This is a genomic window from Neptunomonas qingdaonensis, from assembly GCF_900113275.1.
Classification (GTDB): Bacteria; Pseudomonadota; Gammaproteobacteria; order Pseudomonadales; family Balneatricaceae; genus Neptunomonas; species Neptunomonas qingdaonensis.
In genome coordinates this window covers 1-115,343 of sequence record NZ_FOOU01000010.1, presented here as the reverse complement: position 1 = coordinate 115,343, position 115,343 = coordinate 1, and the positions used below count along the sequence as shown (strand labels likewise).

The following is a 115,343-nucleotide window of genomic DNA, read 5'->3' as shown; positions in this document are numbered from 1 at the left end:
TTCAAATCACGCCTGAAAAACCCGGCACTTATAAGGTGGGAGCCAATGTTAACCTATTTGAAACCGCTGACTGCAGTGGCCCTCCTATTCCACGTACAACAGCAACGCTGGATGTTGTCGTTAGTGTCGACCTGCGTGGGGTTGCTGAAGAAAAAGGCTTCACGTTACTGAACGTCTTGTGGAGCAAGTTACTTGAGTTCTGGGAGGCCCTTCTGGTCAGTATATTTGGAGTTATTTTATTTTTTATGAAAGATAAACTTAAAAAGATATTTGGTAGTCATAAAGAAGAATAAACGAATATGAAGTTGAATCTGGAATTATTCTCATGAAAATCAGAAGATGTATCTGAGGGCACCCTGTACTAAAGAAGGCCCACTATTAAACTTCTGAGCTAAGGCATTAACAGCCGACCTTATGCTATGTTCGTTGACATACAGTGAAAGCATCTTGAATCTTTCACAACAGCTTGTCTTCTATCTGTTTTAGTAAATATTCGTTATCTGAAGACAATAATGATAATAAGAACTGGTCGCGATTCCAATAAAGGGGAACACAATGGGTAAATGTTATAATTCGACAGTCATCGACGCACCAATTGAACGGGTGTGGCAAACAATAAAAAACTTTCATGATTTATCGTGGGATTCAGCGGTTGTTACGTCGACCGACAAAGTTGGCAGCAAAAATAGCGATGAAATTGGTGCGCAACGTGTGCTCAACAATGCATTTCATGAAACACTGCTGTCGATCGATAATTCACAATTCAATTTCACTTACAGTATTGATGATGGTCCCGGCCCCGTCGCTAAAGACGCTGTACAAAACTATATCGGCAAAGTGAAATTATCACCTGTCACTGATTCAAACAGTACATTTGTAGAATGGTCATCATCTTTCGATTCTACTGATCCTGACGAGGTCGCTGACTTTTGTAACCCAATCTATGCAGGCTTGCTGGCGTCATTGAAACTACACTTTTCATAACCGAGCTTCATAACCGATTTTCATAACCACCTTGGATAAAACACGTGCAGTACTGGCTTCCTTATAAGCTCTATTAAGTGAAGCCAGTACGCCTCCTGCCAGTCTCTCATTCCTGTTCAATTAACCGGGTTTTTACCTGAAGATTGCTGTGTAAGGTTTTATGTACAGGGCACTTATCGGCGATCTCCAACAGTTTTTGCCTCTGTTCCTCAGTGAGATCCCCCAGCAGGGTTACTTTACGCTCTATCACTTCGATTGCCTGTGGTTTTTCATCGCAGCTTTCACAGTCTCGAAAATGATTACGACTATGACTCAGTTCCACTCTTACGTGCTGTAAGGGTATTTTTTTGCGGGATGCATACATACGCACTGTCATTGATGTACAGGCACCTAAGCCCGCCAGCAAATGCTCATATGGATCAGGACCTGTATTTCCACCGCCAACAGCCACTGGTTCATCGGCTAACCAATAATGACTATCACTGCTGACATGCTGACTGAACACATGATTTTTTTCTTCTACCATCACATGACCTTTTTTAACATCAAGATGATGATTTTCAGATTCAGGCAGATAACGGCTGGCCCAACCAGCAATCGTTTCTGCCACATATTCGGAGTCTTTCTTTTTTGTCAGCAAGTGGTCTGCATCATCCAGACTTACGAAGCTTTTAGGGTGCTTGGCATTACGATATATTTTTTCTGCTTCCGAAATAGGTACGATTTCATCCAGCGGCGAGTGCATGACTAATAAGGCTTTTTTTAATTTACCAATATCATTATCCGTATGCGTCTCAATATCATCTATAAACTGCTTTTTGATCAGAAACTTACGCGACCCCAAACACACCTCAGCTTCACCCTTAGCATGAATTTCATCTAATGATGCTGCAAAATTATGTACCACATGTTTAGCATTATGCGGAGCCCCGATGGTGACCACCGCTTGTGCTTCAGGCACCCCCGCAGCTATAGCCAGTACAGCAGCCCCGCCTAAGCTATGACCGATCAAAATTGCAGGAGCCTGATACTCCTGGCGCAAAAACTCTGTGGCCGCCAGCAGATCTTGAATATTGGATGAAAAGTGCGTATTCGCAAAATCGCCATCACTATTACCTAACCCCGTAAAATCAAAACGGAGTACCGCAATACCTTTTCCGGTGAGCGCCCGTGCAATATGCGAAGCGGCCGCAATATCTTTACCGCAGGTAAAGCAGTGTGCAAACAGTGCATAGCAACGAATCGCTGTTTCCGGGGTTTCGAGCAGCCCTGCCAACCTATGTCCGTTACTTTCAAACTGAACCTTCAGACGCATCGAACCCCCTCCCTGAAAAACTCATACACAAAGGACTGCTTCACAATAGTCGTAACAGTCCCGCTTAATAATGCTTACAAAGACTTATGAGTCCCATCACACATAGGCTGGTTCTTTGTTTGTTTACATCCACACAAATATACTGTTTCTGTCTTTTCTGCAGTAAAGGAAACAGGTCTTATACCACTGCCTTTATGTGAACCATCACAAAATGGCTGTCGCTTACTTTGTCCGCAAGCACACCAGCGATAACGTTCTCCAGCCACTACATCTGTAGCATACGGCGCTTTTTGCGCAATCACAGCTTTTTCACTCATCATTTATCTTCCTTATTATTTTTCGATAGCGATTTTCAAAAACGCCGATCAGCTATGTTTTCTGCGTTTCAAATTTAACAGGATGACTTATCTTCCCCTTTAATCATACCCAGTGCATGCGTTATATTCTGCTCATCGACTTTATCGCCAAACCACGCCAGCTGTTCCTGCAACGCAACAACCTCACCGACAATAATCAGAGCGGGCGCCTCTAACTGAGCTTTGGCCTGTTTCTCTGCGATATCCGCCAAGGTTCCTGTCAATACTTTCTGATCCGCCGCCGTACCTTTTGAGACAATGGCTACCGGTGTACTCCCGGGCTTACCATGCTCAATTAACCCCTCAGCCAAGGTAGGTAACGTATGCAGTCCCATATAAAACACCACGGTTTGATTGGGATGTACCAGCTCAGCAAAATTCAATTTATCTTTACGATTCTTCAGTTGCCCGGTGACAAATTTAACCGACTGCGCATAACCACGGTGTGTCAGAGGTATGCCTGCATAGGTTGAACAGGCACTGGCAGCCGTAATCCCCGGTACAACCTGAAACGGTATACCGTGCGATTTTAGTGTTTCCAGCTCCTCTCCCCCACGCCCAAAAATAAAAGGATCACCGCCTTTTAGCCGGACAACACGCTTACCCTGCTGCGCATGTTGAACCAGCAGTGCATTGATACCGTCTTGTGGCACCGCATGATTATCTCGTTTTTTGCCGACATAGATTAGATCAGCATCTCGGCGACACAAATCCAGCACCTCGGCTGACACCAGGTTATCGTAAAAGACTACATCGGCCTGCTGCATCAATCGCAACGCTTTAAAGGTCAACAGCTCCGGATCACCCGGACCCGCCCCGACCAGATAGACCTCGCCAACCTGATGTCCGGTTTCACCTTTGTCGATGGCCGCTTTTAATAACGCTTCAGCTTCATCATCTCGTCCGGAAAATACTTTTTCTGCAATCTGACCTTCCAGCACATGTTCCCAGAACCGGCGGCGCTGATTGACTGATCCAAAGGTTGCTTTGACCTGATGACGAAAACGCCCTACCAAAGCGCCAAGACGGCTGTATCCATTAGGGATGAGTGTTTCCAGACGCGCGCGTAACAAGCGTGCCAACACCGGAGATTCGCCACCCGAAGAGATCCCAATAACGATGGGAGAACGATCAACAATCGCAGGAAAAATAAATGTACACAGGGAAGGCGTATCAACCACATTGATGGGTATATTGCGTTCTATCGCATCAAAATGCACACGTTCGTGCAGACTGCGGTCATCTGTGGCCGCCACGACGAGTGTTTTTCCGTCTAACAGCCCGCTATGGTATTCACCAATGATAATTTGATCGTGGGCATCGACTAACATGGCTTTTAATTCGTCTTCAACGGTATGCGAAACCACCGTCAGAAAAACACCCGCACGCTTAAGCAGGCGTGCTTTACGTAATGCGATATCACCACCACCGATTAACAGTACCTGGCGAGATTTGAGATTAAAAAAGAGAGGTAAAAAATCCACAATGAACCCTCCGTCAGTTGATGAGCCCAGATTAGCATAATCCGGCTAAATACCACTGATTAGATCAGGCTCATTGCTTGATTTATATGCAAATATCGTTATTTGAGATCTTTACAGCTGGGTGTGCAAACCACACTCACGGGTTTCAATCGCTTTGGTTGGATCAAAATAATCATGCTCATTTGGCAAATTGTGTTCTGCCAGATACGCTTCAAGATCCGCTTCTGTCCAATTAAACAATGGCGCAACCTTAATGATGCCATCTTTACTTGCCGAGACAATCTCTAACGAGTTACGGAATTCCGTTTGATCCTTACGGATCGCGTTTAACCACAAATCGGGTTTCATTTCAGCCAGCGCCCGCTGGAAAGGCTCAAGTTTAACCTGACGTGTAAATTCATCATGTTGAGGATCGTCAACATCAGGAATGCCTTTCATCAAGACGTTGCGACGGGCGGATGTCTGCTGCGGTATATAGGTTTCCACATTCAGGTTGAAGTCCTGAATCATCTTTTCAGCAAAGCGATAAGTCGCTGAGGTGTTATAACCCGAATCTACCCATAACACTTTTATGTCCGGCTTTGCCTGAACGGCCATATGCAGTATCACAGACTCGTAGGGGCGAAAATTGGTTGTCACCAATGGATTTACAGATTGAGCAATAGCCCATGCAATGATCTCTTGTGGAGTCTTACCTTCGAGCGCTTTATTAGCAGCAACCAGATCAATACTCATTGTATTCTTTCTCCTTCGTGCAGAGCTGAATCTATAGATTTCAGCTCTGAAATATTAGCTCTGACACTAGAATCAGCGGCGAAAAATTGGCCGTGGGTCAGCCACAGTGCCCTGATAATTAACACTCACTTCAGCAAAAGCACTTAAATCTTCTTCAGAAAAGCGATCTTCAGGGATTAAAAATGCATTAAACCCACAGCTTTGCATGTGCGCTAAACGGTCACGCGCAACATCTCCGACCGCACGTATCTCGCCGGCAAAGCCAATACGAACCAACTGACGGGCAATACTAAAACCACGTCCATCTCTAAAAGTCGGGAACTCAACGGCAATCAACGCAACATTGGCTTGCTCTGCATACAATGCTGCTAAATCGTCATCACCATTCACTTGCAGACCTAAACGGCCCGAACGGCTCAATAACTGATCGCGATGCTCCAGATAAAATGCCAGCGGGACTATTATATCGCCCTGAATATCAGCATCAGAAAGGTCCTGAAGTTGCTCCAGCGCCTCAATATCAACCAGCTGCCAGCTGTCGTTCTCAACAATTTTTTGATTAATGAGCAACGGCATAAACATTCTCCTTGAACGGATCGATACCGACACGTTTAAACGTATCACGGAATAATTCTTCTTCTTGTCGCTGCTCTACGAACACCTCCAAGATCTTCTCTAGTGTATTAGCAACATCATCAGCGGCAACCGATTTACCCAACACTTTGCCTAATGACGCATCTTCCCGGGAAGACCCGCCCAAGGTGATCTGATACCAATCTTCACCTTTTTTATCGACACCCAAAATACCGATGTCGGCCACATGGTGATGACCGCATGCATTGATACAACCTGACATATTCAGTTGGATATCACCCAGGTCATAAAGATGGTCAAGATCATCAAAGCGTTCATTAATCTGATCAGCAATATTCAATGTCTTAGCATTCGCCAGCGCACAAAAATCAAAGCCGGGACAAACGATCATATCTAATAATGTACCGATATTCGGACGTGCTAAATTGTTCGAATCCAGCGCCTGCCATACCGCATAAAGATCTGACTTTTTAACATCAGCCAATACCAGATTCTGATCATGAGTCGATCGTATTTCACCAAAGCTGTATTTTTCAGCCAGGTCAGCAACCAACTCCATCTGGGTATCAGTAATATCACCAGCGGGTTTCAGGTAAGGCTTAAGGGAGACAATCGCAATGCGATATCCAGGCACCTTATGGTCTACCGTATTACGTTCGTACCAGGTATTAAAGGCGCTGTCTGATGCACGTTGCTGCTCAAATGAGGTATCTGCAGCGGCGTTAGCATCATAATCAAATGGCTTAAAGAATGACTTAGCACGTGCAATTTCTGCATCCGTTAATGTCAGTTCACCACCGCGTGAGTATTCCCACTCTTCTTCAACCAAACGGCGGAACTCGTCAGCACCCAAAGCATTAACCAGTATTTTAATACGTGCTTTATACTTGTTGTCACGCCGCCCTTTAAGGTTATAAACACGTAAAATGGCATCAAGATAGGTTAACAGATGCTCTTTAGGCAGGAAGTCACGGATCTTTTTACCGATCACAGGTGTACGTCCCAAACCACCACCCACCAACACTTCAAAACCTATTTCACCTGCATCGTTCTGCACCAGATGCAGACCAATATCGTGAACCTGTGAGGCCGCACGGTCTTCCGCACCACCGGTCACGGCGATTTTGAACTTACGTGGTAAATAGGCAAACTCAGGGTGCAGAGTTGACCATTGACGGATAATTTCACAATAGGCACGCGGATCTTCCAACTCACCCGCATAAACACCGGAGTAAGGATCTGTCGTCGTATTACGAATACAGTTACCCGACGTCTGAATCGCATGCATCTGCACCTGAGCCAGTTCAGCCAGGATATCTGGTACCTCTTCCAGCTTAGGCCAGTTAAACTGAATATTCGTACGGGTGGTAAAGTGCGCATAGCCTTTATCATAAGTACGGGCAATATGTGCCAATTTACGTAACTGCTCTGAAGAGATCAGACCATAAGGGATAGCCACTCTCAACATCGGTGCATAGCGTTGAATATAAAGGCCATTCATCAGTCGCAAGACAAGAAATTCATCCTCCGGCAGTTCTCCTGCCAGATAGCGACGTGTCTGATCACGATACTGTTCGACGCGCTCATCAACCAGGGTCTGGTCGACTTCATTATACTGATACATGAATGTTTCACCCGTTTGGCAGCTCTACTGCCCACTTTGATTCTAGAAAAATGTTTAAAAAATTGTTCGTTATAGTTCGTTATAATAGTGGTTTGACTGTTTATTAGTTCATCTACCCTGCCAGCACAAAGCGTAAACCGATGGCTAACAGAAGTGAGCCCATTATAGGCTGCATTACTTTTGGCGACAGTTTTGCCCCAATATGACTTCCTATGAATACGCCTGGAAGCGAGCCTATCAGCAAGTACCCCAGCAACGACAGATCGACGCTTCCCATACCATAGTGTCCGGCACCGGCAACACCGGTCAGGACCACCGCATGCACCAGATCGGTACCAACAATAGCGGGCATACTCATACGAGGATAAAGCGTAATCAATAGTGCGGTGCCTAACGCACCTGCACCAACGGAGGACAAGGTTACCAACCCCCCTAATAAGATGCCGGTTAGCACGGTCACGGTAGGACGAGCTTTTTTAGCTTTAGCCACCCAGGAGCGCCCTTCTACCTTGAGTGCGTATTCACGAATTTTGTTACGTCCAAACACCGCTATTGACGTTAGAATCAGTGAAAAACCAAGTGTCAGATTCATCAGATGTTCTATCTGTTCTAACGCCTCCAAACCTTTAAGATATTCCAGCGTCAACAAGCTGCCTGGGATACTGCCAGACAGCAGCAAAATAACAATGCGCCACTCGATCATCTTTTTCCGAGCATAAGCAAACACCCCGCCAAACTTAGTGACAGAGGCATAGAGCAGATCGGTACTGACAGCAATAATAGGAGGTATACCGAAGACAACGATCAGAATAGGCGTCATTAAAGCGCCGCCTCCAATACCTGTCAATCCGACAACAAATCCTACCACCAGCCCAGCAAAGCTGTAAGCAAATTCCATAAAATCAGTACTCACTACTTAAACGAATCAGAGGGCTATCATACCTACATTTTTATATAACAGAAAATAATAGTTTTTCATTTTGTTATTTTTTTTTGGAATAAAGAAATAATCGCACTCTTATTCCATTAATGTATAAACAGATTTCTATTTATTACTTTTAATTAATAAAACTCTTTGCAATAATGCACCGCAACATATGACAGATAGGCGACCTTAGTTTCCTATCTGCTAATCCAGGTTATATATCGAGCAGGCAGAAACAGATGACATCTATACCAGAGCGCCGTCTTACCCATTTAAAACAACTGGAAGCTGAAAGCATTCAGATTATTCGCGAAGTTGCAGCTGAGTTTGACAACCCGGTGATGCTTTATTCTATTGGGAAGGACTCTGCTGTAATGCTCCATCTGGCTCGTAAAGCTTTTTACCCAGGCAAGCCACCTTTCCCGCTGATGCACGTTGATACCACATGGAAGTTTAAAGAGATGATCGCCTTCCGTGACAAAATGGCTGAAGAAGCCGGAATGGATCTGATTGTGCACATCAATCAGGAAGGGGTAGATATGGGCGTTGGCCCGTTTTCTCACGGCTCATCCAAACATACTGACATTATGAAAACCCAGGGCTTAAAGCAGGCGCTGGACAAATACAAATTTGATGCAGCCTTCGGCGGCGCGCGCCGTGATGAAGAAAAATCACGTGCTAAAGAACGTGTTTTCTCTTTCCGTGATAAATATCACCGCTGGGATCCAAAAAATCAGCGCCCTGAATTGTGGAACATTTTTAATACACGTGTAGACCAGGGCGAAAGTATTCGCGTATTCCCACTGTCCAACTGGACTGAACTGGACATCTGGCAATATATCTATCTTGAGAGTATCCCGATTGTACCCCTGTATCTGGCTGAAGAACGCCCTGTCGTTGAGCGCAACGGCATGATGATCATGGTTGATGACGAACGCCTGCCTTTGGCTGAAGGCGAGCACCCCGTCATGCGCAAAGTACGCTTCAGAACACTGGGATGCTACCCGCTAACCGGTGCGGTTGAATCCGATGCAGAAACCTTGCAAGAAATTATTCAGGAAATGCTACTGACCACCACATCAGAGCGCCAGGGCCGAGCCATTGACCACGATTCTTCCGGTTCAATGGAGAAAAAGAAAATGGAAGGGTATTTCTAGTAGCCCCTGATTATTAGCTATTAACCCCATTTTTTAAGCATTTTCTGATACCGAATTTAGAGAGCGAAACCATGAGCCACCAATCTGAGCTAATTTCTACAGACATTGAAGCGTATCTTCACCAGCACGAAAATAAAGAACTGCTGCGCTTTTTAACCTGCGGCAGTGTTGATGACGGAAAATCAACCTTGATCGGCCGCTTGCTTCATGATTCGAAAATGATCTATGAAGATCAGTTAGCCGCTATTCAGAGCGAAAATGCGCGTGTCGGCAACGCCGGTGAAGAACTCGACCTGGCACTGCTGGTCGATGGCTTGCAGGCAGAACGCGAGCAAGGCATTACCATAGATGTCGCTTATCGTTACTTTTCCACTGCTGAGCGCAAATTCATTATTGCTGATACCCCGGGGCATGAGCAGTATACCCGCAACATGGCGACTGGCGCGTCTACCTGTGACCTGGCGATCATTCTGATTGACGCCCGTCATGGCGTACAGGTCCAGACCAAGCGACACAGTTTTATTGTCTCCCTGCTCGGCCTGAAACACACCATCGTCGCGATCAACAAAATGGATCTGGTTGACTTCAGCGAAGAACGCTATGAGCAGATCAAAGCTGACTATTTAGAATTCACTGCAGATCTGGAACTACAGGACATTCAGTTTGTGCCGTTATCCGCGCTGAAAGGCGACAATGTGGTCAACCCATCCGAGCATATGTCTTGGTACAAGGGTCTGCCGTTAATGGAAACACTGAATACGGTAAAAATAGCACGCGACAAAAACTTTGAAGAACTACGCTTCCCTGTGCAGTATGTCAACCGCCCGAATCTGGATTTTCGTGGATACTGCGGGACATTAACATCCGGCATTGTCAAGCCTGGTGATGCAGTCACCGTACTGCCTTCTGGCAAATCATCACGTGTTAAATCGATCGTAACTTTTGACGGCGAGCTTCAGGAAGCGTTCCCGCCTATGTCAATCACTCTGACACTGGAGGATGAAATAGATATCTCCCGTGGAGATATCATCGTTCACAGCCAAAACATTCCGAAAGCAACCAATCGCTTTGACGCCACACTGGTTTGGATGGACGAAAAGCCTCTGGCCATCGGTAAAACATATGACATCAAGCTACTGACAAGCCGCACAGCCGGCTCAGTTACAACTATCCGTCACCAAATTAATGTCAACACGCACGAGTGCTCAGATGCCAGCACATTGCAACTGAATGAAATTGGTCGCTGCGAAATTACTCTCGAGCGCCCCATACTGGCGGATAACTATAAAGCATTTCGCGGTACGGGTTCCTTCATCGTGGTTGATCGTCTGAGCAACGCAACCGTTGCTGCCGGTATGATCATCGATGCAAATACAGATGCAACAACTTATGAGCTGTTCAACACTGCCCAGGTAAGCGCTGAGCAAAAAGCCCGTCGCTTTAGCCAACAGCCTGCCGTGATCGCACTATCGGGGGAAGCAGCAGCGACTGAAACATTGATACACTCACTAGAACAGGCGTTGCACACAGCAGGCCACGGTGTTGCCACACTAATCAAAAGCAGCTTGCCAACTGAACTGTCACAGCACGCTTCATCTCTGGCCGACCTGTTAAAACAAAATGGCTTACTGGTGCTGACTGATACCCAAATCCAGACACCAGCCCTGACAATCCAGGTTGATCAGCTACCCAAAGGTAGTGAACAGGTCGCCAGCGTCATTCAACAATTGCGCGATCAAAAGCTGATATAAGGCACCTCAATGCAAGTGGCGGCTCAGGCCGCCCTCGCATTGTGTAAAATCAGGCCTTAAACGGTGCCTACAGAGGCAGTTTAGGGTACAATTCAGCCTTTGCTTACTTCAGAGATCTATCGGGGGAAACCAAGGTAGATTTTCGCATTTTGATGCAGAGATCATGACAGATTTTCTTCTCATTTTAATCAGCACCGTGCTGGTGAATAACTTTGTACTGGTTCAGTTTCTTGGTCTCTGCCCTTTTATGGGTGTATCCAATAAGCTCGAAACAGCCATGGGCATGTCACTGGCCACCACCTTTGTACTGACCCTCTCGTCAGTGTGCAGCTATCTGGTATACACCTACCTGCTGCTTCCATTTGAATTAGCCTATTTAAAAACCATCTCATTTATCCTTGTTATTGCCGTTGTTGTGCAATTCACCGAGATGGTGGTCAAAAAAACCAGCCCTCTGCTGCATAAAGTGCTGGGGATATTCCTGCCGTTAATTACCACTAACTGCGCCGTATTAGGTGTTGCGCTGTTGAATATTAAAAAGCAGAACGGTTTTATGGAGTCTATTTTCTATGGCTTTGGCGGCGCGGTGGGTTTCTCGTTAGCGCTCATTCTGTTCTCAGCCATTCGTGAACGCGTTGCGGTGGCCGATGTACCTACACCGTTTCGTGGTGCAGCCATCGGCATGGTCACTGCTGGCTTAATGTCACTGGCGTTTATGGGCTTCACCGGCCTGGTTAAGTTTTGAGTAGGCCGTATCGATGAGTCCAATTTTAATTGCCATTCTGGTTTTACTTAGTTTAGCCGTCGTTTTCGGCTTAATACTCGGCTATGCGGCTGTCCAGTTCAAAGTAGAAGGCAACCCCATTGTCGACCAGATCGATGAACTTTTACCACAAACTCAATGTGGCCAATGCGGCCATCCTGGCTGCCGCCCCTATGCTGAAGCGATTGCTAATGGCGAAGCGATTAATAAATGCCCTCCTGGCGGCCAAAGCACCATTGACGCACTTGCCGATCTTTTAGATGTCGAAGCGGTTCCGCTTGACGCTGAGCATGGCGAAGAAAGCGTTAAAACCGTCGCCTATATCCGTGAAGATGAATGCATCGGCTGCACCAAGTGCATCCAGGCCTGCCCTGTCGATGCCATTTTAGGCGCCGCCAAGCAGATGCATACGGTAATAGTTTCGGAGTGCACCGGATGTGACCTTTGTGTTGAACCCTGTCCCGTTGATTGTATTGATATGCTACCGATTGAAACCACATTAAATAACTGGAAGTGGACACCTCCTATACCGGGTGTGCAATTAATTGCGACAGATAGCGGCAGACGATTAGATAAAGTGTTAAGTGAAGAAGAGACCGCCTCATGAGTAAAATTTTTGCTTTCCATGGCGGTATTCATCCTCCTGAAAATAAAAAACAATCAACGCGATCGCCGATTCGCCCTGCTCCTGTACCTGCACAGCTGACGATTCCTATCCAGCAGCATATCGGCGCACCCGCTAAACCCTGCGTCAAGACCGGTGATTATGTACAAAAAGGTCAGCTCATTGCTAAAGCGCAAGGCCGAATCAGCGTTTCTATTCATGCCTCCAGCTCAGGGACTGTCACCGACATTAGCCCGAAGGCTGTACCACACCCTTCCGGTCTGAATGCGCCTTGTATTAGCATTCAGACAGACGGCAAAGATGAGTGGATTGATCATCAGGGCCTTGATGATTATCGAAGTGTTCCTAAGCAGACCCTGATCGAATACATCCGTGATCATGGTATTGCCGGCATGGGGGGGGCAGGATTTCCCACCGATGTAAAACTACATCTGGGTGATGATCATATTGTTAACACCCTGATTATCAATGCCGCCGAGTGCGAACCCTATATCACGGCTGATGATATGCTTATCCGGGAACGGGCTGAGCAGATTGTTGGCGGTATAGAGATCATCAACTACCTGCTCAAGCCAACTCACATCCTCATCGGCATTGAAGACAACAAAGCACATGCGATTCGCGTTCTTGAAGACGCCTTACGTCACACAGAACTCAATATCGATATTATCGTTGTTCCAACAAAATACCCGTCAGGCGGTGAGAAACAGCTAATTCGGCTATTAACAGGTGTCGAAGTACCCAGCGGGCATATCCCGGCCGATGTCGGCATTGTCTGCCAGAATATTGGTACGGCGGCGGCCATTAACCAAGCCGTTAACTACGGCACCCCACTGATCTCGCGCATCGTTACCGTCACCGGAGGCGCCGTCAGCAAACCGCAAAATCTGGAAGTGCTGATTGGAACGCCGATTAATACTTTGCTGGAAACCGCCCGCATCAACCACGACCAGCTCAGCAGATTGGTGATGGGTGGCCCTATGATGGGTTACACCATTGAGAATGATTCTATTCCCATCATAAAAACATCCAACTGCATTATCGCAGCGACGGCAGAAGAGATGCCGCCAGCGCCACCTGCGCAAGCCTGCATTCGTTGCGGACTATGTGAACAGGCTTGCCCTGCAGAACTGCTACCGCAACAGCTTTACTGGTTTGCCAAAAGCAAAGAATTTGAAAAGGCCAAACATCATAACCTGTTTGATTGTATTGAATGCGGCGCTTGCTCCTATGTTTGCCCAAGCAATATTCCACTAGTGCAGTACTATCGTTTTGCTAAAAACGAAATACGTGCCGAAGAAGCAGAACAGCGTAAAGCGGATCAGGCGCGGCTACGTTTTGAAGCCAGACAGGCTCGTCTGGAACAGGACAAAGTCGACAAAGAAACACGCCGTAAGGAGCGTGCTGCACAGGCAGCAGCGGCACAAGCCATCAAGAAAACCACACTTGAGACGGCCCAGACAAACCCCGAAGACCAGATCAAACAGCTAAAAACTGCAGCGGCAGTAACACGCACTAAGCTAAAAAAAGCGCTTTCTGCATTGGAAAAAGCCAAAGCTGAAAGTAGTGATGATATCGCACAACTAGACCTTCAATATAAGCAGGCGGAACATGCGGCCGAAGAGGCACAAACAGCACTTGAGGCCGCAGAAAAAGGTGCACTTGTATCCGCAGCGACTAGTAACGCACCCGATATTAAACAACTAAAAACACAGGCAGCCGTGGCACGCACCAAGCTCAAAAAAGCGCAACAAGCACTTAAAATGGCTGAAGAAAAAGGCCATGACGGTGTAGAAACGCTACGTGCGACAGTAGCAGAGCTGGAAACCAAAGCAGCCAATGCACAGCAGGCATTTGCTGATGCTGAAGCGAGTAATAGTTCAAGCGGAGCCGCTTCTCAGTCATCAGCGATGCTTCAGGAAGCTGCCGACAAAGCATTACAAACGTTACAAAAAGCAGAAGCGGCTCTGGCCACAGCAATAGAAAACAACAGCCCGGCAGCAGACAAGATGCAAGCCGGTGTTGAAAAGCTAAAAAGCAAATACACAGAAGCATTATCTGCACTGCAAGACAACGCCAAAACGCAGCAGCCTTCTATCCAGCAAGCTACTGGCCAGCAAGCGATTGAACGTAAACCGATAGACCTAAAAGCATTGAAACAAAATGTTTCTATTATGCGCACCAAGCTGAAAAAAGCTGAAAAGCTGCTGGAGGCAACAGACGAGAACTCAGCAGAAGCCTCTGAGTTACAACAAGAAATTACACGTCTGACTCAGCTGCATCAGGAAGCCAAAGCACAACTTGATGCTGAAGAAGCCATTCGAATCAAAGCGGCCGCGGCTCAGGGCATTGATCTTAAACAGTTAAAAATTGACGCTGCGCTTGCTCGCGCCGCCGCCACTAAACTGCAACGATCGATCAAAAAAGAGCAGGAGTCTGAACAAAACAATCTGGATGCGCTGCAGGCAGAACTAATTACCGCCCAGCAACAGGCAGACAAACTCACCCACACACTTAGCCAATTTGAATAGGAAATGCGGTAGATTATGGCGCTGATTCGTATCACATCACCCCACGTACATAAACCCGTCAATACGGCTGGTATCATGCGCCTGGTGATTCTAGCCACCTTGCCAGGTCTGCTGGCCATGACTTTTTTCTTTGGCTGGGGCACACTGATCAATATCATCTGGGCCTCCCTGTTGGCCGTGACCTTTGAAGCCATCTGCATAAAGGCGAGAAACCGTCCGCTGTATTTTTATCTGAAAGATTACAGCGCTATTCTGACAGCCGTGTTAATAGCATTGGCGTTGCCACCGTTTGTGCCCTGGTGGTTAACCGCTGTCGCAGTGTTTGTTGCAATTGTCGTAGCCAAGCAACTGTACGGAGGGATTGGCCAAAATCCGTTTAATCCGGCGATGGTGGCTTACGCTCTGGTATTGATCTCATTCCCGCTGGAAATGACCCGCTGGACAGCCCCCTTTATGCTACAGGGTGATGGCTGGAATATTCTTGGTTTTGTGGACACGCTACAATTGATATTTGGCGGCTGGTCTGAGCATGCCGATGCCTTCACGTCAGCTACACCTCTGGATGTCATGCGTCACCGTGGCGGCCTTACGACAGAGGAAGCATGGAGAGCATCAGATGTTCTGGCGAATGTCGGCGCCTGGCACGCGGTCAGTGCTGCTTACTTTATGGGCGGCATTTTACTGCTTTATAAGAAAATATTCTCATGGCACACCCCGGCGGCAGTACTTATCTCTTTAGGTGCCATGTCGACCCTCTTTTATGTTATCTCGCCCGATACTTACGCCGACCCTTTCTTTCATCTGACGGTAGGTGGAACCATATTAGGTGCCTTCTTTATCGCTACCGACCCAGTTTCCTCGGCCACCAGTAATAAAGGCAAAATCTGGTTTGGTATTGGCATCGGCGTATTGATCTTCACCATTCGTACCTGGGGAAATTATCCGGATGCGGTGGCTTTCAGTATTCTGTTAATGAACCTTGCTGCACCTTTTATTGATCAGTACACACAGCCGCGCACCTATGGCCACAAAGCGCCTAATAGCGGCCTGAAAGGAAAAGCTTGATGGAACTCCTGATATCACTTCGGCAAAACACACTGGGCATTTCTATCTTTGCCATTGTCACCGCAGGACTGATCGCCCTTACACAAGTGTCAACCAAAGAACAGATCATTGAAAACGAGCGCACACAGCAAGCTAAAGCGCTATACGAAATTATCCCGGCAGATAGCATCGATAATGACCTGCTACACCATCAGATCGACATTGAAGCACCTATGCTGGGCTACGCTCACGCCAAAGCCTATCAGGCAATGCAAAAAGGCCAAGTCACTGCTGTGATTCTTCCTGTGCTAACACCCGATGGTTATTCCGGCGACATTTCTTTGATTGTTGGCATTAATGCTGACGCTTCGGTTGCTGGTGTTCGGGTTCTTTCGCATAAAGAAACGCCTGGGCTTGGCGATAAAGTCGACCTGAGAAAATCAGACTGGATACTGAGCTTCAACCAAACCAGCATGCAGGGATCAGATGACCAAAGCTGGGCGGTGAAAAAAGATGGCGGCCAATTTGACCAATTTACCGGCGCCACTATTACGCCACGTGCCGTCGTTATCGCCGTTAGTCGTGCGCTTCAGTTTTTTCAAAACAATCGCACCACGCTCTTAAGACCCAGCCCCAGTCCCAGCCCAACGCCTGATAAGGAGGCTTCATGAGTATCGACTATAAAGAGATCACATTAAACGGGCTGTGGCATAACAATCCTGCACTTGTGCAGTTATTAGGCTTGTGTCCATTACTGGCGGTTACCGCGTCAGTCGTCAACTCCATCAGCCTCGGCATCGCCAGCACCCTGGTATTAACAGGTTCAAATCTGACGATTTCAATGTTCAGGAGGTTTGTGCCTGATGCGGTACGCTTGCCGGTGTTTGTGATGATCATCGCGTCGTTTGTTACCTGTATCGAGCTACTAATGCAGGCCGTCACTTACGAACTTTATCAGATTCTGGGAATCTTCATTCCGTTAATCGTTACCAACTGCGTCATCATGGGCAGAGCAGATGCGTTCGCGTCTAAAAATCCAGTATCCGCATCAGTTCTGGATGGTGCGATGATGGGTATTGGCTTTACCGCTGTTTTAGTGCTGTTAGGCGGCTTACGTGAAGCCTTAGGATCGGGTACTTTATTCGCTGATATGCACTTGCTGTTCGGCCCTATGGCTGAAAACTGGACGATTGTGCTTGTGGATGATTACAAAGGCTTCCTGTTCGCCATATTACCGCCGGGCGCTTTTGTCGGCTTAGGCTTGCTCATCGCGTTAAAAAATATCATTGATAAGCGCCTTAAGGATCGCCAGTCCGCTAAAGCGCCTGCGCACAGCCAGGAAGCTGGCAGTAAACGCGTCCGTGTAACCGGCCAGATAAGCTAACAAGCCCCTCCAGGCAGGACAAGGTAAAGGATACGCTTTACCTTGTCTCTACTAACGACATCCTGTTCTAACGACGCTTTCCTCTGACTGCGCTCTCTGCTCACGACATTCTCGACTGAGAAGATTGGTTTTTACTCGCAAGATCGATAAGATACTGCCTCTTTAAATCAACAGAAATACACATGAATCAGCTGAAACGACACGAAATTTTTAGCCGCTGGCGTGCAGACAACCCCCACCCAACCACCGAACTGGAATATAGCAGCCCTTTTGAGCTACTCATTGCCGTTTTGCTGTCGGCTCAATCGACCGATGTCGGCGTCAATAAAGCAACCCGCAAGCTATATCCTGTCGCCAATACGCCAGAAGCCATTTTGCAGCTGGGCATTGAAAAGCTAAAGAGCTATGTCAAAACCATTGGCTTATATAACACCAAAGCCGAAAACATCATTAAAACCTGCCAGATTTTAGTGGATCAACACCAGTCTATCGTGCCTGATAACCGGGAAGCGCTGGAAGCCCTTCCCGGGGTCGGCAGGAAAACTGCCAATGTGGTGTTGAATACCGCCTTTGGCCACCCGACCATGGCGGTAGACACACATATTTTCAGAGTCGGTAACCGCACCCGAATCGCCCCTGGAAAAAATGTGCTGGAAGTTGAGAAAAAACTGCTCAAGGTAATCCCTAAAGAGTTTTTAGTCGATGCGCACCATTGGATGATTCTACATGGTCGATATGTCTGTACAGCACGTAAACCTAAATGCGGCAGCTGTTTAATTGAAGACCTGTGTGAATTCAAAGAAAAAACTGAAATAGGCTGTGAATAACTGTAAATATTGATCTTCCCAGTGGATTTATAGTTACCCCCAGAAACTGTGGATAATTCTGTGGAAATCTTTTGAGTAGATACCTGCAGCGCCCGTCATTACTCACTCCATGTTAAATTGTCCGAATTTCACACAGAAACAATAAACATCTAATTTTCAATGACTTATGTTTTACAATAGTAAAATATCAATTTTTTTATTGATTTTTATTTAAAATATACTAGCGGTTTTCAGCTTGTGGATGACGCAAACAAAAGTGCCCTAATAATGTCATTATTAGGGCGGTTTTTGATGAATAAAGATTGCGCGGTGGATAAAAGCATGAAATAGCCCCTTATCTGAAAAATTACTCACAACAAAGAGAGCTAACAGATAAACAGAACTATCCCGGGAAGGGGTTCACCAGAAGAAAAGCAGCGTGTTATCAATCAGGCTTCCGGGATCTCTATTTCCAGATGCGTTTTAGGAATACAGCAACAGGTCAGAATTTCTCCGTCATCCATATCCAGCAGTGTTTCCTGAACATACTCTACCTCGCCATCGATGAGGCGAACTTTACAACAGCCGCAGTAACCCCCGCGACAGTTATAAGGTGCCGGAATATCCTGCACTTCCAGTGCATCCAGCAGCGTAGATTCATACTGATAATAGAATGTATGAAAGTGATTAACTTTGATTCTTGGTATAGCCATCACTTATCCTTTAGAGGTCAAAATCATCAAAATCAGTATCGTCAACCTGGTTATCTATCTGCCCTACTAAATAGGAGCTGATTTCCGACTCCTGAGGTGCCACCTGAACATTGTCACTGCTCAACCAGGCATTCATCCAGGGTAAGGGATTCTGCGTGGCAGGGAACAAATCAGCATAACCTAAAGCACGCATACGCACGTTTGTAATATATTCAACATAGTCGCTGAGAATTTTCGCATTCAAGCCAATCATGGACCCATCACGAAACAGGTAGGTGGACCACTCCTTTTCCTGTTGAGCCGCTTCTGCAAAAATAGCGATCGCCTCGTCCTTGCACTCGATGGCAATCTCTTTAAACTCCGGATCATCTGCGCCTGATGCCAGAATATTCAGCATATGCTGTGTACCGGTGAGATGCAGCGCTTCGTCGCGCGCAATCAGTTTAATAATCTTGGCGTTACCTTCCATGATGGCGCGCTCAGCAAACGCAAATGAACAGGCAAAACTAACATAAAAACGAATAGCTTCCAGTACATTAACCGAGACCAATGTCAGGTATAGCTTTTTCTTCAGGTTACGCATGCTGACATCATGCGTTTTGCCTGCAATCACATGCACACCGATACCATGCACGGAATAGACACTGGTCAGCTCGATTAGCTCGTCATACAGACGCGTTACCGCTTCCGCACGTTTTACTATCTCTTCATTAGTGACGATCGCATCGAACACCTCTGAAGGCTCGGTAATGATATTGCGAATAATATGCGTATAAGAGCGGCTATGAATGGTTTCACTGAATGCCCAGGTTTCAAACCAGGTTTCCAGCTCAGGCAATGAAACGATAGGCAAAAAAGCTACGTTCGGAGATCGACCCTGTACAGAATCCAGTAATGTCTGATATTTAAGATTACTCAGAAAAATATGCTGCTCATGATCAGGCATATTCATGAAGTCTTTACGGTCAGTTGACAGATCGACCTCTTCCGGACGCCAGAAAAAAGACAGCTGCTTCTCAATCAGCTTTTCAAAAATCGGATATTTCTGTTTATCATAACGCGCCACATTGACACTGCGACCAAAAAACATGGGCTCAAGCGTAGCATCATGCCCGCTGGTGTTAAAAGTAGAGTAAGACATTGATAAGTAATCTGCTAATTCATTTACTGGAGGTTAAGCAGATATCTCGCCTTATCGGCGGACATCTGCCACTCAGAATTTAAAACCTATAGCTTGCAGGCACCGCCTTCACAACCATCGTCGTCTTGCTGATCTTTAGCACCGTCACGGGTATTATGATAATACAGTGTTTTTACACCGTACTTATAAGCGGTCAGCAGATCTTTTAATAATTGCTTCATCGGCACTTTATCGCCCGGGTAGTTACTCGGATCATAATTAGTGTTAGCCGATATCGACTGATCCACAAACTTCTGCATGATTCCGACTAACTGCAGATACCCCTCGTTGTTTGGAATATTCCAAAGCAGTTCGTAATTATCTTTTAATGCAACATAGTCAGGTACGACCTGTTTCATGATGCCATCTTTACTGGCCTTAACGGATACATAACCGCGCGGTGGTTCGATACCATTGGTTGAATTAGTAATTTGTGATGAGGTTTCACAAGGCATCAACGCAGTTAATGTACTGTTACGCAGACCAAACTCACGAATATCTTCACGCAGCGTTTCCCAGAAATAATGTAACGGCTCCTCGCAGAACTCATCAATTTCACGCTTATAAGTATCAATCGGAAGAATACCTTTGGCGTACGTTGTTTCCTTAAACTTAAGACACGGGCCCAGTTCTTTTGCCAGCTGGTTAGACGCTTTCAGCATATAGTACTGAATCGCTTCAAACGTACGGTGTACCAGCCCATTGGCAGAGCCGTCTGAGTAACGCGTACCATTTTTTGCCAGATAATAGGCAAAATTTGTCACCCCTACGCCCAAGGTGCGACGATTATCTGTCGCATTTTGTGCAGCCAGAATTGGATAATCCTGATAATCCAACAAGCTGTCCAATGCTCTGACAATCAGGTCGGATAGCTCTTCCAGCTCATCAAGATTACTCAGCGCACCCAGGTTAAACGCCGATAAAGTACAGAGTGCAATCTCACCTTCAGGATCATTGATGTCATTCATCGCTTTAGTCGGCAGCGCAATTTCCAAACATAGATTTGACTGCTTGACAGGCGCGACAGCAGGGTCAAACGGACTATGCGTATTGCAGTGATCGACGTTCTGAATATAGATACGGCCAGTAGACGCACGCTCAGAAGCCAGCAAACCAAACAGTTCAACCGCTTTAATCGTACGTTTACGGATAGAAGCGTCTTGTTCATACATTTGATAAAGACGCTCAAACTCATTTTGATCTGCAAAGAAGGCATCATACAGACCAGGGACTTCATGCGGGCTGAACAGGGTGATATTTCCGCCCTTAATCAAACGCTGATACATGAGTTTGTTTAATTGCACGCCGTAGTCGAGGTGGCGAACACGGTTTTCTTCAACGCCGCGATTGTTCTTCAGTACCAGTAACGATTCAACCTCAAGATGCCAAAGTGGGTAAAACAGCGTTGCAGCACCGCCCCGCACACCACCCTGTGAGCATGATTTGACCGCTGTCTGAAAGTGCTTATAAAAAGGAATACACCCTGTATGAAAAGCTTCGCCATTACGGATTGGGCTGCCAATCGCACGAATACGCCCAGCATTTATACCAATACCCGCACGCTGCGATACATATTTAACAATAGAACTTGCTGTCGCGTTAATAGAGTCAAGGCTATCACCGCACTCTATCAATACGCAGGAGCTGAACTGGCGTGTTGGCGTTCGCACACCCGCCATGATAGGCGTCGGCAACGACAGCTTGAACAGCGAGGTCGCATCATAAAAACGTTTAACGTAACCTAAACGCGTTTCTTTCGGGTAAGAAGCAAACAAACAAGCCGCCACTAGCATATAAAGAATCTGCGGGCTTTCATAAATTTCGCCGGATACGCGATTCTGAACCAGATACTTACCTTCCAGTTGCTTAACCGCCGCATAACTGAAATTCATATCGCGGCTATGATCGAGATGCTCATTAAGCTGATCAAAATCCTCACGGCTGTAATCTTCTATCAGATGTTTATCATACCGGCCCATCTCAACCATGCTGGCAACATGATCAAACAGATGTGGTGCATCAAAGCTATCAAAAGCACGCTTACGTAGATGAAAAATGGCCAGACGGGCTGCTAAATACTGATAATCCGGGGCTGTTTCAGAGATCAGATCAGCCGCAGATTTAATCAATGTTTCATGTATATCAGAAGTTTTGATGCCATCGTAAAACTGGATATGTGCCTTTAACTCTACTTCAGAAGGAGACACCTGATCCAAGCCATTTGCTGCCCAGATCACAACCCGATGAATTTTTTCCAGATCAATTTTTTCACGACGTCCGTCACGCTTAGTGACCATCAAATCTTTCTGCATAATAAGACTCTTATGTTCCGCTAAATATAATAATTATGAAAAATATGTTGTTTGTATTCTAGTGTTCATCAAGTGGCATCGTCGCAAAAAACACACAACATCTTGTACGCCGATCGGCAACAGGCACTAAATATAGCTATATTCGGCTTTATTTCAAGCTTATTTCAGTCTTGATTTTCGTCATCTATTGTGCCGAGCCGTGGCCGACTGACGCAAACACAGCGCCCATGCGGCGGCCACTAAAATCAAGCAAATTAAAAATAATTTTTAGATAATTTTTGAATATCAATGCATCATTTACGACGGAAAAAAACTTACTGAAAATGTGCTTTAATGATTTACAAATGCAGCAGAATGCGATCTTTATTTTGCCTTAATTAAGACAAGGCTGGCAGGCGATCAAGAAAGCATAGCATGAGTAAAGTTAACAGAGCTTTGCTTCCTTAATGAGCCCTTAAGCTAATTAACAAACCAACCGGCTGCGCCGGTTCAAATATCAAACAAAGTACTCATGTTAAAAAACATGCTAATAAGTGTCGTTCAGGCATTTACAATCAGAAAATTTAAGTCTATTATCTGCGCCCTTCTGGTGAGGTTCCCGAGTGGCTAAAGGGATCAGACTGTAAATCTGACGCGCGAGCTTCGGTGGTTCGAATCCACCCCTCACCACCAGTTTTTTTCATTGCCTTTGATTATAAACAACCGTTTTATCCTATCCCCCTTATTGACCCCACACACAATTATCCAAACCCTTACATTCTGCTTAACACATGATAGTGACAAACTAGCCGCCAGCCTGGGCGTGTAACTTATAATAATTCCCTTAGTGTTACTCTATTCATTAGACAAGCCTTCTCGTAAAATCTATTTCTTACACCTATACCTTTCGCGTCTGGCTTTGATGTATAATAGCGCGCCAAATTCTCAAACATATTCGGTTTTTCTACTATGCGCTTAGCTGATATTGAAGGCCTGATGCTGAACATCGGGATAATTGTTTTCTCCTGTTTTATTTTTTTCATCATCTATGATCTTGCAAAACGCTCTAATGCCGGCAAATTCGGAACTCTTGTGCTATTTTTTGCTTTAGGGTTAGGATTAGCAGCCTTTATCATCAAAACAGTTGCCGTCGAGATGATAGAAGGTCACGTTTAGCGTGCTGATCAACAACTGACCCTCTTTCTTTTTGTGTTTAGTTGTTAAAGGATCATTCAAATGGAACCAGGTACTCTGATTTTTATTGGCGTTATCGCGCTCATCACCTTCTATGTTATCTCTCTGTATAACAATCTGGTGCGCTTGAAACACAATGTATCTCAAGCCTGGTCCAATATTGATGTATTACTAAAACAACGTCATGACGAGCTGCCAAAGTTGGTCGATACCTGCCGTGAATATATGCAATATGAGCAGGAGACGCTAACCCGTGTCATTGAAGCTCGTTCACAGGTCGCAACGGCGCGAGAAAAACAAGACATCAATGGGCTGGGCCAAGCTGAAACTCAACTGCGAATTGGCCTTGGAAGTCTGTTTGCACTTGCTGAAGATTACCCTGAACTCAAGGCCAGCGATTCATTTCAACACCTGCAGAGCCGCATTACCGGCCTTGAGAGCTCGATTGCAGACCGTCGTGAGTTTTATAACGAATCCGTCAATATTTACAATGTCCGTATTGAACAATTTCCTGATCTGATCATCGCGCGGCAGCTAAATTTCAGCTCCCGGGCATTACTCGTTTTCAAAGATGCCGAACTTACGGATGTCAATATCGGCCAGCTCTTCAAAAGCCATTGATCTGAACGTCTGATGATCAGCGAATCAGCCATTGGCATCATGCTGACCTTAGCCGCGGCAGCCTTCACTCTGTGGAAAGGCTTTGCCTGCTTAAAACACTACCGCTTAATAACAGGCACTCCCACCTCTCGGATTCGATCAGCCCATCAAGGCTATGTTGAAATTACCGGCCATATTATTGAAGGCGAATACGGCCCCTTAATAGCCCCTCTATCGGGTCGGGAATGTGTATGGTATCGGTATTCAGTTTCCCATCTGCAAAGCAGCGGAAAAACCAAGCACTGGCGAACAGAACGCAGTGGTGAATCTGATATATGGTTTCAGGTGAATGATGGTACAGCGACCGGGCTGATAGACCCTGCTGGCGCCACCGTCAGAACTGTCAATACTCGCACCTGGTATGGTGACACTCCTAACCCAAACAAGCTCGCGGCGCATCATCCGAATAAGCCAGGCATGCATCTATCAGGGTTCAACCTGAACAAGCTGCTGTTTACAGAGCTGAGCGGTTCACGCTATCGCTATCAGGAAACCTTGCTGTTTACGCATGAACAGATATACGCATTAGGGCAATTCCAAAGTGTTGGCGGGGGAAGGCACCTGGCACCATTGCAACAACTCTCGGGAGAAGTTATCCGCGAATGGAAACAATCTTATAATGACCTGTTGCAGCGTTTTGACAAAAACAACGACAAAAAACTTGATATGCAGGAGTGGAGCGACGTTCAGCAAGCCGCACAAAAAGAAGCCGTACAACGCCGAACGGACATGGCAGTAGCTCCCACTATGCATGTTCTTTGCTGCCCGAACGATAACAACAATCCCTTTCTGATATCAACTTTTGACGAAGAGAAACTCGCCACTCGATATGGCTGGTATGCCCTGACAGCCTTACTTGCACTGATCGGGGAAGGCGCTCTGCTATATCACTTCTTAATGAATTAGCCGCGTTTAATTAGATGGCAGCCCCTTATTTTATAACGAGAATGTAATAGCCTTTTTTAAGGGCAGAGTCTAATAACGTGACCGACCTGCCAGTTTTTCACCACTAACATGCGCCAGCTCCATCTTTTGAAGATCTAACTGAAATGCTTTACCAAAACCCGCAATATAGCGAGCATTACCAGCCGAGAGTTTGAACAACAAAAAGTCAGGCAAGTTTCTTAACAAGCCAACCGTTCCTCCTAACGACGCCTCCATACTATCCAGCACTGTGACGTTAGCCACCTGATCAAGCATTTCAACGTCAGCATCAACAATTACGCGCTCACGGGCAAACAGGTTCTGGCTCAGCGCTTCATCACGAATAATCATCAAACCTGCTTTAGGTGTTTGCTGTAAATACTCCGTATGGCTGGCTAACTGGCTGACATAAATAAAAAAATGCTCACCCTGTCGCACAAAAGGAGCATAACTAATATGTGGCACTCCCTGTGAATCAACCGTGGCTATCTGCAGTGTTTTGCTGGTATTCAGCAAAGCCATACAGTCCTTCAGGTGTTTTGTTTCTTCATCATTCATCTGAAAACTCATTTTCAAGTATCACTTGCACCATTTTATCAAGCCTTCACGTATAATGCTGGCTTTACAGCTTTTATCAGGTTAGAGATCATGCAACAGAAAGTCGTTCAGGTAGGCAAAATAGAAATTGCGAATGATAAACCAATGGTGCTATTCGGCGGCATGAATGTACTGGAATCACGTGATATGGCATTACGTATTGCCGAACACTATGTCACCGTCACCGATAAATTGAACATCCCTTACGTGTTCAAAGCTTCGTTTGATAAAGCCAATCGCTCATCACTGACTTCATTCCGTGGACCCGGCCTGGATGAAGGTTTAAAAATTCTTCAAGAGATCAAAACGACTTTTAATGTCCCATTGATCACTGATGTACACGAACCACACCAGGCCGCTCCGGCCGCTGAGGTATGTGACATTATTCAGCTGCCAGCATTTTTATCCCGCCAAACCGACCTTGTTCAGGCGATGGCCGCTACCGGTGCTGTGATTAATATCAAAAAGGCTCAGTTTCTGGCCCCTCATGAAATGAAGCACATTCTGCACAAATGTAAGGAAGCCGGTAACGATCGGCTGATTCTTTGTGAACGCGGCAGCACATTTGGCTACAACAATCTGGTCGTTGATATGCTGGGCTTTGCCATCATGAAAGAGTTTGGTTACCCCATCATGTTTGATGCGACTCATGCATTGCAGGTGCCCGGTGGGCGTGCAGACTCTGCTGATGGTCGCCGTGGTTTAGTCGCTCAGCTATCACGTGCGGGCATTTCTCAGGGGATTGCAGGTTTGTTTTTAGAAGCACACCCTAATCCGGCTGAAGCAAAATGTGACGGCCCTTGTGCGTTACCACTGGACAAACTGGAGCCTTACCTGGCTCAGCTGAAAGCTGTTGATGAACTGGTTAAAAGCTTTCCACCTTTACAGACCGACTAGCCAGGCGTAATAGATAAACAACTGATTTTATTTAAAACATTGCCCATTCTTGTCTATTATTAAGTAGTAAATACTGACAGGCACGGGCAATGGATATCCGACAACAAGCACTTTCACTGAATGATGGCCAGATCATTGGCCCGGAACACCATAAATTCAGACTCAAAGGTACGGCCACGCCTCACCCTCTGGGAGAGTTCTGGCAAGCTGACGATATCAGCACGCCCAGCCCCACGCCTGTGTCACTGATTGTTCTTTCAGAAAATCTTACAAAACATAAAGAATTTCTAGCCGCTTTTAAGCAGCAAATCATTCTTGCAAAGAATCTTCGCCATAAGCACATCACCGCTATCTACGGCTATTTTGTTCAACGCGGTGGAATTTTATTTTTTGCTTGTGAAGCGCTGGACGGGTTAACGCTGCAAACGCTCATACAAACAAAAAAAATCAATAAACTGAAAAAAAATCAATTACAGGGCCTGCTCACACAAATAGCTGGCGCTGCTGACGTCTATATTAATAAAGTCTACAAACCACACGCAGCACTGGCACCGGACCTGATCTACATTAACCGTCAGGGTGGCGTAAAAGTTTTACCCATTAGCCCACGAATCTTATTGGAAAAAACCAGTTTCAAACTCGACCCGGCGTTTCAATTCCCTGCCTATCAGGCACCCGAGGCATTTCACCCCAACCTGCTGCCCACTGCTGCGGACACCTATTCAATGGCGTGTATCGCTTATGCTGCACTATCAGGATCCCCACCATTCGGGTTGGAAGAGGATGAAGCCTTACATGTCCGCAAAGAGCTAAAGCAACCCTCGAGTTTAAACAAAAAACAATGGGCATCACTACAACAAGCGCTTGCGACTGACCCAGAACTACGTCAACGCACTTCTGCTGAACTTATCAGTGCTCTTTTCATCGAGGAAGCGGATAACAGCACATCGCCTGTTGCAGACAATGAGCCACTCAAAACTAAGACAACGGATACTTCAACGACTGCCAGGCTATCCGGCGGCATCAGTCGATTCTGGTCTTCTTTATTTATGGGCAGCACACTCTTTATCGCAGGCGTGGCGGTAGGCTTTTTTGCTAGTTTCTTCTTCGCTCAACAGCAACAGACATCAACCAACCAGTACCTTGCCGCCTGGAAGGAGCAAGCCGAAATATGGAAAACCACAGCGGATGATCAAGCCAATAAGATAATCCGGTTAGAAGAACAACTCGCTAAACAAAACACATCGGATATCAAGACTACAGAGCCATTGTCCAGAGAAGCCAGCCCGCTTCAAGAGAACTTCAAGATTTTCCAGGATACCTTGCTGGATGGTGCTTATGGGCCGCAGATGATCAGTTTACCTGCCGGGCAATTTCAGATGGGAGATCTGAACAATCAGGGCGACGATAACGAAAAACCCATCCAAACCATCATATTTTCAGATTCATTCGCCCTTTCCCGTTATGAAGTCACGTTTAATGAATATGATCACTTTGCTGACATCACAAAAAGAAAACGCCCCGATGACGAAGGTTGGGGACGCGGCTTACAGCCCGTCATTAATGTCAGTTGGCAGGACGCTAACGCCTATGTGAAATGGCTCGCTGCCCAAACCGGACAATCCTACCGTTTACCTTCAGAGGCAGAATGGGAATACGCCGCACGTAGCGGTACGAGTTCAGCCTATTGGTGGGGTAATGAATTATCAACCGAACGAGCCGTATGTGATGGTTGCGGTTCGCTCTGGGATGCAAAACAGCCAGCACCCGTTGGTGCGTTACCCGCTAACCCTTGGGGACTGCATGACCTAAACGGAAACGTCGATGAGTGGGTGCAGGATTGTTATTCAGATACTTATTCCGGACATCCGACAGATGGCAGTGCGCGCGTAGCCAGCAACTGCGCTTACCGCGCCATGCGAGGCGGTTCATGGTTTGATATTGGCCGGGTTATTCGCTCTGCCAGCCGCTACCGCCACCCGCCTGATGCTGCACGCAATACCTGGGGATTTCGTGTAGCGTTAGATCTACCTAATGAACAAAAACCGACTGATTAACGTTTACAGACGTATTAACACTAACCGCTTGAATTATCCAGGCGAAGCGCCTGTTTTGCTAGCGGTAAACCCTCCTTAAGAACCGCCGAAAACTCACGTCTAATCATCGAAAATTATTGCCGCCAGTGAAGAATAACCAGAAACACCGGAGTATCATGTCACTGAAGCCGACCTGGTGGATCTTCGCTCAATCCAGGTAAAACGAGACTGGTTTTTCATATAAGTTTTTACATAGAAGCTTTCTACACAGCATACTCACACAGAATCGCAATGAATAAAGGACGACAAAGATGCCATTTAAACTTCTCTCAATCACTCTCTTCACTGCGCTTCTCTATCCGCTAGCCACACAAGCCAACACTATTATTACTGATGAGGAGCAGACAGATCTTGCGGTTACCTTATACACTCAAAATTTGGGCCTGATTCAAGATAGCCGATCCATCCCTCCTCTGAAAAAAGATGAAACGATTGTTATTCGCGACGTCAGCAAGCTTATGCAAACCGAAACACTACAGATCAGAAATGCCGGCGCCATTAAAGAGCAGACGCTGAATACTGCATCACTCAACTACTATGCATTGTTAGAGCGTCATATCGGCGAAAATATCATTCTGGCACGAAGCCAGAGCAATGCTAAGGAGATACAACAGACTGTTCAGCTACTCAATGTAGAAGGCTCTACAGCACTCGTTGAGAATAATGGCCGTATTGAGTCAATTCCACTCTCGTCAGAATGGCGGATTATATTTCCGACAAGCCCCGCCGATCTTTTATTAAAGCCAAGCCTGACTTTTCGAAGCGAAGGTACTCACACAGCAGGCACGGCCCAATTCAGTTATCTGACTCAAGGTCTCAGTTGGCAGATGGACTATGTAATGACGTTAAATGAGGATAGTAGTGAGCTTAGACTAGAGGGTCTGGCTTCTTTAATGAACGATACCGGCACTCCCTTAAAGAATGCTCGCATACGCCTTCTGGCTGGCGATGTATATGAGGATACCAGCCCCCGCCACAGAGCTAAAACAGTGATGATGGCACAGTCGATGGCTGAAGACTCCAGCTCGCCCATGCCGGAGGCACTCAATGACTACCAATTATATACATTAGGGGAGCGTGTAACCTTGCAGCATCAGCAGCGCACTCAAGTTCCCTTAATGCAGGCTGACAAAGTTGGCATAAAAGCATTACAAAGATACCAGTTTTATATGAGTAATGGTGTCGATAACCAAAGTCATACCGTTAAACCTGAGTCGTTCATACGTTTCACAAATAACCAGCAACACGGATTAGGGGCTCCGTTACCGGCGGGTCAGGTGCGTTTCTTCTCACCCGACAATACAGGTGAACTCCACTATATCGGCAGCTCTCATATCAACCAGACGGCAAAAGATGAACACGTTGAGTTAGCCATGGGGAAAGCGTTTGATGTCACTATCATTCGTAAACAAACTGATTTTCAGACCGCTTTTGACGGTACGGTTACTGCCTATGAAGTCCGTATCAGAAACAGCGCTTTGAGCAGCCGCGATATCGAAGTGACGAGTCTTTTCTCACAACCATGGAAACTTATCAGCAGTACCTCAAAGCCCGTTGAACAAAGCGCAGGCATGGCAAAATGGAAAATAACCGTTCACGGAAACAGCGAATCATTACTGACCATGCGGGTGAGACTGACAAAACCGCAATAAATATGCACGATTGCTCCTTTGTCCTCAGGAGCCTGTCGAATTTAACGCTGATCTACTTGCTACGACCGGCCAAGTCCGACAGACTCCCAGCGGTGTTAAAAACCTACTCAATCAGTTATGGAGTAATAGCGAGCGTTGGTTGCAGTGATTGCCAACGCTCAGCTTCCTTCGCATTAACCGCCTGCCCCAACTCTCCCAACTGATATATCTTCAACATTCGTGATATGGCCAGCGCATGCCCTTGTGAAGCCGCCAACTGATAGTAATGAAATGATTTTTCATCCGAAGCAGGAAAGTAATGTTCAAAACCAGACTCATAAATTCTGGCCATCTGGTACTGCGCTTTCATATCACCTTTATCGGCAGCACGTTGTAAGTAGATACCGCCCTGTATGCGATTATCTATTCCCTCGCCGCGAAAATGCAGCAGGTGACCATAAACGGATAACGCCTGACAACTGTCATTATCCGCTGCAAAGCGAAATATACGCATGATCCACTGATGTTTACGTCGGGAGTTTTTAAACAATGGAGCACGAAAGAGAAGAAATGCGAGCTTAAAAATTCCTGGAGCCAGCCACTTCATCAGACTATTCATTATCAAACCACCTTAAAATCAGATGGTGTTAATATATCATTTATTCTGACAATATCCGCACACTTATACGGCAATTATTCCTTTTCTTAACAATTGATCAAAAGCCTGATCATCAATAGGTCGCGAATACAGAAACCCTTGTAATTCGTCACAATCCTGATCCTGTAAAAAAGCGGCCTGAGCTTGAGTCTCAATCCCTTCAGCTACCACCCGAAGATGCAGTGAACGCGCCATTGCGATAATAGCCAGCGCTAATGATCTATCTTCTCTACTCCCGGGAAGCTCCGAAACAAAAGTGCGATCTATCTTTAATGTATCAAGTGGAAAACTCCGCAAATAGCCTAATGATGAATAACCCGTACCAAAGTCATCAACGGCAATACGTACCCCTATCTCTTTGAGTAAAGCCAGCGTCGTTTGTGTTTGGGAGACATCTTCCATAATAGCGGTTTCGGTCAATTCAACCTCTAAAAACTCAGGATTAATGCCGATGCGTTGTATCACCTCTCCGATCGCTTCAGCTAAACGAATATCTCTGAATTGAACCGCACTTAAGTTTACCGACATAACAAAGTCTGTATACCCAGCATCATGCCAGCTTTTCAATTGCTGACATGCGACCTCCATGACCCAGGCTCCAACCTCGTGGATTGCGCCCATCTCCTCCAAAACGGGTATAAACTCATCAGGGGAAATAAGGCCTATCTCCGGATGCTGCCAGCGTAACAAGGCTTCCCCACCCACAATACGCTTATCATCTGCGTTGATGCGTGGTTGATAGTGTAATCTGAATTGCTGTTCTGCTAATGCCTTGTGAAGCTCGACCTCCAACAACATACGACGCTGAGTATTCGCCAGCATACTTTCATCGTAACAACATATAATATTGCGGCCTTGACGTTTTGCATGGCGCATTGCATTTTCAGCATTGCGAAGCAAAGTCCCCAGATCCAATTCGCTATCAGCACTGTTGGCATAACCGATACACGAGGTAAGCGACACTTCATGCCCATTAACTTTAAAAGGAGCCGATATACAGTCCAGCAACATTGCCGCTACTTCAACATGACAAGGATGAGCAGCGGAACAGCAGATAGCTAAACTGAATTTATCCCCCCCCCAACGGCATGCTTCAGTTCTCAGGTCTCCCATTTTTCTACTAAGCTGGTCTACAAGAGCTACGATTCTATGGCTTACTTCTATCAGAACAGCATCACCGGTGCGATGCCCAAACATGTCATTGATTCGAACAAAACGGTCAATGTCTATCAATATAAGAGCTATACATCCATCCCTGCTGACACACTCACCAATCAATCCATGCATCGCACGATTAAAGGCCTCGCGGTTCTGTAAACCGGTCAAGCGATCAAACCGGGAAAGAAACTGAATACGCGCTTCGGTTTCTTTGCGGTCAGTTATATCCTGCAGAGTACCTTCAATGGCAACCAACTGCTCCTGATTATCATACTCAAGTTCAGACTGAACCCGAAAAACCTGATGTCTGGTTGAACCGCCCCCAGCGTTAAGCGTTATTTCAAAATCAGCAGGAATTGTCTGTTGATTCACTGCACGCTGTACTATTTGAGTAATGCGGGATCGATCGATCTCAGCTACTCGGGAGAGCAATTGTTCAGCCATGATATTATTCACATCCAGCTGCAATCTTTCTGCTAGTGCTTCAGAGATAATCATCTTTTTCTTAAACACATCCCAACGCCAGTAATCCAGACGTGCTATTGATTGTGCTTTTGCCAGCCTGGCTTCACTTTCTACAAGGCTACTCATTGCATCAACGGCGCGTAACATAAAACGCAAGCGCTGCTTCAATAGCGTCCAATTCACCGGTTTCGCGATAAAGTCTGTCGCACCGGCTCTATAAGCCTCTTCAATCGAGTTATCGCCCTCCAGCCCAGTCATCATCAAAACCGGAACCGTCTTTCCTGAATGGAATTTTCTCAGTCGCCGACACGCCGCAAAACCATCCATCACCGGCATGTCCACATCGAGCATAATCAGATCAGGATTGATATCCTGCAAAATATCGAGAAGCATCTGCCCATTTTCAGCTGATGCGACAGCGTATCCTTGCTGACGAAGATGTGCTGCCGCTACCATTCGAATCGTAGGGTCATCATCGACAACGAGTATTGTCTGGCGGTTGGTTTTGGGCATAACAGAGTTTTGCTCCATCACATTAAATCGACAAGTTTCTGCTGTGATGTTTGGTTAGCCTGAACCAATAATTGGTACTGCGCCTGTAAATTATCTGTATGCGACATCCTGCACCCCTCTTCTATTTCCCTGCTTAAAGCGTGAACCTTATCAAGCCCGAGCGTCCCGCTAGATGATTTTAAAGCATGCGAAAGCCGACGAATCTCTTCAAAATCTTTTTGGCGAAGCGCCTCGTTCAACTCAATAATAATTTGATTGCTGTTCTCAATATATGTAGCAATCAACGAGCCTAATAAAGGCTGACCATCGTCATCCTGCAGATCATTAAAACTATCCACCTGCTGCATATTAAGATCACACAACTCGCTATCTATACTCACTTTCTGTATTACGTCCATGTCAGAAAACTTGAGAGGTGCTTGCTCTTTTAGCCAATGGGTCAGCATTTTATGCAAGCTTTGACGGCTATAAGGCTTACTTAAATAGTCGTCCATCCCTCTACTCAGATACAATTCACTATCACCATCCATTGCATTCGCCGTTACCGCCACGATAGGTGTGTAGGGTAAATGCTCCAGTACTTCCTCTTCACGTATACAGGAGGCGGCTGTAATGCCATCCATAATGGGCATTTCTATATCCATTAAAATCAGATCATAAGGGTGATTACGCCACTTATCGATAGCTTCAGCTCCATTTGTGGCTGTATCAAACGAACACCCCATCATCTTCAACAAACCTGTGGCTACCTGCTGATTCACCGCATTATCTTCAACCAGTAAAATGTGCCCCTGTAATTCTGCTAACGCCTTATCAGTTTGCCCTATCAGCGGCACAGTAGAGTTACTGACATGCCCTTCTGGAAGTAACAAATCACATAATGCAGCCAAAAATACTGACGGCTTTATCGCCCCCTGATCTTCTCGTATGATGCCTACGTATCCCGGCAGTCCCATCAGAGGTGATGTTTTCGAAGCTAACACCATAAACTTAGTTGCAAATTGCCCATACCGGTAGTTAAGTGCATGAATAAATCGAGCTGCCTCAGTTTCATTGCCCAATGTATCGAGTAAAACCAAATTGAAAGCGTTGTTTTTTTCTACAGCCGCCTGTATTTTTTCTTCTACTTCGCTTTGGACTGCTGCTCTTTCAATAACCACTCCCCAATCCGTTAACAAATCATGTAAGAAATCCATTTCGACGTTATGCTGCCCATATATGAGTGCCCGGATACCCTGAAGCAATGTTTTGCCCTGAACTACACATTTAAAACTCTGACGATCCAAAGGTAGCTCAAACCAAAAAACTGATCCTGTATCCAATTCGCTATCAACGCCAATGTTACCTCGCATCAACCCGACAAGTTGTTTCGAAATAGCCAGCCCTAATCCTGTCCCTCCATATTTACGTGTTGTAGATGAGTCGGCTTGTGAAAAAGATTCAAAAATTTTCTCTCGAGCATCTTCTGAAATACCAGGACCACTATCATGAACTTCAATGCGCACGTAAGGGTTTTTACCCGAAAACACAACGGCGACATTGACACTGACATAGCCGGCTTGCGTAAATTTAAGTGCGTTGCCCACAAGATTAAGCAGAATTTGCCGGATTCTTATTGGATCACCGAGCATCTTTCCATTAAAATCAGGATCAAAATCATGAGAAACGGTTAATTTTTTACCATTTACAGTTTCACTTAGTAACTGCAAAACTTCCTCAATCTGTTCATATAAATCAAACCGAATAGATTCCAGCTTTAGCTGGTTCGCTTCAATTTTTGAATAGTCGAGAATGTCATTGATAATATTGAGCAATGCAGTCCCAGAGCGCTGAATTGTATCAGCCTGACGTTTTTGGTCAGGCGATAAGGATGAGTTTAACAACAGCTCAGTCATGCCTAAAACGCCATTCATCGGTGTACGGATTTCGTGACTCATGGTTGCCAAAAAACGAGATTTTGCCAAACTCGCTTCTTCAGCAGTATCCCTGGCGAGCTTTAGCGCCTCATCACGCTCTTGAATCTGTCCTATCATGGTATTAAAACCATCAACCATCACACCAAATTCATCCGTTGAAGTGTTCTCAACGCGTCTCGAATAATCGCTGATTTCAGATACAGCATGCATCGCATGAATCAATTTCTCAATGGGTTTAATAATGACATTCTGTAATCGGGAAGAGATGAAATACCCAAAATACAGCACAACTAAGAGCCCCAACAATCCAAAAAACATCCAGTTATTTAACATATGTTTATAACTGGATAGGCTCACCCGAATACCAAGACTTCCAATAAACCGATCTTTTTCTTTTATCGACTGCTCAACTGCTAAGTGATCAGCATAAAACTTATATTGCCAATCATCAGTAGTAGCCTCAACCTTCAAAAGCTCTGTTATGTGCTGCTGATAATCTGTTTCCACCACCGACGAGCTATTCATCCGCCGGTATTCAGCAAATACATCCCCATTAGCATTCCTCAATACAGCATATTCAATATCCATATCGGCGCTAAGCGTATTTAACAACTCTGTTGCTGTCTGCTCATCGTGAAAAACCAATGCCGCTGTTGCATTAATACTCACGGCCTTTGTTAACGTATGCAGTGAGCTGACCAATTGCTCCCGGCTACTGATCCAGAAATTGACAATAAAAAAAGCATAGGAAATTGCCAATACGGTTGAGGCTGTCAGCATGACGAGGGCTGACAACTTGTGTCGAACTGGCAGATTACGGAGCAACCGTTTCAAAAATAATTACCCATTTAAACAGTAGGTTATGACAATACATACTTTACAATATTTTAGAACAAGCGTTCGAAAATAACATTCACCTGGCAAAATTAACAGAAGATGAACAAGTTAAGTATGATTAACAATAAACATATAGCAAAGGAATCTGTAAAAATAACTTTATCGGCAGTACACTTCAGGCAATATCACTCAATAAGATAGGGTAACAAAATGCCGGTTTTTCAAGACAATTCACTCTCTATTGGAAATACTCCACTCGTCAGACTCGCCAGACTTGCACCTGATGCGACCATCTTAGCCAAGATAGAGTCTCGCAATCCGGCAGGTTCGGTAAAATGCCGCATCGGTGCCAGTATGATCTGGGCTGCTGAGAAATCGGGCCAACTCAAGCCCGGCATAACACTAGTTGAACCAACCAGTGGTAATACGGGCATTGCTCTCGCTTTTGTCGCCGCATCACGGGGTTACTCGTTAAAGCTCACTATGCCTGCTTCTATGAGTATTGAAAGACGCAAATTAATGAAAGCGCTGGGGGCTGAAATCATCCTCACCCCGCCGGAAAAGGGCATGAAGGGTGCCATCGATAAAGCCCAGGAAATTGTGGATAGCAACCCTGAACAAAATTTAATGCTTCAACAATTCCAGAACCCAGCCAACCCCTCCATCCATGAACAAACCACTGGGCCTGAAATCTGGAATGACACGGATGGCAGCATTGATGTACTCGTTGCTGGCGTTGGCACCGGGGGGACGATTACCGGCGTTTCTCGTTATATCAAACAGACTAAAGGCAAAGCCATTATCAGCGTTGCTGTCGAGCCCGTCGACTCACCCGTCATTACTCAGTCATTAAATAAAATGGAACTAAAACCTTCGCCACACAAAATCCAGGGAATAGGTGCAGGCTTTATACCGGGAAACCTGGATTTAAGCATCGTGGATGTTGTTGAGCAGGTCAGCAATGAAGAAGCAATTGCCACAGCACAACGCTTAATGAAAGAGGAAGGTATTCTTGCAGGTATCTCCTGTGGTGCGGCAACGGCCGCCGCTTTGCGACTTGCGGCACGCCCGGAATACAAAGGAAAGACCATTGTCGTGATTTTACCTGACTCAGGCGAACGCTACCTGTCGACAGTTCTTTATGACGGAGTATTTACCGAAAACGAACAAGTTCAGTAAATGTAACAGCAAGGGCCACTCGCCCCGGGTGGCCTTTATTGAATATTTATTGAGACCTTTGCACGAGCCGGAATTTTGTTTACTGGCAAAGCAAAAGCGCACGGAGTAAGGGAGTTTATGTTTATAAATGACCGATTGAGTACGCTTTTAACGCCGCCAGAGGACAAAGGAGCAATCGTACAAAGGTCTCTGAATGATTAACGTTCGATTCTGACCACCCGCAATAATTTTGAACTGACTTTAAAGCCAGCTTCCTGTAAACGCGTCAGATTCATTGCCACACGTACTTTACGTCCTCGGGTCTCAAAACCGACCATGCCCATTCCCCCTGATACAAAACCATCTGCATCACCAATCAGTAATGTTCCAGGCTGATCAAAATCCACCAACGAATCAGCCTCCAACAATGCGCTCTCCTGCAGGTAGATAAGATGACAGTTTTCAGCCTCTGACAGATAACTATAAGGGACAACAATCAGTGAACGGCCATTCATCTGTTCATCTTGCACAACCGCCGTCAGTTTATCGACCAAAGCTTGATCAGCAAGCGCACATAACCGATATTCAGCCGATAAGCTCTTATGTTCAGGCCATTGAATAAAGGATAAGAAATTATAGATATACACCGTCTTAATATTATCGACAGCGTTATCTTCAGCCAATGCGACTGAACCGAATAACAAACATCCACCCAGCAGTATTGGCTTGATAATAACCCTAAGCATGGAAAATAAGGTTTCCATTCTTAAAACCTGACCGTGAGTTTGGCTGAAACACTACGATTTATTTCCGTACTTTCCGGGTAGCCACCCACATTCAATGGTGATGTACTAAACTCCTGATGGGTATCCTGCAAAAGGTTCTGCCCGACAATACTGAGCTCCACCTCTGGTGAGATCTGCCATCCGACTCTGACATCTGTTCTGACATAATCATCAATACCATCGTCTCCAAATACCAGGAAGTCTGATCCGGTCGATGATAACGATGACACATAATAGACCCCAAGATCCAGCTCCAGAGTTGCTGTCAAATCCCAGCTGGAGTGCAGTGAAAACTGATGTTTCGGGGCCTTATTTGTAGATATCATAGGTTCTGTGAATGCGGGCAAGCGACTCATCGACGTTTGTAACAAACTGTAGGAAGCCTCCAAACGCCAATTTGGCTGCACCGTCCATCGGGTGGATAATTCAACACCATAGGCATCAGCCTCCGCACCATTAGCAATACTAAGTTGACCTGGGGTGCTAGTGCTTAAAAATGGATTAAACAGATTATCAATATTGATAGTCGTTAGATCACTGTACCAATAACGAAATACAGTCACATCGAACGCCAACGTATTTTGTGGATTATACCTAAACCCTAACTCCCATGACGTCAGCTTTTCTGAGCCATGGTTTGGATTACCTGTGAGCTCATAAGCATTCTTAGGACTAGCGTTCGAGGTTTCTAACCGGGAAGGAACACGCGAGGAATAAGACAGCGCACTCCATAACTGAGTCTTAGGACTTACCGACCATATCCCTCTGATCGTCGGTTGCCATTGGTTACCGGAAATTGAAGAATATTCATAACCCACTCCAGTTAAGACTCTAATATCCTCCGAAACATTCACTTCACTCTGCACAAATGCATTTATCACATTATTACGCTGGGAGGCAGGCCCAAACGAAACAACTGACGTGGGTGACAAATTGGGCTGCAGATCATCCGCCACAGACCTGACGCCCATACCCCAGGCAAACTTTCCCAGACTATTTTTCCAGCCACGCTCAAAATCGATATCAAGTGCATTAGCTTGCTGATCTAATTGGTAATCTTCCCGCTGCGAGTAATCCAGATACGCCTGTATAGTCTGCCAATCATTATTGCTCACCTGCTTCCAGCGAGCCAACAGATGACCACCTGAGTATTTTTGATTATCCCTGATGTCCATCATGCAAAATGTACACAGTCCATACTGCGGAAACGCTAAGGCAGCAAATACTTGATCCTCAGTGGCACCATTAAGCAACATATTATTAATTGCCGGAGCCACAATCGTATTAAAGTCGGGTCCTGATGAAACTTTTTCGGATGCGAATAAACGCTGATCTGACTCTCCACGAAAGTAACCAACATCTAACAATAATGACTCTCCATCACCAAAGTCCGTATCCGTGCGCAATGATAATCGTGTGTGCCTCGCATCATCATTAGCCACAGCACCCTGGCCAAAACCTGAATGTGAGGTGGGCGAGTTCTCTTCGCTCATTGTCCCTTTAACGCTAAACCTGTAACTGCTGCGATCGTTAAATTCGCCAGCATAACGCAATCCCACTTCGCGATTTTGATTTCCCAATGATCCAACAATTTCTCCCCCTTGTGTAGCAAATGAGGAACGAGTAATGATGTTAATAACTCCATTCATCGCATTCGCACCCCACACAGCGGAACCGGGCCCACGAATAACCTCAATACGTTCAACATCCTCCATGCGGACATCTTGCATATCCCAATACACGCCACCAAAAGTATGGTTATATAAACTTCGGCCATCCAATAACACTAAAAATTTATTGGCGAAGGTCTCATTAAACCCTCGCGAATTGACCGCCCATGAATTACCACTCACAGCAGCGACATTTAAGCCAGGCACTATACGCAAAGCTTCAGGTACATTCCTGGCACCAGAGCGGCGAATACTTTCTGCCGTCAATACGTAAACCGAAGCCGGGGTCTCAATAACCTTACTGGGAATTTTGGATGCGATACCCACTTCAAGCGAAGAAAGCTCATCAATGGACAGGGCTTTGAGATCATCGAGCGACATATCATCTGAAGCCATTACAACACTATTAAGTAAAAATGCACTTACCCAAAATAACGTCCTGTATCCAAGCGTTCCTGACATGTATCTGCTTCCAGAAAAAGAGAATTAAAATCAGTCGGTACTCATGTAAATACTACTGTAAATACTTCTGTACCCTGAACAAATTAAAAGATGACGACTCAACAGTGTAAACCGGCATCCGAAGATCAGTTAAAATCCATAAAAACCACACATATCTATCAACAGATACACTTATACTAACTATCGGCCATCCGGCAACAAATATTAGTTTATTATGAACTTCATAGACTTACTGTAATTTCTCAAACCAACTCAAAGGGGGAGCAAAGAACGCCTGACCCGTTATCGCCGTAGTAAATTGCATCAATTTATCGGTATGCCCATTGCCGTCACCTTCAACCATACTCTTTAAAATCAGAGTAAAGCTTTCAGGTGTTCGACAATAACTGGCAAATAACAGCCCCGCTTCCGTCAGATTGCCGTAAGGCATGCTATGGCGGAGTATTTCAACGGACTGGCCGTGACTATCTTTCAAAGATGCGCGTTTCGTATGTGCGGTAAGAGGTTTTTCATTCGATGGATACTCAACATTATCCTCCTTGGTTCGCCCGTATACATCTTCCTGATCTTTCACGGATTGTGCACTCCATCGATCAAGATTGTGAACATAGCGCTGCAAATGGATATAAGATCCCCCGGCAAAAATGTCATCCTCATCACCGACAAGAGCAACCGCTTTTTTATGATCACCTTGTGGATTTTCTGTGCCATCCACAAAGCCCGTTAAGTCTCTGGCATCCAAATAGCGAAAACAGGACACGTCCTCTGCAATCTCAACCGCATCACTGAACAATGCCATTAACTCCCGAGCCAGTTTATAAGTAATATCCCGACGGTTCGATCGTAAGTGCAAGAGTAAATCGACCGGCGTTGCAGGCATATTGACGACACCCTGCATTATCGGAAAAGGAGTTAACAGGGCAGGCCTGCGTTGCCAAGCGTTCGGTAAATGGAAGGTCAGCCGATCCCAATAGTCACTGCCTATTGCAACTACTGCATGCACAGATTGCGCCGAAAAGCGCTCCTGAAACTGAGAAACAGACTGTTGTATCTGCTGTAACGCATGGATAATTTCCTGATCCCGACCCTGCTTAACATTCAGGGTGATAAATAACGCATCACTACTCGCTGGTGCAATAACACCTGATTGATAATTGGCTGGCATATCAGTTCCTCCTTAGCTGAGATTGCCTTTATCATAGCCGCTATTTGCAGCAGATCACCAATAACTAAAACCAAAGTCACTGATAGACCGCGTTTATAGGCATCAGACTGACGCTATAGGCCGTGATTTATCTTCAATCCATTCACTCCATGAACCCACATACAATACCGAATTATCCAATCCTGCATGCGCCATCGCCAGAATATTATGGCAGGCTGTCACACCCGAACCGCACATATGCACGACGGGTAAATCAGTGTTTATCAACACAGACCACTCTTCTGCCAATTGCTCTGCTGACTTAAAAACACCACTCACTGTCAGGTTATCCTGAAATGGACGGTTTAATGCACCGGGGATATGCCCTGCGACAGAATCAATGGGTTCAACTTCGCCCTGAAAGCGCGGCGCTGCCCGAGCATCAACTAATTGAACAGAGGCTAGCTGCCCTTGCAGCTCTTCACTACTAATAACAGGCATCCCGCCGTTACCGCTCACACTGTTTTCCTGATAAGTCGCTTTTACAGGAAGAAGCACATTAGTCGTCACCTCTCCGCACTGCTGTACCCAGGCAGGGTAACCTCCCTCCAGAACAGCAACCGCCTCATGGCCAATGAAACGAAGCAACCACCAAAGACGAGCGGCCATAGCACCGCCGCAATCATCATAAGCAATGACCTGAGTATTTGCTGTCACTCCGGCCCTGCCAAGCTTATCTTTAAGTTGCTCAAGGTCAGGTAAAGGGTGACGTCCTGTCGTTGGGGTAACGGGAGAAGAAAGATCTTGCTCAAGATCCATAAACTGAGCAGCGGGGATATGCCCTTCCTTATACAGCTGGTGTCCTTTAGTCACATCAGCCAAGTCAAAACGACAATCAAATATCACCCACGCCTGCGGTGAATAATCTTTCTGCAACGCGTCAACACTCAGTAACGTCCGGTACATACCCACCTCTCTGGCTCGCATCTTTTAACTCACGCTTTTTTAATTCACGTATTGGGCTAGCTCTGTTTTTAATACGTCCAACTCATTTTGAGCTTTTTGTTTCTGTTTTTTCTTCAGTCCCTCAACTTCGGCGGTTTTCTCTGCCAATACCTGCAGCGCCGCTTCTGCTTTATTATCAGATGACTCTACTCGCTCAAACAATGACTTTAATTGCATAAGAATCGCCCGACGGCGCCCCTCTTCCACGCGTAACAATTCCTCAACACTTTTCTCTTTTTTAACCTGAGTACCGGTCTCGGGTTGCACAGGTACATACGTCAAAGGACGGATACCCGCAGCAATACGTATCTTTTCCATAAAGGGTGCTGATTTCTCACGCGCTTTGTATGCGCCTTTTTGTAAGACATCCTCAACAGCACCAAGATCACTCATCAATTCATGATAACGAGCACGCGGGTCACTCAACTGGCTATCCAGATGTTCAAATAACTCGCGTTTCGCCTCACCCCACCCTATCCCTTCCTGATACTTCTGGCGCATTAGGGCAACATCGTGCCCTGTTGCAAAACGACTATATAACTGGAATAACGTACTGTTATCGGGATCTTTAGGTTCGCCCGGACCTCGGGTATCGGTGACAATTTGATTGATCAATCTGCGCAACTCATCAGCCGAACAAAACAAGGGGATTGTATTATCGTAACTTTTTGACATTTTGCGACCATCCAGCCCGGGAATAAGCGGCGAAGACTCATCCACCTGAGCAACAGGCAATGCAAACAAAGACTCATACGTATGATTAAAACGTCCGGCAATATCCCGCGTCATCTCGATATGTTGGACCTGATCTTTTCCAACCGGAATAATATCAGCATTAAACATCAGGATATCTGCCGCCATCAATATCGGATAGCTGAACAACCCCATTGTCACGCCGTCATCCAGATCTTCTTTACCGGCTTCACGATTGGCATCAACCGATGCTTTATACGCATGCGAGCGGTTCATAAGGCCTTTAGACGTCATGCACGTCAGCAGCCAGGTCAACTCTGTAATTTCAGGAATGTCTGTCTGACGATAAAAGGTGGCCTTATCAGTATCCAGCCCCAGCGCTAGCCAGGTGGCTGCAATTTCCTGAGATGAGCGCGCAATACGTGCTGGATCATGACACTTTATCAGTGCATGATAATCCGCCAGAAAGAAGAAACTGTTATAGCGGGCATCCTCACTGGCCTCAATAGCAGGCTTGATAGCACCCAGATAATTACCAATATGTGGCGTGCCGGTTGTCGTAATACCGGTTAATACTGTCTTTTTAGACATTACAGATAAATCCCAAAACAAATCAAAGAAAAATTGGCTTAATAATACACAATATCAAGTTGTTATGCCTACCCATCTTGTTTGCGCATCATCCGTTTACTGGTTTGCCCATCGCTCGCTTAACTAAGCGTCTATTACTTTCCAGCCCTGTGAATCAATGCTAAAAGGGGGTAAATTATCGGGGCTTTGACAAGAGCAACGTCAGAACAATATGACAACCCCATAACAACCTCATTACAATTCAATTAAAATAGCCTGAATGCCTCCCATACCCAACAGAACGGAATACTATGCTGACACTTATTTCGCCCGCTAAAACGCTTGATTACGAAACGCCTGCACATACAGACCAACACACTCTGCCTCGCTTTCTGGAGCATTCCAACGAGCTAATCAGTGTTTTAGAGCAACTTTCGGTTCAGGGGGTCGCCGATTTGATGAAGCTCAGCGACAAACTCGCCAGCCTTAATGTTGCCCGCTATAACTCATGGCCAACCAAACTAACAAGCGAAAATGCAAAGCAAGCTATTCTAGCCTTTAAAGGTGATGTCTATAGCGGACTGGACGCAGCCACCCTATCCAATGAGCAGCTCAATTATGCTCAACAGCATTTGCGGATTCTATCGGGGCTATACGGCGTACTCAGGCCGTTGGACTTAATGTATCCTTACCGTTTAGAGATGGGTACAAAGCTAGACAACCCTCGTGGTACAAACCTTTACCAGTTTTGGGATAACAGACTCACGGTATCTTTAAACGAAGAGCTAAGCGAAGAGTCAAATGATGAACGCCATCAGAATGACAATCCGGTTGTAGTCAATCTGGCGTCCAATGAGTATTTTAAAGCGATAAAGCCCAAAATGCTCAATGCCCGCCTGATAACACCGGTGTTTAAAGACTGGAAACCAGGACAATATAAAATTATCAGTTTCTATGCTAAAAAAGCACGTGGTTTGATGGCGCGCTATATTATTGAGAATAAAATTGACACACCTGAAGCCTTAAAAGAGTTTGATTCTGAAGGCTATCGCTTTGCCGAATCAATGTCTGAAGGTAATACCTGGGTATTCATTCGTGATCACGAATAACATGTCTGTTACAAAAAATACTCGTACAAAATAAAAATGGCGCTAAAGGCGCCATTTTCATATCGATAATACAAAGCGTTTACGAAGGCTGTTCAATTCCCACGATAAACCACGATGCATTCTCTTCGCTTAAATCACGTTTCAGATGCCAGATCTCACTAAATTCACTGGTGTGCTGATCCTCTGACTCTTTTAACCATCCATAAAAATGAATGCTGGCAACAACATGATCCTGATTATTAATAAAGTTAATCAGTTCGGACATCACAGATACCACTTCTGTCTGCTGCTCTTCAGGGTATTTGACACGCTCCGTTTTTAACTCTTCCAACAACTCCGGCGTAGTATAGGTCGAAATTTCAGACCAATCCTGACGATCCCAGGCAGCCTGCAGATTGGTGAAATGGTCACGCGCTCCATTCAAAAAAGTAACCTTATTGAACCACGCAGGTAGTTCAAGGTCAGGCTCAGACAGCTGAGTACTGGCTGCTGACATCGGTGTAAAGTGGTGTGTTTGAGAAGGTTCTGCCGTTTCAGGTTCCATGGATCGATGTTGATGTCCGGCATAGCTGGGTACAGGCTGGCTTTTACGCATCATCGCAAACACTTTAAAGGCTATAAAAGCGATAGCGGCTATCATCAGAATATCCATCATCTGGATTCCATCAAACGCGCCACCCATGAACAATGAGGCCAGCAAACCACCGGCTAGCAAACCACCTAACATTCCACCCATGCCAGCTTTTTTAGCAGTACCTGCCGCCGCATTTTGTGCAGGTGCAGCTTTTTGCTGAGTCGGTGATGGCTTTACCGACTTTGGCGCCGTATATGATTTCCCAAAACTAAAACCTCCACCTAAACGCTTTGCCTGTGCTTCTGGCGCCACGATACTCAGTGTAAAAAACATCATGAAAACTGCTAATAGAACGTTACGCATCAACTACCTCTATTTAATTTCGGAATCCGTTTCATTACATTAGTAATTACCGCAAGGTATATCCCAATGAATATTAATACCATACCTGTTAAATGATAAGCGTGAATTCCCTCCCCTAAAAATATCGTTGAAAGTAGCATACCAAATAATGGCATAAGATGAATAAATAAGCCCGCTTTAGCTGCACCTAATTCAGCCACGCCACGATTCCAGAACAGATGCGCCAGAATAGAGGGAAAAACAGCCATATACAATATGGATCCGAACGCCTCAGGCTTCCATATAATAGGAGCGGCGCTCTGCAACTCCAGCAAACTGAAAGGCAACAGCGCAACAACTCCTACAATAACGGTCACGCCAAAAAAAGTAAAACCATCAAGTTCCGCAGGGCGCCAACGCAAACAAATCGAGTAACTTGCCCAGCACAACACCGCTGCCAAAATCCACAAATCTCCTTGATTAATATCCAGATTGAGTAATTGGCCAGGCTGCCCCAATGAGATCAGCGTCAACACCCCTAACAGCGAGCAAACGACTCCTATCCACTGGCGGAAAGACACCGTCTCTTTTAAAAAAAAGCCAGAAATAACTAAAATGATAATGGGGATTGCCGATTGCAGCAAAGTAGCATTGGTTGCTCCCGTTGTCGTCAGTCCAAGATAAATGAACGTATTAAAGCTACCGACACTTAGAACACCGAGTGGTATGAGTACTTTCCAGTGTTTTACGATCTTACGCCAATGCGCTTTCAACTTAGGCATTAAAAAAGGCAAAATTATCAGTAATGCAACACTCCAGCGCAGCTCTGCCATCGTCACCGGCGGCAGCACATTATGCATGGCTCGCCCGAGTACAAAATTACCCGCCCAAAAAAGCGTAGTCAGCGTGAGTAACAAATAAGCCATTATGAGTCCTTATTGAACCAACGGGATAACAGGGTGGAGTTCGCGTCTTTACCAGTCAAGATGTATTGCAGCACGTTATAGTTATTTACCGTCCACTCAACTTGTTTGAATGCCTTACTCAAACCGCAAAAGAGAATCTCATCGCCCAGTTCTAACTCAGTCAGTTCTCCCGGCAAAATTTTAATAGTTTCGCCACGGCGTAACATTAATGGGAACGCCGGTAACATATGACTGCGGTCACGCGGATCCTTAAGAAAAACCTTCATTTTAATAACAGTTGCCTCTTCCAGCGCCATCTGTATTGCGGGTGTGTCCGCTTCGCCAATAGTAAATGCCCAGCTATCCAACTCATACTCGCCAACGACGCTACTCATACGATTCAATAAAGTATGCGCCCAGACATCATCATAGCCTTGTAAGGCATCTATAAAGGCAGGCAAGAGCGGCGTTTTTATCTGCGCCATAATCTGATTCGCAATTATTCTGCCAGGCTCCATGACAAAATCAGCGCCTGAATGACGAAAAACTAAGCGGTTCGCATCCAGGTTTTGTCTGACAACCGTCACCAACTTAGGTTTAAGCTGGCGCGCTGTCATAATAATAGAGAGGTTATTGGCATCGTTTTCTGTTCCTGCAACAATACCTACCGCTTCATGGATACCCGCCTCTTCCAGCGTTTGAGCTTCAGTTCCAACGCCCCAGATCTGATGCTCGGTTTGATTGACATTGTGTTCTTTTGCATCAACAACCGTAATAGACACATCGTCCGCTTTAAAAGCTTTGTAAAGCGACCGACCAAACCGACCAAAACCACAAATAATCCACCGCCCCTGCTTTAGCTGATAGACACTGGATAGAGGACGATGATAAGGATTGACCAGCCAATCATACACCAGATGTTTATACGGGGAATGGATGGCCATGGACAGATATCCCGCATAAGCCTGAAACGGATCAACCACCTGGTCAGTACCAAACGAAAGTAAGTTCGCAGTGGTAACTTCAGATTCAGTGCGACTGATCACCAAGCGTTTAGGCATCAGTAGTTTACTGGCAATAGAGACTGCCAAATTAGAGTTGTCATCATCTGTCAGCGCAAGCACACCTATACAATGAGGGTGCTGAAGCCCTGCGTCATCTAACACATCGGGTAAAGCCGCATCGGCACATAAGCCTGGTACACGTATCGGCAAACTATCCATTTCCAGATCGTCAATGCGTTCCTGCTTGATATCTATCACGACCGCTCTGATATCTCTGTTGGCGAGTTTATGGACAATCACTCGCCCAGTAACACCGTAACCACAGATGAGATAAAACGGTTCAGCAATGCCTATCACTTCGCTGGTGAAAGCGCGGCGGCGTAATAAGCGACCAAACACGGGCTCCTGTAACAAGGCTAACATCGAACCAATACCGTATAACCATGCGACCACCGTGGCATAGATCATTAACAGCGTCCACATTCTCTGCGCATCAGTGAATGCAAAAGGAATCTCACCAAAACCAATAGTCGTTCCCATAAAAGAGACAAAATACACAGCGTGGAAAAAATCCATATGCCAGATATTGCCGTCATTATCTTGTCCGGGGATCAGGACAAAACCGAGAACAGAGATTGAATAAACAACGATCATCGTGATGAAAGGAACACGAAGTCGCCGTAATAAGAGATAAAAGACGTTATTCATAATTTAACGACGAACAACAATGGTCTCAACCACCAGCAAAACAACAGAAATAATATTGGCGAGAAGCGCACCGCCAGAAAGCGACACTATGCTTGACATCATCGAAGCGGTCATTCCGCCGCTTATCTGTTCAGCAAACCCCCATAAAGTAGCAGCAATAACTAACTGTAAGTCAGCCACCAGGCTGGTCGCCAGCATTAGTGCGCCAAGATGTGTCCGATCACCAAACTTCAGCACAGTACAGATCATACTGACCGTCAGCGCGGCAAATAACTCAAACTCATTATGATGAACTACCTTATCGATATCGCCGAGAAAAAAGCCGAAGTTCAGCGTCAGGGCCAATACGATAAAGAAAGCAAAAATCACCTTTTCACGATTCATCAGAACATCCTTTAATATGAGTGAAATAGAACCGATTGTATCGGCTGTTGATAAATATGGCTATGCTGATTCACGGAACCCCCAAGATAAGTTAATGTCTACTGGCTGACTATCCTGAATCAGGGTAGCTATTTGATTTCATTCTGTGTTTTTGAGGACTGTTGGATGCACACTGCGCTTTTTGCACGAGTAAAATTGATTCTCACACTACTACTTATCTATTGCTCGGTATCTTTGTCGTTTGCCGGCAACATTATTAAAAGCCCGAATGACAGCCGTGAGTACCACTCAATCACGCTGGAAAATAACTTAAGGGTACTGCTGATTTCTGACCCGGATACTGACAAAGCAGCAGCATCGCTGGATATCAGTATTGGTTCGGCAGCGAACCCCAAAGACAGAGCGGGCCTGGCCCATTTTCTTGAGCACATGCTTTTTCTGGGCACAAAAAAATACCCTGAAGCAGGCGAATACCAGTCATTCATACAATCTCATGGTGGCACCCATAACGCCTTCACTGCCTTAAAAAACACCAATTACTTTTTCGATATTAAAGCAGATGATCTTGAGCCTGCGCTAGATCGCTTCTCTCAGTTTTTCATTTCTCCGTTATTCTCAGAAGAATATACCGATAGAGAAAGACACGCCGTTAATTCAGAGTACAGCGCCAAACTCAAAGACGATGGCCGCAGAATATATGCCGCCACACAACAAGCGATGAACCCGGAACACCCGGCTAGTCGCTTTGCCGTTGGCAACCTTGACACCTTAGCTAACGACGAGCCAGGCGCTTTACGCAAAGACTTAATTAGTTTTTACCAAAACAACTATTCCGCAAACCGCATGCGACTGGTCATTCTGGGTAAACAGCCTATCGGACAGCTTGAAGTCATGGCAAAGCAGTACTTCGCCAACATTGAGAATAAAGATTTAGAACCCTTTAGTTTCAACCAACCACAGTTTAAGCCCAGTGATTTACCCCTCGAAATAGCGATTAGTACATTAAAAGATAATCGCTCCCTCAGTCTTAGCTTTCCGACGCAGCCTAGCTTGCCCTATTGGAAAAGCAAACCGCTTCACCTGCTCAGCAGCCTTGTAGGTTATGAAGGTAAAGGAAGTATATTGGCTTTATTGAAAGACAAAGGTTGGGCAACAGGACTCGGAGCATCGCCAGGGGAAGACTTTGATACTGAAGCCAGCTTCCATGTTCAAATATCTTTAACACCACAAGGTCTTCAGCATACCGACGAGATCGTCAGTTTGTTTTTCTCTTTCATGAAAGACCTGAAAAAAACCGGCATCAGCCAAGCACTCTTTCAGGAAGAACACTTACTCAATGAACAACAATTTCGCTTCCTATCCGAACAGGAACCGATTCATTATGTCACCCAACTGACCCATAGCATGCAGGACTACCCGGAAGCCAACTGGCTGAATGCGGCCTTTATCATTGAGCAATATAATGCGGATATATTTAATCAATTCACTGAATCGATTCGCCCGGACAATATGGTGTTATCAATTCAAGCGCCGGAACTTCAAACAGATCGCAACGAGCACTATTACAATAGCGCCTACCGTATCACCCCTATTTCCTCAGAGCGTATTTCGCGCTGGCAGCAGGTTGACTTGAGCGAAAACTTACACATTCGCAACGCCAACCCTTTTATTGCCGAAAATATCGAGCTTAAGCCTCAACCAGAGGAGAGTAGCCAACCAGAGAAGAACCAGACTCCAATCAACATCGATACCGGCAAGACAGGAGTTTCATTGTGGCATCTTCAGGACAGTACCTTTAATGTTCCAAAAGCTGACGTCTACTTTACACTTCTGTCACCTATTGCAAGAGAAGGCGCTGCTGTTACGGCCGGGCTGAATATTTATGCAGACATGCTCAGCGATGAACTTAATCAAACGCTTTATGATGCGGCTATGGCAGGTCTGAATGCACGAATTTATGCGCATCAACGCGGCATTAGTGTTCGCATTTCAGGCTTTAACGACAAAATAGATCTCCTCAGCAAATTAATTGCAAAAACTTTGCGCTCACCTGAACTTTCACAAGCGCGTTTTGAACGGGTGCTTCAGGCATACAAGGAGCAGCTTAAAAACGCGGAAAAAGACAAACCTTACAATCAGCTTTTTCGTGTCAGTTATGAACAACTGATGCAGGACCCAAGCCTTGCCGAACTACAACAAGCCACTGATAGCTATACACTAGAACAGTTGTCGGCTTTGATTGAACGACTCTTCGAATCGACTGAATTGCGGGTACTGTCAAATGGCAACCTGCTAGCAGAAGAAGCGTTAAATATCAGCGATACACTGATCAAGGCCTTGCAGCCTGTTAAGACAGCAGCCGTAGCGCCACTCGTCGACATTCGAAGACTAACACCCGCAGACAAATTACGAACAACACTACAAATAGAACACAACGACTCAGCCGTTGTTCTTTACCTGCAAGGCCAGGACCAATCGCTTAAAAGCCGGGCATCTACGGCGTTATTAAGTGAAGTATTATCTGCCCCCTTCTATACCCAGCTACGCACTGAACAGCAGCTGGGCTATATCGTCTTCGCAACGCCGATGCCATTGCGCAAAATGCCAGGTATTGCCCTTGTGGTTCAGTCTCCAAGTGCCTCACCTACAGCCATTCAACAAAGCATGAATGATTTTCTTGATCGCTTTAAACAGCAACTAACCGATATCCCAGACGAGCAGGTCAACCAATTCAAAAGCAGTCTTAAAGCAAGAATTAATGCGCAAGATCGCCAATTACAGGATCGTTCTAACCGTTTATGGCAAGAGATCGATCAGGATGAAACAAATTTCGATACGCAGATAAAACTAACGCAGATGATTGATCTGCTGAGTAAGGATGATTTAACTGACGCCTTTAGCTCACTCTTAACACGACAAATGATTTTGCAGAACAACGGATCAGGTAGCGAAGTAGCTGAGGCCAACATGCTAAAAAATCTAACTAAAGTAAGTATTGCTCAGGAAAGCGCTACTCAATAAATTTAAGGTTTCGGCAGCACAAACTCACGGCGCTGCTGTATACCTGAAGCCTGCTGACACGATTCAGGCTGCCAAAGACATCTCTCCTTTTCCTGATCGTCGAAGATGCGTTGAAAAACAGCATCTTCGCCCTTCAGGTCAGCTTTTGATAATACCTTGCCGGCCCTGAATTCTTGCACCAGCGGCAGCGGTGAAGGCGCGACCACTGTCGGCGGTGGCAGATCAGAAGGTTTATTAAAGTAAGCTATCACTTGCATAGGTTCGCTATCCAAAGCACCACGGCGTTTTCGAAAGTAGGCTGTTTCACCGTTAACAGTACCCTGTGAATACCCGCTGGGTAAAACCACCTGATAAGCGATAAGCTCCTCGGCACTGACAGCCCCTGCAAGAGCTCCGGTAAGAGCCGCGGCATAAACACTGTTAAGAACGCCAGCACAAGCACCGGTAAGAGCGCCGGCATAAACGCCTGATCTGATCAGCAGCACCCGCTTTACTGCAGTTTTTACCATGGCTTTTACCATGAGTTCTCCATGGGATAGATGGACTCAGCGTAGATTGCCAACTCTTCCAGCACTTCCCGATTAGACATGCTTAGCTCCGGGTCCTGATAAAGGGCATTCAACTGTTCGTAAAACACTTTCATTGTCATCAAGCCACGTTTATCTGGTTTCAATAATTTATCACTACGGTATTGCTCCCATTGAGACTGCTCATCATCATTAAGAGTTAATGGGTAATTGCGAGCGCGGTAGCGAAATAACATCTCTTCCAATCGAGGATCCTGAAATGCCAGTTGCATCTCTGCCAACGCTTCCGGATCACTCTCTCTGACCTGCTGCATCATCTTTTTATCGGTATCATTAAAAAAACCACCCGAATACAACATATGATCCGGGTCACCGTCAGATTCAAAACCATCTACACTCAGTACATCGGCAAGCTTGGCTTTTAATTCAGGAGAATTTCGTAATAAAGCCAGATGCGCCCTGCACATATCCCCGTCGATAGAGAAGCGCGCCGCTTCATCCTTATTCAGCATCCCGGCAGGTGCTAAAATCGGGCACTTATTCACATGTACCTGCTTCAATGCAATAACAGGGTCTGTAGCGGAACGATCGGCGGCAGCTAAATACATGTAGTGCCTGATCTCATCAACCGACAATGTCAGCAATGGGGCAGGATCGGCACGCAAATCCCACACCAGAATACTATTACGATTAACCGGGTGCTGTATCAAGGGTGCAACCACAGCTAAATTCCCCAACGCCGCTGCGTAACGGGATGACACATGCAACACAGGCTTCATTGAGGAGACATCCAACATTTTCTGCGCTGACGCCTTATCTTTGTTGGCCAGTGTAAACTCATACAATTTTGGCTGGCGCTCTTTAACCAACTTTGCCATCGCTATCGTCGCATACACATCTGATAACGCATCGTGCGCATGTCCATGATCAATGCCATTCGCTTTTGTCAGGTCTTCTAAGCGCAAACTGGGCGTACCATCCTCATGCTCAGGCCAGACAATACCCTCCGGGCGCAACGCACGTGTCAGGCGCAACATATCAATGATGTCCCAGCGTGAGCAGTCGTTCTGCCACTCCCGGGCATAGGGATCAAAAAAGTTCCTATAGAGGGTATAACGCGTCACCTCATCATCAAAACGAATACTGTTATAACCCACGGCACAGGTGCCTGGTCGTGTAAATTCGTCATGGATACACTTAATGAATTCGGCTTCACAGACCCCTTCACGGATAGCCTTTTGAGGCGTGATGCCTGTGATTAAACATGCTTGCGGATGCGGCAGAGTATCATCGGCTGGTTTGCAATAGAGCATCACCGGTTCATCAATGATATTCAGGTTCTCATCCGTGCGAACGCCTGCAAATTGCACAGGACGGTCTCTTTTAGGATCAATACCAAAGGTTTCATAATCGTGCCAAAAAAAAGTGCGTTCCGCTGTCATTGTGTTCAAATATCCGTGATATATGCCGGGTAAGCAGGCTATAATAAAATTCAAATAGTAACAGGTCTGATAGGGAGGATTACATATGCTGACCAGTCAAACAACACAACAGCGTTGTCCATGTGGATCAGAGAAGTCGTTTGCATTCTGTTGCGAGCCCTATATTGAAGGTCAAAAGCCAGCGCCCACAGCAGAGCAACTGATGCGCAGCCGTTATACTGCTTTTGCCCTGGGAGCCATAGACTATCTGATAGACACTACTGTGCCGGAGAAGCGTGAATTAATTGACCGCGCCATTGTTGCTGAACAAATTCAGTTCACTACGTGGACAGGCTTAACCATTCTCAACAAAGAAGCTGGTAGTAAAGAAGACACTCAAGGTGTAGTGGAGTTTGAAGCGGCATTTGAAACAGAAGATGATCAATGTATTTTACATGAGCGATCCAGCTTCTATGCTAAAAACGGCCAGTGGTACTATGCCGATGGAGAAGTGAATGTCAGATCTGTTGCTTGATGTGATGTAGCCCTGATGTGATATAGCTCTGATGTGAAAAGCAGGGTATCAGTGAAACGGTTGGATAAGGAAAGCTGCAAAAAATCCCTATTTAACCCATATATAAAGGCTTTTCCTGACCGCCTAGTGCCCGTTAGAATCTGCCTCCCCATTCATCTGGATTTCTGTTGTCCAGTATTGCTAATACAAGAAAATCGTTAATGTTATCAAAGTTTTTTAAGCCTAAATGGCAACATACCAGCCCAACCATACGATTAAACGCCGTAAAAAATTTACGCGATGATTGTGATGACCAGTATCGTATCCTTTCCACACTGGCGATTCATGATCCTGATACTCATGTCAGGCAAGCGGCAATCGAACGGATAAATAGCATCAATAACCTGATTCTGCTTTTACAGAGTTCAGCATCACTTGCTGAACCAGGTTCTCATTCTGAGGTTATTGAAACACATCTGGCTCACCTGCTCAGCGCGGAAGAACAGCCCGAAAAACTACTGGAGCAACTGGAACAAAACGTCGCCCCCGCAGCGGTCTGGCGAGTCATTTGTAAAACCCCATTCCACGCCTTACAAAACCAGTTTGTTGAGCAAACCGAAGATGAACTGCAGCTACTTGATATTGCTATCTCCTCGTCACCTATCAATACTCGTAAAAAAGCAGCTGAGCGCATTACTGAGCCAGCGCTGATTGAGCAGCTATTAAAGCTAACACGACAAAACGACAAAGCTATTCATCGCATCATGCGCGATAAATCCAGCCTTATCCGTGAACAGCAAAAACAGCAGCAAGCACTTCAACTTCATGCCCAAACCGTTCTTGAACAAATAACACATCTGTCCACAGGTGAGTGGTATCCACTATATCCGGCTAAACATGATGCGCTTCTTCAGGACTGGAGCACTATTCACAGCTCAACCACCGCGGTCTATCAAAGACAGTTTGATGAAGCATCGCATACTTGCTTACAACGTATCCAAGCGGTTCTTGATAAAGAAGCTGCCATTGAAAAAGAACAGCAACGCATTGTACAGGTGCGCGAAACGGCCGCTGCGTTAATAGATCAGATGCAACAACATATCCAAGACCTACAAAGCGCCGAGCAATCAAGTGACTCACTCGCTATGCTGCTGCAGCAATCAGATCAATTTAAAGCTCAATGGGCCCCGCTTGCTGACGATGCCAGCAGTGAACAACAAAAAGCATTTGACCGACTACAAAGTCAATTAGCAACAGTCTATTCACATAGCATCTCCATTGAAGACAAACTCACTAGCGCTTCAGAGTTTCTGGCAAGCTGCGAAAAAACAGCGTTTAAGCATAAGCCGTTGCAAGAGAAGCTAAAAAAAGTTAACGCCATTATTAAAAAAATAGCCTGGCCCGAAAACGCAGATAAGCCACAGCCTATCCAACTACTGGATGCATTGGCGCAGCAATTGAATATAGAAAAACGACAGCAAGTAGAAAAAACCAAGTCGCTCAAAGACAAGCTGCAAATACAACTAGAGCTACTAGAAAGCAACATTGAAAGCGGCAGCATCAAGGCGGCAGATAAAGCATCCCGCAAAGCCACCGAATTACTCGCACTACTTAACAACCCGGTTAACAAGTCGGTCAACGGCTCAACGAATGACGTGCTTGATCAACAATACAAGGGGCTTGTGCTTCGTCTGGATGAAATAAAAGATTGGCAAGGCTTCGCTGTAACGCCGAAAAAAGAACAGCTGTGTCTCGATATGGAAGCACTGGCAGAGCAAGCAGCACTTCCTCACCTGGAAAAGGCTAAGCAAATAAAAGCACTCCAGCAACAATGGAAAATGCTGGATGCCACTGATCCGTTCCATTCTCAGGCTATCTGGAAACGTTTTAAAACAGCTTCAGATAAAGCTTATGAGCCTTGCGAAGCCTTTTTCGCACAACAAAACGAAGCTCGTCGCTACAACCTTCAACAAAAAGAACTGATCTTTAGCGAAGTTGCGACCTACTTGCAACAGATCAACTGGGACACATGTGATTGGCGTTCGGTTGAACAGATTATTCAAACAGCCAGACAAGAGTGGCGCCGTTTCACGCCTGTTGACAGAACACCCGGCCAGGCCTTACAAATCAAATTCAATGAGTTACTTCTTGAGGCTGAAACACATTTCCAGGCTATCAAAGAAAGTTCTATGGCTGTCAAACAAAAGCTGATCCTTGAAGCAGAATCACTGACGACAGCAGATGATGTTTCTGCAGCCGCAGAGCAAGCAAAAAGCCTGCAAAAAGCCTGGAAAGAGTGTGGTCCCACATTTCACAGCCAGGAACGAAAACTGTGGAAAGCCTTCAGGGTTCACTGCGATATTATTTTCCAACGTCTGCAGGACCAAGCACCGTCACGGGAAGCCCTGCAATCGGCCAGGCAGCACCTTAAACAAATCATTGAAGAGCTATCTGCTTTCGAAGAAACACCGCTTAATACACAACAAAAAATCAATCACATCAATGAAACACGACAGTTGATTGAAAACTACAAAGAGTCATTACCCCCTCATGATATTGAAAAATTTAAAAAGGCGGCACGTTATATTGAACAGCAAGCGAGTGATCTGACTCGTTTCGTTGATAATGCAGAGATACAAAAATTATTCGAGCATGCACAATTATGTGACCAGTTTGAAGAAATGATTTTGCAAAACAACTTCACTGCATCGCCTGAAGAACTCTTTAAAAGCTGGCAACTTAATACCAGCAACGATTTCCATGAGAAAATCACCAGGCGGCGCAAGCAGATTGAGTCAATAGCCTCAGGAGAGGTCGATCTGGAGCCACTGCTAGCAAGTGCAGACAAAGAACTCAGAGAAATCTGTATTCGCCTGGAGATCGCTCTGAGCTTGCCTTCACCGGAGCGAGATCAGGCCTTGAGAATGGAATATCAGATGCAACGCCTGCAAAAAGCACTGGAGCAACAACAAAAATCAGTCAAATTGACGGACATCAAAACACTGGAGTTTGAATCCCTCTCTGTGCCATTCAGGCTGACAAATGAAACCCTGAATAAGCGCTTCAATCAACTGATTGATTCTGTGTTTAATTAACAGCAGAAAAGTGACAACCTTATTTAGGGCAGGTCACATAAAACAAAAAAAACCCGCGATTAGCGGGTTTTTTTATAGTCAAACCAATGTCATTACGACATGTGCAGACCACCGTTAATAGACATATCAGCACCGGTGATGTATCCAGACCCGTCTTCCGCCAGGAAAGTCACGATACGACCGATCTCTTCAGGCGTACCAAAACGACCCACAGGAATGGTAGCGCAAATTTTCTGCTGAACTTCAACAGCAATTTTAGCGACCATCGGCGTCATCACGTAACCAGGAGATACTGTGTTTACAGTAACGCCTTTAGATGCCACTTCTTGCGCTAACGCTTTAGTGAAACCGTGAATACCTGCTTTAGCAGCAGAGTAGTTACACTGACCAAACTGGCCTTTCTGAGCGTTAACAGATGAAATGTTGATAACACGTCCAAAGCCTTTTTCCAGCATTGGGTTAATTACCAAACGGGTCATATGGAACATTGAATCCAAGTTAGCCGTTAGTACTTCATCCCACTGATCCCAGCTCATTTTCTTAAACTGACCATCGCGGGTGATACCAGCGTTGTTTACCAGTACATCAACTGTACCGCCTGTCAGTTCCTGAACAGTAGCAATACATTCTTCGCATGAAGCTGTATTAGTGACATCACCATAAGCAACATGGATATCATAGCCGTCAGCTTTTTGCTCAGCCTGCCATGCTTTTGCTTTTTCGTGATTACCGCCACTGTTATAACCCGCTACTACTGTAAACCCTTTATCCGCCAGACTACGGCATATTGAAGCACCCAGCCCACCAGTACCACCTGTTACAAGAGCAACCAACTTACCCATATCTACATCCCTTATTTTGAATTTATTGTGTTTTATGTAACTTATTATTTTATCTATGTAACTTAATTTTTATGATTCTACACAGTCATACATCCGATCATAGACCTATGACTTCCATTTCATAATATGACTTTGGTTTATAGTCTTTAGGATAGTATCTGATTATTAACAAATAATGATAGGGCAGAATTAACTTAAAAACTATTGATTCGCCGCAGACTCACCGGGAGTCGCCGCACTTTTTGTCACTAATAACCGACTAACGCTTCGGTAGGCTACCCATGAAGCGACCGTATTTGCCAAGACAAAGGCCACAAACATAGCTTGCAACCCCCACACCTGATTCGCCACCCACGCCATCGGAATGAAGAACACGAACAAGCGTAAAATACTAATGCGCATAGCACGCAACGGCTGATGCAGTGCATTGAATGTTGATGCACTCAGAAAAATAACCGCCTGCATACCAAATCCGAGCGGCACGACAGATAACCACATCAGCAACGGTGTTTTAATTAACTCAGATGCCGCGAATAAATCAGCAATGGAATCACGAAAAATCCACAACAAAACAAACACCAGAAGTTGCCATACTAAAGCAAACTTTATGGCCCCATGGTAGGCGGCGATCACCCGCTGAATCTGACCCGCTCCAAAGTTCTGACTGACAAACGGCGGTAACGTCATGGATAAAGCTAAACATACCAGCAATGATAGTGACTCAAGCCGGTTGCCTACACCAAAAGCCGCCACAGCTTCGGCACCATGCTGTGCAACCATGGCCGTCAATATACCACCCGCCAGCGGCGTCATCATATTCGACAAAGCCGCAGGCAAACCTATTTTCATTACTTTCAACCAATGTCCAAAAATTCTGCTGGCAACCGGCTTCATAATAATAATCAACTGATAACGCCGATACAGAACATAACTAACAATGACGGACACACAAGCCCACGAGATCACACTGGCCATTGCCGCGCCTTTAATGCCCATGGCAGGAACAGGACCCCAGCCAAAGATCAACAAAGGGTCAAGCAGCATATTGAGTATAGACGATCCAGCCATCACTAATGCCGGTGTCTTGGTATCGCCTCTGGCCCGCAAAGCGCTATTGGCCACCATATTGGTTACCAGAAATACGGCGCCAAACCACCAAATATCCATATAGGTAAGAATATAAGGAAGTTGCTCATGAGTAGCGCCCATCAGTGTAAATAATGGCACCATTAAAAATTGAGCGGTCAAACTGACACATAACACCAATATCAGGGTCATCATTAAATTATCAGTTGCCAGCTCTGCGGCTTCTCCTTGCCGCCCCTGGCCAATAAGTCTGGCCATAATCGCCGATGTACCTATACCAAAACCAATGGCCAGGCTCACCACTGAAAATGTGACAGGAAACGTAAATGCCAACGCAGCCATAGGTGCCGTGCCGAGTAAAGATACAAAATAGATATCTGCAAGGTTGAACAACATCAGACTGACAATGCCGACCATCATCGGGCCCGTCATTCTCAGCAAGGTTGGTCGAATATTGTCCTGCAGCAAGTCGGGCGTGGCCATAGGGAGCTCTATTTAAAGTAAGCGGCTATCCTAACGGCTGATAAGCAAAAGAAAAACCTCCATAATGGAAGAATATGTTCCCAAGATGCTACCAGCGGATAAAGAATGAATCTGATTTTGTTTAATGAACACGATTTCTGCGGCGATAATCGCATTTGTCTGCATGACAGACGTCACCAACATATTGCTGAAATCCACCGGGCACAACCCGACTCGCTATTGCGCGTAGGCCAGATAAACGGGCTCAGCGGTTCTGGTCAGGTAATGAGTATTGACGATCAACAGGTAACACTGCAGGTTTCACTTATTCAATCACCACCGGCAGCATTACCTCTGACCCTCCTGCTAGCCTTACCCCGGCCTAAAATGCTGAAGCGTATTTTACAGACGATCAGCACGATGGGCGTAAAAGAGCTCTACCTACTCAATAGTTATCGTGTCGACAAGAGCTATTGGTCCTCTCCACTCCTTGCTGAAGCAGCTATCAATGAGCAGTTACAATTAGGATTAGAGCAAGCACTGGACACACAAATGCCCAACGTATATATCAGAAAGCGCTTCAAACCGTTTGTAGAAGACGAATTACCTGCCATCTGCGCTAACACACGGGGGTTAGTTGCGCACCCTTACCACGCTATCGACTGCCCTGAAGCGACGCTTACGCCAACAACACTGGCAATCGGCCCCGAAGGAGGCTTTATTCCCTATGAAATCGATAAACTCGCACACGCAGGACTAACACCTTTTCATATAGGACAACGTATCCTGCGAGTTGAAACAGCCATTCCCGCGGTGTTATCCAGACTATTTCCCATTATTTGACGAGACCTTTGCACGATTGCTCTTTTGCCCTCTGGCGGCGTTAAAAACGTACTCATTCGATCATTTATAGGCATAAACTCTCTTATTCCGTGCGCTTTTGCCTTGCCAGTAAACAAAATTCCGGCTCGTGCAAAGGTCTCTTGACGATAAAACAACCGTCTAAAACAGATATCTCAAAAAATGATGTGCATCAAAGAATCTAGAGTTATAAGTTAATGGTATTGAGAATTATACGCATCCGCATTGACAGCGAAGCTCTAAACGATAATAATTCGCGTTATCTTTTAACCGATCTATTCCAGATGCGATCGTTATTAAACAAGTAGGGTATAAACCATGTTGCGTAAATCTCTGTTTGCTCTTGCCACACTCTCGACAACACTCGCCTTTAATCCAATGGCACAAGCGGAAGAAGTAAACATCTATTCTTATCGTCAGCCGTTTTTGATTGAGCCGTTATTAACAGCGTTCACAGAACAGACCGGCATTAAAACCAATGTGGTTTTTGCAAAAAAAGGGTTACTCGAGCGTCTCGAACACGAAGGCCGCAACTCACCGGCGGACATCCTGCTAACATCCGATATTGGTCCCCTATTTGACGCGACAGAAAAAGGGCTTTTTGCGCCATTATCCAGTGATATTGTTAATGCAAACGTACCCGCCCAATTCCGTGATCCTGAAGGTCGCTGGGTTGGTCTGACATCGCGTGCCCGTCTGATTTACGCATCTAAAGATCGTGTTAAAGACGGTGAAATCACCTCTTACGAAGAACTCGCTGACCCTAAATGGAAAGGCCGTATCTGCACACGAAGCGGTAAGCATACCTATAACCTCTCTCTGATTGGCAGCATGATTGCTCATCACGGCGAAGAGGAAGCAGAAAACTGGTTAGGGGCTCTTAAAGAGAATCTGGCTCAAAAACCACAGGGAAATGACCGCGCTCAGGTAAAAGCGATCAAAGAAGGCGTCTGCGACCTTGCTCTGGGCAACTCCTATTATTTTGGACACATGCTCACTAACGACAAAGAACCTGAACAAAAGACATGGGCAGAATCAGTCAATCTGGTTTTTCCGAATCAGGCTGATCGCGGTGCTCATATGAACATTTCAGGCGCAGGTATCACCAAGCACGCTCCACATGCTGCAGCGGCACAAAAACTGATTGAGTTCTTAACAGAAGAAGAGTCTCAAAAATACTACGCAAATTCGAACTTCGAATTCCCGGTGCGCCCAAATACGCCTCGTTCAGAATTGATCGAAAAGTACATGGGTGAGTTTAAAGGTGATTCAATTAACCTTCAGGAAGTATCAGCACAGCGCTCGGCTGCAGCAAAACTGGTCGACAAAGTTGGTTTTGATAATTAAGAGCGTCTGATTTTTCTGGACACAGGGTTCTGATTGACTAATGCGTTAATGACTTTACTTTACAAAAACGATAGTCTTCGCGGCTATCGTTTTGTTGTTTTGGGCTAATGAAAACACATTCTATCCGCATTAATAATACTACCAGCAATACCACTGGCTGGTATATCAGTAGCTGGGGAGCCGCTTTACTGGTGGCTCTTCCTGTTCTATCCGTATTCTATCTGGCGCTTTTTCCGGAAGAAAACATCTGGCGACACCTCGCTGATACAATCCTGCCCGTCTACATCAGTACGACGCTGAAGCTTATGTTCGGTGTCGCTTCACTTTCGGTCATTATCGGCGTAACGACCGCGTGGCTGGTGACCATGTGTCAGTTTCCGGGCAAGCGTTTTTTCGAATGGGCGCTGCTGCTCCCCTTTGCGGTCCCCGCTTATGTGATCGCTTATATATATACTGACATATTAGAGTTCGCCGGTCCCGTTCAGGGGTTTCTGCGGGATATATTTGGCTGGCAAAGCGCCAGAGACTACTGGTTTCCGGAGATTCGCTCGCTCTCAGGTGCGATTCTGATGCTTACCTTTGTGCTGTATCCTTATGTATACCTGATGTCACGCGCTGCTTTTTTAGAACAATCCATGAGCCTGAAAGATGCCAGCCGATTAATGGGCTGCAACCCATGGCAAAGTTTTTACCGTATTTCCCTCCCCATCGCACGCCCCTCTATTGCGGTAGGTTTAGCACTGGTTTCAATGGAAACACTCAACGATTTCGGCACGGTTGATTATTTTGCAGTGCAAAGCATGAGCGCAGGTATTTATGATACCTGGCTGAATATGGGTAATTTAGGAGGCGCGGCGCAAATTGCGACCATGATGATGATCTTTGTCGTCGTGTTAATCGCACTGGAACGCATCGCCCGGGCCAAACAAAAACAATTTCATAGCACCGACCGGTTCAAAGCGATTCAGGCTTATCCATTAAACCGTGTTAGGAGCACGCTTGCCTTTTTAGCCTGCTTATTACCGATACTGCTAGGCTTTATCATTCCGGTAGGTTTATTGGTTAGCTACTCAGCCAGCCATCTGGATCAATTTTTATCGACCGACTTTTTAGCTCACGCCAGCCACAGTTTTTTACTGTCTGGCGGCGCTGCACTGTTATGTCTGACGCTAGCCGTACTGCTCACCTATGCAAAACGCTTAAACCCCAACCGCCTCGGGCTGACTTCAGCCGTGCGCTTCTCCAGTTTAGGTTACGCGCTACCGGGCGCTGTATTAGCCATTGGCGTGATTATTCCACTCGCTGCTTTCGATAACCGTGTCGATGCTTTTATGCGCGCACAATTCAACTTTTCGACAGGGCTACTGTTAAGCGGTACTGTTTTTGCTGTAATTTTTGCTTACTGTGTTCGCTTTCTTGCGGTAGCCACCGGCGCCGTAGACAGCTCATTAAATAAAGTCACACCAACCATGGACATGGCCTCCCGATCGCTGGGCATGTCACCCAGCAAAACACTCATAAAGGTTCACTTTCCTCTCATCAAAGGCGGTTTACTGACGGCGACGTTAGTTGTGTTTGTCGACTGTATGAAAGAACTGCCCGCCACCCTGATTTTACGCCCTTTTAACTACGACACGCTGGCCACCTATGTTTATCAGTACGCCTCAGATGAGCAGTTGGAACAATGTGCACTGGCAGCACTATTAATAGTACTGGTAGGGATTATACCGGTGATACTGCTGAGCAAATCCATTACAGGGACACGCACAGCGCATTAGTAATTCGTAATTTCGTAATAAATTAATCAACACTATATTTCTCTTTCACTTCTTTAGCTGTTTTCAATATCAAAGGATGACCGCGATATAGATAAAGGGCGCGATCAATGGTAGCCTGCTCCTTCTCAGAATCACCAAGATAAGCATAGGCACGAATCAGGTCTATAAAAACACCTATATCAGGCACATGCTTGATATACACTTCCAACCACTCAACATATTCTAACGTTACACTGGTCCCCTTCGATAACTTCTCCGCTTCAGAAAAATGAGCTAATAATAAACGCGTTGCTACTTCAGAAAAATAAGGATGTTGTTGAATCGCGTTTAATTCTGCAAGTTTAGCTTTGTCCGAATAAAGCATATGAACAATACGGTTAGAGTAATATAAGGATGTAGTACAAAACCAAAGCACTACAAGCATAAGCATAATTGATAACCCTCTGATTAGCGCCCCTGCTGCAAAGCTCACACGCAAAGGGTAAACCTTACTTCCCGATTGATTAAAAACGACAAACAATAGAAATAAGAACATCACCCAATGATAAGCCGATACATAAAATGGATGTTCAACTTGAGTATGTAGAGCAATAGGGAGCAATAATGCCGCCATCGCTCCTCCGCGCTGCCAGCCTAAACAAATTAGCTGACAAAGCACCGCAACAATTGCAAAAAGAAAAGCCAACAGCCCAACAGCACCACCTTCAATACCCCACAATAGCAACTCGTTATGCGGATGTGAAAACCACAGTCCTAAATTAAAACCATCGGTTTTTAACTGATATTCAGCAGCTTTTTCATGAAACACTTGCTGAAAACTGCCAATCCCATGCCCTAACAACGGCTTATCTTTAATAATCTCCCAACTAATACGATAAACATCTTTACGAATATCCTGCCCTTGCCCACTCAACTGCTCTATTTTCGAATAAGCACGCAGGGCTCCATCATTAATAATAAGCCCTGAACCACCACCTGCGAGTAACACCAGCAGCATTCCTAACGCCCAGCCGCGGCGTAACTTAAGCAGACTAAAGCGCGACAGCAGTATCAATACCAACGCACCACTCCCTCCCAATAGACCGACACGCGAGTCTGAACTCATCAACGCAAAAGTGGACAACAATAAACATATGAGGGGCAGCGATTTAACCCACACAGGCCGTCCACGAAAATCCGGCGAACTTATTAGATAAACCGATAAAGCAATGGCCGTTGCCATAAGGCTAGCCTGAACATTTGGTTGTTGAAACATACCAATAGATATTGGGTCGTAAACATTAGGTATAAAGTTGGATAGAAGAGCCCCTGGTAACAGCTGTATAACACCAACCACAGCATGTAACGACAATGCGCCACACAAAACATACAAGCAGCTGTTAACATCTCGACGAGAAGTTTTAAATTGAAACAAGCCAAAAAACAGCAAAAAACCTAGCAGGATCGCTGATATACGCAACATCCAGGAAAGAGGCTGCTCCATCCCGACAATAAAACCGGTTAACAGAATTAACATCGGCATCGCTAAGATCAAACCAAAGAAAGCAGGCATCCGAATTGTCTGCTGTTGCCACATTCTCCAAACAGCCAGAAGAATCACAAACGCTGTCGCTATCCACACTATTGAATTAAGAGGAATAAATAAACCCTCGCCCCCCATATTCGGATGAAAGTAAAAAGCGGAAAAAAACAATGCGATACAAGCTATAACAAAAGGGGATAAAAATGAGAGACGCAAAAAACACTCCTTACCTCGCAGCCGCACGCTCTGCCCTGGCAACTCACTTGAATTGGATCAACAAGTTAAAATCATAGTCTATAAAATAGATTTTACGTTAGGCGGGAAAAACAATTGGTCGGTGCACCGCGACCTCAATACCGACAACATCTCCGATCTTAAACGGCAGCAACTCTCGCACCAGCGCCGATACCGCTCTGCCAGAATCTAATTGCAGACGATAGCGCGTCGCTTCACCCATAAACTCGCGACTTAACACCTGCGCTTTGGTATGCGCTTCACTGTAAACCACTGGTGAAATATCTGCCGGACGGATGAAAAGCTTAATCGCTTGCTGCGGGCTTAGTGATAACGGTTCGGCGAACTCAAGCAGACCCAGTTCAGTTTCAACACGCGCCTCTGCCAGACAAGTGCCATCAAACAGCTCGCCATCACCGACAAACTTAGCCACCTGCACAGATTCCGGACGGTAATAAAGCGATTCGGCTGTACCCCACTGCTGCAGCTTTCCGTCTGCTAAAATACCCAGCACATCACTGATAACAAACGCCTCTTCCTGATCATGCGTTACCACAACCGCCGCAATTCCCTGCTGTTTGATAATATCCCGCACCTCTAGCGACAGCTCTTTACGCATCTCAGTGTCCAGATTTGAAAAAGGCTCATCCATCAATAATAAACGAGGGCGCGACGCCAATGCTCGCGCCAATGCCACACGCTGCTGCTGCCCACCCGAAAGCTCATGAGGAAAACGTTTTGACAGGTCAGGCAACCTCACCAGCTGTAGCATTGAGAGAACAATCTCATTTTTTTCAGCCCGACTTTTATTCTTAAGCCCAAAAGCGATGTTATCCGCGACGCTCAGATGAGGAAAAAGCGCATAATCCTGAAACACCATGCCCATCTGGCGTTTCTCAGGAGGAAGCGTTGCCGACGTGGATGAGACTTCCTGCCCCTGAATACGAATAGAACCAGCAGCAACCGGATTAAAACCTGCCAGCGCACGCAACAAGGTTGTTTTACCACAACCGCTAGGCCCTAACAGACAGGCTATCTCTCCCTCTCTAATTGAGAAGCTGACACCTTCGACAATCACATGGTTAGCATAGGCACAGGAAAGAGATTCAACCGACAGCAGTGAGGACATTAAAAACAACCAGATATATAAAAATTCAAAAACGTATGATAAATGAAAATAATTATCAGTTATAGCGTTAATACAACGGCGAACTCACACCAAAAATCACACTAAGTCCCATTAGGAGCAACCAGACCAATAACACCCTCTCATGCAGGCTTTTTAAAGAAGTAATACTATATAAAGCCAGCTTTTCATCCTTAGCTATGGCATCACGGGCCGCCGCCACTAAGCCAGCATCGGAAAACCTACCCGATGTAATCACAGGCCATACCGCCACAGAATGACCACAAATATAATAGGTAAAGATCAGCGGAAATTGCAGGGCTCGTCTTAACAGCTTAAAGAAAGCGGGCGTACGTGTGCTGTCATCACTAAAATCAAACACCAGTACGGCAAAAATTAATCCTACAGCCCCCAACATCCAGAACATCAACAAGGGTAAAAAGAAAAGATTAAACATTAAGACAACATACTTATCGAAAACCTCAGCTTCCAACGTCTCATCCGTTTCTATTTCATTTGATGACAAGGCCAAAAAGCCCGAAGCATGCAGATAAGCCGCCTCGACATCCCCTCGCTGTATATACCCAATATACTGATCCAACATCCCCGCAGGGCTTGGCCTGACCACCAGATAAAAAAACAGTAGGCACTGCAAAATTAGCGTCGCTAGCCCATATGCCACACCTGACAAGGTTATCAACACCCACTCTACAGCCAGCGAAAATACACCAGCAATAATAAAGCGCGCTGACCAATGTTGTTCGGAGCTGAATATCGACAACGGTTTGTACTGAGTGAATCTACGTAAAGCTAATACAAACAATATCGCAAGAAACTTCATACCTGCTGCTCCTTAGCATCTGGCAAATTAAGACCTGGCTCATTCAGAGCTGATTCATTAAGGTCCAGGTCATTAAAGCGTGAGTGATGATCATCACAGCTAGTTTCATCAGCAGCGCTAATCAACTGAAAAAAATAAGGCCAATTAAATGATTCTCCCGGATCAGTTTTTCGTCCCGGTGCGATATCAGAGTGCCCGACAATAGAAGATGTTGAGATAGCGGGGTAAGCAACCCGAATAGCAGACGTGACAGCCGCCAGCGCCTGATATTGTTGATAGGTATAGGCAAGATGATCGGTACCTTCCATCTCTATTCCGATCGAGAAATCATTACAATTGACACGCCCGGCAAAACAAGAGGCACCCGCATGCCAGGCGCGCTCATTCAAATTGACGAACTGTATAACCTTACCGCTTCGCGTAACCAGCAGATGCGCCGACACATTTAAGTCCGCTATTTCAGCAAAATAGGGGTGGTCGTTAACAGGCAAAATATTTTGAAAAAAAGCTTCGATATAACCGTTTTCAAACTGCGCTGGGGGCAAACTTATATTATGAATCACCAGCAGATCAATAGCGGTCACTAACATGTCTTGATTAAGTGAGCTTTCATTAGACGCTGGACGTGCGCTGTAATTAGGCAACGGACGCGCATTATAATTAGGCGACGGGCACCATTGGCAGCCGGAGAGTAAGCCATTTTCAATTTTATACGTTGTTTTCAGCACTTAACCTACTCGCCTTGTTAGTATTGGGCTAAAATTGCCAAACGATTAATGACAACATTTTAGCATGCAATGTTTATACAAGCAGTTAGACAACCCTTTATTAAATACTTTAATCAAACCTTTAATAGAACCCTTTAATCAAACCCTTTTAACAAAAAAGCCGGATCACTATGTTAACTATCACTGACCTGAAACCTGTTATACACGCCAATGTTACAGCAGCACTGACAGAAGATGTCGGCAGTGGCGACATTACTGCTCTGTTGATTTGTGAAACAGAGCAAGCAACGGCGCGCGTCATTTCACGCGAATCAGCAGTGATCAGCGGTACCGCATGGGTTGATGAAGTGTTTCGTCAGGTCGACTCTAACATGCAGATCCAATGGCAAATCAAAGATGGCGACCGGGTAAAGCCTGATCAGGTGCTGTTTACTGCTAAAGGGTCAGCACGATCTTTACTCACAGCAGAGCGCTGTGCACTTAATTTTTTACAAACCCTATCCGGCACCGCCACTATCAGCCAACACTACGCGGATAAGGTGGCCAGCACTTCGGTTCGTTTACTCGATACCCGTAAAACCATTCCTGGTTTACGAATGGCACAAAAATATGCCGTCACCTGTGGTGGATGCTACAACCACCGCATTGGTCTTTATGATGCTTTTCTGATTAAAGAGAACCACATCATGGCATGCGGCGGGATTAAACAAGCGATTGAAACCGCCCAGAAAACGGCTCCCGGCAAAAAAGTAGAAGTAGAAGTGGAAACACTGGCACAACTCCAACAAGCGTTAGATGCACATGCCGACATCATTATGCTGGATAATTTTGCGCCAGAAGAGCTACGCGAAGCGGTTGCTATTAATAAAGCACTAGCAAACAGCGCTCAGGCTAAACTGGAAGCCTCTGGCAATATTACCGAAGACACCCTTCTCAATATTGCTCAAACAGGAGTTGATTACATATCGATAGGAGCGCTCACCAAACACTGCCGCGCCATCGATCTATCGATGCGCTTGATCTAACTGAATACTCTAATTAAGAAGCGTCTGAACAAGGGCTATATAGTGCAAAACGATCCTTTTATAGACGGCTTAAAAGATCGCCTACCGGAAGACCTGAAAGAATCCTTCACCCAAGAGCAGCTCGCCGCGCTTAAAATCGCTTTTGGCGCACGCAAGTGGGGACAACACCCTGTTGATCTGCGAGGTACCCTGAAATTCTGGCGCTGGCGCTATTATTTTGTTTTTCTGGCAGGGCGCAACAAACGTGATCTTTCTCGACGCGAACAAGACTTATCACGCATAGCCACCGCCTTCGCTGTGGCTTCGTTTTTGTTATTTGCAACAATCGTAGGACTGATAGTTCTGTATCTGATTAAATCAGCACTGGGGATTGATATATTCCCCAACTACTCACTTGGCTTGTGGGGATGGTTTAAAACCCAGTTCTTAATGTGAGTATATCTTAGCCACCGCCAAGCAGTGGCTGAATTAAATAAGCTGAGAACTCACCCTTTTCAGCTTATGCAAACTTCACTGATGGGCATTCACTTACGGACACTTCTTTTACGAGCATCTCTTTACAGGCACTTAGCTGATCCAAGCAAGCCCCAATCATCAGACTTTTGAATCTTAACCACATCATAAATTTCAATAAGTAATCCTGACACAGGTAAAGAACGCCCCGATAACAATTCACAGGCTTTTTTAGCAGCCTCATCACCGCTAATACCGTTAGCAACGATACCCAATGCGAGAATTTTATCATCACTCCACCACACAGGCCGCGCAGGAAACAACGCATCATCCAACAAGGTTTGCTCAATTTTTGCCTTAACTTCTGGCGGAATGAGTTTTTTGGTTTGGTTGATATAGAGAGTAACTGCTATAGAAGCAGCGATAAGGAGGATAATTATTGTACGCTTCATAGAAAATCAGACCAACCTAACGTGAGTAATCAATAAAAGATAATACTTTGAAGTTAGATAAAAACAAAGAATAAAAGATTCAAAGCTGTTGATAAAAAAGGAAATACTTAATGTATGAGGGTAATCGCTAGGTGGGATATTTCTACTTTGCTAAAGCCAGCGCAGTATTACTTGAGCAAAAAAAACCCGCTATGATGATAGCGGGTTGATAATTATAGCTTTTATCGGCAATTACTTGGAAGGAACGTATCCGCAACTGTACCAGTATTACAAGTCCATGTAACACCACCCGACGCTGCCGTTGGCAGTAAGATTACTGTTGCACCAGATGTTACTTTCCCATTGTATGTTACTGTTATCGCACCAGAGGTACCAACAGCCACAGACGTGACTGCATTTCCATTTATATCTGTTGCTGTTGGAGTGAGTCCTGCACTTGCATTAGTCGTGGGAAAAGTAGCTTGTGAGGAGTAATATTCTGTCACTGCTGTTTTTGCTGCTGCAGCCAACGTCAAGCCTTCAGTAACATGTGCCCTTTTTGTGTAATCCTGATACGCAGGCAATGCAATCGCTGCCAGAATACCGATAATCGCTACTACGATCATCAGCTCGATCAATGTAAAACCCTGTTGTTTTTTCATGTTTCTCATGTGTGCTTCTCCAGCGACTTTTCGAAAATTAAAAGTAATATTTAAATTGGTGAATCCGTATTTCCTTGTATCGGTACCTTGTGTAAGAAGTACTTACAGACCAGTGTAGACTAGCTTTTTGTAATTTCCACAGAGGCAATTAAAAATTTGTTAAATCTAATATAAAAAAATTTATCCTTTATATAGTATTTGTGTTTGTGCTGTTGCGGCCAAGATTTTAGCCTATAATTATTAATGACTTGTGAATCGGATCATCTTTGGAAAAAGACAGACAAAGACAAAGGCTCACAAAGTGACGTAACAGTTTACCAAAGAGCAATTTTCAAAAAGGAGAGTACATGCAGGTCCAGCAACCTTTAAGCGGCCTAGCCAGAAGACTGGTTAAAGACGGCGTATTCTCTGCGGATGTAGCCCGTAATGCGATTGAAAAAGCGCGTGCCTCTCAAAAACCTTTTATCAGCCACATCATTGATGAACGTTTGGTAAGTGCACATCGTGCCGCCAGCGCAGCTTCAGATGAATTTGGTTTACCTTTGCTGGATCTCAACTGTGTCAATACTGATACCATCCCACAGGGGCTGGTATCCGACAATTTAATCTCCAAGCACCACGCTATTCCCCTAGTTAAAAGAGACAACCGGCTCTATATCGCGCTGGCAGACCCTACCAACATTCAGGCACTGGATGAATTTAAATTTCATACAGGAATTACCACTGAAGGTGTCATAGTTGAGGAAGATAAACTCAAACAGTTTATCGAGGCGTTCCTTGATGGACAGGGATCAGCGCTTGAAGAGCTCGAGGACACCGATCTAGACTCTCTGGAAATTGACGACGGTAGCGCCAAGGAAGAGGAAGAGCAAAGCAGTGAAGATGCCTCCAAAGATGCTCCCATTGTGCGCTTTGTAAACAAAATCTTACTCGACTGCATCAAAAAAGGCGCATCCGATATTCACTTTGAGCCTTATGAAAAAAGCTACCGTATCCGCAGCCGTATAGATGGTATCTTGCAGGAAATTGCCAAACCACCTAACAACCTTGCCAAACGCTTATCGGCGCGCTTAAAAGTCATGTCACAGATGGACATCTCTGAGAGACGTATGCCACAAGATGGCCGTATCAAGATGAAGATATCTAAAAACCGCGCCATTGATTTCCGTGTTAACACGCTCCCTACCCTCTGGGGTGAAAAAATAGTACTGCGTATTCTCGATCCTTCCAGTGCCAAAATGGGGGTTGATGCACTCGGCTTTAGCCAGGTGCAGAATGATCTGTACATGAGCACTTTACACAAACCACAAGGAATGATCCTGGTTACCGGCCCTACCGGTAGTGGTAAAACGGTAACGCTGTATACAGGCCTCAATATACTTAACACACCTGAATTGAATATTTCTACCGCGGAAGATCCTGTTGAGATAAACCTTGAAGGAATTAACCAGGTGCATGTAAATGCCAAAGTCGGTTTAACCTTTGCCGAAGCGTTACGCTCCTTCCTGCGACAGGATCCGGATGTGGTCATGGTCGGGGAGATTCGCGATCTTGAAACCGCTGAAATCGCAGTAAAAGCCGCGCAAACCGGCCATATGGTGCTGTCTACACTTCACACAAACAGCGCGCCGGAAACGCTCACCCGATTACGCAATATGGGTGTCGCGTCGTTCAACGTGGCTACTTCTGTCAGCTTAATTATTGCTCAACGCTTGGCACGCCGTTTATGCGAGCCTTGTAAACGCGCTTCGTCTGTACCAGAAGCAGCATTAATGGAAGAAGGGTTTACCCCTGAACAAATGCACAATATGACGCTGTATGAAGCCAATCCTGACGGCTGCGCTAAGTGCACACGTGGATATAAAGGCCGCGTAGGTATTTATGAGATGCTACCTATGACCCCTGAAATAGCAGAAGTGATTATGAATAATGGCTCCTCTATCGATATTATCCGTATTGCCCGCGAACAAGGATTCAGACCACTTCGCCAAACCGGACTGGATAAGGTGGCTCAAGGCCTCACCAGCCTGGAAGAGATGAACCGAGTTATTAAAACCTGATAGCAGAAAAAGGAACAGATAAAGATGGCAGCCAAACAAAAAAAATCCGTTACTTATAGCTGGCAGGGCAAAGACAAAAGCGGCAATATAAGTAAAGGTAAAATTGATGCGACCGATATAGCAACTGCAAAGGCACTGCTGCGCAAACAAGGCATTCTACCAAAAAAGGTGGCTAAGGAATCCTCAGGATCCCTGTTTAGTGATAAAAGCAAACCCATAAAACCCTTAGATATTGCCTATTTCACCCGACAAATTGCCACCATGATGCGCGCGGGTGTACCTCTTCTGCAGGGGATGGATATTGTCGCTAACGGCGTTGAAAAAACCAAAGTCAAAGAACTGATTCACGACATTCGCGCGTCCGTGAATGGCGGTCAGGACTTTGCAGCATCACTAGCCGACCACCCTAAATACTTTGATGAACTTTATTGCAGCCTGGTAAGCGCCGGCGAACAATCCGGTGCCCTGGAAACCATGCTTGACCGTATTGCTACTTATAAAGAAAAAGTGGAATCATTAAAGAAAAAGATTAAAAAAGCGATGACCTACCCAGCCGCGGTGTTAGTAGTCGGTATTATTGTTTCCGCTATTCTGCTGGTCAAAGTAGTGCCTCAATTCGAAAGTGTCTTCTCAAGCTTTGGAGCTGAACTACCTGCGTTTACACAATTTGTAGTTGGACTGTCAGAGTTCGCTCAAACCTATTGGTTTATTGCACTAATTGGCATAATGCTAATCGGTTTTTCTTTTGTCAAAATGAAAGAAAAGTCTCAAAAATTTGCCGACTTTATTGATAGAGCGGTACTCAAACTACCTGTGTTAGGTGAAATATTACACAAAGCAGCCATTGCTCGTTTCGCGCGAACATTATCAACCACCTTTGCTGCCGGTGTCCCGCTGGTGAATGCCTTAGATTCAGCCTCCGGTGCAGCCGGAAACGTTGTTTATCGCACCGCCATTATTCAAATCCGTAACGGTGTTTCTACCGGCCAATCCTTACAAAACGCAGTCACTATGACAGGTGTGTTTCCCAACATGGCGATACAGATGATCGCTATTGGCGAGGAAGCAGGCTCTTTGGATGGGATGCTCGACAAGGTCGCCAGCTTCTATGAAGAGGAAGTCGATAATGCAGTGGACAACCTTTCCAGCCTGATGGAACCGATGATTATGGCCGTGCTGGGCATTTTAGTAGGCGGCTTGGTTATCGCCATGTATCTGCCGATCTTCCAGCTAGGTAATGTCGTGTAGCCTTTCAGTTACGTAGGCATTGATTATGCCTTTATATATTATTTAGTTTGGTGAAAAAGACAAGATGACGCCCTTGATAACCTGGCTTAGTGCTGAACCGCTATATGCGGCAATGTTTACCTTTGTTTTCGCTTTATTAGTCGGCAGCTTTTTAAATGTCGTGATCTACCGAATCCCGGTGATGATGGAGCGCGAATGGCAAGCAAGCCTGGTAGAAGAAGCGTTACCCGATAGCCAATCAGATGATATCAATAGCACGGATAAAAAGGACTCTAAGGAAACCTTCAATCTGGCCACGCCGGCATCCACCTGCCCCAGTTGCCAACATAAGATCCGCTGGTATGAAAACATCCCTGTTGTTAGTTATCTGTTTTTACGCGGCCAATGTTCACACTGTAAAACCTCTATATCGTTACGATACCCTTTGATTGAACTGTTAACCGCACTATTGAGTGTTGTTGCTGTATACCAGTTTGGTTTCAATGCTTATGGATTAGCCGCCGTATTTTTCACCTGGAGCTTAGTGGCATTAACCTTTATTGATATTGACCATCAACTGCTACCCGACAGAATAGTACTGCCACTCTTATGGCTGGGCCTGCTGATCAACTCTCAGGATAGCTTCACATCATTGTCTTCCGCCGTGTGGGGAGCCGCTCTCGGATATCTGATCCTCTGGTCTATTTACTGGTTATTTAAACTTCTCACGGGTAAAGAAGGCATGGGCTATGGTGACTTCAAACTCCTGGCGGCACTGGGAGCCTGGTGTGGTGCCACGGCCTTGCCTTTAATCATTTTACTCTCTTCAGTCACCGGTGTTATTCTGGCGGTTATCCTGATGTTATCGAGAAAACACGAAGTTCAAAACCCACTCCCCTTCGGGCCTTATTTAGCGATTGCCGGTTGGATAGCGCTACTCTGGGGTGATCAGATAACAGCAGCCTATCTTTTGATGTTATAGTGAATATTGGTTTTTCTGAAAATTTTGAAACATCATTAAGTGAGTTTTATTATGTTGGTGGTTGGTTTAACGGGTGGAATTGGTAGCGGGAAAAGTGCGGCTTCAGCGCAGTTTGAAGCACTGGGCAGGCCCATTATTGATGCTGATATTATTGCGCGTGAAGTCGTGGAACCAGGCGAAGCGGCATTAACCAGGATTGTTGAGCACTTTGGCCCGGCTATATTATCCGATAATGGAAGCTTAGATCGCGCTCACTTAAGAGAAACCGTGTTTTCAGACACCAAATCCCGTGAATGGCTGGAACAATTACTACATCCTATTATCCGCCACCGCATTATGGATAAAATAGACAGTTACCAAGGCATGTCACCCTTTATCATTCTTGCCTCTCCTCTGCTACTGGAAACAGATCAGCATAAAATGGTTGATCATGTCGTTGTTATTGATCTGCCTGAAAATCTACAGGTTGAACGTGCGGCTTCTCGCGATGCTAATAACGAAGAGCAGATCAAACGTATTATGGCAGCTCAACTTAGCCGACAAGCACGCCTTGATCTTGCCGATAGCGTGTTAGAAAACGGCAGCACCTTAGACAACCTGAAAAATCAGATAAAACTATTGGATATAAAATTACGTGAATTGGCTGTTAACGAGTACCGCGTATGAAGAAGATTAAATGTCCGCAATGTGGCGGGCCATCCATTTGGGATGCAAAGAATGAATCCCGGCCTTTCTGCAGTGAGCGCTGTAAATTGATTGATTTAGGTGCGTGGGCCAGCGAAGAGTATCAAATACCCGCTTCACCCTCCGTAGATGATCTGGATGAGTATAGCGAAGGTGATTTCATCCAAAACTCTTTACCTAAGTCCACCAGGCATTAATAGCCGCGATACCGTGCGCCCCAATGTTAAACGCACGCGATAAATCATCTGCGTGCATTCCTCCCAATAACAATACCGGCAGTGCGGTTTCTGAAATCAATTTTTCAGTCTCGAGCCAGCCGATGGCTGGTGTCTCGGGGTGGCTGCCCGTCGCATTCACAGGAGATAGAGTCACGTAATCGCACTTCAGTGCTGCCGCTTGATTCAATTCTTCAAGAGAATGACATGAGGCACCCAAAAAGCGCCCGGTAAATTCTTCTCTGCATGTAAGCGACATTAAACGCGCTGATGTCAAATGCAGTCCATCCGCATTCAAGCGATTTGCCAGTTCAACCGAACAGTTTAATGTCAGCAATGCACTCTTACTAACATGATCTTTTATAGCGGCTTTTATATCAGCACTGATAGCCACTGCCCAATGGCAATAATCCTCGTCTGATAACTGTTTTTGCCTCAACATAACCCACGTTAGGTCATGTTTACCCATAGCTACTTTGATACCTTCAAGACACTCTGATAAAGACTCACAGGCTGGCGTTATCAACACTTTCTCTGGCAAGAGAACAGCATTCAGGATGGGCTTATTTGCCGCAGGAAAAGAGTAGGAATCCAGTTCGTTAACCGGTACCCAGCAGGCTTCCTGCCCTTCTTTACCCCAGGCTGTCCCGGTAAAAGCAGTCACTCGAAACACATCTAAAAACACAGATTTATCGGCGTAATGATAAGGAACCTGAATCAGAGGATGACTCTCGGTTACCTGAATTCCGACTTCTTCATCAAGCTCGCGAATCAAAGCGGTTGTGGGCGATTCTCCCGATTCAACCTTTCCCCCGGGGAACTCCCACAATCCGCCCTGATGTTTATCATCAGGACGTTTTGCGAGGAAAATATTACCCAAGCCGTCTTCTATAACCGCCGCCGCGACATGAATTATCATCTATTAACTACGGTAGTCTGCGTTAATAGTGACGTACTCAGTTGAGAGGTCGGTGGTCCATACTGTTTCGTTGATCGTGCCACGATTTAGTACAATTTTAATCAGGATATTTTCCTGACTCATGACCTTTTTTCCGGCTTCTTCTGTATAACTATCAGCTCGCCCACCCTTTTCAACGATACACACTTCATCAAGATAGATTTGCAAATTATCCAGCTGCAGGTTTTCAATACCAGCCCTTCCGACTGCTGCCAGGATACGCCCCCAGTTCGGGTCACTGGCAAACAGTGCGGTTTTCACCAGCGGCGAATGTGCGACGGTATAAGCAGTTGCCAATGCTTCTTGCTGTGATGCAGCCTGTTCGACCCGAATGGTTACCAGCTTAGTAGCGCCCTCACCGTCTTTAACAATGGCCAATGACAATTCCAGCATCACCTGATGCAAAGCGTCTTTGAACAAGCGATATAGGGTGTCATTCTCTTTTGTAACCTCTGCGCCTGACTTTCCAGTCGCAATCAGCATACAAGAATCATTCGTCGAGGTATCACCATCAATGGTAATGCGATTGAAGGTTAAATCTGCCGCTTCAGTTAACAGCGCCTGAAGCAGATCCGCACTCACAGCGGCATCTGTTGCCACAAAACCCAGCATGGTCGCCATATTAGGCATAATCATGCCTGCGCCTTTGGAGATACCGGTTACCGTGATGGTTTTACCTTCATAAACAAACTGAACACAGGCCCCTTTAGGGCGTGTATCTGTCGTCATGATTCCTTCTGCCGCTTCTGCCCAGCGGTTTTCATCCAGACTCTCTAATGCATCAGGCAAAACGGCAACGATTTTTTCAACAGGCAACGGCTCACCGATAACACCGGTAGAGAACGGTAAGATGTCTTCTTTCTTCACCTTAAGCTCAGTACTCTCAGCATTAGCCGTGGTAGCGACTTCGGCCAGCGCTTTACAACAAGCATAAGCATTCTTCATGCCTTTCTCGCCCGTGCCTGCATTCGCGTTACCCGTATTAATCAATAGGTAACGATTTTTTCCCTGCTGTAAGTGCGCTTTAGAAACAATAACCGGCGCTGCACAAAATGCATTTTTGGTAAAAACGCCAGCGAGTGTTGCCTTCTTAGCGATTTCGATAACAACCACATCCTTGCGGCCAGGTTTTTTAATGCCAGCAGAAGCGATACCCAAACGCACACCGCTTACAGGATGAAGTATTGGTAATGTTGCCGGACCTACTGCCATGTTATTTTCCTCTCAAAGAAACTCTTAACAAAACTCTTAACAAAACTCTTAACAAAACAAAGAAAGCAGCCAAAGCTGCTTTCAAATATTAACTGTTATGAATAGTGATCACTTATTTAATTGCCCGTGACACTGCTTGTATTTTTTACCAGAACCACACGGACACGGCTCATTTCTGCCAACCTTGGGCTGGTCTCTGACGAATGTTTCCTGCGGAGGCATGACCCTGTCATCTGGATTTCTATCTGCATCGGCGGCTTTACCTTCATTTACCTCATCGGCAAAGCTAGTATTGCTTTGATGCTCAAAATTCATCTGCTGTTGTTCTAATTGCTCGCGACGTTGCTGTTCAACGGCCTCAACCTCTTCAGGCATTTGCACCTGAACATGGCTAAGGATTTTAATAACATCGCGCTTAATATTTTCAAGCAGTTCCTGAAACAGTGCAAACGACTCGCGCTTATATTCCTGTTTAGGATTTTTTTGTGCATAACCCCGTAAATGAATACCCTGACGCAAATGATCCATGGTTTGCAGATGCTCTTTCCATAACGTATCAAGCACCTGAAGCATAACCTGCTTCTCAAATAAACGGATACTCTTCTCACCAGCAATAGTCGCTTTAACCTCGTAAGCTCCCGTAATTTCCGCCTGAATTTTCTCCCGCAACGTTTCTTCATGAAGCGAACTATCTTCATCAAGCCATTGCTGAACCGGCAGAGCCAAAGAGAATTCCGCTTCTAAAGCACGCTCTAATCCTGCAATATCCCACTGTTCAGCCAGACTCTGTGGAGGTATATGGTTACTAATAGAGTTGTCGATTACCTCTTGGCGTACCGCGGCAATAGTGTCAGAAATATCATCAGCGGCCATCAGCTCATTACGCTGATTGTAAATAACGGTACGCTGATCATTGGCCACGTCATCATATTCCAATAATGACTTACGGATATCAAAGTTACGCCCTTCCACTTTACGCTGAGCTTTTTCAATCGCGTTGGACACCATTTTATGCTCAATCGCTTCGCCTTTCTCCATACCCAGCGCTTGCATAAAGCCACGCACACGGTCAGAAGCAAAGATACGCATCAAATCATCTTCCAATGATAAGAAGAAGCGTGATGAACCAGGGTCACCCTGTCGACCTGAACGACCACGTAACTGATTATCGATACGACGAGACTCATGACGCTCAGTACCAATGATATGCAAGCCACCCGCTGCTAATACTGTTTCATGACGAGCCTGCCAATCTTCCTTAGCGGCTTTGAGATCGTCCTCTGTCGGATTAACCAGATCTTCCAGTTCAGCTTCCAGATTACCACCGAGCTTAATATCCGTTCCACGTCCGGCCATGTTAGTGGCGATGGTCACCGCGCCAGGTCGTCCGGCTTCAGTAATGATTGTCGCTTCACGCTCATGGTTTTTCGCGTTCAGCACATTGTGCTCAACATTGGCTTTATTAAGGTAGTTAGAGATCAGTTCAGAAGACTCTACCGATGCGGTACCGACCAGTACAGGTTGACCTCGTTCACGACAGTCGCGAATCTCTTTAATAATCGCGTCATATTTTTCTTCCATAGTGAGGAAGATAATGTCGTTTGAATCAATTCGCGCTACCGGCTGGTTCGTTGGAATGACCAATACATCCAAACCATAAGTCTGACGCAACTCAAATGCTTCAGTATCCGCTGTTCCTGTCATACCGGATAACTTCTGATAAAGACGGAAGTAGTTCTGAAATGTGGTCGATGCCAGCGTCTGACTTTCCAACTGAATAGGCACGCCTTCTTTCGCTTCAACAGCCTGATGCAAACCTTCTGACCAACGACGACCTGGCATGATACGCCCGGTATGCTCATCGACAATAACGACCTGGCCATCCTGGATAATGTAATCTTTGTCACGAATAAAAAGATTATGTGCACGAAGGGCCGCTAATACATGATGCAGGCGATTAAGGTTATGTGGCGCATATAAACTCTCACCTTCTGCCAGGATACCTTCTTTAGTCAACAACTCTTCAATGACCTGATGACCCGCCTCCGTCAACTCGACAGTACGGTTTTTCTCATCAACAACAAAGTGCTCATGAATATTTTGTTCAGTGTCTTTGGGATCTATTTCGCCATCAAAGCGCGTCAGGTGAGGCATCAGGAGATTGACTTTCTGGTACATAGCGGAGCTGTCTTCAGCCGGGCCAGAAATAATCAAAGGTGTTCGGGCTTCATCAATCAGAATCGAATCGACTTCATCGACCACCGCGTAATGAAAATCTCTTTGTACTTTCTCAGCGAGACTGAATGCCATGTTGTCACGCAGATAATCAAAACCAAATTCGTTGTTAGTACCATAGGTAATATCTGCGGCATACGCTGCACGTTTAACTTCAGGGTCCTGACGTGATAAAACAACACCCACCGTTAACCCCAAAGCTTCATACAAGGGCCGCATCCATTCAGCATCGCGGCTTGCCAGATAATCGTTTACCGTTACCAGGTGAACCCCTTTGCCTTCCAGCGCATTCAGGTAAACAGCCAAGGTCGCTACCAGCGTTTTACCTTCACCTGTACGCATCTCTGCGACATTACCTTCATGCAGCGTAATACCCCCGATTAACTGCACATCAAAGTGACGCAAACCCATGGAGCGTTTAGATGCCTCACGAACTAACGCAAACGATTCAGGAAGAATCGTTTCAAGGGTAGTGCCATTAGCGACTTGCTGTTTGAAATCTTCTGTTTTGGCTATTATTTCAGCATCTGACAGTTTTTCGATCTCTTCTTCAAACGCATTGATCAGCTTAACCAGCTTACCCATACGCTTTAACTCTCGATCGTTTTTATTACCAAAGACTTTTTTAAACAATGAGGTCAGCATATATAAATTATCTTTCCGTAGGTTCCAGAAGCGAAAGCGTCTGCACTTTTGTTATTAAGGTATGATTATAAAGGTAAATAGTAAAATCAATACTCTGTTTTATTAGGGCTATATTAAGAATTTCAACCGCCGCACTAATAAAGTTGTAACCTGTTTCTCTTTATATATTAAAAAGCCGGGCTAAAGCCCGGCATTCTAATAATCATACAATTTAATCAGCCAGAACCGGCTGCTGATAAGAGATCGGAGCTTTTTGCTCCTGATCTTCAAACGTAACAATTTCCCAGGCATCCGTTGTTTCCAACAACTTATTCAGCAATAAATTGTTCAGAGAATGGCCTGATTTATAACCAATAAACTCACCAATTAAGCTTTTACCCAGCAGATACAGATCACCTACCGCATCCAACACTTTATGCTTCACAAATTCGTCATCGTAACGCAAACCATCGTCATTCAGAATACGGTAGTCATCAACAACAATCGCATTTTCCAAGCTGCCACCTAAGGCAAGGTTTTGTGAACGCAAGTATTCAAAGTCACGCATGAAACCAAACGTTCTCGCCCGGCTTACTTCTTTCACAAAAGAGGTGCTTGAGAAGTCCAATGTGGTTTCTTTGTTACGACCTTCAAAAGCAGGGTGCTCAAATTCAATGCTAAAGCCGACTTTAAAGCCATCAAAAGGACGAAAAGTAGCTGACTTGCCATCAGAAGTAACTTTGATCTCTTTTTTAATACGGATAAACTGCTTAGCAGCTTCCTGCTCAGCGATACCCGCTGATTGAATCAGGAATACAAACGGCGCTGCACTCCCATCCATAATCGGTACTTCTTCAGAGCTCAACTCGACAATAACATTATCGATGCCTAATCCCGCCAAAGCAGATAGCAAATGCTCAACCGTAGCAACACGAACACCATCCTTACTCAAGTTGGTAGATAATGTTGTATCTGCTACATTTTCGGTGCGCGCTGGAATATCAACTACAGGCTCAACATCAGTACGGCGAAAAACAACACCCGTATTTACAGAGGCCGGTTTAAGCGTTAAATACACTTTTTGGCCGGTGTGCAGACCAATTCCGGTAGCCTTAATACTGTTCTTCAGGGTTCTTTGTCTGATCATGCGTCCGCCAATATGAAAAATGTCTCAATAACTCAAAATAGTAACAAAAAAGCGCCAAATCGGCAACCAATGCCACCGCTAAGACTGATCTTAATCAACCTGTCGACGAAGGTATGTGGGTATATCCAACATATCAACATCTTGCTGTTTATCCGTCTTATGCTCCGAGTTTTTCACAGGCTCAACCAGTGCTTCCTGCTTCTGACGACGTAAAACCGAAGGCAGCTCTATTTGATTAAACTTAGCCTTATTTTCGCTACGCTGATGAGTCGGTTTTACCGCCTCAACGGTTTCCAGACGCTTGTCAAAACCGGTAGCAACGACGGTCACTTTAATATCATCTTTCATTTCAGGATCGATTACCGTACCCACAACGATGGTCGCGTCATCAGCAGCATATTCTTCAACGATGTGTCCGACTTCAGTAAATTCTCCTAAGCTCAGATCCAGACCCGCAGTGATATTTACCAGAATACCACTCGCCCCTTTCAGGTCGACATCTTCGAGTAATGGACTGTTTATTGCTGCCTCAGCCGCCACTGTTGCACGATCTTCTCCTCGTGCTGTTCCAGTACCCATCATCGCCATGCCCATTTTAGACATCACGGTTCGCACGTCTGCAAAGTCGACGTTGATCATACCCGGACGAGTGATCAAATCTGCGATGCCCTGTACGGCTCCGCGCAACACATCATTTGCGGCATTAAATGCAGATATCAGACTGCAGTTACGACCCAGCACTTTCATCAACTTTTCATTTGGTATAATGATCAGTGAGTCTACGTTTTCACGTAATTCCGTAATCCCTTCATCAGCAAGCTTCATACGCTTACGGCCTTCAAACGGAAATGGCTTGGTCACAACAGCAACGGTCAGAATACCCATCTCTTTAGCCACTTCTGCAACAATAGGTGCCGCACCTGTACCCGTGCCCCCACCCATTCCAGCGGTAATAAAGACCATATCAGCACCTTTGAGCAACTCAGCGATATGCTCCCGATCCTCTTCTGCTGCCAGACGCCCCACTTCAGGATTTGCGCCTGCGCCCAAACCTTTAGTCGTAGAGGCTCCGAGCTGAAGCAAGCCTTTGGCTGACATCTTCGCAAGCGCTTGAGCATCTGTGTTGACACACAAAAAATCAACGCCCTCCAAATCAGTTTTAACCATATGTTCGACAGCATTACCGCCGCCGCCGCCTACACCGATCACTTTGATCACTGCATTCTGTGGAACACTGTCTAATAGTTCAAACATTTCATTCTCCTGTCGGATTCCACGCCTTTAACTGCAACCCGGCGATACTGATCGATACCGATACCATTTGAAGTATCGGATAAATTAAAAATTTCCTTTAAACCAATCTTTTACCCGGCTAACAAGCCCCGGGCCTTCGTAGACTGGTTTTGCAACAATCGGTGGTGTAGCGCGCTTCTCACCCGCCAGCACTTCTGCTTTAGAAGGCATACGTACCGATGAGGCACTGCCAGCCCGCCCGCCCTGACTGGCGTAATGCAGCAAACCAATACCGGTCGCAAAAATCGGGTTATGCAGAATGTCGTCCATTCCGCGCACGCCCTGCGGCATCGCCAGGCGTACCGGCATATGGAAGATCTCTTCTGCCAGTTCGACCACCCCTTCCATTTTCGCGGTACCGCCGGTCAACACAATACCGGCAGCCACTAAATCTTCAAATCCACTGCGGCGTAACTCCGCCTGCACCATGGACAATAATTCGTCATAACGTGGTTCAACCACTTCGGCCAGTGCTTGACGAGACAGGTCACGCGGTGGCCGATCACCGACACTCGGTACCTTGATGGTTTCGTCTACATTAGCCAACTGTGCCAATGCACAGGCGTATTTTATCTTGAGCTGCTCGGCATGTTGTGTCGGCGTGCGTAATGCCATGGCGATATCATTGGTCACCTGATCGCCGGCAATCGGAATCACGCCAGTATGGCGGATTGAGCCACCGGTGAAAATGGCAATGTCGGTGGTGCCGCCACCAATATCCACCATGCAAACACCGAGATCTTTTTCATCATCGGTCAGTACTGCGTAGCTGGAGGCCAATTGCTCCAACACCACACCATCGACTTCTAACCCACAACGACGCACACATTTTTCAATATTCTGTATCGCATTAATCGCGCCCGTCACCAGATGTACTTTGGCCTCTAAACGCACACCAGACATGCCCAGCGGTTCTTTAATGCCTTCCTGGTTATCAATCAGATATTCCTGCGGCAGGATGTGCAGAATTTTCTGATCAGCAGGAATGGCCACCGCACTGGCGGCATCGATAACGCGCTCCAGATCATGATCCATTACTTCACGATCACGCACAGCGACAATGCCATGTGAGTTCAGACTGCTGATATGGCTACCCGCAATGCCAACGGTGACAGAGTGTATCTTGCAACCGGCCATCAATTCAGCTTCTTCAACGGCGCGCTGAATCGATCCGACCGTCGATTCTATATTGATCACGACCCCACGCTTCAGACCCCGCGACGGATGCGAACCAATACCGACAACCTCGATATGGCCATCCGGCATAACTTCGGCTACCAGGCACACCACTTTAGAGGTGCCGATATCCAGTGCGACGATCATGTTATCATCTGACATACTTTCTTAACCCGCCTTAACCTGTTCTTCATGCTTACGCCACTTCACAGCAACACCATTGGTATACCGAATATCTACTTTCTCTATCTGCTCAGCACGTGGCGCTAACTCTTTTTGATATACATGTAAAAAGCGCTGTAACCTTTCCCGCAACTGCTCTCTCCCGACGATCACTTCTATTCCGTTATCCAGAACAAGAGACCACGCGCCTCTTGCCTCCATTGAGAGTCCTGTCATTTTAACATCAGCGCCTTGAAATAACCGACTCAAATCATGATATTGCGCCATCAATTGTTGCGTCTGGGTCGCTGGACCATTTAAAACAGGTAAAGACAAATACCCTTGGGTCGATTCAGGCCAGAAAATATCCCCCTGATGATTAAGCAAACCTTTACCGCCCCAGCGAGCTACCGGTATTTGCTCATCAATCGTCACTTCAACAGCCGGTGGCCAGTCTCGTTTGATTTTTGCGCCATGCACCCAAGGGTCGTCCAAAATCGTTTCACGCAAGGTCGCAATATCAACATTCATTAACGGTGCATTGATACCTGCCGCGAGCTTTTCTGCCAATACGCGTTTATTAAGGTATTTTGTATCGCCAATAATTCTGACTTCAGCAATCGGCTTATCTAACCACATCACCGTCTGCGAATAGGCGCTGAGCATCAAACTACAAAAAATCAAAAAAGCAGTCAGTATCAATAATGGGCGCCAGTATCCTTCAGTCTCTTTTTCGCTCTGTTTTTCACTCTCGTCTTGAGAGCCTTTTTCAGGCGCAGCATCAGCCACCAGAGGCGGCAGTGCCGACTGGTCAAATACCCTGAGCTTCTGAAGGCCGGCAGCCATCTCAGTGCGCCTCTTTCAAAATTTCAACAACCAGCTGTTCAAAACTCAAGCCAGCTTGCCTTGCCGCCATCGGAACCAGACTATGGTCCGTCATACCCGGCGTGGTGTTCACTTCCAGCAGGTAGAAATTACCCGCAGCATCCTGCATCACGTCAACCCGCCCCCAGCCTTTACAGCCAATAGCAGCAAACGCCTGCTCTGATAACCTGAGCAATTCATCGCCTTTCTCTGCGCTCAACGTATCATCGAACAAGTAGCGAGTATCATTCGCCTGGTACTTGGCATCGTAATCGTAGAAATCATGCGGCGTTTCCAAGCGAATCGCAGGTAATGCATTGTTTTTCAGAATAGCGACCGTAAACTCAGACCCGGTAATCCATTTCTCGGCGATTACGCACTGATCATAACCACTGGCATCCGCCCAGGCTGATGCTAAGTCAGCTGCACTGTTCACCTTGTGCATGCCGATACTGGAACCTTCATGGGCAGGTTTGATCATCAAAGGAAAGCCAAGTTCCTGCGCACACGCTAATAAATCACTTTCAGCACGAAGTACTTTAAAAGGCGGAGTAGGAAGACCCGCACCAACAAACAACTGTTTACTGCGCAACTTATCCATGCCTAACGCTGACGCTTCAACACCGCTGCCTGTATAGGGAATCTGCATCATCTCCAGCAAGCCCTGAATGGTTCCGTCTTCGCCACCACGCCCATGCAGAATCAGAAACGCACAATCAATCTGTTCCTGCTGTATCTGCTTCACAGGATTCAGCTCACCCTGTGGACCATACAGATCCAGAAGAAAAGCATTCACCCCTGCAGCGCATAAGGCTTTATGCACCGCTGTGCCGCTGTTCAGTGACACAGCTCGCTCAGCAGAATTCCCACCATAAATAACGGCCACCCGGCCAAATGCTTTTGATTGCTGCTCACTTATCCGCTCACTCATGCTTTTTCTCCTGACAGATCAATGCCCGAAAGCTGATGAGCCAGCGCTGTAATATTTCCGGCGCCCTGTGTCAGTAACAGATCGCCCGGGCGCAGCAGATTGCGTAAAACCTCGGGTACTTCGTCGGCAGTTTTCACATATACTGGCTCAACATTCCCGCGCTGCCGGATACTGCGGCATAAACTGCGACTATCAGCGCCCGCAATCGGTTCTTCACCTGCCGCATAAACTTCCATCAACATTAAAACATCCACATCCGACAATACCTGTACAAAGTCTTCATACAGATCACGGGTACGTGTATAGCGGTGAGGCTGATTAATCATAACCAGTCGACGATCCGGCCAACCGGCCTTAACGGCTTTAATCGTCGCTTCCACTTCACGCGGGTGATGTCCGTAGTCATCCACCAGCATTACCGATCCACCAGCAATGCTAATATCATCCAACACCTGAAAACGACGCCCAACACCCGAAAACTTCTCTAGAGCTGCAGCGATGGCCTTGCCGTCAATGCCTTCATCAGTAGCAACCGCAATGGTAGCCAATGCATTGAGTACATTATGCTCACCCGGCATATTCAAGGTAATATCCAGATCAGCATGCGCTTCAGGACGCTTCACAGTGAAACGAGTATGCATTCCCGACTGACTAATGTTGACTGCCCGATAATCGGCATCTTCATTTAGACCATACGTCACAACAGGGCGACTAATTTCCGGCAATATTTCCCGCACCACGGCATCATCAGTGCATAAAACGGCTAAACCATAAAACGGCAAATTATGCAGAAATTCGACAAATGTTTTTTTCAATACATTAAAATCGCCGCCATAGGTGTCCATATGATCAGCATCAATATTCGTGACGATCGAAACCATCGGCTGCAAATGCAAAAATGATGCATCGCTTTCATCCGCTTCGGCGATCAGATAGCGACTGGCGCCCATGCGCGCGTTGGTACCTGCGCTGTTGAGCCGTCCGCCAATAACAAATGTCGGATCCAGATCCGCTTCAGCAAATACGGATGCCAGCAAACTGGTTGTCGTCGTTTTCCCATGCGTTCCGGCAACAGCCACGCCATGACGGTAACGCATCAATTCAGCCAACATTTCAGCGCGACGCACTACAGGAATACGCGCTTCACGCGCCGCTTTTACTTCGGGATTGGTATCGTTGACTGCACTGGAAATAACCACAACATCAACGCCCTGAATATTGTCAGAGGCATGACCTATATGAATGATGGCACCCATACCGACCAAACGATCCGTGGTAACCGATGCCCGTATATCTGAACCCGAAATCTGATACCCCTGATTACATAACACCTCAGCAATACCGCACATACCGACGCCGCCGATACCGACAAAATGAATAGTACGGATACGGCGCATTTCTGGCACTTCATAAACGGTTGGGGCTTGTGATACAGGACTCATTTCATACTCTCCAGACAGATTCTCGCTACGTGCTTGCTGGCATCCGGCTTAGCCACACTACGTGCCTTCAATGCCATTTCAGCTAGTAAGCCACGATCAGTCTTATTACGTAAAATCTCGACGAGATCATCTACCTTCAGGTCGGCCTGCTGGATAATCCATGCAGCACCGGCTTGCTCAAGATAGCGGGCATTACCCGTCTGATGATCATCGACAGCAAAAGGAAAAGGAATAAGCAACGCAGGAACACCGGCAATGGCCAACTCACTCACCGTTAATGCACCCGAACGACAGATAACCAAATCGGCCCAGCCATACGCTTCATCCATGTGTTCAATAAACGCATCCACACGAGCACTGACATTGAGTCTGCTATAGGCCTGTTGTGTGGCTTCAAAATTTTGTTTACCCGCCTGATGCCAAACATTCGGGCGCTCATCAACAGCCATCTGCGCCAGCGCTTGTGGGACGAGTTCATTAATTGCTTTGGCTCCGAGACTTCCGCCAACAATCAGCAAATTAATCGCCCCACTGCGTTGATCATAACGCTGCTGCGGTTCGGGCAGATCCAGGATCGCACCGCGTACCGGGTTGCCTGTTTGTTCTACTTTTACTGCTGAACCAAACGCACCGGGAAAAGCCACCAGAATACGTTGCGCCAACTTGGCTGATATCCGGTTAGTCATACCGGCGACGGCATTCTGCTCATGGATCACCAGAGGAACACCCAACAAACGAGCGGCAACAGCACCCGGGCCTGAAGCAAAGCCGCCCATACCCAACACCACATCAGGTTTAACAGCGCGCACAACCTTAACGGCCTGCCAAATAGCTTTGAGCAATTTAAAGGGCGCTAACAGCAAACTCAGACGCCCTTTACCACGTAATCCCTGTACATCAATAGTGTGCAGCGCGATGCCTGCATTGGGGACAACCGTGGACTCAATGCCTTTTTGTGTGCCCATCCAATGTATGGATACACCCTCTTGCTGCAAGCAGTGCGCTGTCGCCAGCGCCGGGAACACATGCCCACCGGTACCACCTGCCATAACCAACGCCGTTTTATGCTTTTTCATTCACCCTCCCTTTTGATAACTCATGAGGAGATAATTGATGAGAAAGTTCATGAGGAGATTCTGACTTGCTGTATTTAGCAATCCTCAGTTTTGGCTTTTTCGGCGATTCCTTCGATGAAGCCTTTGACGATTTCTTAAGTGATTTCTGAGGATCCTCCTCGGACGCCTCTTTATAACGAAGTGTCTTTAATTCAAAATCTATGCGCATCACAATTGAAATCATCACAGCACAAACCAACAAACTACTGCCTCCATAACTCAACAACGGCAACGTCAGCCCTTTGGTGGGTAAAGCACCAACATTAACACCGATATTGATCAAAGCCTGCGCCGCGAATATCAAGCCAAATCCATAAGCGATATAACCCATAAAAAACTGTTGCTGCTTCTCAGCCTGACGCCCGATCAGAAAAATCCGACCGATCATGATGACATATAAAATCACCACCATCAGCGCACCGATCAGACCAAACTCTTCCGCCAGTACGGAATATACGAAGTCCGTATGCGCTTCAGGCAGATAAAATAATTTCTGTACGCTGTTACCTAAACCTGTACCAAACCACTCACCTCGCCCAAACGCAATTTGCGCTTGCGATAACTGATAACCACTGCCGAAAGGATCAGCCCATGGATCCTGAAACGACTTCAATCGGGCCATCCTGTAAGGCTGAGCAATCGCCATCACACCAACAAGGCCGATAGCACACACCAATACCATGATGAACTGCCCAAAACGCATACCACCGAGAAATATCATCCCCATGACGGTACCCATGAGTACCACCGCCGCACCGTAATCGGGCTCAAGCAACAGCAAAAATACAAAAAAAGCCAGCGGAAGCACAGGTTTAACCACACCACCCCAACTGGTTCTCACTTCTGACAAGCGCCTTACCAAATAGCCGCCGACATAGATCACCATACAAAATTTAGCGACCTCTGATGCCTGCAGATTCAAAGGGCCCAGACTTATCCAGCGACTACTCCCGTTAACTTCACGACCAATACCCGGAATAAGTACCAAAACCAAAAACACAAAACCAATACCCAATAACACCGGCCCATACTTTTCCCACTTATTAATGGGAACTCTTACTGCAATGATTGATGCCACTATGGCCAGTAGAATAAAAAAACCATGACGCTGTGCAAAAAAGAAAGGGCCACCAAACTTCTGAGCAGCCACATCCATAGAGGCGGAGGTAATCATGACAAAACCCGTCAGAACCAAAGCCGCCGCAGTGCCTAACAACCATGGATCGAAAGGCATCACCCCCTGCTGAGGAAAAGACAACCAGCCAGACTGCCTTGCTGCACTAATTGTATTCGTGGGCGCATTCACAGACGTACTCATAACGCCTCCACCAGTGCCACAAACTGATGGCCACGATCAGCGTAATTTTTGAACATATCAATGCTTGCACAGGCGGGCGATAACAACACAATGTCACCGATAAGCGCTGATTCAACGGCACATTGCACAGCGCTTTCTAATGAAGAAACTGGCATCGTTTTCGTATGAGACAGCGTCTGGCGAATTTTTTCTGCATCCTGACCTATCAGAACAACCTTACGCACAAAACGATTAACCGGTGCGATCAAATCATCAAAATCCGCACCTTTACCATCGCCACCAGCGATCAGCACAATACGCTGCTCGTCAGCAAGGGTAGCCCCCAAACCCTCTAAAGCAGCGACGGTTGCACCAACATTGGTACCTTTAGAGTCATTATAAAAATTGACGCCTTTTTTATTCGCTACCCACTGGCATCGATGCTCCAGACCCGCAAAGCTTTTCAGTGTTTCCAACATCGCCGACAATGGAATATCAACCGCGCTACCAAGCGCCAATGACGCCAGTGCATTCGCTACATTATGACGACCCGGCATTTTGATCTCACGGCTGGGCAGCAACTTTTCGTGCCCCAGAGCTAACCACTCAACGCCGGCCTCTTCGATCAAGCCAAAGATTTTCAAATCAGGCTTACCCAGACGATAACCCCACAAAGGAACATCTTTAGGTAACAGTGGGTGTGTCAGCGCATCATCGCGGTTCTCAACGGCCGCTCTACAACCACGGAAAATCCGATGTTTAGCCTGATAATACCCCTGCATCCCATCGTAGCGATCCAGATGGTCCGGGCTGACATTCAGCACGGTTGCAACCTGTGCGCGTAATTCATGGACGGTTTCCAACTGAAAACTGGACAGCTCCAACACATACAGAGACTGTTCTCCCGCTTCCAGCATATCCAGTACAGGCGTTCCTAAATTTCCCCCGACACCCACATCAATGCCCGCTGTTTTTGCCATCTCGCCAACGAGTGTAGTGACGGTACTTTTTGCATTAGAGCCGGTAATAGCAACGATAGGTGCGCTTACTTCCCGACAAAACAGGTCTATATCACCAATCAGTGCGACACCGCTGGCAACCGCTGCTTTAATCGCTGCCAGCTGCTGCGATACACCAGGACTGAGCACCAACTCACTGGCCTGCTTCAAATAGCCTTCATCAAGTTCACCTAAGTGCAACTCGACTCCGGGAAACTCAGCTTTAATCTGCGCCAGATTCGGCGGATTAGTGCGCGTATCAGCCAAACCGAAACGCTGCCCTTTTTTCGCCAGATAACGCGCGCAAGAAAGCCCGGTTTGTCCTAAACCGATGACTATCTTTAACTGATCTGACGTAATCAATGACATTTTTCTTCCTGTTTCCTTAACTTACTTAACTCGCTTACCGCATTAACCTTGTTGATAAACACTATTGATAAAAAAGTGTTTATAAAAGGTTTTTAACGTAATTTGAGTGTGGCTAAGCCAACTAACACCAAAATAACCGTAATGATCCAGAAGCGCACAATCACTCTGGGCTCTGGCCAACCTTTTAATTCAAAATGATGGTGTATCGGCGCCATCCGAAATATTCGCCGCCCTGTTAACTTATAAGAAGCAACCTGCAAAATCACAGAGACGGTCTCCATCACAAAGACACCTCCCATAATCACAAGCACCAACTCCTGACGCACGACAACCGCGACAACGCCTAACGCAGCGCCTAAAGCTAATGCGCCCACATCGCCCATAAATACTTGCGCGGGATAGGTGTTAAACCACAGAAACCCCAGACCAGCACCGACAATAGCGCCACAAAAAACGATGAGTTCACCGGAACCCGCTATGTAAGGAATATGCAGATAATCTGCAAAGCGAATATGACCACTCAGGTAAGCAAAAACAGCTAAAGCCCCTGCCACCATTACCGTTGGCATGATGGCCAAACCATCCAGACCGTCGGTTAAGTTAACGGCATTAGACGTACCGACAATCACAAAATAGGTAAATACAATAAAGAAGATCCCCATATCGATAGCGACATCTTTAAAAAGAGGAACAATTAACTGCGTTTCTGCAGGGCTCTGCGCCGTAAAATACAACACTGAAGCCGCACCTAAACCGCCGACTGACTGCCACAAATACTTCCAGCGCGCGGGTAAACCCCGTGAATTTTTCTCGACCACTTTACGCCAATCATCAACCCAACCAACGGCGCCAAAAATCAGCGTTACAATCAGCACAATCCAGACATAGCGATTGGAAAGATCCGCCCATAGTAAAGTGCTGATGGCTATCGACAGGATAATCAATGCACCACCCATAGTGGGTGTACCTGCTTTGCTCAAATGAGATTGTGGCCCATCATTACGCACAGATTGGCCGATCTGTTTTGCTTTCAAATAATTGATCAATTTCGGGCCGATAAATAAGGAGATGGCGAGCGCTGTCAAAACCCCCATAATGCCTCGCAGTGTTAAATACTTGAACACGGCTATGGCAGAAAAAAACTCTGAAAGGTAATCACTCAGAATTAACAGCATCGTCTTTACACCTCTTGCGTTAATAGGGTTACGATTTTGTCCATCCCGGCACTACGGGAACCTTTCACTAAAACAACCATATCTGAGTTCAACTGCGGAAGAATCGCCGCTACCAGGCTCTGCTGATCGGCAAAATGCTGCGCTTTCAGAACAACTCGTTGAGCATTGTCCCCGTCTATCATAGATACCTGTGCTGCTTGATAGCCCTCAACCGCTGCTTTACTCAAAGGGCCGACCGCTAATAACTGGTCTATCTTTTGCTCTGCTGCAAACTGTCCAATATCACGATGCATCTGCTCTGCACCCAACCCTAGTTCGCCCATATCACCCAATACCAAAACCCGTTCACCTTGTAATTCATGTAACACTTGAATAGCCGCCTTAACGGAACCCGGATTAGCGTTATAACTATCATCAATAACGCGACCGCCAGCGATACCCGGCAAACTGCACATCCGCCCTTTCACCGCCTGGAACTTCTCAAGCCCTGCCACAGCAAGTGACAAAGGCATACCCGCTGCAATAATTAAGGCAGCCGCTGCCAATGCATTCATGACATTGTGGCGCCCCATCACCTTAAGATGGACACGCTCGGATGTATCCGCATGCAACAGCGTAAATGCGTAACAACCATTCTCTTGCAACTGCAGATCAGATGCTCTCACATCAGCGTTTGGCGCATTCACAGCAAATGTCACCACTCTTTTGACCACGCCTTTTTCGCCGATACGCTCAAGCCACTGTTGGGCATGCTGGTCATCCAGATTAACAACCGCACACCCCTGCGCCGTTAGACCATCGTAAATTTCGCCTTTAGCTTTTACGACGCCCTGTAATGAACCAAAACCCTCGAGATGCGCACCCATGGCATTATTAACAAGCGCAATATCAGGATGAGCCAAACCCGCTGAGTAGCCAATTTCGTTGGGGCCGCTGGCACCCATCTCGATCACTGCGTAGCGCTCACCCGGCGAAAGCCTCAACAGCGTTAGAGGCACACCGATATCGTTGTTCAGATTGCCTTGCGTAGCCAATACCTGATCTTTACCGGCAATACCGGCAAGAATTTCTGCCAGCATCTCTTTCACAGTGGTTTTGCCACTACTACCGGTGATAGCAAATAAGAGTCCGTTAAAAAAGCGGCGATTATATTCTGCAATTTTACCTAAAGCGATACGTGTATCGGCAACAATCAGCTGAGGAACATCTAAAGCCAATTGATGATCAACAACCAGCGCGACAGCACCGGCAGTGATTGCCTGTTGAGCAAAATCATGCGCATCAAAACGCTCACCCTTAAGCGCTACAAACAGGTCACCTGGCTGGATGGATCGGGTATCCGTATTCACACGTGAAAACACAACATCCTGATGACACAATTTTGCATCCTTTTCATATGAGCAGGCATCCAGCAGCTCGCTGAGATGAATATTGTGCTTCATCATGCTGATTTGCTCCCCATCCATTTATCGGCTATCTCTTTGTCACTAAATGGATATTTAACGCCCATAATGTCCTGATAGTCCTCATGTCCTTTGCCTGCAATCAAAATAAGATCATCCGGCCCTGCGATTTGAATGGCACGACTAATCGCCGCCTCACGCTCAGGCAGCACAACCACCTGATCCGCCGCTGCAAAGCCTTGCATGATCATATTGATAATAGCGTCAGGATCTTCGGTGCGCGGATTATCGCTTGTCACCACAATCTTGTCTGCCAATTGTTCTGCGATAGCCGCCATTTCAGCTCTTTTTCCTGTATCGCGATCACCACCACAACCAAACACAACCCATAATTGATTCTGGCAATGCTTGCGGGCAGCTAGCAACGCCTTTTCCAGCGCATCCGGTGTATGCGCATAATCGATCACAACAGCGGGGCAGCCTGGCCGATTCAAGCATTCCATACGCCCGGGAACCGCAGACACTTGCGCCATTGCCACTTCGATCTGAGCAGAAGGTGTGTTCAACTGATGCAGCACAGACACGACTAATAACAAATTAGAGACATTAAAATCGCCAACAACCGGCGCGTCAAAATGAATATCCGCACCCGGCAGGCGTAACGCTAACGCTACCCCTTTAGGGCTGAGCAGCGCACTTTTTACAACGATGTCAGCTTGTTGCGAACCACTAACCTGAGCACTGTAACTACAAAAGGATTGACCGTTGGCAAGTAATTGCTCTGCCAGAGTTCGGCCAAACTCATCATCAGCATTCAAGACGATACGCCGGTGAACATCGCTGACAAACGCACAGTCAGCATCAACAGCACCTGACGATTTAGCGTGCGCTGATTCGCGCTTTAGAGGGATAAACAGTTGGGATTTGGCCGCTGCGTAGGCATCCATCGAACCGTGATAATCTAAATGATCACGGCTAAGATTCGTCAAGGCAACCACATCAAACTCGACACCCACAACGCGGCCTTGATCCAGCGCATGCGAACTGACTTCCATCACCACCGCTTTAGCACCCTGGGTATAGAAGTCTGCCAGCATCCGCTGCAAACTAATCGCATCAGGCGTCGTGTGGGTCGCGGTATTCAGTGCGCCAGGAAAACCGTTTCCGACCGTACCCAGCAGCGCTGTCTTTTGCCCTAAAGCTGCCAGGGCTTGAGCGATATAGTGCGCGCATGATGTTTTACCGTTGGTGCCGGTCACACCGATAATCGTCATTTTTTTGCTCGGGCTACCCCACATCAGCGACGCATAAACGCCGGCTTTATTAGCCAAATCATCAACTTGATACACAGGAATCGAAAACGACGCAAGTTCATCAACCTGCGTCGTTTGACGTTCAACAACGGCGGCCAGCGCACCAGCTGTCGCCGCCTGCTGAATAAAATCAATCCCACGATGACTGATACCATCGCGCGCAATAAACAGGTCACCGGCCTGCACCAATCGGCTATCAGATGAAATGCCTGTAACTATCACATCATCAGCAACCACATCGGTTAATTCACGCCCCGCCTCAACACCCAGCAACTGTTGCACAGATATAGGTATAGGTAGTGATGCAGGCTGAGATTCAGGAAAAGACGTTATCATTTCATCACCACCGTTTCCGTTGGCTTCTGCGGCCACTGGTCTGGAGCGACATTCAACAAGCGCAGTGCATTACTCGAAATACGTGAAAATACCGGTGCAGCGACTTCTCCACCGTAGTATTCCTGCCCTTTAGGATTATTAACCATAACCACAATCACAAAACGCGGGTCAGCCACCGGAACGATACCGGAGAAAACTGAGATATATTTATCATCCGCGTAACCACCCCGGGTACTCTTATGCACCGTGCCCGTTTTACCGGCCACCCGGTAGCCATAAACAGCCGCACGACGTCCGGTACCGCCTTTTTGCGTCACCGTTTCCATCATCCCGAGGACATTTTTAGCGACGCCCTTAGGCATGACCCGCGCCCCTTTAGCTTCCCCGTCAAGCTTTACCAGACTAACAGGTAAAGCCACACCCCCATTCGCCAAAGGCAAGTAGGCCTGTGCAAGCTGCAAAGGTGTGACGGACAAGCCATAGCCATATGACATAGTCGCGCGTTCAACTACGCGTTTAGCAGGATAATAAGGCAGACTTCCATTACGCTCTCCCGGAAAACCGGTACCGGAAGACTGCCCCAAGCCAACATTATGAAATAAATTGCGAACCGCATCTTCCTGTAAACTTAAAGCGATCTTGGTCGCGCCAACGTTACTTGATTTAGTAATGATTGAGGTCAGATCCAGCTTTCCATAATTGCGATGATCACGAATAGTGCTTCTGCGGATTCTGATATAGCCCGGCGACGTATCGATGATTGAGTCCATCGTGTATTTGCCGCTCATTAATGCTGCGGCAATGGTTAACGGCTTCATGGTTGAGCCCGGCTCAAACAGATCCGTCACCGCCCGGTTACGCAGCCCGTTAACATCAATTTTGCTGCGGTCATTCGGGTTATAGGAAGGCTGATTGACCATGACTAAAACCTCACCGGTATTAGCATCCAGCACCACAGCAGAAGCAGAGTCAGCTTTATGCGACTGCACTACAGCTTTCAATTCACGGTAAGCCATATACTGCAGTCGCAGATCGATGCTCAGCTGTATATCCCGTCCAGGCTTCGCTTCCTCTATCGACTTAATATGCTTGATGGTGCGCCCCAGACGATCTTGCATGACTAACTTGCGCCCGGTCTCACCACTTAACCATTCGTTATAGGCCAGCTCCATTCCTTCCTGACCCGCCCCCTCAATACCGGTAAAGCCAACCAGATGCGTCGACACTTCGCCAGCAGGGTAATAACGCTTGTACTCAACATCAACATGCACACCCGGCACTTTCAGCGTTTCAATCTGCCTGGCCAGCTCCGGTGTTACCTGACGTTTCAGATAGATAAACTGACGGCTGCTATCTTTTTCAAGACGAGCAACCAGGTCGCTTCGCTTCATATTGAGCAAAGAAGCCAACCTCACTAACCCCTGATGATGCGTATCAGCTTTACTCGGATCAGCCCAAATAGTTGCTACAGGCGCACTCACCGCCAGCGGCTCACCATTACGATCGGTAATCACACCACGGTGCGCCGGCGTCAGCATAGTCCTTAAGCTACGGGCATCCCCCTGGTTCTGTAAAAAAGCCTGATCAAGTGTATATAAAGACACTAATTTGCTAACGATACCGCCCGCAACAGCGAACAACAGCACGCCCACCAAAAGCAAACGCCAGCTACGTCCTGCAGACTCGACAATTGAGGTATCGTTATTATCGCTCATACTGAACAATCTCTATCATGGCCGGTTGCGGCGTCATCATATCAAGCTGTTTTCGGGCCACCTGCTCAACGCGGTTGTTAGTCCCCAAGGCGCTTTGTTCCAGCAGTAATTGTCCCCACTCCACCTGAAAGTCATCCCATTGTGCGATAAGAATTTGCTGCTGATTAAATAACAGCCGGTACTGAAATGCAGAATATGTCACAGCTAAAGCACTACAAACGATAACCACCACCAGGACAGCAATAACAAAAACCGGACGAACTAGCGCCTCAGCACCAAGAACAGGCTGTGCGTCATCCTCTTTGTTTCTGATCAACCATGCAGGCTTGCTAAACACTGTTGGTACCTTTTATTACGTTTTATTGCGTTATGTTTATGTCATATTTCATACAGTCGTAAGCTGCTTATTGCGCCAGAGCCAGGTGCCGCACTAGGCAATTTTTGTAGCAATACGCATCACAGCACTACGTGAGCGTGGGTTTTCATCCACCTCGGTTGCGCTGGCTTTTACCATTTTGCCTACCGCTTTTAAGCGCTGTTTCAACATGTCACTGGTCACCGGAATACTCATCGGCAAATGATCATCACCTTTCACATGCTTACGAATAAAGCGCTTCACTATACGGTCTTCTAATGAATGAAAGCTGATAATCACCAAACGCCCACCGACCTTTAATGAATCAAGCGATTGATCCAGACATTTTTCCAGATCTTCCAATTCACGATTGATATGTATGCGAAATGCCTGAAAAGCCCGGGTAGCAGGATGCTTGCCCTTTTCCCATGATGGATTGGCGTCAGAGATAATTTTTGCCAGCTGCGCGGTTGTCTCTATAGGCGCGATAGCCCGCGCTTCAACAACCGCTTTTGCCATGCGGCGACCATGACGATCTTCACCATAGGTATAGATCACATCCGCGATCTCATCCTGCGAGGCACGCATAATCCACTGCGCAACACTTTCGCCAGACGTAGTATCCATGCGCATATCCAACGGGCCATCATGCTGAAAACTAAAGCCACGCATCGGATCATCCAGTTGCGGAGAACTCACACCCAGATCCAGCAAAACACCATCGACCTGACCAAACATGTCACGATCGGTAACAAATTCCTGCAATCGCGAAAATGAACCATGTGCGATATCAAAACGCGCATCATCAGCAAAGCGGGTATGTGCACACGCGATCGCTTCAAGGTCTTTATCAATCGCCATCAATCGGCCAGTAGGCGACAGCTGATTCAAAACCAACGCAGAGTGACCGCCCCGGCCAAACGTACCGTCGACGTAAAACCCATCAGGATTCTGCACCAGTGCAGCCACGGCTTCATCAAGTAATACGGTAATATGCTGTAGCGATTCAGTACTCACAGAAAAATCCTGTTTAAATAGTTAAAGTGATAAATTGAGCAGCGAATCCGGCAACTGCTCAGCTTCGACTTCCTGTAAGTATCTGTCACGAGTAGAGTTCCAGTTATCCTCGTCCCAAATTTCAAACTTCCGCCCCTGGCCCAGTAAAATGGTCTTTTTACTCAGCCCTGCATAATCACGTAACAATGCAGGAATCAACAAGCGCCCATGGCTATCCATATCCAGGTCAGCAGCATGCCCGATAATTAAACGCTGCAGGCGTCGTGTAACTGAGTTGAGGCTGGGTAATGCATTAATTTTTTCTTCAATGATTGTCCATTCATCAATGGGATAGAGAAGTAAGCAGCGCTCTTCAGTATCAATCGTCATCACCAGATGTCCGGCACACTGAACCGAGATCATCTCCCGGTAGCGGGCTGGAATAGCCATACGGCCCTTCGCATCCAGGTTGACCTGATTAACACCACGAAACATCACCTATTCACCAAAATTCATCATAAAAACCCACTTTTATCCACAATTACCCACTACACACACTATAGAAACTACCCTTGTTTTTTGCAAGTGTGGAGAAGCGGCGACAAGCAGCTAAAAGCACGGAAAATAAGCATAAAATTGAAGAAGATTAAGACACAATTAATCGACACCTTATAAAGCCCTTACAATTCAGTCGATTAATTACAGACAGGAGAGGACACTAAACTTGTGGATACCTTTTTGAATAAGGAAGAAAAAACAGAGATAACATCAGATATGCCCGAAAACAGCCGAACCATTACCCGAAACCATTACCTGAAACTAACAAAACAAGTAACCATAAAAAGTTATCTTTAATTCGATAGATAATTAAGCGCGGGAGAAATCAGACCAAGGCTTGCGCGTTATTTTAACAAACAATGCCACTTTTAGTAACTTTCTTTAAAACTAAAAACCAAGCTAACTTTATCATATTCAAAAAACGCCAGAGTGGAGTCATTTTGTTCATACGTCACACCCACTTCGGGTTTATATCCGTAAGCGTTAATCTTTTTATGACTCAATAAGAAGCCAAGCTTCTGATTCGTGTCACGCCGCCGCTCACCGAAAAACGGATCAACATCTGCATATAAGCGTAACCCCAATGCAGCAGAAAGATTTACCCCCCAATCACTAACAGGCAGATCAAGCCCCAAAGATAAAGTGCCTTCGTCATAAGAATACGGATCTTCCCGGGCAATTGATTTTTCGACGGTGACACCACCATCAAGAAAAATACCGTTCTTCAATGGACGGGTAAAAACGCTAGCCACCCTATAGACATCCGCATCAAGGTGAGAAGCTCCGTCAACCTTTAACTTACCCACCCTCACTTCATGGCGAAAGCTAAACTGATCCACAATGCTTGGCGTATAAAAAACACTCAGGTAAGAAAAGTCATACTGCTTTTTTCCATTTTTACCTGAATATTCCACACCCGCTTTCGCTTTGATTTTTGGCAACAGCTCAAATGACGAAATAATCCCTACACTACCGACCAACCGATCAAACTCGCTTCCTGCAAAATCGGTAAACGAAACATTCAAAAGCGCCTGTGTACGCGCATCTGCTGATACAGGCAAGCCGCTATTCATATTCAGACGCAGCCCCTTTACTTCACGATTACCCAACGGCTGAACCACTTTAAATGCTTGCCCTGCAATATTAACCTCTTCATTTGAGGTAAAGTTTTCAGGGTTAGAGTCACTAATAAACGAAATATCAAATTTCACATAGCCAATATCATTATCTATTTGGTTAAGATATAAACGTATATTCTGCTTCACCGCCCAAGGGGTCTCTGTCTCAAAAAGCACTTCTTGAAATAAAGCTTTAGCGGAGTTGAATTGGCGATCCAGGAATAAAGCCCGCGCCAGCTCAAGCTTAACTCTCGGGCTGCTTGTTCGCTTTAACATCTCATAAAATATAACAATCGAAGCCTTATAATCACTCTGCTCCAGAGTAAGCAGTCCCATGACAAAAAGCTTTTGATAGGAATCCTCTAGCGAGCCCAGCAGAAAACCCTCTAGATAATACTGCGAAGAATAATACTGTGGAGAGTACTGCAGAGAGCCCTGCTCAGCCGAGGCAGCATCTAACACTGCACCCTCATTCACAGGAGCATCTTTCACGTCAGCGTCAGACGCCTGAGAATATTTCCCCATCGCCAATAATAATGAGACAGCACTTATCAGTGGCAAATATTTCATAAACGATTATTGACTGGCACCAAACCCACCTACATAGTATTCCACCCCTGCACCTTTAAGATCAAACACACCACCAAGCTCCTCTGCATTAGGGCCAAAAAAAGCGCCAGACGCCAACCCTGACAAGCCCAAACCAGGTGCCGTCACAGCCCCACTGAATGAGTTCACACCCGGACTGTAAGTCAGTGTACCGGACATATCCAACCCAGGAGCTGACGCAGTCACAACACCATTACTCAAATTATACAAATTGCTATCGGTTGTTGTGAAAGCAAGCGAGCGAGCAGAAAAATCAGATGCAACTGAAACCATTCCCTCAACAAAATTGCCATTGCCAGCCTGATTCGTATAAGCCCCGAGCAATTTACCTGTAAATGTTGACGTACCAACGACTGGCAACGCTGGCCCTTCAGTTTTATAACCTGCGCTGATCGCGCCAACAGTCCCGGCGCCTAACCCAAAGCCCGTTCTCCACGCACCAAATGTTTGATAATCCCACTCACCGGACAACACGGCAGCAAACGTGGCGGCAGTATCTTCAAAAATAGTTTGCCTGGGGTAATTAGGCACTTGTCCAAAACTATCACCGCTGGCCGCGCTCCATGTGAACGTTGAATGAGGGGTAGTAATGATCAATTTCTTCAAGACTTTATTTTCAAAAATCAACTCAGTCGTTGAGGTATTGACAATCCCCATAGGGCTAACGGATGTCGCGATATTACCGGTAGATGTATAGTCAACCTCTGCAGACATAGCTTCCAACACCACTGACTTATTCTCACCCAGTATTGGATAGCCACCCGGCCCAGTCGTTTTAACAGAAGAGCTTCCCCCTCCACCACAACCCACAAACAACACAGACGTCGCCAATATGCTTAACGGTATAAATAATTCCTTCTTTTTCATACATTGCCCCTGACAATTATCAGACCCACTTTCATGGCGAAAAATAACATGTGTAACATATCGCAAATCATGTACAGGAAACGCCCAAATGCAAAAACACTACTTTTAGCAACAAAGACAGCCAGACACTTCACCATAGTCATGAAAATTAACGCGAATCATTAATACATCCAAGCAAGCCAAGCTATCTAAAAAGTATCGCATACTTGAGCAGAGGATATACAGAAAAGACTCATTTTGTTTAAGCCTCAGATAATCAAAAGTAAAAGATATTATATATAAAACACCTCGTAACCTAGGCGACATAAGGTGTACTTCACTAAGCATCGCTAGCCGACTATCATTTATTAGCGAACAAACCAAACAACGAATATTGTTACGTAGGAAGCTTTATCTGAAAAAAAGAAACTGAAAAGAAGAGATTTGGAAAAACAGCTGTTAAAAAAGAAATCACAAAAAGAAGGTAAAAATTAAGAGTTCGCCTATAAGCCGGGTTTTGTAATAGACAGTCATTCATCTGGGACGCACATCACTATACGCCTCAAGCAACCTACCCGGATCCGGTGCGGGTCACACCTATATGGATCCCTATTTGGTCTTGCTCCGAGTGGGGTTTACCATGCCGTGGAATGTTGCCACCCACGCGGTGCGCTCTTACCGCACCCTTTCACCCTTACCGTTATCCGAAGATACTAGATCTAAAGATACTTAGGCGGTCTGCTCTCTGCTGCACTTTCCGTCGGCTTACACCGCCCAGACGTTATCTGGCACTCTACCCTTTGGAGCCCGGACTTTCCTCCCTCTCACTGGCTTACAACAAGTGCAAACAAGCAAGACAGCGACTGTCCGGCGAACTCTTGGGCGCAAGGATACCAACAATCAGACGAGAAGCAACTACTTACGCGACAAAGCCTCCTGATAGAGTGCATTCTTCTTTTCACCGGTGATTTTTGCCGCCAATGCAGCAGCCTGCTTCACAGGAAGCTCTTCTAACAAAATACCCAGGACTTTAAGCGTCTCAACGGAAAGGCCCTCTTCCTCTTGCACTTCAACACCCTGAATCAATACAACAAATTCACCTTTTTGCTGATTCGCATCCTGCTTCACCCATTCCAGCAAAGCCTCCACCTTATCACCATGGATCGTTTCAAACGTTTTGGTGAGCTCACGCGCCAACACCACATAACGATCGGCACCCAACACCTCGATCATATCCTGCAAAGAATCAAGAATCCGATGTGTCGATTCGTAATAAATGACGGTGCGGGTTTCAGCAAGAATTTCAGAGAGCTTCTGCTGACGTCCCGAACGCTTAGCCGGCAAAAAACCCTCAAACATAAAACGGTCAGTGGGCAGACCGGAGGCACACATCGCGGTAATGACAGCACAACAACCTGGCACAGGCACTACTTTATAACCGGCTTCGCGCACACCGCGCACAACGATAAAGCCAGGATCTGATATTAAAGGCGTACCAGCATCAGAAATCAGCGCAATACTGTCGCCAGCAGCCAATTTATCCAGTATTGTCTGCAGTCGTTGGCGCTCATTATGATCATGCACTGAAATCATCGGTGTTTTAATGTTAAAGTGCGCCATTAAACGGCCACTGTGTCGTGTATCTTCAGCTGCGATCAAGGCGACGGACTGTAAAACGTCCACCGCACGGGGTGTCAAATCTCCAAGATTGCCGATAGGCGTGGCTACAACATAAAAAACCGCGTCAGACATAATTTTTCCATCCATCATCAGGGTGATAAGTATATGATGATTTTGAAACGCCTGTCTCTAACTGTTGCCTTAACCAGCCTTATTGCTGGCTGCGCAATGCCACCGACGTCACCGCTAACTGTGAGAGATAGCCAGTCAACGACGGCTTATCAGGAAGCAGATATCGAGTCATTGCTGGCCCAGGCAGGTCAGTCAATGCCTATACGTGCAGCCGAACTCAGGTTGCAGGCCGCGCAATTACTCATAGCACAGGGTGATACAGAGCGCGCGACACAAATCCTCAGCGATATTGATACGTCCATATTACCTCCCGGTTTGCAATTCGCTGTCATCAGACTGCAAACCCAGCAGGCACTGGACAACAACGATGCTGAGCAAGCACTCAGCTATCTTGCCTACATGCCATCACTCAGCACCCTGGCCGAAGATGATGTATTACTATCAGAACGCCTCTTTGCCGATGCATACAACCTCAGCGGGCAATCATTGGAAGAAGCAAAAATTCTGATCGAGAGCACCGACTACATTCAGGATCCGACCGAACTACAACGTTTGCATGACCGTATCTGGCAAGCACTCCAGTCAAGCCGCGATGAAAACCTCTACATAGCCCTGCAGCAACCGAATAACAGCTACGTACTGCAAGGCTGGCTCGAACTGGCACAAGCCGCACGCACAATTGCCGATGTCACTGCGCAGACGAACAACATCGAAAACTGGCTAAACCTGTGGGAAGCTCATCCGGCAGCACAACTGATGCCAGAAAACCTCACAGCACCACAAGATATTGTGCTGATTAATGTCGCCCGAATTGGTGTCCTTCTACCTACATCCGGCTCACTGTCATCCGCAGGCAAGGCAATCCAGGATGGCATTACTACCGCGCACTACGCCAGCCAGGAGCGCGGCATGGCTCCCGAGTTGTTTTTCATGGATAGCACCCAGTACGTCACTGCGGATGAAATCATTCTGGCAGCACAACAAAGAAATCTTGAACTGGTGATCGGCCCTCTGGATAAAAGCATGGTCAAATCACTCGCAGAATACGGCCCACTGCCGATTCCATTTTTAGCGCTCAACTACACAGACGAAAGCGCCGCCAATCTTTACCAGTTTGGCCTTTCTGCAGAAGATGAAGCACGCGATGCGGCGACCCAAGCCATTAATGCAGGCAAACGCTTTGCACTGATTCTGACACCGGATACCGACTGGGGTAACAGAGCAGATCAGGCGTTTGCCGACACCTTTGAGTCACTCGGCGGTACGGTTGTTGCGCGCACATCATTTACTGCGGACGCCCTCAATCAGGATATTGCCCAGGCTCTCAAGACGGACGAAAGTAAAGAAAGAGCTAAAAGCCTGAGACGCGCGACCGGCTTAAATTTTGAGTTCGAAGAGCGACGCAGGCAGGATGCAGACGTCATTCTGCTCTCAGCCCGGCCGCAAGATGCCCGTCTGATAAAACCGATACTGGCCTTCTATTTTGCCGGAGATTTACCTGTTTACGCTACGTCGCAGGTTTATTCAGGCGCGCCCAATGCCAGAGCAGACATTGACCTGAATGGCGTCATGTTTGGAGATATACCCTGGGTGTTATCCGCCCCCTCTGACAACAGACGCGCACTCGATGCTATTCGCGACAACACCGACACCCGCTTTGGCAGGCTGTATGCCCTTGGCATAGACGCCTATAACCTCTACCCGTACTTACAACAACTCAAAGCAACGCAAGGGACCCGCCTCAAAGGCGAAACAGGACAACTGGCACTGACCGAGGATAACAAGATAAACCGCCACTTACAGTGGGCTATCTTCGAGAACGGCATGCCAAAAACGATTGAACTGACAAGTGAGCAGACTTTCGAATACAGAAGCGAATATAGACCCGAAGAGAGCAGCGAAGAGAGAACTGAATACGCAGATGAACCAAGCACTCAATACAGCACAGAATAGAGAACTAAATAGAGAGTCGAATAGAGAGCTGAACAGAGAAGCGATTTAACAGAGACAAATCATGGACAAACAAACACGCGGCAAGGATGCCGAACAAAAAGCATGGCACTGGCTAATTAAGCACGGCCTGAAACCCGTCAGCAGAAACTATTTGTGCAAACTGGGCGAAATTGACCTGATACTACTGGATGGCGCCACTCTGGTTTTTGTAGAAGTCAGATACCGCGCCGACAAACGCTTTGGCGGTGCAGCCAACTCAGTAACAGCCAACAAACAACACAAGATCATTCGCACAGCGCAGCACTTTTTAATGACACATAGCCAATTTCAGCAACATAACTGTCGATTTGATGTCATTGCTTATGAAACTCCCTCTGAAGAAAACAAACCAATGTGGTATAAAGACGCCTTCAGACTTTAAGACCGGAACCAATACATGGAACTTGAAGAGCGAATTGTCAATCTTTTCCACAATTCGATGGACACCAATGCGCATACCATTGAGCAATATACACCCATGATTGCGCATGCCAGCGAACTTATGCTCGCCAGCCTTGCCAATGAGTTAAAAATTGTCTGCGTCGGTAATGGCGGCTCATCTGCACTGGCACAGCACTTCTCGGCACTATTGCTGAGTCGCTTCAGGAATGAGCGCCCCGGGTTACCCGCCATCACCGTCGGGGCCGACAGCGCAGTACTTACCGGCATAGCAGAAGAAAGCAGCTTTAGTGAGGTCTACTCAAAACAGATTCGGGCCATAGGACAACCAGGCGATGTCCTGCTGGTTATCTCTAACCAAGGCCGCTCAAACAGCCTGGTACAAGCCATACAGGCCGCCCACGACCGTGACATGGTCGTTGTCGCAATAACTGGTCATGATAGCAGCAATATTTCTGCACTTTTAAGGCCACACGAAGTCGAAATATGCGTTCCTTCTGATGACAATGCAATGATTTACAGTGCACACTTACTGGTGCTGCATTGTTTATGTGATTTAATCGAATACCAACTATTTGGAGCCTGATGCTATGAACAACACTTTGCTGAAATGTATTACAACGGTTTGTATTCTGGGTACGCTATCAGGCTGCTCTAACCTGATTAGTGCCACCCGCGAAGAACCTATCCGCGACGACCAAGGCAGCCGGACGCTTGGCGCCTACATAGAAGATGAAGTCATTGAAAATAAAACCCTGGTCAATATCAACAAAGGATCTGCTGTCGTCAAAGACTCCCATATCAGCGCTACCAGCTACAACGGCATTTTGTTACTCACAGGCCAGGTTCCGAACGAATCAGCCAAACAGGAAGCAGAACAGATAGCGATGCAGACCAGAAAAGTTCGCAAAATCCATAATGAATTAGAAATTTCCGGCCCGACATCCAGCATAGTGCGCGCGAATGACGCCTACTTAACCAGCCGTATAAAATTACAATTGATCGCCGATAAAACGATCGATGGAACCCGCATCAAAGTCGTGACAGAAAACAGCTCAACTTATTTGATGGGATTAGTCACAGAAAAAGAAGCAAACAGCGCTGTTAACATCATAAGAACCATCCCTGGTGTACAGCGTATCGTGAAGGTTTTTGAGTACATACCTTACCGCTAAACTCTTATTGACCAGCTCAGCTTAACAAAGCTATTTTATTTAACGACCTTTAACGACGGCCGCCCAGATCCAGGTTTGGGCGGTTCCGGATTTTCCGGCTCTTCGTGCTCAAGCGCGTAATATTCAGCCCCCGGCTCCATGCCAAACCCCATACCTGCTCCATGCTCACGCGCATACACTGCCAGCACGGCGGCCATCGGCACATAAATATTCATCGGCACACCGCCAAAACGCGCACTAAAGCTAATAGCCTCATCATCTAACACAAAATTCTGAATCGCCGAAGGGCTGATATTCAACACAATCTGACCATCAGAAATAAACTGCTCAGGCACCATGACGCCCTTTACAGCAACATCCACCGCCATGTGTGGAGTACAATCATTGTCAAGCAACCATTCCTGTAAGGCTTTTATCAGGTAGGGACGACTAGGTTTCATAAACACTCCAACCATCAACGTAAAGCATAAAAAAGGGATGATATCATCATCCCTTTCTGAGTAAAATTATCCATCGGATCTAATACTAGTCGCGCATTTCGCGCTCTGCTTCCGACAAACTTTCACGGAAAGACTCACGCTCAAACAGACGCCCCATATATTCATAAAGCGATTTGCACTGCGCTTCCGGGAGATCAATACCCAAATATGGCAAACGCCATAGTAATGGAGCAAGACAACAATCAACCAGCGTGAACTCTTCACTCATGAAGTATGGCTTTTCAGCAAAGATTGGCGAAATAGCGACCAAGCTATCACGTAACTCTTTACGTGCTGTTTCAACTTCATCATCTGTTGATTTCGCAGAGACCAAAACATCCACATGCTTACACCAATCTTTCTGGATTCGGTGCATATACAAACGACTTTCTGCGCGCGCAACAGGATAGACAGGCAACAACGGCGGATGAGGAAAACGCTCATCCAGATATTCCATCATTACGTTTGGCTCATAAAGAACCAGTTCTCTATCCAGGAGAGTAGGCAAGCTATTGTAAGGATTCAAACCTGCCAGATCTTCAGGAAGATCCTCGACATGACAATCAATCACGTCAACCGCTACCCCTTTCTCCGCTAATACAATGCGGACGCGATGGCTGTAATGATCAGCGCCATCAGAGTAAAAGGTCATGGAAGAACGTTTAGCCACAACTCCCATCAATATATCCCCATATTACTTACTGTAGAAAATAAAGAAGCGCGGCCTGAGACACAGGCCGCGCAAAAGACGATTCTAACAGAATTACACTGTCAAATCAGTGAACATCTTTCCAATATTCTTTTTTCAGTGCATAAGCAACGAAGAAGAACAAGAACAGGAAGATCAACACGTTTGTACCGATACGATGAGAGTCCAATTTAGACGGCTCACCGATATAGGCCATAAAGTTAACCAGGTCATAAATAGTTTTATCAAACTCGGCTGTTGTCTGCTGTCCTGCCTGAGCGATAGTCATACAACCACCCATCGCTTTACCGGTCAGCGGATCAATCTTAACTTCATGATGCAGTGCTTCTTCAGGTGTACAGTGATTTACCTGCTCACCCTGCAAATACTCCAGCACGTTAGGCATACCCACATCAGGGAAAACCGTGTTGTTCACACCCCATGGACGCGACTCATCTTTGTAGAAACTACGCAGATAAGTGTAAATCCAGTCAGGCCCACGCAAACGCGCTTCCAATGTCAAATCAGGTGGCGGAGTACCAAACCAGCTCGCACCGTCTTCCTTGAACATGGCGTTTGTCATCTGCTCACCTACTTTCTGGTCACCCAAAAGCAGGTTCTCTTCAACCAGATTAATCGGCATACCCAAATCTTCGGCGGCACGCTGATAACGCTGATATTGCGCCGAGTGACAACCCAGACAATTGTTAACGAATACCTGCATACCTCGCTGCAATGAAGCCTGGTTATGCAGATCCACAGCCATGTGATCCAGTTTTGGGCCTTCACCAGCAGCAAAACTTGCCAATGGAAACAGCGCAATAACGAATGCAACCAAATACTTTTTCATTATCCTGTAACCCTCTCTGGTACTGGTTTGGTTTTCTCCATCTTGGTGTAGAACGGCATTAAGAAGAAGAAAGCAAAATAAAGTGCAGTACAGATCTGAGCTACCAACGTACGTCCAGGAGTCGATGCAACGACACCCAGGTAACCCAGAATCACAAAGCTAATCGCGAAGACGGCCAGTGCCACTTTGCTCATCCAGCCTTTGTAGCGCATAGATTTAACCGGGCTACGATCCAACCAAGGAAGAACGAACAGAATAGCAATCGCACCACCCATTACTACGACACCAGGGAACTGCGACGCAGCAATTGGCGGAATCGCACGCAACATGGCGTAGAACGGCGTGAAGTACCAGACAGGCGCAATATGCGGCGGCGTTTTCAGCGGGTTAGCCGGCTCAAAGTTGGGCGCTTCAATTAAGTAACCACCACCTTCAGGGAAGAAGAATACAATAATACAAAAGACAAACAGGAAGACAACAACACCCACAATGTCTTTCACTGTGTAGTAAGGGTGGAATGGAATTCCATCTTTCGGCACACCGTTTTCATCTTTGTTTTCTTTAATTTCGATACCGTCTGGGTTGTTAGAACCCACTTCATGCAACGCAATGATGTGCAACACAACCAAAGCCAGCAATACGATAGGTAATGCAATAACATGCAACGAGAAGAAACGATTCAACGTAACACCTGAAATCAGATAGTCACCACGAATCCATTCAGCCAGTTCAGGCCCCACAAAAGGAACAGCCTGGAACAAAGATACAATTACCGCAGCACCCCAATAAGACATCTGACCCCATGGTAGCAAGTAACCCATGAAAGCTTCTGCCATCAGCGCCAGATAGATAGCCATACCGAACAACCAGATCAATTCACGTGGCTTACGGTAAGAACCGTACATCATGCCGCGGAACATATGCAGATAGACCACACAGAAAAATGCAGAAGCACCGGTTGAATGCAGGTAACGCAACAGCCAACCGTAATCAATATCCCGCATGATGTACTCAACTGAAGCAAACGCACCTTCCGCAGAAGGGTTATAGCTCATTGTCAGCCAGATACCGGTAATGATCTGATTAACCAACATCAGCATCGCTAACGAGCCGAAAAAGTACCAAAAGTTAAAGTTTTTTGGTGCATAGTATTTTGATAAGTGGTCTTCCCACATAGCAGTCGCAGGGAAACGGTCATCGACCCATCCCATAAAACCGCCTTTTCCTTTATTACGGTAACCAGCCATTATGCGCTCTCCTGATCGATACCAATAATGAGGATATCATCGCCGTCATATTTATGAGGCGGTATCACTAAATTCGTCGGAGCCGGTGAGCCTTTATAGACACGGCCTGATAAATCAAAACGAGAGCCGTGACACGGACAATAAAAACCACCTACCCAATTAGCATCAAAATCTTGTGGTCCAACCTCAGGCTTATAGCTAGGAGAGCACCCTAAATGGGTACATATACCGACTAATACTGATACATCAGAGCGGATAGCACGACCCGCATCCTTAGGAATATAATCAGGCTGCTGAGGCACTTCCGAATTTGGATCCGACATGTTGCCCGGATCAATGCTATTCAGGTTGGCTAACGCTTCTTCACCACGTTTGACAACCCAGACTGGCTTTCCACGCCACTCAACTATCATTTGCTGCCCTGGTTCCAGCTTGCTGATATCAGCTTTAGCTGGTGCACCGGCAGCTTTCGCCTTGGCACTTGGATTCCAGGAAGCCACGAACGGGACAGCAGCTCCTACAGCACCCACTGCCCCAACGGCAGAAGTGGCACCTATTAGAAGCCGACGCCGACCCTTATTCACGCCGTCATTGCTCATCAAGTATATCCCCCTTGCTCGGCCAGGCTATTTGCTTGTACAAATAATCACCAACCGTTCAGTATAAAAAATTCACGAAATCAGGTTCTGTAAAATGGCCCAAATAGTAAAGAAAATACCCCTATCTTACAAGGTGAAATATCCCTTCTGAGGTATCTATAAGACTAAGTATTGACCTGATACAGGGACCTGATAGCAGATAAAAAAAAACGCCCGGGGCATAAGAGCCGCGAGCGTTTTCCAAATTGCATGCCGGATGACCGGCAAACAATTAACGTTTAGAGAATTGTGGTTTCTTACGTGCTTTACGCAGACCAACTTTCTTACGTTCAACTTCACGTGCGTCACGGGTAACAAAACCAGCTTTACGCAGTGCAGGACGCATAGTTTCGTCGTATTCCATCAAAGCACGAGTAATACCGTGACGGATAGCGCCCGCCTGACCGAAATTACCACCGCCTTTAACAGTAACGAAAACGTCAAATTTTTCCAGAGTTTCAGTCAGCTCTAATGGCTGACGAACGATCATACGTGCAGTTTCGCGACCGAAGTAAACTTCGATAGTACGATCGTTAATAGAAATGGTGCCTGTACCAGGACGCAAGAAAACTCGGGCTGTAGAAGTTTTGCGACGACCTGTACCGTAATACTGAGTAGCTGACATTATCTACTTCCCCTTAGAGTTTCAGTTCTTGAGGCTGCTGAGCCTGGTGTGGATGTTCGGTACCTGCATACACTTTCAATTTAGTGTACATAGCACGACCCAAAGGACCTTTAGGTAGCATACCTTTAACAGCCAACTCAATTACTTTCTCTGGCTTGTTAGCGATCATTGTTTCAAAGTTAGCCTGTTTCAGACCACCTGGAAAAAGGGTGTGATGGTAGTACATTTTAGCTTTACGCTTGTTACCAGACACATGTACTTTTTCTGCGTTTACTACAACAATGTAATCGCCAGTATCAACGTGAGGGGTATATTCTGCTTTATGCTTACCGCGCAGACGTCGGGCAATTTCAGTAGCCATACGACCAAGAGTTTTGCCTTCTGCGTCAATTACATACCAGTCGCGTTTTACTTCAGCTGGCTTAGCAACAAAAGTAGTCATCGATTGTTCGCCTATAGTTAAATTAAGTCTGGAAACACTGCCGCTTTAAAAACAACATGCGCCCGACTTACCTTATAATTATTGGTTGTTTTGAGCTGTAAAACAGCAAAAAACAACGTACGAGACTTCATCCTGAAATGAAGAGCGCGAATTATAGTCAAAAACGCCCTTCAATGCGAGTGCCGCAGCACACTATTTTCAGGATAAATGAAGAATAATCTTACGCCTTATGCGCTTTAGCCAAATAGTCGTGAGACTGCATCTCAAGCAAGCGACTTTGCGTGCGCTCAATCTCAAAAGACAACCTGCCACCCGTATAGATCTCATGGATAGGCACAGCCGCAGAAACTATCAACTTCACACCACAATCATAGAATTCATCCACCATATTAATAAAGCGGCGGGCTGCATCATCATTCTTCGTGCCCAGCTGCGGCACATTAGAAATCAGTACAGCATGGTAGATTTTTGCCACTTCAATATAATCATTCTGCGACCGGGGCCCTTCACATAAGGCTTTAAAGTCAAACCAGACAACATCTTCACAGGTACGCAAAGACGGTATACCACGGCCGTTAATATCGACCATCTCACTCTCAACCACTTCCTCTATATCAGGCACCAGACTCTCAAAGCTGGTATTCAGGCTTTTATCAGCCTCCTCACCCAACGGGTGATAATACAACTCAGCCTGTTCCAACGCGCGCAAGCGATAATCGATCCCGCCATCAACATTGACTACTTCAGTATGCCGGTTCAGTAATTCTATAGCGGGCAAAAAGCGCGCCCTCTGCAAACCGTCTTTGTATAAACCATCAGGCACAATATTAGACGTTGCCACCAGCGTCACACCATTTGCAAACATCTGCTCGAACAAGCTGCCGAGAATCATCGCGTCGGTGATATCAGAAACAAAAAACTCATCAAAACAGATAATACGGGTTTCACTTGCATACTTTCTGGCAATTTCCGTCAACGGGTTTTTCGTACCGTCCAACAAACGCAGATCAGCATGCACACCCTGCATAAAGCGATGAAAATGCGTCCGTCTTTTACGCGTAAAAGGCAAGGTCTCATAAAAAATATCCATCATATAGGTCTTACCACGACCCACACCACCCCAGAAATAAAGGCCTTTAACCGGTGTTACTTCCTGCTTTTTGAACTTCCCACTTAAACGCTGCATCAATGTCTGAGGCTGAACCTTTTCAGCCGCAACCAGATCATCATATAAGCGCTGCAGATGGCCGATAGCATTCTCTTGTGCCGGATCATAAGAAAAATCATCACGCAGCAAATCTTTTTTATAACGGTCTAGTGGATTCATTTTCCAACATCATCCTAAATCAGTAGGCACAAAACACAGGAGCGCACTCTACCCAGCCGCTCCCATTCTGAAAATTCAACAATAGGCTAAATAAGCCCCATCAACGAGATAACCACCGGCAACAAAAAGGCCGTTAACAGCCCCGTCATACCCATAGCCAACCCGGCAAAAGCCCCCGCCACCGCACTCACTTCAAACGCATACGCCGTGCCAAAACCATGTGCAGACAAGCCCAGCGAAAAACCTTTAACGGCATCATCTTTAACACCAAGCAGCTTAAATATCAGCGGCGATAACAAGCAACCCATCGCCCCGGTAATCAAGACAAGGCCGGCCGCCAGCGAAGGAAAACCACCTATCTTCTCAACAATACCAATAGCAATAGGCGACGTGACCGACTTTGGCGCTAATGACAACAACACCCCTGTCGGTAGATCAAACAGCAAACCCACCAGCAGCACCGAAACAATGGCGCTCACAGCACCGGTGACACACGCCACTAGCAGAACCAACCACATAGTCTTAATGCGCTCAAAGTGATCAAACAAAGGAACCGCCAGAGCAACCGTAGCCGGCCCCAGCAAAAAGTGAATGAACTGAGCACCTTCAAAATAGGTTTCATAACTGGTTTTGGTCAACAGCAAAAAAGTAATAATAATAGCCATGGCTACCAACACCGGATGCAACAGCGGCGTACCACCGGAGCGCTTATTCAACGCAGTGGCAAACATAAAAACCGCCAGCGTGACGATCAGCCAGAATAATGGCTTAGCTGCAAAATATACCCAAAACTCCATGGCTATGGCTCCCCGGCAGAGTTATTTAATTTACCCACCAAGCGAAACACCAGCACGGTCACTAACATAGTGATCAAGGTACTGACGAACAGAGCAACCAAAATAGCCAGCCAGTATTGGGAGATCATCTCCAGATGCACCATCAAACCAACACCGGCAGGTACATACAACAAAGCCAGATGTCGTAACAAACCTTCAGAAACAAGCCGCACAGAATCAGGTGTTCTTTTAAAAACAATCAGCGCCAGCAACAACAAGACCATACCCACAACCGGCCCCGGTACAGGCATACCAGTCACCAACACCAACAACTCACCCAACAACTGACAGAGCAGCAGTGCCAAAAAGCCATTAAGCATGGGGATACCTCATTCGATAAACGCAGTCAGTAAAAGAGTGGCGTATTATAAAGCCAGAGAAGACATTTAACTACCGCAGTGCAACAAAACTTCTATTTCGGGGACAGTTTACTTAATTCGCTATTTCGGGGACAGTTTACTTAATTAGCCTACTTTTAGGCCCTGGTTTTTACTATTCCGGGGACAGTTTACTTAACTCCCCTACTTTTAGGCCCTGGTTTTCCTTTATGCAAAATACGCTTTGTCTGTCGCTCAAGCTTATTCAAAAAATCATCTGTTCCCCCAGGCCTGCCCGTACGCGTGTACTCGCGGATACGTTGTTGCATATCGATATTTTCATCAGCCCCAAGGTACTCTCGCCAATCACTGACTCTATCCAACATCGGATTGACCGAAACAAGCGCATCATCTTCACCCCTCAAATGGGCTTGCGTGCTTGACCACACCCAATCTTCAGGCGTCTGACACAGTCGAGCCTTAACAGGATTTAGTTCAACATACCTAACAGCAGCCAACAGAGTAAGCGGCCGGTTATCACACCTTGCTAATAACCGCCGACGTCCAGTTGTGCGGTAGCAATTCACCAATGACATTGTTCTTCTGCGTTGGCAGTCTCGTCAACACATCTTTCAGGTAGGCATACGGATCGTGCCCATTCAGTTTGGCCGACTGGATCAGTGTCATTACCGCTGCCGCACGTTGACCACTTCTCAGTGAACCCGCGAACAGCCAGTTCGAGCGACCCAGCGCCCACGGGCGTATCTGGTTTTCCACCCAGTTGTTGTCGATGGGCACCGCACCATCCTCCAGATAGCGCGTTAGCGCTTTCCAGCGTTTAAGGCTGTAATCCAATGCTTTGGC

Annotated in this window: 103 protein-coding genes, 1 tRNA gene and 1 other RNA gene (1 of these 105 running past the window's edge); 37 read left to right on the top strand and 68 right to left on the bottom strand. The window is 46.2% G+C overall.

Annotated features, from left to right (window positions below):
- A protein-coding gene (locus BM099_RS14320; protein WP_090728812.1) for a hypothetical protein crosses the window boundary here: on the top strand, nucleotides 1-293 show its 3' end. 595 nt of this gene lie to the left of the window's left edge; only the last 293 of its 888 coding nucleotides appear in the window; the start codon falls outside the window, past its left edge; its stop codon occupies nucleotides 291-293.
- Nucleotides 294-555: 262 nt separating this feature from the next.
- Complete coding sequence (locus tag BM099_RS14315) at nucleotides 556-984, top strand: SRPBCC family protein (protein WP_090728811.1); 429 nt, start codon at nucleotides 556-558, stop codon at nucleotides 982-984.
- A 106-nt stretch (nucleotides 985-1,090) separates the two neighbouring features.
- On the opposite strand, the gene BM099_RS14310 is transcribed toward BM099_RS14315, so the two are convergent.
- From BM099_RS14310 to BM099_RS14280, 7 genes are all read right to left on the bottom strand, one after another.
- Nucleotides 1,091-2,299, bottom strand: coding sequence for a bifunctional alpha/beta hydrolase/OsmC family protein (locus BM099_RS14310; protein ID WP_090728810.1), 1,209 nt, complete (start codon nucleotides 2,297-2,299; stop codon nucleotides 1,091-1,093).
- Nucleotides 2,300-2,373: 74 nt separating this feature from the next.
- Nucleotides 2,374-2,619, bottom strand: coding sequence for a CDGSH iron-sulfur domain-containing protein (locus tag BM099_RS14305; protein ID WP_198064163.1), 246 nt, complete (start codon nucleotides 2,617-2,619; stop codon nucleotides 2,374-2,376).
- A 71-nt stretch (nucleotides 2,620-2,690) separates the two neighbouring features.
- Nucleotides 2,691-4,139: a siroheme synthase CysG gene (gene cysG, locus BM099_RS14300; protein ID WP_090728809.1), complete on the bottom strand. Its 1,449-nt coding sequence runs from the start codon at nucleotides 4,137-4,139 to the stop codon at nucleotides 2,691-2,693.
- 111 nt (nucleotides 4,140-4,250) lie between these two features.
- Nucleotides 4,251-4,874: a phosphoadenosine phosphosulfate reductase domain-containing protein gene (locus BM099_RS14295; RefSeq protein WP_090728808.1), complete on the bottom strand. Its 624-nt coding sequence runs from the start codon at nucleotides 4,872-4,874 to the stop codon at nucleotides 4,251-4,253.
- Nucleotides 4,875-4,946: 72 nt separating this feature from the next.
- The gene (locus tag BM099_RS14290) at nucleotides 4,947-5,450 is read right to left on the bottom strand and encodes a DUF934 domain-containing protein (protein ID WP_090728807.1); all 504 of its coding nucleotides are present in this window, start codon (nucleotides 5,448-5,450) and stop codon (nucleotides 4,947-4,949) included.
- The gene (locus BM099_RS14285) at nucleotides 5,434-7,092 is read right to left on the bottom strand and encodes a nitrite/sulfite reductase (RefSeq protein ID WP_090728806.1); all 1,659 of its coding nucleotides are present in this window, start codon (nucleotides 7,090-7,092) and stop codon (nucleotides 5,434-5,436) included. Before BM099_RS14285 ends, BM099_RS14290 begins: the two co-directional genes overlap by 17 nt.
- A 112-nt stretch (nucleotides 7,093-7,204) precedes the next feature.
- Nucleotides 7,205-7,990, bottom strand: coding sequence for a sulfite exporter TauE/SafE family protein (locus BM099_RS14280; RefSeq protein WP_090728805.1), 786 nt, complete (start codon nucleotides 7,988-7,990; stop codon nucleotides 7,205-7,207).
- 266 nt (nucleotides 7,991-8,256) lie between these two features.
- On the opposite strand from BM099_RS14280, the gene cysD reads away from it, so the two are divergent.
- The 9 genes from cysD to nth all read left to right on the top strand — a co-directional run bounded on the left by cysD (nucleotide 8,257) and on the right by nth (nucleotide 18,099).
- Nucleotides 8,257-9,174 (top strand): sulfate adenylyltransferase subunit CysD, encoded by a 918-nt coding sequence (cysD, locus tag BM099_RS14275; protein WP_090728804.1) that lies wholly within the window; start codon nucleotides 8,257-8,259, stop codon nucleotides 9,172-9,174.
- Nucleotides 9,175-9,245: 71 nt separating this feature from the next.
- On the top strand, nucleotides 9,246-10,925 hold the full coding sequence (gene cysN / locus BM099_RS14270) for a sulfate adenylyltransferase subunit CysN (protein ID WP_090728803.1): 1,680 nt from the start codon (nucleotides 9,246-9,248) through the stop codon (nucleotides 10,923-10,925).
- A 163-nt stretch (nucleotides 10,926-11,088) separates the two neighbouring features.
- Nucleotides 11,089-11,670, top strand: coding sequence for an electron transport complex subunit RsxA (gene rsxA, locus BM099_RS14265; RefSeq protein ID WP_090728802.1), 582 nt, complete (start codon nucleotides 11,089-11,091; stop codon nucleotides 11,668-11,670).
- A gap of 13 nt (nucleotides 11,671-11,683) precedes the next feature.
- A complete protein-coding gene (gene rsxB / locus BM099_RS14260; RefSeq protein WP_090728801.1) occupies nucleotides 11,684-12,295 on the top strand; it encodes an electron transport complex subunit RsxB in 612 nt (203 codons plus the stop codon).
- Nucleotides 12,292-14,844 (top strand): electron transport complex subunit RsxC, encoded by a 2,553-nt coding sequence (gene rsxC, locus BM099_RS14255; protein ID WP_090728800.1) that lies wholly within the window; start codon nucleotides 12,292-12,294, stop codon nucleotides 14,842-14,844. Before rsxB ends, rsxC begins: the two co-directional genes overlap by 4 nt.
- A gap of 15 nt (nucleotides 14,845-14,859) precedes the next feature.
- A complete protein-coding gene (locus BM099_RS14250) occupies nucleotides 14,860-15,909 on the top strand; it encodes an RnfABCDGE type electron transport complex subunit D (protein WP_090728799.1) in 1,050 nt (349 codons plus the stop codon).
- Nucleotides 15,909-16,559 carry an electron transport complex subunit RsxG gene (rsxG, locus tag BM099_RS14245; protein WP_090728798.1) on the top strand — a complete coding sequence of 217 codons (651 nt, stop codon included), beginning with the start codon at nucleotides 15,909-15,911 and terminating at the stop codon, nucleotides 16,557-16,559. Before BM099_RS14250 ends, rsxG begins: the two co-directional genes overlap by 1 nt.
- Nucleotides 16,556-17,272 carry an electron transport complex subunit E gene (locus BM099_RS14240; protein WP_090728797.1) on the top strand — a complete coding sequence of 239 codons (717 nt, stop codon included), beginning with the start codon at nucleotides 16,556-16,558 and terminating at the stop codon, nucleotides 17,270-17,272. The genes rsxG and BM099_RS14240 overlap by 4 nt, the downstream gene beginning before the upstream one ends.
- 182 nt (nucleotides 17,273-17,454) lie before the next feature.
- On the top strand, nucleotides 17,455-18,099 hold the full coding sequence (gene nth / locus BM099_RS14235) for an endonuclease III (RefSeq protein ID WP_090728796.1): 645 nt from the start codon (nucleotides 17,455-17,457) through the stop codon (nucleotides 18,097-18,099).
- Between the two features lie 428 nt (nucleotides 18,100-18,527).
- Here nth and yfaE read toward each other — a convergent pair whose 3' ends face one another.
- From yfaE to nrdA, 3 genes are all read right to left on the bottom strand, one after another.
- The gene (yfaE, locus tag BM099_RS14230; protein WP_090728795.1) at nucleotides 18,528-18,791 is read right to left on the bottom strand and encodes a class I ribonucleotide reductase maintenance protein YfaE; all 264 of its coding nucleotides are present in this window, start codon (nucleotides 18,789-18,791) and stop codon (nucleotides 18,528-18,530) included.
- Between the two features lie 10 nt (nucleotides 18,792-18,801).
- Entirely contained in the window at nucleotides 18,802-19,932 is a 1,131-nt protein-coding gene (nrdB, locus tag BM099_RS14225) for a class Ia ribonucleoside-diphosphate reductase subunit beta (protein ID WP_090728794.1), read from the bottom strand.
- An 86-nt stretch (nucleotides 19,933-20,018) separates the two neighbouring features.
- Complete coding sequence (nrdA, locus tag BM099_RS14220) at nucleotides 20,019-22,283, bottom strand: class 1a ribonucleoside-diphosphate reductase subunit alpha (protein WP_090728793.1); 2,265 nt, start codon at nucleotides 22,281-22,283, stop codon at nucleotides 20,019-20,021.
- 588 nt (nucleotides 22,284-22,871) lie between these two features.
- Here nrdA and BM099_RS14215 point away from each other — a divergent pair.
- From BM099_RS14215 to BM099_RS14200, 4 genes are all read left to right on the top strand, one after another.
- Nucleotides 22,872-22,955: transfer RNA gene (locus BM099_RS14215), tRNA-Tyr, on the top strand.
- A 276-nt stretch (nucleotides 22,956-23,231) separates the two neighbouring features.
- Nucleotides 23,232-23,438, top strand: a complete 207-nt coding sequence (locus BM099_RS14210) for a DUF2788 domain-containing protein (protein ID WP_090728792.1) — start codon at nucleotides 23,232-23,234, stop codon at nucleotides 23,436-23,438.
- Between the two features lie 60 nt (nucleotides 23,439-23,498).
- A complete protein-coding gene (locus tag BM099_RS14205; RefSeq protein ID WP_090728791.1) occupies nucleotides 23,499-24,077 on the top strand; it encodes a LemA family protein in 579 nt (192 codons plus the stop codon).
- 12 nt (nucleotides 24,078-24,089) lie between these two features.
- Entirely contained in the window at nucleotides 24,090-25,022 is a 933-nt protein-coding gene (locus tag BM099_RS14200) for a GIDE domain-containing protein (RefSeq protein WP_090728790.1), read from the top strand.
- A gap of 69 nt (nucleotides 25,023-25,091) precedes the next feature.
- Here BM099_RS14200 and BM099_RS14195 read toward each other — a convergent pair whose 3' ends face one another.
- Nucleotides 25,092-25,598 carry a HugZ family pyridoxamine 5'-phosphate oxidase gene (locus BM099_RS14195; RefSeq protein ID WP_177201188.1) on the bottom strand — a complete coding sequence of 169 codons (507 nt, stop codon included), beginning with the start codon at nucleotides 25,596-25,598 and terminating at the stop codon, nucleotides 25,092-25,094.
- Between the two features lie 90 nt (nucleotides 25,599-25,688).
- Here BM099_RS14195 and kdsA point away from each other — a divergent pair, with 90 nt between their 5' ends.
- The 3 genes from kdsA (at nucleotide 25,689) to BM099_RS14180 (ending at nucleotide 30,282) form a co-directional block, all read left to right on the top strand.
- Complete coding sequence (gene kdsA / locus BM099_RS14190; RefSeq protein ID WP_090728788.1) at nucleotides 25,689-26,534, top strand: 3-deoxy-8-phosphooctulonate synthase; 846 nt, start codon at nucleotides 25,689-25,691, stop codon at nucleotides 26,532-26,534.
- 89 nt (nucleotides 26,535-26,623) lie between these two features.
- The gene (locus tag BM099_RS14185) at nucleotides 26,624-28,591 is read left to right on the top strand and encodes an SUMF1/EgtB/PvdO family nonheme iron enzyme (protein WP_090728787.1); all 1,968 of its coding nucleotides are present in this window, start codon (nucleotides 26,624-26,626) and stop codon (nucleotides 28,589-28,591) included.
- A gap of 290 nt (nucleotides 28,592-28,881) precedes the next feature.
- Nucleotides 28,882-30,282, top strand: a complete 1,401-nt coding sequence (locus tag BM099_RS14180) for a DUF4139 domain-containing protein (RefSeq protein WP_090728786.1) — start codon at nucleotides 28,882-28,884, stop codon at nucleotides 30,280-30,282.
- A gap of 115 nt (nucleotides 30,283-30,397) precedes the next feature.
- Here the strand turns inward: BM099_RS14180 and BM099_RS14175 are convergent, their stop codons facing one another.
- The 3 genes from BM099_RS14175 to BM099_RS14165 all read right to left on the bottom strand — a co-directional run bounded on the left by BM099_RS14175 (nucleotide 30,398) and on the right by BM099_RS14165 (nucleotide 35,805).
- Nucleotides 30,398-30,880: a tetratricopeptide repeat protein gene (locus BM099_RS14175; protein ID WP_090728785.1), complete on the bottom strand. Its 483-nt coding sequence runs from the start codon at nucleotides 30,878-30,880 to the stop codon at nucleotides 30,398-30,400.
- A gap of 63 nt (nucleotides 30,881-30,943) precedes the next feature.
- Entirely contained in the window at nucleotides 30,944-33,055 is a 2,112-nt protein-coding gene (locus tag BM099_RS14170; protein ID WP_177201187.1) for a putative bifunctional diguanylate cyclase/phosphodiesterase, read from the bottom strand.
- A 17-nt stretch (nucleotides 33,056-33,072) separates the two neighbouring features.
- Nucleotides 33,073-35,805: a hybrid sensor histidine kinase/response regulator gene (locus BM099_RS14165; protein ID WP_143083784.1), complete on the bottom strand. Its 2,733-nt coding sequence runs from the start codon at nucleotides 35,803-35,805 to the stop codon at nucleotides 33,073-33,075.
- A 213-nt stretch (nucleotides 35,806-36,018) separates the two neighbouring features.
- On the opposite strand from BM099_RS14165, the gene cysK reads away from it, so the two are divergent.
- Complete coding sequence (gene cysK, locus BM099_RS14160; RefSeq protein WP_090728782.1) at nucleotides 36,019-36,987, top strand: cysteine synthase A; 969 nt, start codon at nucleotides 36,019-36,021, stop codon at nucleotides 36,985-36,987.
- A 197-nt stretch (nucleotides 36,988-37,184) separates the two neighbouring features.
- Here the strand turns inward: cysK and BM099_RS14155 are convergent, their stop codons facing one another.
- The 5 genes from BM099_RS14155 to BM099_RS14135 form a co-directional block, all read right to left on the bottom strand.
- The gene (locus BM099_RS14155) at nucleotides 37,185-37,730 is read right to left on the bottom strand and encodes a YfiR family protein (RefSeq protein ID WP_090728781.1); all 546 of its coding nucleotides are present in this window, start codon (nucleotides 37,728-37,730) and stop codon (nucleotides 37,185-37,187) included.
- Nucleotides 37,731-37,732: 2 nt separating this feature from the next.
- Complete coding sequence (locus BM099_RS14150; RefSeq protein ID WP_177201186.1) at nucleotides 37,733-39,817, bottom strand: TonB-dependent receptor plug domain-containing protein; 2,085 nt, start codon at nucleotides 39,815-39,817, stop codon at nucleotides 37,733-37,735.
- A 295-nt stretch (nucleotides 39,818-40,112) separates the two neighbouring features.
- Nucleotides 40,113-41,048, bottom strand: coding sequence for a Dyp-type peroxidase (locus tag BM099_RS14145; protein ID WP_090728779.1), 936 nt, complete (start codon nucleotides 41,046-41,048; stop codon nucleotides 40,113-40,115).
- Nucleotides 41,049-41,150: 102 nt separating this feature from the next.
- On the bottom strand, nucleotides 41,151-42,014 hold the full coding sequence (locus tag BM099_RS14140) for a sulfurtransferase (protein WP_232349044.1): 864 nt from the start codon (nucleotides 42,012-42,014) through the stop codon (nucleotides 41,151-41,153).
- 18 nt (nucleotides 42,015-42,032) lie between these two features.
- Nucleotides 42,033-43,316 (bottom strand): tryptophan--tRNA ligase, encoded by a 1,284-nt coding sequence (locus BM099_RS14135; RefSeq protein ID WP_090728777.1) that lies wholly within the window; start codon nucleotides 43,314-43,316, stop codon nucleotides 42,033-42,035.
- A 290-nt stretch (nucleotides 43,317-43,606) separates the two neighbouring features.
- On the opposite strand from BM099_RS14135, the gene yaaA reads away from it, so the two are divergent.
- Entirely contained in the window at nucleotides 43,607-44,404 is a 798-nt protein-coding gene (gene yaaA / locus BM099_RS14130; RefSeq protein WP_090728776.1) for a peroxide stress protein YaaA, read from the top strand.
- A 79-nt stretch (nucleotides 44,405-44,483) separates the two neighbouring features.
- On the opposite strand, the gene BM099_RS14125 is transcribed toward yaaA, so the two are convergent.
- The 4 genes from BM099_RS14125 to BM099_RS14110 are packed head-to-tail and all read right to left on the bottom strand — an operon-like array spanning nucleotide 44,484 to nucleotide 48,321.
- On the bottom strand, nucleotides 44,484-45,341 hold the full coding sequence (locus tag BM099_RS14125) for a Tim44 domain-containing protein (RefSeq protein WP_090728775.1): 858 nt from the start codon (nucleotides 45,339-45,341) through the stop codon (nucleotides 44,484-44,486).
- Nucleotides 45,341-46,246, bottom strand: coding sequence for a DMT family transporter (locus tag BM099_RS14120; protein WP_090728774.1), 906 nt, complete (start codon nucleotides 46,244-46,246; stop codon nucleotides 45,341-45,343). Before BM099_RS14120 ends, BM099_RS14125 begins: the two co-directional genes overlap by 1 nt.
- The gene (locus BM099_RS14115) at nucleotides 46,246-47,937 is read right to left on the bottom strand and encodes a potassium channel family protein (protein ID WP_090728773.1); all 1,692 of its coding nucleotides are present in this window, start codon (nucleotides 47,935-47,937) and stop codon (nucleotides 46,246-46,248) included. The genes BM099_RS14120 and BM099_RS14115 overlap by 1 nt, the downstream gene beginning before the upstream one ends.
- Nucleotides 47,938-47,940: 3 nt before the next feature.
- On the bottom strand, nucleotides 47,941-48,321 hold the full coding sequence (locus BM099_RS14110) for a DUF6394 family protein (RefSeq protein ID WP_090728772.1): 381 nt from the start codon (nucleotides 48,319-48,321) through the stop codon (nucleotides 47,941-47,943).
- Nucleotides 48,322-48,486: 165 nt separating this feature from the next.
- Here BM099_RS14110 and BM099_RS14105 point away from each other — a divergent pair, with 165 nt between their 5' ends.
- Nucleotides 48,487-51,342, top strand: a complete 2,856-nt coding sequence (locus BM099_RS14105) for an insulinase family protein (RefSeq protein WP_090728771.1) — start codon at nucleotides 48,487-48,489, stop codon at nucleotides 51,340-51,342.
- A 2-nt stretch (nucleotides 51,343-51,344) separates the two neighbouring features.
- On the opposite strand, the gene BM099_RS14100 is transcribed toward BM099_RS14105, so the two are convergent.
- Nucleotides 51,345-51,863, bottom strand: coding sequence for a hypothetical protein (locus tag BM099_RS14100; RefSeq protein WP_090728770.1), 519 nt, complete (start codon nucleotides 51,861-51,863; stop codon nucleotides 51,345-51,347).
- Nucleotides 51,857-53,311 carry an exodeoxyribonuclease I gene (sbcB, locus tag BM099_RS14095; RefSeq protein WP_090728769.1) on the bottom strand — a complete coding sequence of 485 codons (1,455 nt, stop codon included), beginning with the start codon at nucleotides 53,309-53,311 and terminating at the stop codon, nucleotides 51,857-51,859. Before sbcB ends, BM099_RS14100 begins: the two co-directional genes overlap by 7 nt.
- 85 nt (nucleotides 53,312-53,396) lie before the next feature.
- Here sbcB and BM099_RS14090 point away from each other — a divergent pair, with 85 nt between their 5' ends.
- Both BM099_RS14090 and BM099_RS14085 read left to right on the top strand, forming a co-directional pair.
- A complete protein-coding gene (locus tag BM099_RS14090) occupies nucleotides 53,397-53,825 on the top strand; it encodes a YchJ family protein (RefSeq protein WP_090728768.1) in 429 nt (142 codons plus the stop codon).
- A 200-nt stretch (nucleotides 53,826-54,025) separates the two neighbouring features.
- A complete protein-coding gene (locus tag BM099_RS14085; protein ID WP_090728767.1) occupies nucleotides 54,026-56,899 on the top strand; it encodes a DUF349 domain-containing protein in 2,874 nt (957 codons plus the stop codon).
- A gap of 92 nt (nucleotides 56,900-56,991) precedes the next feature.
- Here BM099_RS14085 and phbB read toward each other — a convergent pair whose 3' ends face one another.
- Both phbB and BM099_RS14075 read right to left on the bottom strand, forming a co-directional pair.
- Complete coding sequence (phbB, locus tag BM099_RS14080; RefSeq protein WP_090728766.1) at nucleotides 56,992-57,741, bottom strand: acetoacetyl-CoA reductase; 750 nt, start codon at nucleotides 57,739-57,741, stop codon at nucleotides 56,992-56,994.
- Between the two features lie 201 nt (nucleotides 57,742-57,942).
- On the bottom strand, nucleotides 57,943-59,310 hold the full coding sequence (locus BM099_RS14075) for an MATE family efflux transporter (protein ID WP_232349045.1): 1,368 nt from the start codon (nucleotides 59,308-59,310) through the stop codon (nucleotides 57,943-57,945).
- 105 nt (nucleotides 59,311-59,415) lie between these two features.
- Between BM099_RS14075 and BM099_RS14070 the strand changes: the two genes are divergently transcribed.
- The 3 genes from BM099_RS14070 to BM099_RS14060 all read left to right on the top strand — a co-directional run bounded on the left by BM099_RS14070 (nucleotide 59,416) and on the right by BM099_RS14060 (nucleotide 63,275).
- A complete protein-coding gene (locus BM099_RS14070; protein ID WP_090728765.1) occupies nucleotides 59,416-60,132 on the top strand; it encodes a 16S rRNA (uracil(1498)-N(3))-methyltransferase in 717 nt (238 codons plus the stop codon).
- 336 nt (nucleotides 60,133-60,468) lie between these two features.
- Entirely contained in the window at nucleotides 60,469-61,497 is a 1,029-nt protein-coding gene (locus BM099_RS14065; protein WP_090728764.1) for a Fe(3+) ABC transporter substrate-binding protein, read from the top strand.
- 107 nt (nucleotides 61,498-61,604) lie between these two features.
- A complete protein-coding gene (locus BM099_RS14060; RefSeq protein WP_090728763.1) occupies nucleotides 61,605-63,275 on the top strand; it encodes an ABC transporter permease in 1,671 nt (556 codons plus the stop codon).
- 22 nt (nucleotides 63,276-63,297) lie between these two features.
- On the opposite strand, the gene BM099_RS14055 is transcribed toward BM099_RS14060, so the two are convergent.
- From BM099_RS14055 to ampD, 4 genes are all read right to left on the bottom strand, one after another.
- Nucleotides 63,298-65,013 (bottom strand): PglL family O-oligosaccharyltransferase, encoded by a 1,716-nt coding sequence (locus BM099_RS14055; protein ID WP_090728762.1) that lies wholly within the window; start codon nucleotides 65,011-65,013, stop codon nucleotides 63,298-63,300.
- A 97-nt stretch (nucleotides 65,014-65,110) separates the two neighbouring features.
- Nucleotides 65,111-66,160, bottom strand: coding sequence for an ABC transporter ATP-binding protein (locus BM099_RS14050; RefSeq protein WP_090728761.1), 1,050 nt, complete (start codon nucleotides 66,158-66,160; stop codon nucleotides 65,111-65,113).
- 67 nt (nucleotides 66,161-66,227) lie between these two features.
- Complete coding sequence (locus BM099_RS14045) at nucleotides 66,228-66,998, bottom strand: hypothetical protein (protein WP_090728760.1); 771 nt, start codon at nucleotides 66,996-66,998, stop codon at nucleotides 66,228-66,230.
- On the bottom strand, nucleotides 66,995-67,726 hold the full coding sequence (gene ampD / locus BM099_RS14040; RefSeq protein WP_332311455.1) for a 1,6-anhydro-N-acetylmuramyl-L-alanine amidase AmpD: 732 nt from the start codon (nucleotides 67,724-67,726) through the stop codon (nucleotides 66,995-66,997). The genes BM099_RS14045 and ampD overlap by 4 nt, the downstream gene beginning before the upstream one ends.
- A 170-nt stretch (nucleotides 67,727-67,896) precedes the next feature.
- Between ampD and nadC the strand changes: the two genes are divergently transcribed.
- Both nadC and BM099_RS14030 read left to right on the top strand, forming a co-directional pair.
- The gene (nadC, locus tag BM099_RS14035) at nucleotides 67,897-68,751 is read left to right on the top strand and encodes a carboxylating nicotinate-nucleotide diphosphorylase (RefSeq protein WP_090728759.1); all 855 of its coding nucleotides are present in this window, start codon (nucleotides 67,897-67,899) and stop codon (nucleotides 68,749-68,751) included.
- Between the two features lie 42 nt (nucleotides 68,752-68,793).
- Nucleotides 68,794-69,186 carry a 3-phosphoshikimate 1-carboxyvinyltransferase gene (locus BM099_RS14030; RefSeq protein ID WP_244889946.1) on the top strand — a complete coding sequence of 131 codons (393 nt, stop codon included), beginning with the start codon at nucleotides 68,794-68,796 and terminating at the stop codon, nucleotides 69,184-69,186.
- Between the two features lie 122 nt (nucleotides 69,187-69,308).
- On the opposite strand, the gene BM099_RS14025 is transcribed toward BM099_RS14030, so the two are convergent.
- Complete coding sequence (locus BM099_RS14025) at nucleotides 69,309-69,656, bottom strand: hypothetical protein (protein ID WP_090728757.1); 348 nt, start codon at nucleotides 69,654-69,656, stop codon at nucleotides 69,309-69,311.
- Nucleotides 69,657-69,877: 221 nt separating this feature from the next.
- Entirely contained in the window at nucleotides 69,878-70,306 is a 429-nt protein-coding gene (locus BM099_RS14020; protein ID WP_269750489.1) for a pilin, read from the bottom strand.
- Nucleotides 70,307-70,644: 338 nt separating this feature from the next.
- On the opposite strand from BM099_RS14020, the gene pilB reads away from it, so the two are divergent.
- The 5 genes from pilB to yacG all read left to right on the top strand — a co-directional run bounded on the left by pilB (nucleotide 70,645) and on the right by yacG (nucleotide 75,447).
- A complete protein-coding gene (gene pilB, locus BM099_RS14015; protein ID WP_090728756.1) occupies nucleotides 70,645-72,357 on the top strand; it encodes a type IV-A pilus assembly ATPase PilB in 1,713 nt (570 codons plus the stop codon).
- Nucleotides 72,358-72,381: 24 nt separating this feature from the next.
- Nucleotides 72,382-73,605 (top strand): type II secretion system F family protein, encoded by a 1,224-nt coding sequence (locus BM099_RS14010; protein ID WP_090728755.1) that lies wholly within the window; start codon nucleotides 72,382-72,384, stop codon nucleotides 73,603-73,605.
- A 64-nt stretch (nucleotides 73,606-73,669) separates the two neighbouring features.
- Nucleotides 73,670-74,566 carry a prepilin peptidase gene (locus BM099_RS14005; protein WP_090728754.1) on the top strand — a complete coding sequence of 299 codons (897 nt, stop codon included), beginning with the start codon at nucleotides 73,670-73,672 and terminating at the stop codon, nucleotides 74,564-74,566.
- A 39-nt stretch (nucleotides 74,567-74,605) separates the two neighbouring features.
- Nucleotides 74,606-75,232, top strand: a complete 627-nt coding sequence (coaE, locus tag BM099_RS14000; RefSeq protein ID WP_244889945.1) for a dephospho-CoA kinase — start codon at nucleotides 74,606-74,608, stop codon at nucleotides 75,230-75,232.
- A complete protein-coding gene (gene yacG / locus BM099_RS13995; protein WP_090728752.1) occupies nucleotides 75,229-75,447 on the top strand; it encodes a DNA gyrase inhibitor YacG in 219 nt (72 codons plus the stop codon). The genes coaE and yacG overlap by 4 nt, the downstream gene beginning before the upstream one ends.
- On the opposite strand, the gene BM099_RS13990 is transcribed toward yacG, so the two are convergent.
- From BM099_RS13990 to rsmI, 23 genes are all read right to left on the bottom strand, one after another.
- A complete protein-coding gene (locus BM099_RS13990; protein WP_090728751.1) occupies nucleotides 75,428-76,384 on the bottom strand; it encodes a Nudix family hydrolase in 957 nt (318 codons plus the stop codon). The genes yacG and BM099_RS13990 overlap by 20 nt on opposite strands.
- Before the next feature lie 3 nt (nucleotides 76,385-76,387).
- Nucleotides 76,388-77,635, bottom strand: a complete 1,248-nt coding sequence (gene argJ / locus BM099_RS13985; RefSeq protein ID WP_090728750.1) for a bifunctional glutamate N-acetyltransferase/amino-acid acetyltransferase ArgJ — start codon at nucleotides 77,633-77,635, stop codon at nucleotides 76,388-76,390.
- Nucleotides 77,636-77,743: 108 nt separating this feature from the next.
- Complete coding sequence (gene secA, locus BM099_RS13980) at nucleotides 77,744-80,515, bottom strand: preprotein translocase subunit SecA (protein ID WP_090728749.1); 2,772 nt, start codon at nucleotides 80,513-80,515, stop codon at nucleotides 77,744-77,746.
- A 211-nt stretch (nucleotides 80,516-80,726) separates the two neighbouring features.
- Entirely contained in the window at nucleotides 80,727-81,641 is a 915-nt protein-coding gene (gene lpxC / locus BM099_RS13975; RefSeq protein WP_090728748.1) for a UDP-3-O-acyl-N-acetylglucosamine deacetylase, read from the bottom strand.
- Nucleotides 81,642-81,731: 90 nt separating this feature from the next.
- Nucleotides 81,732-82,895 carry a cell division protein FtsZ gene (gene ftsZ / locus BM099_RS13970; protein WP_090728747.1) on the bottom strand — a complete coding sequence of 388 codons (1,164 nt, stop codon included), beginning with the start codon at nucleotides 82,893-82,895 and terminating at the stop codon, nucleotides 81,732-81,734.
- Between the two features lie 84 nt (nucleotides 82,896-82,979).
- Nucleotides 82,980-84,272: a cell division protein FtsA gene (gene ftsA / locus BM099_RS13965; RefSeq protein WP_090728746.1), complete on the bottom strand. Its 1,293-nt coding sequence runs from the start codon at nucleotides 84,270-84,272 to the stop codon at nucleotides 82,980-82,982.
- 6 nt (nucleotides 84,273-84,278) lie between these two features.
- Nucleotides 84,279-85,118, bottom strand: coding sequence for a cell division protein FtsQ/DivIB (locus tag BM099_RS13960; RefSeq protein WP_090728745.1), 840 nt, complete (start codon nucleotides 85,116-85,118; stop codon nucleotides 84,279-84,281).
- Nucleotide 85,119: 1 nt separating this feature from the next.
- Nucleotides 85,120-86,067 carry a D-alanine--D-alanine ligase gene (locus tag BM099_RS13955; RefSeq protein ID WP_090728744.1) on the bottom strand — a complete coding sequence of 316 codons (948 nt, stop codon included), beginning with the start codon at nucleotides 86,065-86,067 and terminating at the stop codon, nucleotides 85,120-85,122.
- Complete coding sequence (gene murC / locus BM099_RS13950) at nucleotides 86,064-87,509, bottom strand: UDP-N-acetylmuramate--L-alanine ligase (protein WP_090728743.1); 1,446 nt, start codon at nucleotides 87,507-87,509, stop codon at nucleotides 86,064-86,066. Before murC ends, BM099_RS13955 begins: the two co-directional genes overlap by 4 nt.
- Nucleotides 87,506-88,585 carry an undecaprenyldiphospho-muramoylpentapeptide beta-N-acetylglucosaminyltransferase gene (gene murG / locus BM099_RS13945; RefSeq protein WP_090728742.1) on the bottom strand — a complete coding sequence of 360 codons (1,080 nt, stop codon included), beginning with the start codon at nucleotides 88,583-88,585 and terminating at the stop codon, nucleotides 87,506-87,508. The genes murC and murG overlap by 4 nt, the downstream gene beginning before the upstream one ends.
- Nucleotides 88,572-89,942: a putative lipid II flippase FtsW gene (ftsW, locus tag BM099_RS13940; protein ID WP_090728741.1), complete on the bottom strand. Its 1,371-nt coding sequence runs from the start codon at nucleotides 89,940-89,942 to the stop codon at nucleotides 88,572-88,574. The genes murG and ftsW overlap by 14 nt, the downstream gene beginning before the upstream one ends.
- The gene (gene murD, locus BM099_RS13935; protein ID WP_090728740.1) at nucleotides 89,939-91,288 is read right to left on the bottom strand and encodes a UDP-N-acetylmuramoyl-L-alanine--D-glutamate ligase; all 1,350 of its coding nucleotides are present in this window, start codon (nucleotides 91,286-91,288) and stop codon (nucleotides 89,939-89,941) included. Before murD ends, ftsW begins: the two co-directional genes overlap by 4 nt.
- A 92-nt stretch (nucleotides 91,289-91,380) precedes the next feature.
- Nucleotides 91,381-92,463 (bottom strand): phospho-N-acetylmuramoyl-pentapeptide-transferase, encoded by a 1,083-nt coding sequence (gene mraY, locus BM099_RS13930; protein WP_090728739.1) that lies wholly within the window; start codon nucleotides 92,461-92,463, stop codon nucleotides 91,381-91,383.
- A 5-nt stretch (nucleotides 92,464-92,468) separates the two neighbouring features.
- Complete coding sequence (locus tag BM099_RS13925) at nucleotides 92,469-93,908, bottom strand: UDP-N-acetylmuramoyl-tripeptide--D-alanyl-D-alanine ligase (protein WP_232349046.1); 1,440 nt, start codon at nucleotides 93,906-93,908, stop codon at nucleotides 92,469-92,471.
- On the bottom strand, nucleotides 93,905-95,515 hold the full coding sequence (locus BM099_RS13920; RefSeq protein WP_090728738.1) for a UDP-N-acetylmuramoyl-L-alanyl-D-glutamate--2,6-diaminopimelate ligase: 1,611 nt from the start codon (nucleotides 95,513-95,515) through the stop codon (nucleotides 93,905-93,907). The genes BM099_RS13925 and BM099_RS13920 overlap by 4 nt, the downstream gene beginning before the upstream one ends.
- Nucleotides 95,512-97,230: a peptidoglycan D,D-transpeptidase FtsI family protein gene (locus BM099_RS13915; RefSeq protein WP_090728737.1), complete on the bottom strand. Its 1,719-nt coding sequence runs from the start codon at nucleotides 97,228-97,230 to the stop codon at nucleotides 95,512-95,514. Before BM099_RS13915 ends, BM099_RS13920 begins: the two co-directional genes overlap by 4 nt.
- Nucleotides 97,220-97,567 carry a cell division protein FtsL gene (gene ftsL / locus BM099_RS13910; protein WP_090728736.1) on the bottom strand — a complete coding sequence of 116 codons (348 nt, stop codon included), beginning with the start codon at nucleotides 97,565-97,567 and terminating at the stop codon, nucleotides 97,220-97,222. The genes BM099_RS13915 and ftsL overlap by 11 nt, the downstream gene beginning before the upstream one ends.
- 93 nt (nucleotides 97,568-97,660) lie before the next feature.
- Nucleotides 97,661-98,602 carry a 16S rRNA (cytosine(1402)-N(4))-methyltransferase RsmH gene (rsmH, locus tag BM099_RS13905; RefSeq protein WP_090728735.1) on the bottom strand — a complete coding sequence of 314 codons (942 nt, stop codon included), beginning with the start codon at nucleotides 98,600-98,602 and terminating at the stop codon, nucleotides 97,661-97,663.
- 21 nt (nucleotides 98,603-98,623) lie between these two features.
- A complete protein-coding gene (gene mraZ, locus BM099_RS13900) occupies nucleotides 98,624-99,076 on the bottom strand; it encodes a division/cell wall cluster transcriptional repressor MraZ (protein ID WP_090728734.1) in 453 nt (150 codons plus the stop codon).
- A 431-nt stretch (nucleotides 99,077-99,507) separates the two neighbouring features.
- The gene (locus BM099_RS13895; RefSeq protein WP_090728733.1) at nucleotides 99,508-100,827 is read right to left on the bottom strand and encodes a surface lipoprotein assembly modifier; all 1,320 of its coding nucleotides are present in this window, start codon (nucleotides 100,825-100,827) and stop codon (nucleotides 99,508-99,510) included.
- A gap of 6 nt (nucleotides 100,828-100,833) precedes the next feature.
- On the bottom strand, nucleotides 100,834-101,733 hold the full coding sequence (locus BM099_RS13890) for a transferrin-binding protein-like solute binding protein (RefSeq protein ID WP_090728732.1): 900 nt from the start codon (nucleotides 101,731-101,733) through the stop codon (nucleotides 100,834-100,836).
- Nucleotides 101,734-102,202: 469 nt separating this feature from the next.
- An RNA gene (gene rnpB, locus BM099_RS13885) (RNase P RNA component class A) lies at nucleotides 102,203-102,591 on the bottom strand.
- Between the two features lie 36 nt (nucleotides 102,592-102,627).
- Entirely contained in the window at nucleotides 102,628-103,464 is an 837-nt protein-coding gene (gene rsmI / locus BM099_RS13880; RefSeq protein ID WP_090728859.1) for a 16S rRNA (cytidine(1402)-2'-O)-methyltransferase, read from the bottom strand.
- Between the two features lie 33 nt (nucleotides 103,465-103,497).
- On the opposite strand from rsmI, the gene BM099_RS13875 reads away from it, so the two are divergent.
- The 4 genes from BM099_RS13875 (at nucleotide 103,498) to BM099_RS13860 (ending at nucleotide 107,030) form a co-directional block, all read left to right on the top strand.
- Nucleotides 103,498-105,417 (top strand): penicillin-binding protein activator, encoded by a 1,920-nt coding sequence (locus tag BM099_RS13875; protein WP_090728731.1) that lies wholly within the window; start codon nucleotides 103,498-103,500, stop codon nucleotides 105,415-105,417.
- Nucleotides 105,418-105,478: 61 nt separating this feature from the next.
- On the top strand, nucleotides 105,479-105,838 hold the full coding sequence (locus BM099_RS13870) for a YraN family protein (RefSeq protein ID WP_090728730.1): 360 nt from the start codon (nucleotides 105,479-105,481) through the stop codon (nucleotides 105,836-105,838).
- Nucleotides 105,839-105,853: 15 nt separating this feature from the next.
- Complete coding sequence (locus tag BM099_RS13865; protein ID WP_090728729.1) at nucleotides 105,854-106,441, top strand: SIS domain-containing protein; 588 nt, start codon at nucleotides 105,854-105,856, stop codon at nucleotides 106,439-106,441.
- A gap of 4 nt (nucleotides 106,442-106,445) precedes the next feature.
- Nucleotides 106,446-107,030 (top strand): BON domain-containing protein, encoded by a 585-nt coding sequence (locus BM099_RS13860; RefSeq protein WP_090728728.1) that lies wholly within the window; start codon nucleotides 106,446-106,448, stop codon nucleotides 107,028-107,030.
- A gap of 35 nt (nucleotides 107,031-107,065) precedes the next feature.
- On the opposite strand, the gene BM099_RS13855 is transcribed toward BM099_RS13860, so the two are convergent.
- From BM099_RS13855 to BM099_RS13800, 12 genes are all read right to left on the bottom strand, one after another.
- Nucleotides 107,066-107,470, bottom strand: coding sequence for a ClpXP protease specificity-enhancing factor (locus BM099_RS13855; protein ID WP_090728727.1), 405 nt, complete (start codon nucleotides 107,468-107,470; stop codon nucleotides 107,066-107,068).
- Between the two features lie 85 nt (nucleotides 107,471-107,555).
- Nucleotides 107,556-108,188 (bottom strand): stringent starvation protein SspA, encoded by a 633-nt coding sequence (gene sspA, locus BM099_RS13850; RefSeq protein ID WP_090728726.1) that lies wholly within the window; start codon nucleotides 108,186-108,188, stop codon nucleotides 107,556-107,558.
- A gap of 97 nt (nucleotides 108,189-108,285) precedes the next feature.
- Nucleotides 108,286-109,047: a cytochrome c1 gene (locus tag BM099_RS13845; RefSeq protein WP_090728725.1), complete on the bottom strand. Its 762-nt coding sequence runs from the start codon at nucleotides 109,045-109,047 to the stop codon at nucleotides 108,286-108,288.
- A complete protein-coding gene (locus BM099_RS13840; protein ID WP_090728724.1) occupies nucleotides 109,047-110,294 on the bottom strand; it encodes a cytochrome b in 1,248 nt (415 codons plus the stop codon). Before BM099_RS13840 ends, BM099_RS13845 begins: the two co-directional genes overlap by 1 nt.
- Nucleotides 110,294-110,893: a ubiquinol-cytochrome c reductase iron-sulfur subunit gene (gene petA, locus BM099_RS13835; RefSeq protein ID WP_090728723.1), complete on the bottom strand. Its 600-nt coding sequence runs from the start codon at nucleotides 110,891-110,893 to the stop codon at nucleotides 110,294-110,296. Before petA ends, BM099_RS13840 begins: the two co-directional genes overlap by 1 nt.
- A gap of 271 nt (nucleotides 110,894-111,164) precedes the next feature.
- A complete protein-coding gene (gene rpsI, locus BM099_RS13830; RefSeq protein WP_090728722.1) occupies nucleotides 111,165-111,557 on the bottom strand; it encodes a 30S ribosomal protein S9 in 393 nt (130 codons plus the stop codon).
- 13 nt (nucleotides 111,558-111,570) lie between these two features.
- Nucleotides 111,571-111,999 carry a 50S ribosomal protein L13 gene (rplM, locus tag BM099_RS13825; RefSeq protein ID WP_090728721.1) on the bottom strand — a complete coding sequence of 143 codons (429 nt, stop codon included), beginning with the start codon at nucleotides 111,997-111,999 and terminating at the stop codon, nucleotides 111,571-111,573.
- Nucleotides 112,000-112,219: 220 nt separating this feature from the next.
- Complete coding sequence (zapE, locus tag BM099_RS13820; RefSeq protein WP_090728720.1) at nucleotides 112,220-113,326, bottom strand: cell division protein ZapE; 1,107 nt, start codon at nucleotides 113,324-113,326, stop codon at nucleotides 112,220-112,222.
- 86 nt (nucleotides 113,327-113,412) lie between these two features.
- Complete coding sequence (locus tag BM099_RS13815; RefSeq protein WP_090728719.1) at nucleotides 113,413-114,123, bottom strand: LrgB family protein; 711 nt, start codon at nucleotides 114,121-114,123, stop codon at nucleotides 113,413-113,415.
- A 2-nt stretch (nucleotides 114,124-114,125) separates the two neighbouring features.
- Nucleotides 114,126-114,482: a CidA/LrgA family protein gene (locus BM099_RS13810; protein WP_090728718.1), complete on the bottom strand. Its 357-nt coding sequence runs from the start codon at nucleotides 114,480-114,482 to the stop codon at nucleotides 114,126-114,128.
- A gap of 188 nt (nucleotides 114,483-114,670) precedes the next feature.
- Nucleotides 114,671-114,904, bottom strand: coding sequence for a hypothetical protein (locus tag BM099_RS20470; RefSeq protein WP_177201185.1), 234 nt, complete (start codon nucleotides 114,902-114,904; stop codon nucleotides 114,671-114,673).
- Nucleotides 114,905-115,016: 112 nt separating this feature from the next.
- A partial coding sequence (locus BM099_RS13800) for an IS66 family transposase (protein ID WP_143083782.1) occupies nucleotides 115,017-115,343 on the bottom strand: 327 nt, incomplete at its 5' end.

What these genes read in the sequence shown, in the direction of transcription:
- phbB (WP_090728766.1), bottom strand. Translation starts at nt 57,741, where the DNA reads ATGGGTAAGTTGGTTGCTCTTGTAACAGGTGGTACTGGTGGGCTGGGT.
- murG (WP_090728742.1), bottom strand. Translation starts at nt 88,585, where the DNA reads ATGAAAAAGCATAAAACGGCGTTGGTTATGGCAGGTGGTACCGGTGGG.
- yfaE (WP_090728795.1), bottom strand. Translation starts at nt 18,791, where the DNA reads ATGGCTATACCAAGAATCAAAGTTAATCACTTTCATACATTCTATTAT.
- rsxA (WP_090728802.1), top strand. Translation starts at nt 11,089, where the DNA reads ATGACAGATTTTCTTCTCATTTTAATCAGCACCGTGCTGGTGAATAAC.
- BM099_RS14125 (WP_090728775.1), bottom strand. Translation starts at nt 45,341, where the DNA reads ATGCGTAACGTTCTATTAGCAGTTTTCATGATGTTTTTTACACTGAGT.
- BM099_RS14070 (WP_090728765.1), top strand. Translation starts at nt 59,416, where the DNA reads ATGAATCTGATTTTGTTTAATGAACACGATTTCTGCGGCGATAATCGC.
- nrdB (WP_090728794.1), bottom strand. Translation starts at nt 19,932, where the DNA reads ATGTCTTACTCTACTTTTAACACCAGCGGGCATGATGCTACGCTTGAG.
- BM099_RS14285 (WP_090728806.1), bottom strand. Translation starts at nt 7,092, where the DNA reads ATGTATCAGTATAATGAAGTCGACCAGACCCTGGTTGATGAGCGCGTC.
- rsxC (WP_090728800.1), top strand. Translation starts at nt 12,292, where the DNA reads ATGAGTAAAATTTTTGCTTTCCATGGCGGTATTCATCCTCCTGAAAAT.
- BM099_RS13860 (WP_090728728.1), top strand. Translation starts at nt 106,446, where the DNA reads ATGAACAACACTTTGCTGAAATGTATTACAACGGTTTGTATTCTGGGT.
- BM099_RS13810 (WP_090728718.1), bottom strand. Translation starts at nt 114,482, where the DNA reads ATGCTTAATGGCTTTTTGGCACTGCTGCTCTGTCAGTTGTTGGGTGAG.
- BM099_RS14290 (WP_090728807.1), bottom strand. Translation starts at nt 5,450, where the DNA reads ATGCCGTTGCTCATTAATCAAAAAATTGTTGAGAACGACAGCTGGCAG.
- lpxC (WP_090728748.1), bottom strand. Translation starts at nt 81,641, where the DNA reads ATGATCAGACAAAGAACCCTGAAGAACAGTATTAAGGCTACCGGAATT.
- sspA (WP_090728726.1), bottom strand. Translation starts at nt 108,188, where the DNA reads ATGGGAGTTGTGGCTAAACGTTCTTCCATGACCTTTTACTCTGATGGC.
- BM099_RS14200 (WP_090728790.1), top strand. Translation starts at nt 24,090, where the DNA reads ATGATCAGCGAATCAGCCATTGGCATCATGCTGACCTTAGCCGCGGCA.
- BM099_RS14185 (WP_090728787.1), top strand. Translation starts at nt 26,624, where the DNA reads ATGGATATCCGACAACAAGCACTTTCACTGAATGATGGCCAGATCATT.
- BM099_RS13920 (WP_090728738.1), bottom strand. Translation starts at nt 95,515, where the DNA reads ATGATAACGTCTTTTCCTGAATCTCAGCCTGCATCACTACCTATACCT.
- BM099_RS13855 (WP_090728727.1), bottom strand. Translation starts at nt 107,470, where the DNA reads ATGAAACCTAGTCGTCCCTACCTGATAAAAGCCTTACAGGAATGGTTG.
- BM099_RS14115 (WP_090728773.1), bottom strand. Translation starts at nt 47,937, where the DNA reads ATGAATAACGTCTTTTATCTCTTATTACGGCGACTTCGTGTTCCTTTC.
- BM099_RS14105 (WP_090728771.1), top strand. Translation starts at nt 48,487, where the DNA reads ATGCACACTGCGCTTTTTGCACGAGTAAAATTGATTCTCACACTACTA.
- BM099_RS14180 (WP_090728786.1), top strand. Translation starts at nt 28,882, where the DNA reads ATGCCATTTAAACTTCTCTCAATCACTCTCTTCACTGCGCTTCTCTAT.
- pilB (WP_090728756.1), top strand. Translation starts at nt 70,645, where the DNA reads ATGCAGGTCCAGCAACCTTTAAGCGGCCTAGCCAGAAGACTGGTTAAA.
- rsxB (WP_090728801.1), top strand. Translation starts at nt 11,684, where the DNA reads ATGAGTCCAATTTTAATTGCCATTCTGGTTTTACTTAGTTTAGCCGTC.
- yacG (WP_090728752.1), top strand. Translation starts at nt 75,229, where the DNA reads ATGAAGAAGATTAAATGTCCGCAATGTGGCGGGCCATCCATTTGGGAT.
- cysD (WP_090728804.1), top strand. Translation starts at nt 8,257, where the DNA reads ATGACATCTATACCAGAGCGCCGTCTTACCCATTTAAAACAACTGGAA.
- BM099_RS14065 (WP_090728764.1), top strand. Translation starts at nt 60,469, where the DNA reads ATGTTGCGTAAATCTCTGTTTGCTCTTGCCACACTCTCGACAACACTC.
- BM099_RS13990 (WP_090728751.1), bottom strand. Translation starts at nt 76,384, where the DNA reads ATGATAATTCATGTCGCGGCGGCGGTTATAGAAGACGGCTTGGGTAAT.
- BM099_RS14250 (WP_090728799.1), top strand. Translation starts at nt 14,860, where the DNA reads ATGGCGCTGATTCGTATCACATCACCCCACGTACATAAACCCGTCAAT.
- BM099_RS13875 (WP_090728731.1), top strand. Translation starts at nt 103,498, where the DNA reads ATGATGATTTTGAAACGCCTGTCTCTAACTGTTGCCTTAACCAGCCTT.
- BM099_RS13895 (WP_090728733.1), bottom strand. Translation starts at nt 100,827, where the DNA reads ATGAAATATTTGCCACTGATAAGTGCTGTCTCATTATTATTGGCGATG.
- BM099_RS14155 (WP_090728781.1), bottom strand. Translation starts at nt 37,730, where the DNA reads ATGGAAACCTTATTTTCCATGCTTAGGGTTATTATCAAGCCAATACTG.
- BM099_RS13915 (WP_090728737.1), bottom strand. Translation starts at nt 97,230, where the DNA reads ATGAGCGATAATAACGATACCTCAATTGTCGAGTCTGCAGGACGTAGC.
- rplM (WP_090728721.1), bottom strand. Translation starts at nt 111,999, where the DNA reads ATGACTACTTTTGTTGCTAAGCCAGCTGAAGTAAAACGCGACTGGTAT.
- nth (WP_090728796.1), top strand. Translation starts at nt 17,455, where the DNA reads ATGAATCAGCTGAAACGACACGAAATTTTTAGCCGCTGGCGTGCAGAC.
- BM099_RS14150 (WP_177201186.1), bottom strand. Translation starts at nt 39,817, where the DNA reads ATGGCTTCAGATGATATGTCGCTCGATGATCTCAAAGCCCTGTCCATT.
- BM099_RS14090 (WP_090728768.1), top strand. Translation starts at nt 53,397, where the DNA reads ATGCTGACCAGTCAAACAACACAACAGCGTTGTCCATGTGGATCAGAG.
- BM099_RS14110 (WP_090728772.1), bottom strand. Translation starts at nt 48,321, where the DNA reads ATGAATCGTGAAAAGGTGATTTTTGCTTTCTTTATCGTATTGGCCCTG.
- rpsI (WP_090728722.1), bottom strand. Translation starts at nt 111,557, where the DNA reads ATGTCAGCTACTCAGTATTACGGTACAGGTCGTCGCAAAACTTCTACA.
- BM099_RS13840 (WP_090728724.1), bottom strand. Translation starts at nt 110,294, where the DNA reads ATGGCTGGTTACCGTAATAAAGGAAAAGGCGGTTTTATGGGATGGGTC.
- BM099_RS14315 (WP_090728811.1), top strand. Translation starts at nt 556, where the DNA reads ATGGGTAAATGTTATAATTCGACAGTCATCGACGCACCAATTGAACGG.
- BM099_RS13865 (WP_090728729.1), top strand. Translation starts at nt 105,854, where the DNA reads ATGGAACTTGAAGAGCGAATTGTCAATCTTTTCCACAATTCGATGGAC.
- murD (WP_090728740.1), bottom strand. Translation starts at nt 91,288, where the DNA reads ATGTCATTGATTACGTCAGATCAGTTAAAGATAGTCATCGGTTTAGGA.
- BM099_RS14205 (WP_090728791.1), top strand. Translation starts at nt 23,499, where the DNA reads ATGGAACCAGGTACTCTGATTTTTATTGGCGTTATCGCGCTCATCACC.
- murC (WP_090728743.1), bottom strand. Translation starts at nt 87,509, where the DNA reads ATGAGTCCTGTATCACAAGCCCCAACCGTTTATGAAGTGCCAGAAATG.
- BM099_RS13815 (WP_090728719.1), bottom strand. Translation starts at nt 114,123, where the DNA reads ATGGAGTTTTGGGTATATTTTGCAGCTAAGCCATTATTCTGGCTGATC.
- zapE (WP_090728720.1), bottom strand. Translation starts at nt 113,326, where the DNA reads ATGAATCCACTAGACCGTTATAAAAAAGATTTGCTGCGTGATGATTTT.
- sbcB (WP_090728769.1), bottom strand. Translation starts at nt 53,311, where the DNA reads ATGACAGCGGAACGCACTTTTTTTTGGCACGATTATGAAACCTTTGGT.
- BM099_RS14295 (WP_090728808.1), bottom strand. Translation starts at nt 4,874, where the DNA reads ATGAGTATTGATCTGGTTGCTGCTAATAAAGCGCTCGAAGGTAAGACT.
- ftsA (WP_090728746.1), bottom strand. Translation starts at nt 84,272, where the DNA reads ATGTCAGATGATAACATGATCGTCGCACTGGATATCGGCACCTCTAAA.
- BM099_RS14310 (WP_090728810.1), bottom strand. Translation starts at nt 2,299, where the DNA reads ATGCGTCTGAAGGTTCAGTTTGAAAGTAACGGACATAGGTTGGCAGGG.
- ftsW (WP_090728741.1), bottom strand. Translation starts at nt 89,942, where the DNA reads ATGAGTACGTCTGTGAATGCGCCCACGAATACAATTAGTGCAGCAAGG.
- BM099_RS14045 (WP_090728760.1), bottom strand. Translation starts at nt 66,998, where the DNA reads ATGAAGTTTCTTGCGATATTGTTTGTATTAGCTTTACGTAGATTCACT.
- secA (WP_090728749.1), bottom strand. Translation starts at nt 80,515, where the DNA reads ATGCTGACCTCATTGTTTAAAAAAGTCTTTGGTAATAAAAACGATCGA.
- BM099_RS14175 (WP_090728785.1), bottom strand. Translation starts at nt 30,880, where the DNA reads ATGAATAGTCTGATGAAGTGGCTGGCTCCAGGAATTTTTAAGCTCGCA.
- BM099_RS14210 (WP_090728792.1), top strand. Translation starts at nt 23,232, where the DNA reads ATGCGCTTAGCTGATATTGAAGGCCTGATGCTGAACATCGGGATAATT.
- BM099_RS14140 (WP_232349044.1), bottom strand. Translation starts at nt 42,014, where the DNA reads ATGCGAGCCAGAGAGGTGGGTATGTACCGGACGTTACTGAGTGTTGAC.
- mraZ (WP_090728734.1), bottom strand. Translation starts at nt 99,076, where the DNA reads ATGTTTCGTGGTGTTAATCAGGTCAACCTGGATGCGAAGGGCCGTATG.
- cysN (WP_090728803.1), top strand. Translation starts at nt 9,246, where the DNA reads ATGAGCCACCAATCTGAGCTAATTTCTACAGACATTGAAGCGTATCTT.
- BM099_RS13870 (WP_090728730.1), top strand. Translation starts at nt 105,479, where the DNA reads ATGGACAAACAAACACGCGGCAAGGATGCCGAACAAAAAGCATGGCAC.
- BM099_RS14025 (WP_090728757.1), bottom strand. Translation starts at nt 69,656, where the DNA reads ATGAAGCGTACAATAATTATCCTCCTTATCGCTGCTTCTATAGCAGTT.
- BM099_RS14170 (WP_177201187.1), bottom strand. Translation starts at nt 33,055, where the DNA reads ATGCCCAAAACCAACCGCCAGACAATACTCGTTGTCGATGATGACCCT.
- BM099_RS13925 (WP_232349046.1), bottom strand. Translation starts at nt 93,908, where the DNA reads ATGATGAAGCACAATATTCATCTCAGCGAGCTGCTGGATGCCTGCTCA.
- BM099_RS14100 (WP_090728770.1), bottom strand. Translation starts at nt 51,863, where the DNA reads ATGGTAAAAGCCATGGTAAAAACTGCAGTAAAGCGGGTGCTGCTGATC.
- BM099_RS14020 (WP_269750489.1), bottom strand. Translation starts at nt 70,306, where the DNA reads ATGAGAAACATGAAAAAACAACAGGGTTTTACATTGATCGAGCTGATG.
- BM099_RS14195 (WP_177201188.1), bottom strand. Translation starts at nt 25,598, where the DNA reads ATGAATGATGAAGAAACAAAACACCTGAAGGACTGTATGGCTTTGCTG.
- BM099_RS14305 (WP_198064163.1), bottom strand. Translation starts at nt 2,619, where the DNA reads ATGATGAGTGAAAAAGCTGTGATTGCGCAAAAAGCGCCGTATGCTACA.
- BM099_RS14010 (WP_090728755.1), top strand. Translation starts at nt 72,382, where the DNA reads ATGGCAGCCAAACAAAAAAAATCCGTTACTTATAGCTGGCAGGGCAAA.
- BM099_RS13960 (WP_090728745.1), bottom strand. Translation starts at nt 85,118, where the DNA reads ATGGCTGCCGGCCTTCAGAAGCTCAGGGTATTTGACCAGTCGGCACTG.
- nadC (WP_090728759.1), top strand. Translation starts at nt 67,897, where the DNA reads ATGTTAACTATCACTGACCTGAAACCTGTTATACACGCCAATGTTACA.
- mraY (WP_090728739.1), bottom strand. Translation starts at nt 92,463, where the DNA reads ATGCTGTTAATTCTGAGTGATTACCTTTCAGAGTTTTTTTCTGCCATA.
- BM099_RS14085 (WP_090728767.1), top strand. Translation starts at nt 54,026, where the DNA reads ATGTTATCAAAGTTTTTTAAGCCTAAATGGCAACATACCAGCCCAACC.
- rsmI (WP_090728859.1), bottom strand. Translation starts at nt 103,464, where the DNA reads ATGTCTGACGCGGTTTTTTATGTTGTAGCCACGCCTATCGGCAATCTT.
- BM099_RS14240 (WP_090728797.1), top strand. Translation starts at nt 16,556, where the DNA reads ATGAGTATCGACTATAAAGAGATCACATTAAACGGGCTGTGGCATAAC.
- kdsA (WP_090728788.1), top strand. Translation starts at nt 25,689, where the DNA reads ATGCAACAGAAAGTCGTTCAGGTAGGCAAAATAGAAATTGCGAATGAT.
- rsxG (WP_090728798.1), top strand. Translation starts at nt 15,909, where the DNA reads ATGGAACTCCTGATATCACTTCGGCAAAACACACTGGGCATTTCTATC.
- BM099_RS13955 (WP_090728744.1), bottom strand. Translation starts at nt 86,067, where the DNA reads ATGAGTGAGCGGATAAGTGAGCAGCAATCAAAAGCATTTGGCCGGGTG.
- argJ (WP_090728750.1), bottom strand. Translation starts at nt 77,635, where the DNA reads ATGGCAGTAGGTCCGGCAACATTACCAATACTTCATCCTGTAAGCGGT.
- ftsZ (WP_090728747.1), bottom strand. Translation starts at nt 82,895, where the DNA reads ATGTTTGAACTATTAGACAGTGTTCCACAGAATGCAGTGATCAAAGTG.
- BM099_RS14060 (WP_090728763.1), top strand. Translation starts at nt 61,605, where the DNA reads ATGAAAACACATTCTATCCGCATTAATAATACTACCAGCAATACCACT.
- BM099_RS14280 (WP_090728805.1), bottom strand. Translation starts at nt 7,990, where the DNA reads ATGGAATTTGCTTACAGCTTTGCTGGGCTGGTGGTAGGATTTGTTGTC.
- BM099_RS14120 (WP_090728774.1), bottom strand. Translation starts at nt 46,246, where the DNA reads ATGGCTTATTTGTTACTCACGCTGACTACGCTTTTTTGGGCGGGTAAT.
- cysK (WP_090728782.1), top strand. Translation starts at nt 36,019, where the DNA reads ATGCCGGTTTTTCAAGACAATTCACTCTCTATTGGAAATACTCCACTC.
- BM099_RS14135 (WP_090728777.1), bottom strand. Translation starts at nt 43,316, where the DNA reads ATGTCTAAAAAGACAGTATTAACCGGTATTACGACAACCGGCACGCCA.
- petA (WP_090728723.1), bottom strand. Translation starts at nt 110,893, where the DNA reads ATGAGCAATGACGGCGTGAATAAGGGTCGGCGTCGGCTTCTAATAGGT.
- BM099_RS14005 (WP_090728754.1), top strand. Translation starts at nt 73,670, where the DNA reads ATGACGCCCTTGATAACCTGGCTTAGTGCTGAACCGCTATATGCGGCA.
- BM099_RS13890 (WP_090728732.1), bottom strand. Translation starts at nt 101,733, where the DNA reads ATGAAAAAGAAGGAATTATTTATACCGTTAAGCATATTGGCGACGTCT.
- BM099_RS13845 (WP_090728725.1), bottom strand. Translation starts at nt 109,047, where the DNA reads ATGAAAAAGTATTTGGTTGCATTCGTTATTGCGCTGTTTCCATTGGCA.
- BM099_RS14145 (WP_090728779.1), bottom strand. Translation starts at nt 41,048, where the DNA reads ATGCCAGCCAATTATCAATCAGGTGTTATTGCACCAGCGAGTAGTGAT.
- yaaA (WP_090728776.1), top strand. Translation starts at nt 43,607, where the DNA reads ATGCTGACACTTATTTCGCCCGCTAAAACGCTTGATTACGAAACGCCT.
- BM099_RS14050 (WP_090728761.1), bottom strand. Translation starts at nt 66,160, where the DNA reads ATGTCCTCACTGCTGTCGGTTGAATCTCTTTCCTGTGCCTATGCTAAC.
- BM099_RS14075 (WP_232349045.1), bottom strand. Translation starts at nt 59,310, where the DNA reads ATGGCCACGCCCGACTTGCTGCAGGACAATATTCGACCAACCTTGCTG.
- nrdA (WP_090728793.1), bottom strand. Translation starts at nt 22,283, where the DNA reads ATGCAGAAAGATTTGATGGTCACTAAGCGTGACGGACGTCGTGAAAAA.